Source organism: Sphingomonas sp. SORGH_AS_0438, from assembly GCF_031453475.1.
Classification (GTDB): Bacteria; Pseudomonadota; Alphaproteobacteria; order Sphingomonadales; family Sphingomonadaceae; genus Sphingomonas.
Map to the genome: position 1 here is coordinate 1,366,488 of NZ_JAVIZS010000001.1, position 115,343 is coordinate 1,481,830.

The window sequence follows — 115,343 nt, forward strand, 5'->3', positions numbered from 1 at the left end:
CGTCAATCACGACCTCGCCACCTATGAGGTGCCGGTCCATGCCGACATCCTACATCAGGAGGTCGTGTTCCTGGAGGAAGCCGATGACAAGGCCAATCCGATGAAGGCCAAAGGTGTCGGCGAACTGGGCCTGTGCGGGGTCGGCGCGGCCGTCGCGAACGCGATCTACAACGCCACCGGCGTGCGGGTTCGCGACTATCCGATCACGCTCGACAAGCACCTGGAGAAGCTGCCGGCCGTCGCCTGACCGCGACCTTGCCCGGCGGGTCGGCGATGCGCACATTGGCGCATGTCGACCCGCCGTTCCGATCTTGCCGACCTGACCTATTTCCTCGCCATCGCCCGGCATCGCAGCTTTCGTCTGGCCGGGATCGAAATGGGGGTCAGTGCTTCGGCGCTCAGCCATGCGTTGAAGGGCCTGGAGGCGCGGCTGGGCGTGCGTCTGCTCCATCGGACCAATCGCAGCGTCACGCTGACCGAGGCCGGCACCGCCCTCCGCGACGCCGTCACCGAGCCGTTCGCGCGGATCGACCAGGCGGTCGATGATCTCAACCGCTATCGCGACGCGCCGACTGGCCGGATCCGTCTGAACGTCCTGGCAGACGCGGCGTCGCTGCTGCTGGCGCCGGTGCTGCCGGTCTTCGCCGAACGCTATCCGGGTATCCAGGTTGATATCGCCGCGCGTGACCGGATGGTCGACGTGATCGACGGTGGATTCGATGCCGGCATCCGCCATGGTGGCACGGTGCCGGAGGATATGGTGGCGCAACGTCTGTCCGCCGACCTGCGCTGGATGGTGGTCGCGGCGCCGAGCTATATCGAGCGGCACGGCGCACCGCCTCACCCGGACGCCTTGCGGGACCATCATTGCCTGGGCGTCCGGCTGGGCGACGACCGCATCTATCGCTGGGAGTTCGAGGGACCGGAGGGCGAGTTCGCCGTCACGGTGCCTAGCCGCATCATCGTCGACGATGGCCGGGCGATGATCGCCCTGGCGCTGGCGGGGGTGGGTCTGATGTATGCCATGGAGCATAATGTCGCGCCCCATCTCGCATCGGGCGCGCTGGTGCCGGTGCTGGGCGAGTGGGCGACGACCGGTTCGGGCTATCACATCTATTATTCCAGCCGCCGGCAGGTGCCGACGGGTCTGCGCCTGCTGATCGATCTCATCCGCGAATGCCGTCCCCTGGGCCTGTGAGGCCTGCGTAAAAAACCGGCCTATCGATTTGAGTTAACACAGGTAATTGCAACTCGCAGGGCAAGCGGCACGTATCGGGACAGGTAAACCATATTGTCACGATCGGTGGATGGATGATGGACGGCACGACACACCTGACCCGATTGATCCGCCGGCTGGAACGCTTTGCGCCGTTGCCGACCGCCGATCGCCACGCCATCCTGGCCTTGCCGGTGCAGATCGAACGGATCGGTCGTGGCCGCCGCCTGATCGACGAGGGGCAGCAGGATCACCCGTTCCTCCAACTGCACAGTGGCTATGCCTGCCGCTACGGCCTGTTGTCCGACGGGCAGCGGCAGATCACCGGCGTATATGTCGCCGGTGATCTGATCGGCCTGCGGAGCGGCGACGTCCCCGCGGCTTCGCAAACGGTCTCGACCCTGTCGGATGCGGATGTGGCCAAGATCCCCCATGCGGCGATCATGGCCTTGGCGGAGGACCGAGTGGCGATCGCCCGTGCCTTGTGGAACGAGACGATCCTCGACGCGAATGCCGCCTGTGACTGGATCGTCAGCCTGGGTCGGCGAGACGCGCGCGGCCGGGTGCTCGCGCTGCTCCAGGATCTGACCATCCGCAGCCGCGAGGCGGGCCTGACGATCCGGGACTCGCTGATGCTGCCCCTGACCCAGGAGGAGATCGGCGATGCGACTGGTCTGACCTCGGTCCATGTCAACCGTACGCTAATGGCATTGCAGGCGGAGGGGATGATCGATCGGATCGGCCGCCGCGTAACCTTGCTGACCGGCCGGGCGGCGGCTGCGGCGCCAGCGCTGTCAGCCTGATCTGGCTGGCCGCGGTAAAGCATAAGGGTCGTCGATCGGAATATCCGGGAGCGACGGCGAGCCCCGAACGTTGCAGGATAACCTTGGGTTTCGGGCGAACCCATCGACCTCGGAATGCCGCCCGGCGGGAACCCGCATGTTCGTCGACTTCAAGGATCAGCCCCCGCCCCCGCCCTGGCAGCCTCCACGTCGCTCCCGTAGGCTGAGCCGCCGGGAACAGGATGTTCTGGGCGGCATCATCGGCATCAATCTTCTTTTGTTGTTGCTGGCGCCGATCGGCGGCGCGACATTGATCTCGGCCGTGGTGGCACTCTTCAGGTGAAGACCGGAAGCAACGGAAACGGTGCCATTCGTGCTTGAAGACACCAAGTCTTTCTGGTGATGTCCGGCATCGAAGGGGCGTGGGTGTCAAGAATGGAAGATGCAGCGCCGGGACAGCTTTCGCGAGTGGTCTATATCAGCCGGGCGCGTACGGGATCGCGGCAGTCCGACATCGCCAGCCTGCTCGCACAATGCGACCGCAACAATCCTGCCGAGGACCTTTCCGGATTGCTGCTCGCCGATCCGACCAGCTATCTCCAGGCATTGGAAGGTCCGGTGGAAGCGGTCGCCCGGCGAATGGCGCTGATCCGCACCGATCGACGCCATTCCCATATCGCCATCATCGCCGAGGGGCTGATCCCTGCCCGACAATTCGGTCATTGGGCGATGATCCATCGCGACCAGACCGCCATGTCGCCCGAAGCCTTCAGCCGGCAGGTCGCGGTGGACGTGGCGGCCGTCGACGACATCGCGCTCAAGGCCGTTTTCCTGGGCTTTGCGCGAATGACGGTCTGAGCCGCCTGTCCCGTTTCATTCCGGTCGCGATAGTGACGAGCGCGCCTGCGCTTGCTAACCGGCGCCCATGTCCTACCAGTCCGACCTTCTGACCGTCCTGTCGCAGCGCGGCTATATCCACCAAATGACCGACGCGGCCGCGCTCGATGCTCTGGCCGCCAAGGGCACGGTGCCGGGCTATATCGGCTTCGACCCGACGGCCCCGTCGCTGCATGTCGGCAGCCTGGTGCAGATCATGCTGCTGCGCCGGATGCAGCAGACCGGGCACAAGCCGATCGTGCTGATGGGCGGCGGCACCGGCAAGATCGGCGACCCGAGCTTCAAGGACGAGGCGCGCAAGCTGTTGGGTGAGGACGGCATCCGCGCCAACGTCGCTTCGATCCGCCGCATCTTCGAACGCTTCCTGACCTTTGGCGACGGCCCCACCGATGCGGTGATGGTCGACAATGCCGACTGGCTCGACAAGCTGGAATATATCCCCTTCCTGCGCGATGTCGGCCAGCATTTCTCGGTCAACCGGATGCTGTCCTTCGACTCGGTCAAGCTGCGGCTGGATCGCGAGCAGTCGCTCAGCTTCCTCGAATTCAATTACATGATCCTCCAGGCCTATGATTTCCTGGAGCTGTCGCGCCGTGCCGGCTGTCGCTTGCAGATGGGCGGGTCGGACCAGTGGGGCAATATCGTCAACGGCATAGAACTTGCCCGCCGGATGGACGGGACCGAGGTGTTCGGCGTCACCACGCCGCTGATCACCACGGCCGATGGCGGCAAGATGGGCAAGACCATGTCGGGCGCGGTGTGGCTGCACGAGGACCAGTTGCCGCATTTCGATTATTGGCAATTTTGGCGCAATACCGATGATCGTGATGTCGGCCGCTTCCTGCGCCTGTTCACCGACCTGCCGCTCGACGACATCCGCCGACTGGAAGCGCTGCCCGGCGCGGAGATCAACGAGGCCAAGAAGATCCTGGCCAATGAAGCGACCGCCATGTGCCGCGGCCCCGCCGCCGCCGAGGAGGCGGCCGAGACGGCACGCCGGACCTTCGAGGAAGGCCGGGGCGGCGACTCGCTCCCCCGTTTCGCGGTCGATGGACCGGTCGCGCTGGTCGATGCGCTGGTCGGCCTGGGCTTCGCCAAGTCGAAGGGCGAGGCGCGACGGCTGATCGCCGGGGGCGGCGCGCGCGTCGATGGCGAGAAGGTCGCGGACGAGGCGGCGATGCTGACTGTCGGCGACGCGCCGCTGCGCCTCTCCGCCGGCAAGAAGCATCACGGGCTGCTCATCCGCAGCTGAACCCACTCAGATCTGGCGACAAAAAAGGGGCCGGCACCGATAATGGTGCCGGCCCCTTTTGGCTGTGCCAGTCGGCCGGTGGTCGCCCACCGGCCATGCCGGGATCAGAAGCGCACGTTCGCTTCCAGGCCGATCGTCCGGGGCGGGTTGAAGTTGGCATAGTCGCCCAGCGTCTTCGCATTGGCGGCCGAGCGACGATAGATGAAGCTGTTGTTGAGCAGGTTGCGGCTCCACAGCGACACGGTCATCGTCGTGCCTGCCCCCGTCAGCGGAATGTCCGCCAGCGCGATACGGCCGTTCATCACGAAGCTCTTGTCGGTGCGCGTCGTCTCATTCTGGAAGCTGTAGACCGGATCGGCATAATTGCCATCCAGGTGGAAGCGCAGCTTGGCGTCCGAGCCCGTCAGCGGCGTCTCGTAATCGACATAGGCCGAGGCGGCGTTGCGCGGCGTGAACACCACGAAGACCTGGGTCGGCGCATTGTTCAGGAACGGGTTCGGCGTCGCCGGCACCTTGGTATAGGTATAGGCGTAGCTGGCGCCGACCGTCATCCCCTCGACCGGGTTGGTCGTGACGTCCGCCTCGATCCCGCGGATCTTGGAAGTGCCCGGCGCATTGCGGGTTTCCTCGGTATGCAGGTTGTAGGTCGGGCTCGACGGATTGGTGTCGACATTGTCGAAGTCGATCTGCGTGCCCGTCCGGTCCATGATGTATCCGGCCAGGTTCAGGCGGACGCGCTTGTCGAACAGGTCCATCTTCGACCCGATCTCGTAGGACTTGACCGCTTCGGGGCCGAAGGCGGTGAAGGTCTGCGAGCGGGCATTGGCGCCGCCGGCGCGGTAGCCGGTCGCGTATTTGGCATAGAGGTGGATCGCATCGGTAGCGTCGAACGCCGCCGTCACCATCGGATCGAACCGGTTGTTGTTGAAGGTGAAGGGGAAGTTGGTCGACTTGCCCTGCACCAGGAACAGCGTGCCGTTGCGCTTGTCGCGGGTATAACGGCCGCCCACCGTCAGATGGAAGGCATCGAAGCCCGCCGGCGTATAGGTGCCCTGCGCGAAGGCCGCATAGCTATAGGCGCGCGCGAAGCTGCCGCGCTGGAAGAAGAAGGAGCCCGGTGCCCAGCCCTGATTGTTCGACGTGATGGTGCCGAGCGCGACCTGCGACAGGATGGTGTAGCCGGTGCCGTCCCCATTCCACTGGTTGGTCGAGGGCGTCGCCGCTGTCTCGCGGGCGTTTTCAGTGAAATAATAGAGGCCGGCGACATAGTCGAACTGGGGCAGGCTACCGACCGCCTGGAACTCCTGGCTGAACTGATGCTGCTGCATGAACGACAGGCTGTAACGGCTGAACTTGCTGTTCGGCAGGAACACGGTGCGATGCGCGCCGCCCGAATTGTCCCACTGGTCGGTGGTGACGCCGCGCCAGGCGGTGATCGAGCGCAGTTCGAGGTTCGGCGTGACCTGATAGTTGAGCTTGGTCGAGAAACCATGCGTCTGATCGACGCTGAGCTGCTGCGGCACGCCGATATCGGCGTGCTTCATGCGGGTGTCGCCCGATACGACGACCAGCGGCGACAGTGGCGCGATGGTGCCGGCGGGCAGCTTGCCGCCATTGGCGGAAATCTGCGCCAGGGTCGCGACCGGCAGGCCGGTCGGGTTGTAGTTGACCAGCTGGCTGTAGAAGGGCGTGTTCTGGTCCTTCGCCTGGTCGTAGGAAAGCTCGACCGAGAAACCGTCGACCGGCTTCCACAGCGCCGCCGCATGGCCGCCGACGCGGTTGAAATAGCCCCAGCCGGCCGACCCCGGCAGCGGGTTGGTGACAAAGGCATTCTGGTGCTGGAGCACGCCGTCCAGCTTGACCGAGATATTGTGATATTCCGGCAGGTTCAGGTGGACCGCGCTGTTATAGGCGCCATAGTTGCCGATGCCGGCGGTCAGCGACGCGCCGAACTTGCCGGTCGGCCGCGCGGTGACAATCGACAGCGCGCCACCCTCGGTGTTGCGGCCGAACAGCGTGCCCTGCGGCCCGCGCAGCACCTCGACGCGCTGGATGTCGAACAATGCCGCGTTCAGGCCCTGCGAACGGCCGAGATAGACGCCGTCGATATAGACGCCGACGCCGGTATCGCGCGCGGTCTGGTTCTGGTCGAACGGCACGATGCCGCGAATACCGATGGTCAGCGCGGACTGGCGCGCCTCGAAGGTGGCGACGCGCAAGCTCGGCACGGTGCCGTCCGCCAGGTCGAGCAGGCTCTGGACATGCCGATCCTTGAGCGCTTCGGTGCCGAGCACCGATATGGCGATCGGCGTCTTCTGCAGGTTGGTTTCCCGCTTGGTGGCGGTGACGACGATCTCACCCAGCCCCTGGTCCGCGGGCGGCGCTTCCCCGGCCACCGGCGTCGTCGCTGGATCGGCACTGGCGACCGGTGCGCTGGCGGGCACCGTACCGGCCCAGGCCGGCGTCGTCGCGATCAGGCTGAGCGCCGCGCCGGCCAACAGCCGCGTCCGGCTGACCGTTACCATCGTCATTATCGTCATTCCCCACTCGTTCGGCTTGTGCCTCTGGAGTGGCCGATAGGCGGGGGCTGTGGCGGCTGTGTTTCGCTTTTGTGAAGGCGGGGGACTTTCTCGCTTCACCTTCGAGTCATGTTGGGAGCAGGGCGCAACGAACCCGGTCGGCCTGTTAGACGCACCATGTTGCGGCGCTATGTCATCACAGCATCATAGCGCAGATCCGCCGGCCATCACCCCGTCCTGTCGCAGACTGTCCAGCGTCGCGTCGACGATTCCGCCGATCCGCCGCGATATCACCGCCCAGTCCCGCGCGGGATCGATGACACGCCGGATCATCATGCCCATGCCCAGCACCATGATCAGGTCGCTGAGCGCCTCCCGCTCGCTCGCCGGGCTGGCTGGCGCGAGCGCCTCCAACGCGGCCGCCAGGCACTGACGCATCCGGCAATCGATCCGTCGGTGGATTTCGGCGATGCGCGGGTTGCGCCCGACCTCCGCCAGGATTTCCGTGAACATCCGGCATTCCTCGACCGTGTCGTCGATCGAGACGAACCGGTCGACCCAGGCGCGGATCGCGAGCGCGTCCTTGCTCTCCACCGCGACACGCAACGATGCTTCGTCCAGGAAGTCGGCGATATCGACCTCAGCCATCGCCGCGATGATATCCTCCTTGCTGGCGAAGTCGCGATAGATCTGGCCGACCTTGATGCCCGACGCGGCGGCGATCTGCGCCACGCCGGTCTGGTGAAAGCCATGTTCCACGAAGAGCGCACGGCTGACGTCCAGCAGGTGCCGCCGCCGTTCGTCAACCCGACTTGCACGCTTCGCATTACCGCATTGCAACAAATTCAATCGCCTGGCCTTCGTGACGGGTTGCCAACGACCCCGACCGGGGATTAGAGGCACCCGTAAATGTGAGTGATCGATCACTCACACATAACCGGGGATCGCGGTCGACGCCATGAAAAATATCGCTCCTGTATTGGGATTTACCCTGTTTCTCGCGGCCTGCGGGCAAGCCCAGCAGCAGCCACAACAGGCGGGGCCACCGCAAGTAGCCTACGTCACCGTGGCGGAGAAGCCGGTGACGCTCAGCAGCGAGCTGCCGGGCCGCACCAGCGCCTATGAAACCTCGGACGTCCGCCCGCAGGTCAATGGCCTGGTGCTCGCGCGCCTGTTCCAGGAAGGCGACATGGTCCGCCAGGGCCAGCCGCTCTACCGTATCGATTCGTCCCCCTATGAGGCGCAGGTCGCCAGCGCGCGCGCCGCGCTGACCCGCGCGCGTGCCGCGATCGCGTCGTCCAATGCGCTGGCCCGTCGCTATGGCGAGCTGGTCAAGATCAACGCCATCTCGCGTCAGGATTTCGAGAACGCGACGACCTCGGCGCAGCAGGCGCAGGCGGATGTCGCCGCCCAGGCCGCCGCCCTCCGCACCGCGCAGATCGATCTCGGCCGCACCACGGTGAAGGCGCCGATCACCGGCCGGATCGGCCGCTCGACCTTCACCACCGGCGCGCTCGTCACCGCCGCCCAGACCGAACCGCTCTCGGTCATCCAGCGGCTCGACCCCATCTATGTCGACATCCAGCAGTCGAGCGCCGACCTGCTGAAGCTGCGCCAGCAGATCCTGGCCGGGCAGGTATCCCGCGACAGGGCCGATGCGCGGGTACGCCTGAAGCTGGAGGACGGCACCAGCTATGGTCCCGAGGGCACGCTGAAGTTCACCGATGTGACGGTCGACCCCGCGACCGGCAGCCAGACGATCCGCGCCGTCTTCCCGAACCCGCGCGGCCTGTTGCTGCCGGGCATGTTCGTCCGCGCCGAGCTGGTCGAGGGCACGCGGTCGAACGCGATCCTGGTGCCGCAGCGTGCGGTGACGCGTGACGAGAAGGGCCAGCCGGTGGTCATGGTGGTCGGCAATGACGGCAAGCTCCAGCCGCGCGTCCTCACGGCGCCGCGCACGGTCGGCCAGGACTGGCTGGTCACTGCCGGGCTGAAGCCGGGCGACAAGGTGGTGGTCGAAGGCGCGCAGAACCTCCAGCCCGGCACGCCGGTGAAGGCGGTGCCCTTCTCCGAAAAGGCTCAGCCCGCCCAGGGCCAGCCCCCCGCTCAGGCACAGGCGAAGTAAGCCCCATGTCCCGCTATTTCATCGACCGGCCCATCTTTGCATGGGTCATCGCGCTCATCCTGATGCTGGCCGGCGTGCTGGCGATCCGCAGCCTGCCGATCGCCCAGTTCCCGACCATCGCCCCGCCGGCCGTTTCCGTCACCGCCACCTATCCGGGCGCGGACGCGGAGACGTTGGAGCGGACCACGACGCAGATCATCGAGCAGCAGCTCAAGGGCATCGACCATCTGCGCTATTTCACGTCCTCCTCCTCCTCGGCGGGGACGGTGACGATCACCCTCACCTTCGAACAGGGCACCGATCCCGACATCGCGCAGGTGCAGGTGCAGAACAAGCTGCAGGCGGCGACCTCGCTGCTGCCGCAGGAGGTGCAGCGCCAGGGGCTGCAGGTCGCCAAATCATCCGCCAACTTCCTGCTGATCATCGGCCTCTATTCGACCGATGGCAGCCATTCGGGCAGCGATCTGTCCGACTATGTCGTGTCGCGGCTCCAGGACCCGATCAGCCGGGTCAACGGCGTCGGTGAATTGCAGGTGTTCGGCGCGCAATATGCGATGCGCATCTGGGTCGATCCGATCAAGCTTAACAGCTACCAGCTGACGATCGCCGATGTGACGGCGGCGGTGGAGGCGCAGAACACGCAGGTCTCCGCCGGCCAGCTGGGCGCGCAGCCCGCGCCCAAGGAGCAGATGCTCAACGCCACCGTGTCGGTCCAGTCCCGCCTCCAGACGCCCGAGCAGTTCGGCAACATCCGCCTGAAGAGCAGCGCGGGCGGTGCGATCGTGCGCCTGCGTGATGTCGCGCGGGTCGAGCTGGGCGCGGAGAATTACGGCTTCGACCTGCAATATAACGGCCGCCCCGCCTCGGGCTTCGGCGTCAAGCTGGCACCCGGCGCCAATGCGCTGACCACGGTCGAGCTGGTCAAGCAGCGGGTCGCGGAAATCTCCAAGACCTTCCCGGCCGACGTCAAGGTCGTCTACCCCTATGACACCACGCCTTTCGTCCGCCTGTCGGTCGAGCAGGTCGTGCACACGCTGATCGAGGCCGTCGTCCTCGTCTTCCTCGTCATGTTCCTGTTCCTCCAGAACTGGCGCGCGACGGTGATCCCGACGATCGCGGTGCCGGTGGTGCTGCTCGGCACCTTCGCGGTGATGGCGGTCGCCGGTTACTCGATCAACACGCTGACGCTGTTCGGCATGGTGCTGGCCATCGGCCTGCTGGTCGACGACGCGATCGTCGTAGTCGAGAATGTCGAGCGCCTGATCCAGACCGAGGGGCTGAGCCCCAAGGAGGCGGCGCGCAAGTCGATGGACGAGATCACCAGCGCGCTGGTCGGCATCGGCCTGGTGCTGTCGGCGGTGTTCCTGCCCATGGCCTTCTTCGGCGGGTCGACGGGCGTCATCTATCGCCAGTTCTCGATCACCATCGTATCGGCCATGGTGCTGTCGATCGCGGTCGCGCTGATCCTGACCCCGGCGCTCTGCGCCACCATCCTCAAGCCGCACGACCCGACCAAGCATGAGGGGCATGGCCCCCTCGCCCGCTTCTTCCGTTGGTTCAACGCGACCTTCGATCGCGGCACGCACAAGTATGAGGGCGGCGTGACCCGCACCGCGCGCAACTGGAAGCGTTCGGCACTGCTCTATCTGCTGATCGCGCTGGTGATGGGCGTGATGTTCTGGCGGCTGCCTTCGGGCTTCCTGCCGGACGAGGATCAGGGCACGGTGATCGCGCTGGTCCAGGGCCCATCGGGAGCGACCACCGCGCGTACCGACAAGGGGCTGGCGCTGGTCCGCGACCATTTCCTGAACGCCGAGAAGGCGAATGTCGCGGGCGTGTTCACGATCAGTGGCTTCTCCTTCGCCGGCCAGGGCCAGAATGCCGGTCTCGCCTTCATCAACCTGAAGCCGTGGGATGACCGCTCCGGCGCGGCGAACGGGGCGCAGGCGATCGCCGGTCGCGCCATGGGGCCCTTCTCGCAGTTCCACGACGCGATGATCTTCGCGCTGGTGCCGCCGGCGGTGCAGGAACTGGGCAACGCGACCGGCTTCGACCTCCAACTTGTCGATACCGGCGGGATCGGACATGAGAAGCTGCTGATGGCCCGCAACATGATGCTGGGCATGTCGATGCAGGACAAGAGCGTGACGCAGGTCCGCCCGCTCAGCCTGGACGACGCGCCACAGCTCAAGGTCAATATCGACGAGGACAAGGCGCGGGCGCTGGGGCTCGACCTGGCGACGGTGAACTCGACCATCGCCACGGCCTGGGGCGGTGCCTATGTCAACGACTTCATCGATCGCGGCCGGGTGAAGCGCGTCTATATCCAGGCGGACCAGCCCTATCGCCTGGCGCCGGACGATATCGGCGACTTCTACGTCCGCGGCGACAGCGGCGCGATGGCCCCCTATACGGCCTTCTCGACGCTGAGCTGGGCCCAGGCGCCGGTGCAGCTGACCCGCTACAACGGCCAGCCGGCGATGGAGCTTCAGGGCGCCCCCGCCCCCGGCGTCAGCACCGGCGACGCGATGGCGGCGATGGAGGCGATCCATGCCAAGCTGCCGCCGGGCACCGCGCTGGAATGGACCGGCCTGTCCTATGAGGAGCGGCTGTCGGGCGGGCAGGCCCCCACGCTCTATGCGCTGTCGCTGCTGATCGTGTTCCTCTGCCTCGCGGCGCTCTATGAGAGCTGGTCGGTGCCGATCGCGGTCATGCTGGTCGTGCCGCTGGGCGTGGTCGGTGCGCTGCTCGCGGCGTTGCTGACCGGGTTGAACAACGACATCTATCTGCAGGTCGGCCTGATCACCACGATCGGCGTGTCGGCGAAGAACGCGATCCTGATCGTCGAGTTCGCCGAGGAACGGGTGCGCGAGGGCTGGCCCGCCTTCGACGCGGCGGTGGAGGCGGCCAAGCTGCGCCTCCGCCCGATCCTGATGACCAGCCTAGCCTTCGTGTTCGGTGTGCTGCCGCTGGCGATATCGACGGGCGCGGGTGCCGGTGGGCAGAATGCGATCGGCCGCGCGGTGGTCGGCGGCATGATTTCGGCCACGGTCCTCGCGATCTTCTTCGTGCCGATGTTCTTCGTCGTGGTCAGCCGGCTGTTCAAGCATGGCCAGACCGATCGTCGCCATGAGGATCATGCCGACCACCCCAATTTGTCCGATCGCGGCGCGCAGCCGCAGGGAGCGTGATCGTGAAGATGAAGATGCTGGCCGCCCTGCTGGCGGCGACGACGACGCTCGCCGGGTGCAATCTCGCACCCACCTATGTCCGTCCCGACGGCGCGGTGCCCGCCACCCTGCCGCAGGGCGGACCCTATCCCGCCGCATCCACCGACGCGCCGGATGTCAGCGCGATCGGCTGGCGCGACTTCTTCACCGACCCGCGCCTGCGGTCGGTGATCGAGCTGGGCCTGGCCAATAACCGCAATCTCCGCGTCGCGGCGGCGAACGTGCTGCAGGCGCGGGCGCAATACCGGGTGCAGCGTTCGGACCTGGTGCCCTCGACCAGTCTCAGCGGCACGGGCACCTATACCAACAACATCTTCGGCGCGGCCGGAGCGGCCAGCGGTGGCGGCACCGGTACGGGTACTGGCACGGGCGGCGGCAACAGCGGCGGCGGAACGGGCGGCGGTGTCACCACCGGTGGTGGCTCGACGAATATCGAGGCCTATTCGGTCACCGCCGGCTTCTCGCAGTTCGAGCTCGACCTGTTCGGCCGCATCCGCAACCTGACCCGCGCCGCGCAGGAGCAGGTGCTGGCATCGGAGGAAGCGCAGCGTTCGACCCGCATCAGCCTGATTGCGGAGATCGCCAGCGCCTGGCTGACCATGGCCTCCGACCAGGAGCAGCTCCGCCTGTCGCAAAGCACGCTGGGTACGTTCAAGCAGACGCTGGACCTGACGACCGCGCAGTTCCGCGTCGGCGTCGGGTCCGAGCTGGAAGTCCGGCAGGCGGAAACCAACTATCAGTCGGCGCGCAACGACATCGCCGCGCTCCGGACCCAGATCGCGCAGGACCAGAATGCGCTCAACCTGCTGGTCGGCACCACCGTCGCCGCCGACCTGCTGCCGGGCGATTTGGGCACGGCGAACTACACGCTCGACTCGCTGCCGTCGAACCTCTCCTCGGCGGCGCTGCTCCGCCGACCCGACGTGCTCCAGGCCGAGCATCAGTTGATCGCGCAGAACGCCAATATCGGCGCGGCGCGGGCGGCCTTCTTCCCCAGCATCTCGCTGACCGCGACGCTGGGGACGATCAGCACGGCGCTGTCCGGACTGTTTGCCGGAGGCAGCTTCACCTATACCGGCACGCCCGCCGTCTCCTTGCCGCTGTTCGACGCGGGGCGGCGCAAGGGCAATCTGGACTATGCTCGCGCCTCCGAACAGGCGGCGGCCGCCACCTATGAGCAGACGATCCAGACCGCCTTTCGCGAGGTCGCCGACGCGTTGGCGCAACGCGGCACGATCGGCGAGCAGGTCGCCGCGCAAACCGCTCGGGCTGCGGCCGCGCGTGGCGCGGCCCGCCTGTCGGACGCGCGGTTCCGGGCCGGAGTGGACTCGTTCCTGACGACGCTCGACGCGCAGCGGACCGCCTATGCCGCCGAACAGAGCCTGGTGACGACGCGCCTGACCCGCGCCAGCAATCTGGTCACGCTCTATCGCACGCTCGGTGGCGGCCTGAACTGAACCGAACCGGCGGGGCGAACGGATCGCCCCGCCGCATCACGCCTCGCCTTCCAGTTGCCGGGTCTTCGCGGGGCCCATGGCAATCAGCTCCAGCAAGCGGCCAGCCCCATAGGGCTTGGCCAGCACCGCCGCATTGTCGATCGTACCGACCGCCGACGGATCGCCGGTCGCGAATATGATCCGCGCCAGGGGATGGAGCGCGCGGGTCCGCTCGGCGAGGATCGGTCCCGACGCCCCCGGCAGGTTGACGTCGGTCACCAGGATATCGACCGGCACGGTCTGGATCGCCGCCATCGCCTCCTCGGCGCTGCCCGCCTCGACCACGACATAGCCGGCATCCTCCAGGATTTCTGCCGTGTTCGCGCGGATCAGCGCGTCGTCCTCGACCAGCAGCAGCGTCGCACGGACCGTGACCGGGGCCGGCGGCATGGCGATCTCCAGCTCGGGTTCCGGCACCACTGACGGGGCCGATGGAGCCGGGACCGGTGCCGGCCGGACGCCCGCCATCCGCCGCTGGCCCTGATTGGCCAGGACGTGGCGGACCTTCCGTGCCAGCGCCTCACGCGTATAGGGCTTGGACAGCAGCTCGACGCCCGCGTCCAGCTTGCCGCCATGGACGATCGAATTCTCCGTATAGCCGGAGGTGAACAGCACCGCGATCTCCGGCAGCCGCTCACGGGCTTTGCGCGCCAGCTCGGGGCTCTTGAGCGTGCCCGGCATCACCACGTCGGTAAAGAGCAGGTCGATCGGCATCCCGCTCTCGACGATCGCCAGCGCGCTCGCCGCGTCCACCGCCTTCAGCACCCGGTAGCCCAGGTCGGATAGCAGTTCGACCACCGTCGCCCGCACCTCGGCATCGTCCTCGACCACCAGCACCGTCTCGGTGCCGCCGGTGACCGGCCCGGTATCGGTCGCGACCTCGACATCCTCGCTCTCATAGGCGCGCGGCAGATAGAGCTTGATCGTCGTCCCCTCCCCCACCTCCGAATAGATCTTCACATGGCCGCCGGATTGCTTGACGAAGCCATAGACCATCGACAAGCCCAGGCCCGATCCCTTGCCCTCCGCCTTGGTGGAGAAGAAGGGTTCGAACACCTTCTCGATGATCTCGGGCGACATGCCGCTGCCGGTGTCGCTAACCGCCAGCATCACATATTGGCCCGCCGTCACCTCGTCATGCGTGCGGGCATAATCGTCGTCGAGATGCGCATTGGCCATCTCGATCGTCAGCTTGCCCTGCCCGTCCATCGCGTCGCGGGCGTTGATCGCCAGGTTGAGCAGCGCATTCTCGATCTGCGCCGGATCGATGAAGCTGTTCCACAGGCCGCCGGCGACGATCGTCTCGACCTCGATCCCCTCGCCGATCGCGCGGCGCAGCATGTCGTCCATGCCCCGGACGAAGCGGCTGGGATTGACGACCTTGGGCTCCAGCGCCTGGCGCCGGCCGAAGGCCAGCAGCTGCGACGCCAGCCGCGCCCCGCGCGAGACGCCGCCCATCGCGTTGGCGACGCGCTGCTCCGCGCGGTGGTTGCCCGCCACATCCTTGGCGAGCAGCTGAAGATTGCCGGACACGACCTGGAGCAGGTTGTTGAAGTCGTGCGCCACGCCCCCGGTCAGCTTGCCGACCGTTTCCATCTTCTGCGACTGGGCGAGCTTGGCCTCGGCCGCGCGACGGCTCTCGATCTCGGCGATGACGCGCGCTTCCAGCGTCTCGTTCAATTGGCGGAGCTGATCCTCGGCGCGCTCGCGGTGGCGGACCTGTCGGGCAAGTGCCTCGGCATGGTCGCGCAGCGCTGCTTCGGCCGCCCGCTGATGCGAGATATCGGTGTGGACGCCGACCCATTCGTTGATCTCGCCGCGATCGTCGAAGGTCGGCAGCGCCCGGACGGCGAAGGTCCGCCAGGTGCCGCAATGCCGCCGGACGCGATGCTCGTGGACGAACATCGTCTTGCCGGCGACGGCCGCGTTCCAGGCGTCGACCGTCGCCGCCGCATCGTCCGGGTGGACGGCCTTGGACCAGCCGAAGCCGGCATAATCCTCCAGCGATTGTCCGGTCAGCGCGGACCAGCCCGGCTGCTCGCCGATCATCCGGCCATCGGCGCTGTTGGTCCAGAGCACCCCGTGCACTGCATCCATCGCCGCCCGGAAGCGGCCGTTGCTGGCGACCAGTTCCTCCTCGTGCCGCATTCGCTCCTCGATGTCGAAGACCAGCACGTGGAAGCCGGAAACGCTGCCATCCGCCTCGGTCCGGGGCAGGTAGCGGACATTGGCGCGGCGCGGAACACCCTGGCTGTCGCGCAGGACCGAGTCCGTCTCGATCGTCTCGCCCGCCAGTGCGCGGCGCATCAGCGCCTCGCGCTCGGCGAAATTGGCCTCGCCGATCACGTCGCGCGCATGGCGCCCGACCACCTGCTGCGGCGTCAGGCCGAACCAGTTGACGTAATAGCGATTGGCGAACCGGAAGATCAGATCGCGATCGACGAAGGAGATCAGCACCGGCAGCGCGTCGGTGACGGTGCGCAGTTCCGCCTCGCTCACCGCGCTGCGCCGTTCGGCGGCAACGCGAGCGCTGTTGTCGACACAGGTGCACATGACCCCGCCGACATCCCCGTCGTCGTCATAGACCGGCGTGTAGAACAGATCGAGGATGATGGTCTCCGCCTGCCCGTTCCGGTGCAGCGTCAGCGGCTGGTCGCGATAGGAGAGAAGCTCGCCCCGCATCGCCGAGGCGAGCATCTCGCGGTTCCATTCCCGGATTTCCGGCCATACCTGCGCCGTGCGACCGCCCAGCGCCTCGGGATGCTTGCCGCCGGCGATGGCGCCATAGGCATCGTTGTAGAGCAGGATATGCTCCGGCCCCCACATCAGTGCCTTGGCCACGGGCGAGTTGACGACGTTTCCGATCGTGGTGCGCAGGGTCGGCGACCAGCGTTCGATCGGACCCAGGGGCGTTGCCGACCAGTCCCGCTGCCGGATCAACGCGCCGCAATGGCCGCCCCCCTTCAGCCAGTCACCGGCGGGTACGTCGGCCGCCGGGGAGGATGCCGGCGTGTCGCGCAGCGAACGCAGCGCGGCACGCACCACCTCGCTGGCATTGCAATAATTGCCCGAGGCGATGCAGTCACCGATGAATGTTTCGAGCTCGGGGCTGAGCGAAACGTTGCGAGTCTGGCGGCCAGTCATGCCAATTCGGATGCAAAGCTTGCGGCCCTGTGTCAACCTTTGCCAACGCCTTGTAATTATTGGCTAGGCACTCGTCCCGAACCGGGTCAGTCGGGCATCCACCAGGTCGAGTTCGCGACCCAGTTGTTCCGCGACGCCGGTGGTGATCTCGCGACGATGCGCCAGGTTGAAGATCGCGCGCCGCTCCGCACGGATCGCCGCCAGCCGCATCTCACGCTCCAGCCGCTCATCGGCCTTGGCGGCGATCTTGCTGTCGTCGTCATCCGCCAGCGCGTCGAGGCGCTCGCGATACTGGTCCATCAGCCGGCCGGCGACATCGACGAAGCGGTCGGCATCGTCGCGCCCATCGGCCATGCGATGCTGGACGCGCTCAAGCTCGGCGATCGCCGCCTTCGCACCGGCCCGGCGGGCCCTGGCGCGTTCCGCCTCCACGCCCTGATCGGCCGGCAGGCGTAGGTTGCGCAACAGCAGCGGCAGCCCGATCGCCGCGATCATCAGCGACGACAGGATCACGCCCGATGCCAGGAAGATCGCGAGATCGCGGGCCGGAAACTCGCGGCCATCGGTCATGGTGAGCGGTAGGGTGAGCGCACCCGCCAGCGTGATCGCGCCGCGCGCGCCGGCGGTGGTCATGGCCGCGATCACCCGGCGCGGCGGGCTGGTCTTCTCCGCGTCGCCCTGCCGCCAGCGAGAGCGATAGACGGTGAATTGCAGCGACACCCACACCCAGCCGAAGCGCAGCGCACACAGGCCGGCGACGATCGCCAGCACGTACAGGCCCAGCCACCAGACGCTCTGATGCCCGGTCGCCGCCACCGTATCGCGGGCGCGCGCCACCACATCGGGCAATTGTTCGCCCAGCAGCACGAAGATCACCCCGTTCAGCGTGAATTGCAGCATGTCCCACACCGCGCGGCGCCGGATCCGCGTCGCCGCCGCCACCCCGGTCGAGACATTGGTGAAGGTCATGGTGATGCCCGCCGCCGCCGCCGCCAGCACGCCCGAGGCATGGAGATGCTCCGCCCCCAGATAGGCGGCGAAGGGGATCAACAGGCTGACCAGGATGTTCGACCCGACATCGTCGCCGAAGCGGCGCGAGAAGGCGCTCTTGGCGCTGACGATGCCCCAGGCCAGCCCGGCGCCGATCGCGACACCCGCCACCGCCATCCAGGCGAAGGTCGTCGCCGCCGTCCAGATGGAGAAGGACCCGGTCAGCGCCGCCGCGATCGCGAAGCGCAGGCAAACCAAGCCGGACGCGTCGTTCAGCAACGACTCCCCCTCCAGGATGTGCATCATCCTGGGCGGGATCGTCACCTTCTGCGCCACCGCCGACACCGCGATCGGGTCGGTCGGCGACACCACCGCCGCCAGGGCGAAGGCGACCGCCAGCGGCATGGCCGGGATCAGCCAATGGATGAACAGCCCCATGCCGAGCACGGTGAGGAAGACGAGGCCCAGCGCCAAGCCCAGGATCGCACCGCGATCCTTGAACAGCGCTTCCTTCGGGATGCGCCAGCCGTCCAGGAACAGCAGCGGCGGAACAAGCAGCAGCAGAAACAACTCGGGGTCGAGTTCGACCCGCACATGCGCGACCATGCCGATCGCGGCGCCCAGAGCGATCTGGACGATGGGCCGGGGCAAGGCGGAGGGGAGTATTCGCGAAACGATGCCACTCACCACCACGGCGACCAGCAGGAACAGGCACAGCGTCACGATCTCCAAACCGGTCGTCTCCTTCGTTCAATGGCTATGCTAGGCATACGTCATGCCCGGACCTGAGTTCCACCCCCAAGGTCCTTTATAGGCGAAAGGCCGCCGCACCGGCCTCAATGGAGCGGTGCGGCGGCCTTTTCAGAACCGTGATGGGGGCGCAGCCGTCAATTGGCGGTGCCGGCCAGGCCGCGATCCTCCAGCATCGGACCGATGTCCGGGTCCTTGCCGTAGAAGGCGCGGAACATGGGGCCGTAATCCTCGCTATGCCCCTTTGACAGGATCATGTCGCGGAAACGCTGGCCATTGGCGCGGGTCATGCCGCCATGCTTCTCGAACCAGGAATAGGCGTCGTCGTCGAGCATCTGCGTCCACAGATAGGCGTAATAGCCCGCCGCATAGCCATTCGCCCAGATGTGCAGGAAATAGCTGGAGCGATAGCGCGGCGGCACATCGGCGGTGTCGAGCCCCATCTCCGCCAGCGACTTGGCCTCGAACGCATCGACATCCTGCGGACCGGCGGAGGCGGGCAGCGAATGCCAGTCCTGATCGAGCATCGCCGAGGCGATCAGTTCGCCCAGCGCATAGCCCTGGTTGAACTTGGCCGCGTTCTTTACCTTGGTGACGAGGGCAGCCGGCATCGGCGCGCCGGTGCGATAGTCCTTGGCGTAATGCGCCAGCACCTTGGGATCGAGCGCCCAATGCTCGTTGAACTGCGACGGGAACTCCACCCAGTCGCGCGCGGTGTTGGTGCCCGATACGGTCGGATAGGTCTGGTTGGCGAACAGGCCGTGCAGCGCATGGCCGAATTCGTGGAACATCGTCGTCACATCGTCGAAGCTGATCAGCGCGGGCTGGCCCGGTGCCGGCTTGGTGAAGTTGGCGACGTTGTAGATCACCGGCTTGGTGCCGAGCAGCTTGGACTGCCCGACGAAGTTCGACATCCACGCGCCGCCATTCTTGTTGTCGCGCTTCCAATAGTCGAAATACATCACGCCCAGTTCGGACCCGTCCTGGTCATAGACGGTGAAGACGCGCACATCGGGTTGATAGACCGGCAGGTCCTTCCGCTCCTTGAAGGTCAGGCCGTAGAGCTGGTTGGCGGCGTAGAAGACGCCGTCCTGCAATACCCGGTTGATCTCGAAATAGGGCTTCACCTCATTCTCGTCGAGGTCGTACTTCGCCTTGCGAACCATCTCCGCATAGCGATCCCAGTCCCAGGGCTTGAGCGCGAAGTCGCCGCCATTGGCGGTGATGACCTTCTGGATCTCGGCCGCCTCGCGCTTCTGCTCGGCCGCCGTCGCCGGGATCAGCCGCTGCATGAACGCCTTGGCCGCCTGCGGCGTCTTGGCCATCTGGTCGTAGAGGACATAGGCGGCGAAGTTGGGATAGCCGAGCAGCTGCGCCTTCTGCGCGCGCAGGTCGGCGAGCTGGACGATGGTCGAGCGCGTGTCATTGACGTCGCCGCGCTCCGCCCGGGTCCAGCTCGCGTCGAACAGCGCCTGGCGGGTGGCGCGGTCGGTCAGCGACTGAAGCATCGGCTGCTGCGTGGTATTCTGGAGCGGCAGCAGGTACTTGCCCGTGAGCCCGCGCTCCTGCGCCGCCTGGCCCGCCGCCGCGATCTGGGCATCGTCCAGCCCGACCAGCCGCGCCTTGTCGTCGACCACCAGCGCGCCGCCCTTCGCCGCCGCCAGCAGCTTCTGCTGGAACGCCGTCTCCAGCGTCGACAGCTTGCCGTTCAGCACGCGCAGCTTGGCCTGGTCGGCGGCCGACAGCTTGGCGCCGGCATGGATGAAGTTGTTGTAGGTGATGTCGAGCACCTGCGCCTGCTCGGGCGTCAGCTTCAGCGCGGCGCGCCGGTCGTAGAGCGACTTGACCCGCGCGAAAAGGCGCGGGTTGAGGAAGATCGAGTCCGAATGCGCCGCCAGCTTGGGGGCGACCGCTTCCTGCACCTTGTCCAGCGTCGGGTTGGTGTTGGCGCCGACCACGGCCGAAAAGGCCTGGGCCGCGCGGTCGAGGATACGGCCGGACCGCTCCATCGCGACGATCGTGTTGTCGAAGGTCGGCGCGGCGGGATCATTGGCGATCCGCGTCATCTCCGCCGCCTGTTCGGCGATGCCGCGCTCGATCGCGGGCTGGTAGTCGCTGTCCTGGATGCGGTCGAAGCGCGGGGCCTGGAACGGCAGGTCGCTCTGGACGGTCAGCGGGTTGACGCGCGCCGACTGGGCGTCCGCCGCGGCGGCAGTGATGCACGCCGCGAGCAGGCAGGCGGCGGCACAGGAACGGAGAAGCAGCGAGCGCGTCATGAAGGTCCTTGTTCGCTAGGAAATTCGGCAGGATAGGCTCAGGCCGTCATCAACATCGGCCGGTTCATCTCTGCCCGGTCTCGGGCGATGGGGCAATGCTGGTGACAGAATTTACCATCGGCGAGGGTGCGCCGAGCAGCGCCCAGCCGGTCGGCAGATAGTCGGTCGACATGTAGAAGTAGAAGGCGCAGGTGCCGTCGCGGCGATAGCTGCCGCCCTTGACGATGCCATAGGCCCGCGTGCCGCTGAACACCGGCGCGCCGCTGTCGCCCGCGCGGCAATTGGGGCCGGCGACCGTCACCCAGCTCGGCAGGCAGGCGCCGCCGCACAGGTCGCCGGCGGGCGCGAAATCGGTCAGCTCCACCGACGCGCAACTATAGCCGGTCCGCTCGCCCCGATGGCAGACATAGTCGCCCGCGCGCGTGCCCGCCAGCGACCGTGCATCGCGAACCGTCCGTGCCACCGTCTTGCGCGTATCGGCGAAGAAGAGCGGCGCGAGCGGCTCGGCGCTGACATTGACCTGCACGTCCTGATAGCCCCAGCCCCATTGCCCGACAAAGGCGAGCGGCTGGCGCTGTCCCTCGCCATCGACATAGTCCAGTTCGTCCGGGCAATGCGCGGCGGTGGCGATGCCGGTCCGCTGGCCATCGGTCACGACGAAGCCGGTCGTGCAGGCATAGCGCCGCCCGTCCGCCGGATCGACGCCGACGACGCGCGCGCCGCCCTCCGCCGCCGTGTCGAGCGAGGGCCGCTCGACGGTGCGCAGCCGGACCGGCGCGCCGAGGAGCGCCGCGAGCCGTATGCGAAGCGGCTGCACGCCCTCCCGCGCGATGTCGCTGTCGCCGACCACCGCGACGATCGTGCCGGTGCGCTGGTCGACGCCGAAAGCGGGCGGGCGCAGCAGCGAGGCGCGGATTTCAGCCTGATGCAGCCGGATCGACTCCGCCATCTGCGCACGGGTCGCCGCCGCGCCGGTGTAGAAGCGGATCAGGACGACCGATCCGGCCGCCGTGACGAAGCGGTCCGTCACCGGCGCATCGCCCGTCAGCAGGACGTCAATGGCAAAGTCCGGCCCCGGCGCCACGGCGATGCCGGCCAGCCGGTCGGCGAACTCGCGCTCGATCGCATCCGTCGTCGCCAACGTCTCGTCCTGTGCCCGGAGGTGACGCATCGCCACGTCGAGCGGCAGGTGGAACGCCGTGGCATATTCGCCCGCATCCTGCGCTAGCGCCTCCTCGGGCGACTGGATGCGCGGAGTCTCGGCCGCGCGCACCCCTGCCACCGCGCCACCGCCCATCATCATCGCCAGCCCAATCGCGGCCGGCCGGAACCATCGCCTGTCCATTCGTCCCCTTTTCTGACACGGAAATTCCGAACCGGTGGTGAACCGCCCTTGCACTTGCGCGGCAGCGCGGCAAATGTCGCCCCATGTGCTTTAGGATCCAATCATGTCGGGGATGATGCTCACGCGTCGCTCGGCGCTTGCCGGCATCGCCGCCGGTCTCGCCGCGCCCGCATGGGGCCGCGTTCCATTCGGAACGACGCTGGTCGCCGGCACCTATACCAATGAAGGCGGAGCGGGCCTCTATCCGTTGACGCTGCGGACGGGGGCCAAGCCCTGGACGGTCGGCGCGGCCAATAACCGCATCGCCAATGCCTCCTTCGCCGTGCGAAGCCGCGCGGGACGCTGGTATGCCGTCGACGAGGCGGAGAATTGGCTTGGCGTCTATGCCCCCGACTGGTCGCGGATCACGCTGGCGGCCAGCGGTGGCGCCGCCCCCTGCCATGTTGCGCTCGACCCGACCGAACGGCGACTGGCGGTGGCGAACTACAGCAGCGGTACGGTCGCGCTCTATCGGCTCGACGCCGATGGCCGGCCGGACGGCGTGCAGATGCTGCTCCATCATGGCCACGGCCCCGACACGGCGCGCCAGGCCGGACCCCATGCCCATTGGGTCGGCTTTACCGGCGACGGACGCTGGTTGCATTCGGTCGACCTGGGCGCGGACGCGATTTTCGCTACCCCGATCGATCCGGCGACGGGCATGGCCGGCACGACCGCGATCGCCTGGCAGGCACCGCCCGGCACCGGCCCGCGCCACTTGGTGCGCCATCCGCGCCTGCCGCGCGCCTATCTGGTCAGCGAATTGTCGAACCAGCTATTCACGCTCGCAGCGGAAGCGGAGGGGCGGTTCACCACGCTCGGCGCCCAATCGATCCGGGCGGCTGGCGCACAAGGGGCGGCCTATGGCGCGCACATCGCGATCGATGCGGCCGGGCGTCGCCTCTATGTGTCGGTGCGGGGCGACAACAGCCTCGCCGTCTTCGCGCTCGACGATCGCGGCACGCCGACGTTGCTCCAGCATATCGCGTCCGGCGGCATCTGGCCGCGCCAGTTCCTGCTGTTGGAGCAGGAACGCCGGTTGCTCGTCGCCAATGAACGCTCCGGCAATGTCGCCGCGTTCGACCTGATGGCCGATGGACGGCTGCGGGCGACGGGGGCGAGCGCGGCGGTGCCCGGCGTGGTGTTCCTGGCCCGTGCGTGAACTCAATCGCTGGCCGTTCGATACAGCATCCGTTCACGGGCAGGATGCTGATATGATACCGGATTTTCGCAAAGGACACGCCATGGCCCGGCCGGGTGACCCGCGGGACATCTCGCCCGATCTGGAACGTATCTTCGGCGCGCAGGCCAATGGCGGCGGCCAGACCGGCACCGGCCACTCGATCGTCCCGACCGGCAAGCCCGTCACCCGGTCACGCTGGCTGATCGGGCTGGTGCCGGTTGCCGCTCTCGGCTCGATCGCCTTCTTCCTGACCGAGGCACAGGTCGCGCAGCGGCCCGTGCCCCATGCCGTCACCGGCGCGAAGGCGGCTATCACCTCCGCCCCGCCCCCGGTCGCCTTCACGGCGGTCGCCCCCGCCGCTCCAATGGCGACGCCCCCTTCCGACGGCGGCTTCGCACCGGCCGAGACGCCCGCCCCTGGCCCCGCGCCGACTTCCGTCGGTCAGCGTATCGCACGGGTCGCTGCCGCTCCGGCGCGCGCGGGTGCAGCCGACACTTCGCCGGCGCGTCCGTCCTGGCTGGCGACGGGCGACCTGTCGTCCAACTGTCGTCCGGGCAGCAACGAGGACGCGTGCATCTATCGTGACGTGCGCGACGCCGACCGCCGCCTGGTCCAGGTCTATCGTCAGGCCGTCCGCGCCGGCGTGCCGCGCGAGACGCTGGTCCGCACGACCAAGGCCTGGAACCGCGCGCTCGACCGATCGCTCGACGATCCCGACGGCACGATCCGCCGCTACGACGCGCTCGCCGACGAACTCCACGCTGCTACCCAGGTCGCGCTTCGTGACCGCTGAACCGGTGTCGCTTCCAGCGGTGACCGAGGAGGATCGGAACCACCGCACCAAGAGACGGATCGACGGCCAGCTCGTCTATGCGGTCGGCGACATCCATGGCCGCTACGACCTGCTGCTCATTCTGCTGGAACAGATCGCCCGGGACGCCAGGCGCCACGAGGTCGTCGGGCGACGCCCCCTGCTGATCTTCTGCGGCGACTATGTCGATCGTGGACCGGATTCCGCCAAGGTCCTGTCCACCATCGCCTGGATGCGGGCCGGCACCGCCTTCGAGACACGGTGCCTGAAGGGCAATCACGAGCAGATGATGCTCACCTATATCGAGCAGCCGCCCGCCGCCGCCGGTTGGCTGCGCGTCGGGGGTGCGGAGACGCTGGCCTCCTATGGCATCACCGCGCCCGCCTGGGATGCCGTGCCGGAGGAGCATTATCGCGCGCGGGACCAGTTGCTCGACGCCATGTCGGCGCGCCACCTGCGCCTGCTCCAGACGCTGGAGACGCTGCTGCTGATCGGCGACTATGCCTTCGCCCATGCCGGGGTGCGGCCGGGCGTTTCGCTCCACCGCCAGCTGGAGCGCGACCTGCTCTGGATTCGTGACGATTTCCTGAATGCTCGGCGCGGCTTCAAGAAGATGATCGTCCACGGCCATAGCTGGGATTCGGACGAGCCGTTCTTCGGGGCGAACCGCATCGGCGTCGACACCGGCGCCTATCGCACCGGCGTGTTGACGGCGGCACGGATCATGGACGGGGAAATAGGCTATTTGCAGGCGCATGGATCGGAAGGTCCGGAGTCGTATGAAGCCGGCCATGGGGATCACTGAGCGAAGTGGATCAAGCCATCCCTTGGCAACCGCCGGTGTCAAAGGGTAAGCGCCCCATCAAAGAGGGAAATGCATGTCGAAGATCAGGCTTTGTGCCGCATTATGGGCGATGACGACGATCATCCTGTCGTTCCTTCTGTTCCTGTTGTCGGGCGGGTCCGCGATCGTGTCGGCGGCGATGACGATAGCCGCGCTGGTGCTGGCGGCCCCCGCCCCGTTCATGGCGAAGACCCGCGCCGCGCGTGTCCGCGTGGCGCTGGCGGCGATGGCCTATGTCGTCGGTCTCGGCGGCGCGATCGTGCTCGGCTATCTGGCCGAGATGCGATTGATGGCCCTGGCGCTGATCGGCCTGTTCGCGCTGGTCGGCCTGGGCCTGGCCGGCTGGGCCTGGACGACGCGCAATCGGCGGCCCAAGCCCGGCTGGGCGGGATATTACGACTCCCATTGACGGCAGGTGGGATCAGCGCTTGCGGACGAACTCGGCGCGCAGCACCAGTCCCTTGATCCCGTCGAACTTGCAGTCGATCTCCTGCGCGTCGCCGGTCAGGCGGATCGACTTGATCAGCGTGCCGCGCTTCAGCGTCTGCCCCGCACCCTTCACGTCCAGATCCTTGATCAGCGTCACCTGATCCCCGTCCGCCAGCAGGTTGCCGACCGCATCGCGGACCTCGACCTGCTCGGCGGCTGCGGCCTGGGCGGCCACTTGCGATGCCGGCAGCCACTCGCCGCTCGTCTCGTCATAGACATAGTCTTCGTCCTGCATGGAACCTCCTGTGCGGTTGAAGCCGGCGGCTTTGCGGATGCGCATGGCCGCTGACAAGCCTCGGCCATCGATCGAACCAGGCCAAGTGGTGGCATGACGCGCCATGTCTCGAAAATGGCGGGGAAGTTTTTCACGCTGCACAGAAGGGCGGCCGGACCGGGCAAAACGTCATGATATGCATCAACCCGCCCTCCTATACTCAAGGCATGAGCGGAACGAAGCAGGTCCTGTGGTTTTGGACGGGACATGATCGTTGACCGAGCACTGCCACCCCTTCCCCCAATCCGACCGATGTTCGACTGGGGCGCACCAGCCGCCGAACCGGCCCGCGCGGAATTGTTCGACCGCATTGCCGACGCCGCCTTCCCCTGTGTCGGCGCCAAGGCGGCCATGGCGAAGGGCACGCTGGAGACGGTCGGTTGCCGCAGTCTCGACAGCGCCTGGGACGATGTCCGCATCCATGAACGGCTGCTAGCCTTCGCCACCGCCTATCGCGCCGATCCCGGGCTGTTCCGTAGTCTGGCGGTGATCTTCGACGGTCCCGGCGGCCTCTCGGAAGCCGAGTTCGAGCGGCTGCTGTGGACACGCGTCCAGTCGCTGTCGGACAAGGATGTGTGGCGTGGCCTACCCTATGACCGAACGGTCAGCGCCGATCCCGACAGTCCGCATTTCTCCCTCAGCTTCGGCGGCGAGGCCTTTTTCGTCGTCGGCCTGCACCCTGCCTCCAATCGTCCCGCCCGCCGCTTTTCGCGGCCGGTGCTGGTCTTCAACCTGCACGACCAGTTCGAGGTGCTCCGCGCCCAGGGCAAGTATGAGACGATGCGCGAGAAGATCATGGTCCGCGACGAAGCCGTCGCCGGATCGCGCAACCCGATGCTGGCCCGACACGGCCAATCGAGCGAGGCGCGGCAATATAGCGGCCGGATGGTCGGGTCGGATTGGAAATGCCCGTTCCACTATAAGGGCGGCGACGAGGCATGAGCGCCGCCGTGCACGAGATTCCGGAGCGCAGCGGCACCGCCTTCCCGCTCAAGGCCGGTGAAATCCTGACCGTAATCGACCCACGGGGCGAGCAGGTCGCCGACCTGCTGGCGTTCAACGCGCATGACTTGAACGAGGTGATCTCCTCGGGCCGGACGCTGGATTATGCCGAGACGATCTACCTGACCACCGGCCACCATCTCTATTCCAATCGCTCGAACGTGATGCTGGAGATCGTGGAGGACATGGTCGGTCGGCACGATTTCCTGCTGACGCCCTGTTCGGTCGATACCTTCCACCATTTCTATCCGCATCTGCCGGTGCATCGCGGCTGCTTCGGCAATCTGGCGGCGGCGCTGGAGCCTTATGGCGTGGTGCCGGATCGGATACCGGTGGCGTTCAACTGCTTCATGAACGTGCCGATCGACGGCGACACGGGCAAGTTGCGGGTCCTGCCGCCGATCAGCAAGGCGGGCGACCATATCCGCTTCCGCGCCGCCATGGACCTGGTGATCGGATTGACCGCCTGCTCCGCGCCGGACTCGAACGGCGGCAGCTTCAAGCCGATCCACTACCGGATCGACCCCGCCACCGCCTGATCCGGTCAGGCGGGCAGTTCGCTGCCCGCCAACTGGTAATTCCGATAGCGCGCGCGCAATTCGGTCTTGAGCAGCTTGCCAGTGGCAGTGTGGGGCAGGTCGTCGACGAACAGGATTTCGTCCGGCAGCCACCATTTCGCGACCTTGGTCGCCAGATGGGCCCGAATTGTCTTCGCCGTCACCCCCGATCCCGGCTTGGCGACGACCAGCAGCAGCGGTCGTTCGTCCCAGCGCCGATGGACGACGCCGATCGCCGCCGCCTCGGCGACGCCAGGGCAGCCGACCGCCGCATTCTCCAGATCGACCGAGCTGATCCACTCGCCACCCGACTTGATCACGTCCTTGGCCCGGTCGGTGATCTGCATCGTACCGTCGGGATGCAGGATTGCGACGTCGCCCGTGTCGAACCAGCCCGCCCCGTCCAGCGCATCGGCTTCCGCCCGGTAGTAGCGACGGATCACCCAGGCACCGCGCACCTGCAACCGGCCGGACGTGGCGCCATCACGGGGCAGCTCCCCTCCCTCGTCGTCGACGATGCGGAGTTCGATGCCGAACGGGATCTGGCCCTGCTTCGACACCAGGTCGAGCCGTTCCTCCAGGCGCATCGCGTCCCATTCGGGCGGCCGCTGGCCGGCCGTGCCGACCGGCGACGTCTCGGTCATTCCCCAGAGATGCGCGACTTCGTAACCCATGGCCCATAACCGCTCGATCATCGCTCGCGGCGCGGCGGAGCCCCCGATCGTCACCAGCTTCAGATCGGCCGGCGGCGGGTTGCCCGCATCGATATGCGCGAACAGGCCGAGCCACACGGTGGGCACGCCCGCCGAATGCGTCACCCGCTCACGCGTCATCAGGTCGCACAGGACCGCCGGCTCGTTGACCGCCGAGAAGACGAACTTGGCCCCCGCGATCGGCACCGCCAGGGGCAGGCCCCAACCGGCCGCATGGAACATCGGCACCACCGGCAGCACGACGCCCCGAGACGACAAGTCGAATACCGCCGGAGTGATGACGGTCAGCGCATGAAGGAGAGACGATCGATGCGTGTAGAGCACGCCCTTCGGGTCACCGGTCGTACCGCTGGTATAGGCGAGCATGCAGGGCTCACGCTCCGAGCCCTCGACCCAGGCATAATCGCCATCCTCGTCCGCGAGCAGGGCCGCGAGCGTATCCGGCCCCTCGCCGTCGAGTACGACATAATGGGCGATGGTCGGCCAGCGGTCGCGCATCCTGTCGACGATCGGCTGGAAGCAGCGATCGTAGAGCAGCACGCGGTCCTCGGCATGGTTGGCGATGAAGGCGAGCTGATCGTCGAACAAGCGCGGATTGATCGTGTGGATGATGCCGCCCATTCCGATCGCACCGTACCAAGCGACCAGATGGTTGGCGTGGTTCATCGCCAGCGTCGCGACCCGGTCGCCGGGCCGCACCCCCAGCCGCTCCAGCGCCTGCGCCAGCCGCCGGGCATCGTGCGCGATCTGCGCCCAGTCGGTCCGTGTCTCGCGACCGTCCGCCCAGCGCGTGACGATCTCGCGCCGCGCATGTTCGCGCGCGGCATGGTCGAGGATGCGCGGCACGCGCAGCTCGACCTCTTGCATGGTATCCAGCATGACCCTCTCCCGGCTGCCTAGCCGACGAGCGCCAGCCTCGTTTCAGAGGTCCGGAGCGCGACGGCGGTGACACCGTGCAACGCTTCGATATGTTCGGCAAGCTCGGCGTCCAGCCGGAAATCGCGGCCCAGCAGGACCATTGCCTCGCCCTCGCTGGTCGACAGCCTGGCCCGAATCTCGCCCCGCGCCCCGCGATGGTCCGCAAGCAGTTCTGCCAAAAGGGTAAATGTCGCCGGCGCAGTGACCGTCACCTCGATCACGAAGCGCGCATTATTGGCCAGCCCCTCAAAGGGCTGGATGCGTTTGATCGACACGCGCGGCGTTTCTTCCCCCGGCCGGCGGTCGAGTTCAGCGGTAATTAGGCCGCAGCCGCCATTCTTCGCCGCTTCCTCCAGATCGGCCGCGACCGAGTCGTCGAAACAGGTCGCCAGGAACTGGCCCGAGGCGTCGGACAATTGCGCCATCATGTAGCGCTTGCCCCGCGCCGAGGTGCGCCAGCGCGCATCCTCGACCAGCACCGCCAGCGTCGCGCCGACCCGGTTGCCGTCGTCGGGGATATTGAGTTCGGACAGCGAGGCATAGGTGCGCGCGCCATGCATCTTGGCGAGGTGCGCGTGCCGGTCGACCGGATGCGCCGAGAAGTAGAAGCCGAACGCGTCCTTCTCCTGCTCCATCCGCTGCGCCAGCGACCAGCGCGCGCCCTGGGGCAGGCGGATCGTGTCGCCGGCATGGCTGGTATCGCCGAACAGGCCGCCCTGCCCGCTGACCTTCTGCTCGTGGTTGCGCGCCGCGACCGCCAGCACGATTTCCGCCGCCCCATGGACGCCGGCACGGTTCGACTCCAGCGCGTCGAACGCGCCCGCCGCCGCCAGCGTCTCCAACTGGCGCTTGTTGATCAGGCGCGGGTCGACGCGGGTGGCGATGTCGTCCAGGCTCTTGAACGGCCCCTTGGCACGTTCGACGACGAGCTTCTCCATCGCCCCCTCGCCCACCGACTTGAGCGCGCCGAGCGCATAGCGGATCGCCACGCCCTCGCCATCGCGGGGCTGCACGTCGAAGTCGGCGAGGCTGGCATTGACGCACGGTCCCAGCACCTCGACCTTGGCGCGGCGCGCATCCTCGACGAACAGGCCCAGCTTGTCGGTCAGCGCCATGTCGAAGCACATCGACGCGGCATAGAATTCATGCGGATAATGCGCCTTCAGCCATGCGGTCTGATAGGCGAGCAGCGCATAGGCGGCGGCGTGGCTCTTGTTGAAGCCATAGCCGGCGAACTTGTCGATCAAGTCGAACAGCTCGTTGGCCTTTTGCTTGGGGATGCCGTTCACCTTCGCGCATCCCTCGACGAAGATGGCCCGTTGCGCGTCCATCTCCGCCTTGATCTTCTTGCCCATCGCGCGGCGCAGCAGGTCCGCGCCGCCCAGGCTGTAGCCGGCCAGGATCTGCGCCGCCTGCATCACCTGCTCCTGATAGACGAAAATCCCATAGGTCTCCTTCAGGATCGGCTCCAGCAGCGCATGGGGATAGACGATCTCCTCCGTCCCCTGCTTGCGGCGACCGAAGGTCGGGATATTGTCCATCGGTCCCGGCCGGTAGAGCGACACGAGCGCGATGATGTCGCCGAAGTTGGTCGGCCGCACCGCCGACAGCGTGCGGCGCATCCCCTCCGATTCTAGCTGGAACACGCCCACCGTGTCGCCGCGCTGGAGCAGGGCGTAGGTGCCCTCGTCATCCCATTCCAGCGCGTCGAGCTGCACCGAGATGCCGCGCTTGGCGAGCAGCTGCACCGCTTTCTGCAACACCGACAGGGTTTTCAGGCCGAGGAAGTCGAACTTCACCAGCCCCGCGCCCTCGACATATTTCATGTCGAACTGCGTCACCGGCATGTCGGACCGGGGATCGCGATAGAGCGGCACCAGCTGCGCCAGCGGCCGATCGCCGATCACCACGCCGGCAGCGTGGGTGGAGGAGTGGCGCGGCAGGCCCTCCAGCTTCGACGCCAGATCCCACAATTTGCGGATCTGGTTGTCGTTGGCATATTCCTTGGCCAGTTCGGGCACGCCGTTCAGCGCCCGCTTCAGGTCCCAGGGATCGGTCGGATGGTTGGGCACCAGCTTGGCGAGGCGATCGACCTGGCCATAGCTCATCTGCAGCACGCGGCCGGTATCCTTCAGCACCGCGCGCGCCTTCAGCTTTCCGAAGGTGATGATCTGCGCCACCTGGTCGCGGCCGTATTTCTCCTGCACGTAGCGGATCACCTCGCCGCGCCGGGTTTCGCAGAAGTCGATGTCGAAGTCGGGCATCGACACGCGTTCGGGATTGAGGAAGCGTTCGAACAGCAGGCCGAGCTGGAGCGGATCGAGATCGGTGATGGTCAACGCCCAGGCGACGACCGAGCCCGCGCCCGAACCACGGCCCGGCCCCACCGGAATATCGTGATCCTTCGCCCATTTGATGAAGTCGGCGACGATCAGGAAATATCCGGGGAAGCCCATCTGGATGATGATGTCGACCTCGAACTTCAGCCGCTCGCGGTACAGATCGCGCCAGCCCGGTTCCCCGTCCGGCTCGCCCTTCATCGCGCGCAATTCGGCGATACGGTCGAGCCGCTTCTCCAGCCCGGCCTCGGCATCGGCGCGCAGCATCGCCGCCTCGCCGTCACGATCGCCGGCCAGCGAGGGCAGAATCGGCTTGCGATAGGGGGCCGCTACCGCGCAACGTTGCGCGACGACCAGCGTGTTGGCGATCGCCTCAGGCAGGTCGGCGAACAGCGCCTTCATCTCGTCGGCCGGCTTCAGCCAGGCATCGGGCGAGCTTCTCGGCCGGTCGGCGGTTTCGACATAGGTGGAATTGGCGATGCACAGCATCGCGTCATGCGCGTCTCCGAACGCGCTGTCGGCGAAGCAGCAGGGATTGGTCGCGACCAGCGGCAGGTCGCGCGCATAGGCCAGCTCGACCAACGCCTCCTCGGCCGCCATCTCGACGGGATCGTTGCGCCGACACAGCTCGATATAGAGCCGATCGCCGAAGATCGCCTGCAACCGGTCGAGGAAACCGGCGGCGCGATCCGGCTGATCCTCCGCCAGTAGGCGGGCGAGCGTCCCCTCGCCCCCGGCGGTCAGTGCGATGAGGCCGGCGGAATGCCGCTCCAGCCAGTCGATGCCGACATGCGGCACCAGTTCCAGCGGCCGCTCCAAATGCGCGGTCGACACCAGCGCGCAGAGATTGTCGTAACCGGTCGTATCCTGCGCATAGAGCGCGATCCAGTCGATCACGGGCGCGGTGCCCTCCGGCATGTCCGGACGCGCGAGGCCCAGCATCGTGCCGATGACCGGCTGCACGCCGCTCTTCTTGGCCGCGTCGGAATAGGCCATCGCCGCATAAAGACCGTTGCGGTCGGTCAGCGCCGCGGCGGGAAAAGATCGCGCCTTGGCCTGGGCGGCGATCGCCTTGGGCTCGATCGCGCCGTCGAGCATGGTGAAGCAGGAAAAGATACGAAGCGGCACGAACCCGGAATGCATCGCCTACATATGGACGCTGGCGACGATTCGAACACCCGGAAAATGGCGGCGGGTCGGCGAACGCGCATCGGACCCGGCCGAACGATGCCGCATTGCCTTTATGCGGCGGAGCGGCAAAGGACCCTGGCTGTGCTGATGTCGACCGCCGAAACCACGCCCGACCGGGTCCGCCCGGCCCGTCATCGCTGGCGGCGGGTGCTCCTGATCCTCGCAGCGCTGCTGGTGGGCGCGGTGCTGCTGCTGACGGGGGGATCGCCGATCGGTCGTGCCCTGCCCGCACCGACGGCGGATCAGGTCGGCGCCGCACGAGCGGCCGCGATGCAGCTTCGCGTCCTGCGCACGACCCCGGGTGCCAGCGGTATGGTGCGGTTCAGCGGCATGGACCTCCGGGCGATCAGCACCCTGGCCAGCCATGGCTTCGCGCCTGATCGGCTGGACGCGTATCTGGCGGACGGTGCGCTCCGCATCGACGCCGCGCACAGGCTCCCGCTCGGCCGCTGGCTGAACGTCGCGCTGGCCGTCCGCTCGCAGCCGAAGGGCTTTCCGTCGATCCGCATGACGGTCGGCCATGTCCCGCTCGGCGAGGGCATGACGCGGTTCGTCATCCGCACCGCGCGGTGGCTGCTGGCGAAGCGCGATGTGCCGGTCCCACCGCTCGATACGCTGGTCCGCAGCTTCACGGTCGTGCCGGGCGGTGTCGCCGCCGACATCACCCTGTCGCCGTCGATGATCGAAGGGCTGGCGCGGCTCGACGGGCATCGGATCGATCCGGCCCAGGTCGCTCAAATCTATTGCACGCTCGGTCGCCTGCAAGGCAGCGCGCCGCTTGATGATGTGGCCGCGCAGGTTCGCCGTGCCTTCGCGCTGCAATCGCCGGCCACCGCGACGGCGGAGCGGAACCGTGCCACCTTCGTCGCGCTCGCCATGTTCCTGGTCGACCCCGGTGCCGGGGAAATGGCCGGCAATGCGCGCGAGCGTACCGATGGCTGCCGTGTCGCAGTGCCGGTCGTGACGCTGCACGGCCGGGCCGACTTGACCATGCACTGGTCGCTGTCCGCCGCGCTGACGGCGGGATCGAGCACCCAGATCGCGCAGGCGATGGGGACGTGGAAGGAACTGGCCGACAGCCTGTCCAAGCAATCGGAATTCGCGGTCGGCGATCCGACCGGTTTCTCCTTCCTGGACCTGTCAGCCGACCGGTCCGGCTTCCGGATCGCCACCGTCGCGGTCGAGCCGGGCGAGGCCGTCCGTATCGCGACGGCGCTGTCCGGAGTCACCGAGGATCAAATCCTGCCGCCGGCGTTGATGGCGCAGCAGGACGGGCTCACCAACCAGCAATTCGTCCGTCACTTTGGCGGGATCGCCGACCCCCGCTATGACGCGGCGGTCGGGCGGATCGATGCCGTGCTCGATGCGGCCGGTATAAAGTAGATTAAATTTCGGTAAGCCGGCGGGTGGCGGGAACGGCGCGCGGGCAGCGGCGGTTTGCGCATCATGACAGACTATGCACGCTCCCCCGCCGCCGCCCTGTCCCGCGACGTCCCGCCAGCCGGTGCCGGCTGGGCGTGGATCCTGGCATCGGGCATCCTGTCCCTCCTGCTCGGCGTCCTGGCCTTTCTCTGGCCGTTCGCCGCCACCTACGCCGCGACCCTGGTGATCGCTGCCTTCTTCCTGGCCGCCGGGCTGGTCTCGCTGGGCGCCGGGCTGTTCGGCAAGGGCCATGGCGCGCGTGGCTATGCGATCGGCTTCGGCCTGGTGTCGCTGATCATCGGCGGCCTGATGCTGTTCGAGCCGATGACCGGTGCCTTCTCGCTGACGCTGATGGTCGCCGTCTGGCTGGCGGTGCGCGGCGCCATGGAGATCGGCTTCGGCTTCCGGTTGCGCCAGGGCAAGGCGCTGATGCTGGCGCTCGGCGTCATCAACATCCTGCTCGCCATTTTCGTGCTGGCGACGCTGCCGGTGTCGGCGCTGACCCTGCCGGGCTTCATCCTCGGCATCAGCTTCCTGATGAGCGGCGTGACGTCGATCGTCTCCGCCCTGCACCATCGCCGCGGCGCACCGGCCTTCGCGCTGCGCTGAACCTTACAACAGGGCTTCGATCTCGGCCGCCAGGTCCTCGGGCTTGGCGGTCGGGGCATGTCGGCCGACCACCCCACCGTCGCGGTTGACCAGGAACTTGGTGAAGTTCCACTTGATCCCCTTCGACCCGAGCAGGCCCGGCGCGGCCGCCTTGAGATGCTCGAACAGCGGCGAAGCGCCGGTGCCGTTCACCTCCAGCTTGGCGAAGACGGGAAAGCTGACATCATATCGGGTTGTGCAGAAATGCGCGATTTCCGTCGCGTCGCCCGGCTCCTGCGCCCCGAACTGGTTGCAGGGGAAGGCGAGCACCGAAAAGCCTTGCGCGCCATAGCGGCGCTGGAGCTGCTCCAGCCCGGCATATTGCGGGGTGAAGCCGCAACGCGACGCCGTATTGACGATCAGCAGCACCTGCCCGGCAAAGTCGCCGAGCGACCGGAGCGTGCCATCGGCGGCCTGGACCTCGAAATCGGTGACTCGCATCAGTCATGCCTTCCCAGCAGATAGTCGAGATTTTGCCGCACGCCCGGCCATTCGCGGTCGAGGATCGAATAGACCACCGTGTCCCGCAACCGCCCGTCCGCCATGACCTGATGCCCCCGCAACACGCCGTCGCGCCGCGCGCCGAGCCGCTCGATCGCGCGCTGGCTGCGCAGGTTGAGCAGGTCTGTGCGAATCTGCACGCATTGGCAGTCCATCACCTCGAAGGCATGGGCGAGCAGCATCCGCTTCGCTTCAGTATTGACCCCGGTGCGCTGCACGGCCTTGGCGTAGAAGGTCCCGCCGATCTCCAGCCGACGATGCGCGGGCGCGAGGCGCATCAGCCGGGTCGCGCCGACGACCTGCCCGTCCGGCGTCTCCACGGTGAAGGGGAGCGCGCGGCCATAGTCGCGCTCGCGCATCACCGCCGCCAGCCAGCGCTCGGGCGTCTTGAGCATCGAGACATTGGCGTAGAACAGGTCCCACAGATCGCCCGCCCGCGCGACCTCGACCAGCGCATCGACATCCGCCGGGTCTAACGGCCGCAACCGGACGTGCCGACCGGCGAGCGTCGGCGTCTCCGTCCAGACGGTCATGCCAGCCTACCCTCGTGCAGGCGCACCACCCGGTCCATGCGCGCGGCCAGCCGCTCGTTATGGGTGGCGACCAGCGCGGCCGATCCTTCCTCGCGCACCAGGCGCAGGAACTCGGCCAGCACGATATCGGCGGTATGTTCGTCGAGATTGCCGGTCGGCTCGTCCGCCAGCACCAGCGCCGGACGATTGGCGAGCGCCCGCGCCACCGCGACCCGCTGCTGCTCGCCGCCGGACAACTGGCTCGGCCGATGCGTCAGGCGATGGCCCAGGCCCAGTGCCGTCAACAGCGCGGTCGCGCGCGCATCCGCGTCCGGCCGGTTCGCGCCATGCACCAGTTGCGGCAGCACGACATTCTCGGTCGCGTTGAAGTCGGGCAGCAGATGGTGGAACTGATAGACGAAGCCCAGCCGGTCGCGTCGCACGATCGTGCGGCCATGCGCGTCAAGCTGCGCCACCTCCTGCCCGGCGATCCGGATCGAGCCTTCGAACCCGCCCTCCAGCAGGCCCACCGCCTGGAGCATGGTCGACTTGCCCGAACCGGACGGGCCGAGCAGCGCCACGATCTCGCCGGGCGCGATGCTGAGGTCGATGCCGCGCAGCACGTCGATCCGCGCGTCGCCCTGCACGAAGCTGCGCGCCAGGCCGGCAAGGTGGAGGACCGGTTCACTCATAACGCAACACCTGCACGGGATCGGTGCTCGCCGCCTTCCAGGCCGGGTAGAGCGTCGCGAGGAAGGAAAAGACCAGCGCCATGGAGGTGATGACGATCACCTCGACCGGATCGGTCTTGGACGGCAATTCGGTGAGATAGCGGATCGACGGGTCCCACAGGTTCTGCCCCGTCACCAGCTGGACGAAGTTCACCACCCCCTGCCGGTAGAAGAGGAACAGCGCCCCCAGCCCCAGGCCCGCGACCGTGCCGAGCGCGCCGATCGTGGTGCCGACCACCATGAAGATGCGCATCAGACCGCCCCGCGTCGCGCCCATGGTGCGCAGGATCGCGATGTCCCGCGTCTTGGCACGGACCAGCATGATCAGCGAGGACAGGATGTTGAACACCGCCACCAGGATGATGATCGACAGGACGGTGAACATCGCCACCCGCTCGACCGCCAGCGCCTCGAACAATTGCGCGTTCATGCTGCGCCAGTCGGCGATCACCGCGCCATTGCCGATCTTGTCGGCGAGCGGGCGCAAGATCTCGCCGACCCGGTCGGCATTGGTGGTGGTCAGCTCGACCATCCCGACCGAGTCGCCCATCAGGAGCAGCGTCTGCGCATCCTGGATCGGCATGATCACATAGGCCTTGTCATAGTCGTAGATTCCGATCTCGAAGATCGCCGCGACCTTGTAGCTGACCATGCGCGGCACCGTGCCGAACGGCGTCGTCTGGCCCTGCGGGCTGATCAGCGTGATGTCGCTGCCGATCTGGGCGCCCAGGGCCTCCGCCAGGCGGCTGCCGATCGCGATATTGCCGCTGCCCGGCGTCAGGCGATCCAGCGACCCGATCACGACCTTGGCATGGAGCGTGGAATTGTTGCGGATGTCGGCCACCCGCATCCCGCGCACCAATATGCCTTCGACCCGGCCGTTATAGCTGGCCATCAGCGGCTGTTCGATCAGCGGCACGGCGGAGGTCACGTTCGGCGTCGCCTTCGCCTCGCGGACGATCTCGCGCCAGTCGGTCAGTTGACCGCCATAGCCCTGCACGACCGCATGGCCGTTCAGCCCGACGATCTTGTCGAAGAGTTCGGCGCGGAAGCCGTTCATCACGCTCATCACGATCACCAGCGCCGCGACGCCGAGCATCACGGCAACGAGACTGATCGAGGCGACGAGGAAGATGAAGGCCTCGCCCTTGCCCGGCAGCAGATAGCGGCGGGCGATCATGCGTTCATAGGACGAGAGGATCATGTCGGATCGGCTCTAGGCGGCACGGGGGCCGGGTGCAACCAGATCGGTGCTGTTGCATCAAATCCACAACGGTTACTCAATCGTAACGGAGGGTTGCGGCGGCTGGTGACAGGCCCAACGGAAAGGCATAGCAACACTCGTGCTGAGACACAGGCAATGGCCGTGGTTCGGGGAACAGCTTCAACGCCCGCCCAACGAGGCTGGAGCGGAAGCAACAGAAATGGGGGCTGACGAGCGATCGTCACGCAGGCGCCCGGATCGGAAACGGTCCGGGCGTTTGCCATTGCGGCTCGGCCCGGACCGTCGAACGCCCTAGGCCGGCGGAAAGTCGGGAGCTTCCGGACTGCCACTTCCCGTCGGCATCGTCCCTATGACACGATCGAGATTAACCGCGAATGAGCGGCGGGTGAATTCCTCCCCCGATCCGCGCACCCTGCCGGTCCGGCCGACAGGATGCGCGTCGATCGGTCAGAAGCTGCGCGACACGGTCACGCCATAGGTGCGCGGGTCGCCGGGCTGGCCGACGATCAGGCCGGTGCTCCCCGACTGGGTGGCGAGCAGCTCGTAATAATCCTTGTCGAAGACGTTGCGCACCCAGGCGAAGGCGTTCCATGTCCCGCTCTCGCGATAACCGACCCGGATGTTGCTCAGCGCATAGCCGGCGATATCGGTGTAGCGCGACCGGGACGGATTGGACGAGAATTTGGACCGGTAGCTGCCGTCGTATCCCGCGTAGAAATTGCCGTCCAACCCCACCGCGGTCGCGGGGAGCTGATACTCCGCGCCGTAGGAGAAGGCCCATTTGGACACGCCCGGCAGCCACTGACCGGAAATGTCGCAATTGGCCGGGCTGTAGGATGGTTGCGTGCTCGTGCCGGGGCGTCCGGCCGGGCTCGGCGGATTGGCCGCCGACGCAGCGCTGCCGCCGGAAAGTTCGGGCGGGCATGGCGCGTCGGTGAAGCGGACATATTTGGCGTCGGTGAAGGCCGCATTGGCATAGACGTTCAGCCGATCGGTCGGGCGGAAGGCCGAGTCGAGTTCGATGCCGCGCGTCCGCACCCGGCCGGCATTGGCCAGATAGCCGCGCAGCACGCCAAGCTGGCCGTTGGTGACGGTCGCCTGATAGTCGTCGATCACCGTCCAGAAGCCGGCCAGGTTGAGCGTCACCCGCCGGTCCGCAAACCGCGTCTTCAGGCCGAGCTCGAAATGATTGACCTTTTCCGGCTTCACCGTCGCCGACGCCAGGATCGGCTGGTTCGCCGCGTCGAGCGGCAGGCCCGACAGGTTGATGCCCCCCGATTTATAGGAGCGCGCATAGGTGGCGTAATAGAAGACGTCCGGCGTGAACTGATAGGACACGGTCAGGTCGCCCGACAGGTTCCAATTATGGAAGTCCGGGTCGTAGCGTTGCGGGGCCAGCACGCCGCGCTGGTCGCTGGTCAGGGTGGTCGACCCACTGCCCGTCGTCACCACCGACAGATAGGACCCGCTCTTCTGGTCGTAATTGAGTCGCAGGCCGGGCGCGATCGACAGGCGATCGTCAACATGCCAGGTCAGCTTGCCGAACAGCGCGGCGGACGTGTTCTTGAAGCCGATCGTGTTGCGCGCGGTCAGGCCGTTCAGCGTCGCAGGATTACGCCCCGCCGCGCTGGTCGGGTTGAGCAGGAAGGCGCTGGCGGCCGGCCCCTGGACCTGCAAACCCTGCGTGTCGATCGTCTGGTAGAAGTAGAACGCGCCCAGCACATAATCGAGCGTGCGTTTGCCGTTCGAGGCGACGCGCAGTTCCTGGCTGACCTGACTCTGCTGCGACGGATTGGCCGAGACGGTAGTGATCGGCAGGCCGATGAAGTCGCGGTCGTTCGACGGGTCCCAATGCCAGAAACGCCAGGCGCTGACCGATGTCAGCGTCGACCCGCCCAGATCCCAGTTGGCGAGCAGCGACAGGCCGCCGAGTTCCTGCTTGGCGCGCAGGTCGGTATCGACATCGGTCAACCGATCGAAGGCATTGGTCGAGGGCACCTGATAGCCCTGCGCGGCGGCCAGCTCGGCATATTGCCGGTTGGTCGGACGCTGCGTCGCGCCGACCCGCGCATAATATTGCACGCAGCAATTGGGGTTCTGGCGCGCATAGTCGCCGCTCAGCGTCAGGTCGAGATTGGGCGTGGCCTTCCACAGGATCTGGCCACGGACACCCTTATTGTCCTGGCTGTTCTGCCACTCGTTCTGCCGGACATTGTAGATCGTGCCCCGGCGTGTCGTCACCGAGGCCGAGAGACGGATCGCGACCTTGTCGTCGACCAGCGGCCCGGAGGCCGATGCCTTGCCCTGGAAGAAGTCAAGATTGCCGCCGGTCAGTTCCACCCGCGCCTCGGGCGTGAAGCTGGGCTTGCGGGTGATGATGTTGATCGCGCCGGCGGTCGTGTTCTTGCCATAGAGCGTGCCCTGCGGCCCGCGCAGCACCTCGATCCGCTCAGTATCGGTGAAGTCGAACGTCGCTGAGGCGATGCGGCTGTAATAGACTTGGTCGACATAGATGCCGACCCCCTGCTCGATCCCGTCATTGGTCAGGCCGAACGGCGCGCCGAGGCCACGGATGTTCGCGGCCGAGTTGCGCGGATTGGTCGAATAGAATTGGAGCGTCGGCTGGATCTGGGTCAGGCGGCTGACATTGTAGGTGCCCGTCTCCGCCAGCGCGGTCCCGCCGATCACAGACACGGCGATCGGCACGGTCTGCACCGACTCGGTGCGTCGGCGCGCCGTCACCACGATGTCGCCGCCCGATGTCGCGACCGCCGGACCGGTGCGACCGGTCGAATCATCCTCCGCCTGGGGCGACGCCTCCGCTGCGGACGGCGCAGCCTGCGCGTCGGTGGCCGGCGCGGCGATCTGCAGCGCGAGCAGCAGCGTCAAAGTGGGGGTCATGAAGGAGGCTCCCTGGTGCGTGTTTTCGCTTTGCACGCAAACTCCACCATATCGCTGGGATATGAACCAAGCAAAATGTTCGCGCCAGGAAAGTTTCTCTATTTATCCCGGTATTTCAGTACTTTAGATGTGCGCAAAGTCCTCTTGAAAGAGGACGATAGCGAACCATCTATGCGGCATACGGCGCCAAACGGGCCGTAGGCCGGAGCCGCGCACAGGCGGGCTTCGGACGTAATCAACTCGCTCATCGGAGGATTTGAAATGCGCCTCGACCTGACCCCTTACCGCCGTTCGACCATCGGTTTCGACCGGCTGTTCGACCTTCTCGAAACCAACGCCCGCCATGCGTCGGCCGAGAATTATCCTCCCTTCAACCTCGAGCGTCTCGCGGACGATCGCTACCGCATCACCCTGGCGGTGGCCGGCTTCGCACGCGACGAGATCGAGATCACGGCGCAGCAGAACCTGCTGCTCGTCACCGGCAAGAAGGACGAGAAGCCCAGCGCGACCTTCGTCCATGTCGGTATCGCGAACCGCTCCTTCGAGCGTCGCTTCGAACTGGCGGACTTCGTGTTCGTGGAGGATGCGCGGCTGAACGATGGCCTGTTGGTCATCGATCTGGTTCGCGAGGTTCCCGAAGCGATGAAGCCGAAGCAGATCGCGATCAAGACCGGCGCGCCGCTTTCCGCCGTCGAGAACCGCACGGACTCGGGCGGCGAGGCTCAGGCCGCCTGAAGCGCTCGACGCCGGTTGCTCCCTTTTCCCGGCGTCGCAGGGGCGTCCGGGCCGCAAGGCCCGGGCGCTTTCCTTTACCTCGCCATCATCCCGTGTGGAGATGGCGATGGCAGAGCCGGATCAGACCAGCCGGCTCTGCTTGACCGCCGCTTCGACGAAGCTGGCGAACAGCGGGTGCGGATCGAAAGGCTTGGACTTCAGCTCCGGGTGGAACTGCACCGCGACGAACCAGGGATGGTCCGGCCGCTCGACGATCTCGGGCAGCGTACCATCGGGCGACATGCCGCTGAACACCAGGCCGCCCTTTTCCAGAGCGTCCTTGTAATGGGTGTTGACCTCGTAGCGGTGACGATGCCGCTCGAAGATCGTGTCACCGCCATAGATGCCGGCGACGACGCTGTTGCCGGTCAGCTTCGCCTCATAGGCGCCGAGCCGCATCGTGCCACCCAGATCGCCCTGCTCCTCGCGCTTCTCCAGCCCGTCGCGGCCCATCCACTCGGTAATGAGACCGACGACCGGTTGCTCGGTCGGGCCGAACTCGGTCGACGACGCGTCGGCGATGCCCGCCAGGTTCCGGGCCCCCTCGATACAGGCCATCTGCATGCCGAAGCAGATGCCGAAATAGGGGATACGACGCTCACGCGCGAAGCGGATCGCGGCGATCTTGCCCTCGGCTCCCCGCTCGCCGAATGCGCCGGGCACCAGGATCGCGTCGCACGGCTCCAGTTGCGCGAGGGTCTCGACATCGTCGCCCTCGAACAATTCGGCGTCGATCCAGCGGACATTGACCTTCACGCGGTTGGCGATGCCGCCATGAACCAGCGCCTCGTTCAGCGACTTGTACGCGTCCTGCAGGCCGACATATTTGCCGACCACGCCGATCGTCACCTCGCCCTGCGGGTTGGTCAGGCGATCGACGATCTCCGACCAGCGCGACAGGTCGGGCGCGCCCTGCGGCTCGATCCCGAAGGCGCGCAGCACCTCTTCGTCCAGCCCCTCGGCATGATATTGCAGCGGCACCGCATAGATGCTCTTCGCATCCAGCGCCGGGATGACGGCGGAGGCCGGCACGTTACAGAACAGCGCGATCTTCGACCGCTCCGACGGCGGCAGCGGCTGTTCGCAGCGGCAGACCAGAACGTCGGGCGCGACGCCCAGCGCCGCGATCTCGCGCACCGAATGCTGGGTCGGCTTGGTCTTCAGCTCGCCCGCCGCCGCGATATAGGGCACCAGCGTGACGTGGATGCTGATCGAGCGGCCACGGCCGAGCTCGTTCTTGAGCTGGCGGATCGATTCGATGAAGGGCAGCGATTCGATGTCGCCGACCGTGCCGCCGATCTCGCACAGGACGAAGTCCAGCTCGTCGCCATTGTCGTCGATCGTGTCGGCGCGGGCGAAGGCCTTGATCGCATCGGTGACGTGCGGGATCACCTGCACCGTCGCGCCCAGATAATCGCCGCGCCGTTCGCGCGTGATGACCGTGTGATAGATGCGCCCGGAGGTGACGTTGTCCGACTGATGCGCCGCGACGCCGGTGAAGCGCTCGTAATGGCCGAGATCGAGGTCGGTTTCCGCCCCGTCGTCGGTCACATAGACTTCGCCATGCTGATAGGGGCTCATCGTCCCCGGATCGACGTTCAGATAGGGATCGAACTTGCGGATGCGGACCTTGTAGCCGCGCGCCTGCAAGAGAGCTGCGAGAGAGGCCGCCATGAGGCCTTTGCCGAGCGACGAGACCACGCCGCCGGTGATGAAGATGTACCGCGCCATGGGAAGAATCGCCTAGCTTGGAATGGGGACGCACGACAAGCACCCGTGATCGATCACGGGTGCGGATTGCGACGGATGGAGGGTTTTAGTTCGCGAGCGGGACCGACGCGTTGCCGGTCGCATCGGTCGGGGCCGCCGTCGGCGCCGCACCCGGCTGGGTCGCGGGCTGGCCCGCCGCCGGAGCGGTGGGCACGCCGGCGGCCGGTGCGGCCGGTGCCTGGCGGGCGAGCGAGGTATCGATCGTCTGCGTGCCGCGATGCGTCGCCGCCAGCACGGCGAGGATGATCGAGAACAGCACGAAGGCGCTGCCCAGCACCGCCGTCGCGCGGCTGAGGAAATCCGCCGCGCCGCGCGCCGACATCAGGCCCGACGGGCTGCCGCCCATGCCCAGACCGCCCCCTTCCGACCGCTGCATCAGGATCACGGTGACGAGCGCCGCGGCGATGATGGCGTGGACGACGAGGAGGAAGGCGAACATAGGGCTGGGTGCAGTCCGAAAGGGAATGAAGTGGGGCACATAGGCGAGCCGCCCGCATCGATCAACCGGCCTCGTCCCGCCGTGCCGCACCCATGCGTTTCACCCTACGTTGCAAAGCGGTAAAATTGGCGGAAACCTGCCGCGTTACGGGGCGTTATGGCAACGAAACGAAACGATCTCCCGCCTGCGGGAGACGTGGATCATTCGGAATATCGCCTGTGCCCACGAGTGACCCTCATTCCCTGTCCATCTGGATGACCGCTTTGGTCGATTACGTCCGCTCGGGCGAACCCGACCTGACCAATCGCCAGATGGCTCTGCTCCTCCTCGTCTATCTCAAGCCCGGACCGCATACGGTGCGCGGCCTGGCGCGCGCGCTGAACGTCTCGAAGCCCGTCGTGACGCGCGCCTTGAACAGATTGGGTGCCCTCGGCTATCTGCGCCGCCAACGCGACGATAGCGACAAGCGCAACATCTTCGTCGCGCGCACATCCGAAGGGGCAGAGTTTCTTGAAGAGTTCGGGCAGTTCATCGGCGACCAGGACCCCAGCACCGCCCAGCGCGCCGTCGCGTAAGGCGTTCGCCCTGACCGGGCGGTCGGTCAGGCTCGATCCCCGCAGCCATGCGGTGCGCCCCGATCTGGCGGATATTCGCCTCGCGGATCAGGTATTTGCCCCCCATTACGCGGCATCGGTGGAGCGCTCGGTCGCATCGGCCGCCGTGCTGCGGAGCGCTCGCGATCCCCAATCCGAACCGTTGGTCACGTTGGCTCCCGGCGAGCGGTTCGAATTGCTCGACCTGATCGGCGATACCGCCTGGGGTCGTGCCGCGAATCACGATCTCGTCGGCTATGTACCCCTGGCGGCGCTGGCATGACCGCGCGGCTGTTCATCGACGGCGCGGCCGGCACCACCGGGATCGACATCCGCGAACGGCTGGCCGGGCGTACCGATGTCGAGATCCTGCTGCTCGACGAAGCCCGCCGCAAGGACGCGTCGGCGCGTCGCGAGGCGCTGAACGATGCGGATTTCGTCATCCTCTGCCTGCCCGACGATGCGGCGCGCGAGGCGGTCGCCCTGATCGACAACGACCGGACCCGCGTGATCGATGCGTCGAGCGCGCACCGCGTCGCCGATGGCTGGACCTATGGCTTTCCCGAGCTGGAGCCGGACGGCACCGCCCGCATCGCGGCGGCCACCCGCGTCTCCAATCCCGGCTGCTACCCGACCGGTTTCCTGGCGCTGGTCCGCCCGCTGGTCCGCGTCGGGCTGATCCCCGCCGACTGGCCGGTCAGCGTCAACGCCACCTCCGGCTATTCCGGTGGCGGCAAGGCGATGATCGCGGACTATGAGGCCGGCGGCGCCTCTGCCTTCCGGCCCTATGCCCTGTCGCTGGCGCACAAGCATGTGCCGGAGATGACGCTTCACTCTGGCCTCACCCATGCGCCGATCTTTGCGCCGGCCGTCGCCAATGTCCGCCAGGGCATGGCGGTCGAAGTGCCCCTGCCGCTCCACGCCCTGCCCGGCCGCCCGACCCTGGCCGCCCTGACCGACGCGCTTTCGGCCGCCTATGACGGCCAGCCGCTCGTCTCCGTGGCCACCGACCAGCCGACGGGCATCGCGATCGAGGAGAATGCCGGCACCGACCGGCTGACGCTCCGCGTGCTGGGCAACGACGCCACCGGCCAGGCACGGCTGATCGCGACGCTCGACAATCTGGGCAAGGGCGCGGGCGGCGCCGCCGTCCAGAACCTCAACATCATGGCGGGGCTCGATCCCCTCGCCGGCCTCCATCGCTGAAAAGGAACCGCCATGCCGCGTGATCCCGTCGCCAAGCTCCTCCTGTTCGGCGCCACCGGCGACCTGGCGCAGCGGATGCTGCTGCCGTCGCTCTACGGCCTCCACGCCGACAATCTGCTGCCGGCCGAGCTTAAGATCTTCGGCGCGGCCCGGCACGATCATGACGATGAGGGCTACCGTGCCTTCGCGCGCAAGGCGCTCGACCAGTTCCTGCCGGAGGACCGCAAGGACGAGGGCGCGATCGCCAGCTTCCTGGAGCGGGTCTTCTACCAGCCGACCGACCTGTCCGATCCCGCCAGCTTCGCCCCCCTGGCGGAGAAGGTGGGCGACATCGCCGGTGGCCTCGCCATCTACCTGTCGACCGCGCCCTCCCTGTTCGAAAGCGCGATCAGCGGCCTGCAAAGCGTCGGCTTGGCCGGCACCACGGTGCGGGTCGGGCTGGAAAAGCCGCTGGGCTATGACCTGGGGAGCAGCCGCGAGATCAACGACGCGGTCGCCAAGGCCTTTCCGGAGGAGCGGACCTATCGGATCGACCATTATCTGGGCAAGGAGACGGTCCAGAACATCCTGGCGCTGCGCTTCGGCAACAGCTTCTTCGAGCCGGTGTGGAATGCGCAGGGCATCGACAACGTCCAGATCACCATCGCCGAGACGGTGGGCCTGGAGGAGCGCGCCGGCTATTACGAGACGGCGGGGGCGCTGCGCGACATGGTGCAGAACCATATCCTGCAACTGCTCGCCCTGGTCGCGATGGAGCCGCCGGCCCATTTCGACGGCACCGATGTGCGCGACGAAAAGTCCAAAGTGTTCCGCTCGCTGCGCATCATGAAGCCAGAGGAGGTGCCGCAGATGACGGTCACCGGCCAATATGGCGAGGGCGCGGTCAAGGGCCAGTTCGTCAAGAGCTATGCCGAGGAGCTGGGCCAGCCGTCCAACACCGAGACGTTCGTCGCGATCAAGGCGCATATCGACAATTGGCGTTGGCAGGGCGTGCCCTTCTACCTGCGCACCGGCAAGCGCATGGCGACGCGCCGGTCGGAAATCGCCATCCAGTTCAAGGCGGTACCGCATTCGATGTTCGGCGCGCGCGGCGGCCTGCTCCAGCCCAACATGCTGATCATCCGCCTCCAGCCGGAGGAATATATCCAGCTGCTGGTGATGGCCAAGGAGCCGGGCCTGGATCGTAACGGCGTCCGCCTGCGCGAGGTGCCGCTCAACCTGTCGCTCGACGCCGAGTTCGCCGGCAGCCGTCGTCGGATCGCCTATGAGCGGCTGCTGCTCGACCTGATCGAGGGCGACCAGACGCTGTTCGTCCGCCGCGACGAGGTGGAGGCGCAGTGGCGCTTCATCGACGCGATCCGCGAGGGCTGGGACGCGAACAACGTCAAGCCGCGAAGCTATCCCTCGGGAAGCTGGGGTCCGTCCGCGGCGATCGCGCTCACGGAGCGCGACGGGGTGACGTGGCAGGACGATTGACCCGCGGAAGCCTCTGGCAAAAGCCGTATACTTACGTATGCGTCGGAGCCGATCGGGCTTCCGGCGGGATTGCGGATGCCGTAGCGTCCGCCACGGAGATTGTGATGACCGAGATCGAATGGTGGGAATATGACGACGCGGCCGAGCTGGCCGATGCGATCGCGGGCGACATCCAGTTCGTGATCGAAAGCGCGCTCGACGCGCGCGGATCTGCGGTGATCGCGCTGGCGGGCGGCAAGACCCCCTTCCCCGCCTATGAGAAGCTGGCCAAGGCCAAGCTCGACTGGAAGAAGGTGACGATCGTCCCGACCGACGAGCGGATCGTGCCGCTGGGCGATGCGCTGTCGAACGTCACCGCGCTCGCCAAGATCTTCCTGCCCAAGGGCGCGCGGGTGATGCCGATCGTGCCCGAAGCCACTGCCGATTATAAGGCGGCGGGTCGTTCGGCCGATGCGCTGATGCAGGATCTGCACTGGCCGCTAGATTTCTGCCTGCTGGGCGTGGGCGGCGACGGCCATACCGCATCGATCTTCCCCGGTCCCGATTTCGACGAGGCGCTGAACGGTCCCAAGGAACGCCGCGCGCTCGGCGTGATGCCCGATCCGCTGCCGCCCGAAGCACCGGTCGCGCGCGTGTCGCTGTCGCGCGCCGGCATCATCTCCGCCAAGGCGATGATGATCGCGGTGACCGGCCAGGCGAAGCGCGACGTGCTGGAACGCGCGATCGAACAGGGCCCGTCCTCCGCCTATCCGATCGGCCGCGTGCTGGCGGACGTGGAACTGCCGATCGACATCCACTGGGCGCCCTGACCGCCCGTTTCCCCTCCCCCGATTGCGAGCGACCCATCCGATGAAGGCGGACATCCAGGCGGTCACCGACCGTATCATTGCACGTTCGCGCGCGTCGCGCGGCACCTATCTCGACCTGATCGAGCGGGAGCGTGACCGCGCCGTCCGCCGCCCGGCCCTGGGCTGCGCGAACCTAGCCCATGCCTATGCCGGCACCGAGGAGGATCGCGAGCAGCTGAAGGCCGATGCCGGCATGAACATCGGCATCGTCACCGCCTATAACGACATGCTGTCGGCCCATGCCGTCTATTACCGCTATCCGGAACTGATGAAGGTCTGGGCGCGCGAGGTCGGCGCGACCGCGCAGGTGGCGGGCGGCGTGCCGGCGATGTGCGACGGCGTGACCCAGGGCTATCCGGGCATGGAACTGTCGCTGTTCAGCCGCGACACGATCGCGCTGTCGACGGCGGTGGCGCTGAGCCATGGCACGTTCGAGGGCGCGGCGCTGCTCGGCATCTGCGACAAGATCGTGCCGGGGCTGCTGATGGGCGCGCTGCGCTTCGGCCATTTGCCGACCATCCTGATCCCCGGCGGCCCGATGCCGTCGGGCCTGCCCAACAAGGCCAAGGCCGCGGTGCGGGAACGCTATGCCGAGGGCGAGTGCGGCCGCGAGGAACTGCTGGAAGCCGAGATCCAGGCCTATCACACCAAGGGCACCTGCACCTTCTACGGCACCGCCAACACCAATCAGATGATGATGGAGGTGATGGGCCTGCACATGCCCGGCGCGGCCTTCGTCAATCCGGGCACCAAGCTGCGCCAGGAACTGACCCGCGCCGCCGTCCACCGGCTGGCGCAGATCGGCGTGCGCGGCGACGACTACCGCCCGCTCGGCCATTGCGTCGATGAGAAGGCGATCGTCAACGCGGCGGTCGGCCTGCTGGCGACGGGCGGTTCGACCAACCATCTGCTCCACCTGCCGGCGATCGCGCGGGCGGCGGGGATCGTCATCGACTGGGAGGATATGGACCGGCTGTCGGCGGTGGTGCCGCTGATCGCCCGGGTCTATCCCAATGGCTCGGCCGATGTGAACGGCTTCGAGGCGGCGGGCGGTATGCCCTTCGTCGTCCGCGAATTGCTGGATGGCGGCTATCTGCACCGCGATCTCCTAACCATCGCCGGCGGCGACCTGACCGCATTTGGCGAGAAGCCGGTGATCGAGGGCGACGCACTGACCTGGACCGATCCGGGGCCGAGCGGCGACGAGACGATCCTGCGCCCGGTCGCCAACCCCTTCTCGCCCGATGGCGGAATGCGCATCCTCCAGGGCAATATCGGCCGGGCCTGCATCAAGGTGTCGGCGGTCGAGCGCGAGCGCTGGGTGATCGAGGCGCCCGCCCGCGTCTTCGCCGACCAGCTCGACGTGCTGGAGGCGTTCAAGGCCGGCGAGCTGGAACGCGACGTGGTCGTCGTGGTCCGCTTCCAGGGCCCGCGCGCCAACGGGATGCCCGAATTGCACAAGCTGACGCCGCCGCTCGGCGTGCTTCAGAATCGCGGGTTCAAGGTCGCCCTGGTCACCGATGGCCGCATGTCGGGCGCGAGCGGCAAGGTGCCCTGCGCCATCCATTGCAGCCCGGAGGCACTGGGCAACGGCCCGATCGGCAAGATCCGCGACGGCGACATGATCCGGCTGGACGCGGTGAACGGCACGCTCGACGCGCTGGTCGATCCGGCCGAATGGGAAGCCCGACCGCTGGCCCAGGGCGGCGACGCCGCGACCGGCATGGGGCGCGAGCTCTTCGCCCTGTTCCGCCACGATGCGGACGAAGCCGAACGGGGCGCCTCGGCGATCCTAGCCGCTGCCGGGCTCTGACCGCCACCAAAAAAATACAGGTACGAGGGAGGGACAATGCAGGTCGTCGCAGTCGATATCGGGGGAACGCACGCCCGCTTCGCCATCGCCGAGGTGGAGGGGGGCCGTGTCGTCGCCCTGTCCGAGCCGATGACCCAGAAGACCGCCGAGCACGCCTCGCTCCAGACCGCGTGGCAGGCGTTCGAGGCGGCCTATGGCAAGCCCCTGCCCCGCGCCGCCGCCATCTCGGTGGCCTCGCCGATCACCGGCGACATTATCCGCCTGACCAACAATCCCTGGATCATCCGCCCGTCGCTGATCGGCGAGCGGCTCAACGCCGATATCTACACGATCATCAACGATTTCGGCGCGGTCGGCCATGCCGTGGCGCAGCTGCCGGATGAGGACTTCCAGCATCTCTGCGGCCCGAACGCGCCGCTGCCGGCCGAGGGCGTGACGACGGTCTGCGGTCCCGGCACCGGGCTGGGCGTGGCGCAGGTGCTGAAGCAGAATGGCGGCTATCAGGTCCTGTCGACCGAAGGCGGCCATATAAATTTCGCCCCGCTCGACGCGCTGGAGGACGCGATGCTGCGTCGCCTGCGCAAGATCTTCACCCGCGTATCGGCCGAGCGGATCGTCGCCGGCCCCGGCATCGTCGCCATCTACGAAACGCTGGCCGAACTGGAAGGCCGCCCCGTCGTCAGCCGCGACGACAAGACGATCTGGCAGGAGGCGCTGGAGGGCACGGACTCGATCGCGCTCGCCGCGCTCGACCGCTTCTGCCTGTCGCTGGGCGCGGTCGCGGGCGACCTGGCGCTGGCGCATGGCGCGAAGGCGGTGGTGATTGCCGGCGGCCTGGGCCTGCGCATCAAGGACAAGCTGATCCGCTCGGCCTTCGACCAGCGCTTCGTCGCCAAGGGACGGTTCCAGTCGATGATGGCGGCGATGCCCGTCAAGCTCATCACCCATCCGCAGCCCGGCCTGTTCGGTGCCGCCGCCGCCTTCGCCCAGGAGCATAGCCAGTGACCGATATCCTTTCCATCATGCGCACCAGCGCGGTCATCCCGGTACTGGTGATCGACGACGCCGCGACCGCTCGGCCGCTGGCCGAGGCGCTGGTCGCTGGGGGCCTGAAGGTGCTGGAAGTGACGATGCGTACCCCGGCCGCCCTCGACGCGATCGTCGAGATGAAGAAGGTCGAGGGCGCGATCGTCGGCGCGGGCACGGTGGTCAACACCGACCAGTTCGAGCAGGTGATGAAGGTCGGCGCGGAGTTCATCGTCTCCCCCGGGCCTGACCGACCGGCTGGGCAGCGCGATCACCGGCGCCGGCGTCCCCTATCTGCCCGGCATCGCCAATGCCGGCGACATCATGCGTGGGCTGGACCTTGGGCTGACCGCGTTCAAGTTCTTCCCGGCCGAGACCAGCGGCGGGATCAAGGCGCTGAAGGCGCTCGCCGCGCCCTTCTACCAGTGCCGCTTCTGCCCGACCGGCGGGATCACCGAAGTGTCCGCGCCCGACTGGCTGGCCTTCGGTCCGGTCGAATGCGTCGGCGGCAGCTGGGTGACCGGCGGCACCATGGCCGAGGTCGAGGCCAAGGCCCGCGCCGCCGCCGCGCTGCGCGGCTGACACCCGCCCCCGATCACGCCTCCGCCGCGCGGCCTCGCACGATGCGCGCGGCGGAGGTGAGAACCGCGATATCCTCGGCAAAGCCGGTCGGCGTCTGCCCATGCCGGTGGAGCGCCGCCATGCGCAGGCGCCAGCCGGGATAAGCCGCGACCACCGCCGTGGTCCCGGCCAGGGCCGCGCCCCACCAGCGCTCCCGTTTCGGCACCAGCATCGCGCCCGCGACCGCCGAGGTCAGGAACCGGGCGACAAGGCCGATCGGCACGATCCGGTCCGGGGCGGTCTTCTGCTTGTCGCCGGCCATCTCGCCCACCGCCAGCGCCAATGTTCCCGCCGCCACCAGCGGCTGACCGAGCAGCTTCGACAATCCGTCCCGCGCAGGCAATTCGCCGCGCGCGATCCCGATCGCCACGGCGGCGAGCGGCGTCATCGCCCGTTGCCCGCCGACCAGTCCCATCTTGAACGCTGCGATCACACCTGCCTCCATCGTCATTTGCCAGCCTGAACGTGTTCGCCTGCGACCAAGTTTCAGACGGGCCGAGCGTCCGAACCGCAAAATATTGTGCCCAAGCCCAAGGTCCGCCCGGGCAGCGTCCTAGAATAGGCCGTGGAAGATAAGATCGTTCGGGGGCATCCAGTTTGCGGTATCGTTATCATCTGCTCGCGATCACGATCGTCTGTAGCGCCGTTCCCACAGCGGCCCATGCCGGCGCGGTGGCGATGATGGAGCGAGTGGAGGCTGGACCCGACACCCTCACGTCGGCGGAACCGCAAGGCCCGACGGCTGCCGACACGATCTGTGCACAGGGCCGCCCGATCTCCTGGACGGCTCTGTCGGTGACGGCGTGACCGGGACACTCAAGCTGATGGCGAGCGCCAACAACCTGTTCGACACGCTGGCGGTCGGAGCGATCGACGATCCCTCGATCCCGGCGACCGGCATCGTCCGGCCCCGCATATGGAATGGCCGGCCCGTGTCGGCCACGGCCCGTCTCGCCTTCTAACCGGCTCCGTCCGCGCCCCCTCCCCTCCGATAGGTAGGTATCGATGTTCCGTGCGATGACCATCCCGCGCAAGCTGGCCGTCTCCTTCCTGGTGCTCTGCGCCTCGGCCGCCGCGATGATGCTGGTATTCTACAGCAGCTTCGACGCGATCCGACGGGCGACCGACAGCAGCAACACCAGCCAGACGGTGCTCAGCAAGCTGCAAACGCTAGAGACGTCCATCCTGCGGCAGAACAGCCAGTTTCGCGGCTTCATGGTGACCGCCGATCCCACCTACCTCAAATCCTACCGGGAGGCGCGGGCGGAATATGACAGCACCTATGCAGCCGTGCGGCCGATGCTGTCGGACCCGGAGATGCTCCGCAACATCGACACCTCACAGCGGGAAACGCTGGCCTGGCGGCGGGACTGGGGCGATCGGCTGATCGCGCTAGTCGAGCGCGGTGGCCAGCAACAGGCCCAGCAGATGGTCCGCGATGCCGGCCAGAAGGTGATGACCAGCAAGGCGGTGCTGCCGCTGCGCGCCGTTCGCGACTATGAGTCCAAACTGCTGGTGCGGGAAGCGGAACGCCAGGCCGCCACCATCCATACGGGGATGAAGACGCTGGTGATCGGTGGCATCGCGTTGATTGCGATCGCGATCCTGCTGGCGGTGCTGCTCAGCCGCACCATCGCCCGTCCGATCACCCGCCTGACCGGCACCATGGCGGAGCTGGCGATCGGCCGGCACGATGTCGAGATCCAGGGGGCGGCGCGTTCCGACGAACTGGGCGACATGGCCCGGGCCGTGCTGGTCTTCCGCGACGCCGCCGTGGCGAAGCAGGTCGCCGAGGCCGAGCAGGCGCGCCACGATGCCGAGCAGAAGCGGGTGGTCGACACGCTGAGCGCGCATTTGTCGCGCGTGTCCGGGGGCGATCTGACCAGCGCGATCACCACCGCCATGCCGCCGCGCTACGCCAAGCTGAAGGAGGATTTCAACGAGACGCTGTCGCAACTTCGTGCCCTGATCGGTGCGGTGTCCGACGGCGCGCTGGCGATCAACGGCAGTTCCAACGAGATCGCCCAGGCCTCCGAGGATTTGGCACGGCGCACCGAAAGCGCCGCCGCCAGCCTGGAGCGGACATCGAGCGCGGTCAGCCAGGTCGAGGCACGTCTGAAGCAGACGACCGAGGCCGCCCGACGCTCGGCAGCCGGATCGGGCGCGGCCCTGCTCGCGGTGCGTGATGGCCGCGGCTGCGCCACCCAGGCGGTGCAGGCCATGGAACGCGTCTCGGCCAGCGCCAAGGGGATCGACACGGTCATCGAGGGGCTGGACAAGATCGCGTTCCAGACGCGGGTGCTCGCCATGAACGCCGCCGTGGAAGCCGGTCGCGCGGGCGATGCCGGCCGCGGCTTCGCAGTCGTCGCCGATCTGGTATCGGCGCTTGCGATGCGCGCCGAGGAAGAGGCGAAGAACGCCCGCAACCAGCTGACCACGACGCAGAGCGACATCGGCATGGCGGTGAATGCCGTCGGCAGCGTCGATCGCGCCCTGGGAGCGATCAGCGACGCCAATGAACAGGCGAGTACCCTCGCCGAACATATCGCGGCCGATAACGAGGCGCAGTCGACCGCGATCGGACAGATCGCCGCTGCGATCACAGCGATGGACCGCACCATCCAGCAGAATGCCGCCATGGTCGAGCAGACCTCCGCCACCGCCCGGCAGTTGACGGGTGAGGTGGGTGAACTGACGGTCAAGGCTTCGCGCTTCGATACGGGCCGCCCGGCCTCCACCAGCCGCACCCCGGTCGCCGCACGCCATGCGGCCGCCGAACCCGTCACACCCGCCCGATCGTCCGCCCAACTGGCGGACGCCGACGCCTGGCTCAGCTTCTGACGTCGGAAGGACGCATCATCGTTCCTCGTCAACCGTCCGCCATGGCTGTTCCACACCCATCCGATGCCGGCCTGGCGGCGGCTCGCGCCTATCTGGAGGATCAGGCACGGGTCGCCCATGGTTTCGGCTCGCCCTTCGTCGCGGCGCTGCTGCTTGCCGGTGCGCGGCATCTGGAGGTCGCCCCATATACAGCGACGATGATGGCGGAGTGGCCGGGCGACCGGGCAAGCGCGGCTGTCGCGATGCGCTTCCACAGCGCGCTTCATGCCCTGGCCCGGCAAGGCAGCATCGCGCCGCTCGCCGCCCTGTTTCGTGGGGAAACGGTCGATGTCGATCATGCGGTACGCACTGCCCTGGCGATGGGCGACCTGGTCATCGCCGAGCGCCTGAAGCACCCGACCCAGACCAACGAGGTCGCTCGTTCCGCCGCCTTCGCCGCCGCGCTGCTGCATCTTGGCCAGATGTTCGCGATGCCGGTCGAGCTGCTGGAAATCGGTGCGAGCGCGGGGCTGAACCTCAATCTCGGCCGCTACCGCCACAATCTGGGCGGGACCATTGCTGGCGATCCCTGTTCGGAGCTGACGATCGCCCCGACCTGGTTTGGCCCTCCCCCGCCGGCGACCACGCTAGATGTCCGGTCCGCGCGCGGCGTCGATCTGGCGCCGATCCGGATCGAGGATGCCGCCGCCTGCGAGCGCCTGCTCGACCATCTGTTCGTCGATCAGGTCCAGCGGATGGATCGACTGACCCGCGCGCTCGCCATCGCCCGGCGTCATCCGCCCCCGACTGGATCAGGGTAGCGCCGGTGCCTGGCTCCCGGATCGGCTTGCCACGGCGCAAGCGGATGGATGCCTCCGGGTCGTGCTCCACTCGATGGTCATGCAATATCTGGCGGCGGACGAACGCCAAGACGTGGTCGCGGCGTTACAGTCGGCGGGGGCACACGCCGATGACCGGCATCCCCTGGCCGTGATCGGCCTGGAGTGGACGCCGGTGCGCGACGCTGTCCATCTGACCATGACCCACTGGCCGGACGGCCGGACATGGCAGCTGGCCGAGTGCGACCCCTATGGCGCCTGGATACGCTGGCGCGCCTGACGCCGATCAGGCCAGAGCGCGGTCCAGTGCCGCCTCGGCATGGAGGCGGGTCGTGTCGAACAGCGGCACGGGGCTGTCCTCCGCGCCGATCAGTAGCATGATCTCGGTGCAGCCCAGGATCACGGCCTGCGCGCCCCGGTCCGCCAGCCGGGCGATGACGGCACGATAATGCCGCGCGGGACCGGGGATCGACCACGCCCGCGACCAGTTCGTCATAGATGATCCGGTGCACGGTCGCGCGGTCCTCGGCGTCCGGCACGAGTACCTTCAGGCCATGCCGGTCCGCCAGCCGCCCCCGATAGAAGTCCTTCTCCATGGTGAAGGCGGTGCCGAGCAGGCCCACGCGTTGGATACCGGCCGCCTTGATCCGCTCGGCCGTGAGGTCGACGATATGGATCAGCTCGGCGGACACGGCCTCCGCGACCTGATCCGCCATGCGGTGCATGGTATTGTAGGCGATCACCAATATCTCCGCCCCAGCGCGCTCGAGCGCCGTGGCGGCGGCGACCATGCGGTCGGTCAAGGCCGGCCAGTCGCCGGCCGCCTGCAACGCCGCGATTTCGGCGAAGTCGAACGACCAGAGGATGCACTTGGCGGAGGCCGGGGCGCCCAGCCGGTCCCGCGCCCGCCGATTGATGATCCGGTAATATTCGGCCGAGCTTTCCCAGCTCATGCCGCCGATTAGGCCGATCGTCCGCATTCCCCTGCCCCCTTCAGGCCATGTCGAGCTTCCAATAGGTCGCATAGCGTTCGTGCGCGATGCGGAAATAGGGGATCATCCGGATCGGCTTGCCGTCGGCGGCGGCCGTCTCGAACTCGAGGGCGCGCGGGGTCGCGCGGATCGTGCGGGCGATCGTTTCCGCGTCTCCGGCCAGGGTCGGCGGGGTGAAGGGCGAGGCGTTGTACTCGCCATATTTCCGCTCGTTGACGATGATGTCGGCGCCCGGTGCCAGTCCGTCCTTCCCCAGCGCCCCTGCCAGCACCAGCGGTCCATAGGTGAAGGCAACGATGTCGGGCGCGGCGGGCGAGCGCTGTGCCGCCACCGTCATCGCCAGTCGCAGCTCGATTTGGTCGCCATCGCGCCAGGTCCGGGCGAGGTCGAGATAGCGTCCGGGCCGGTCGGAACGCAGGATTTCCTCGCCATTGACCAGCACCACCGCATCGCGGCTCCAGCCGGGATGGCGCAGCTTCAGCGTCATCGCGGTCGGTCGCTGCAAGGTCCAGCGGAACCGCGTCGCGCTCGCATCGGGGAAGGCGGTGGTCTGCGTCAGCGTCGCCTGCTTCGCGTCCCAGCGGACCGAGGACGGCATGAACAGGTTCACATAGATCGCGTCGTCATCGTGGAAATAGATCGAGTCGCGATATTTGACATGGTTCTCCATGCCGGTGCCCGTGCAGCACCAGAAGCTGTCCTCCGGCGTGTGGTACAGCTTCATATAACCGGGCCGTGCGCCCTGGAAATAGGTCGCCATGCCGCTGTCCGGGTCCTGCGAGGCCAGGATGCCGTTATAGAGCGTGCGCTCGTAATAATCGGCATAGTCGGCGCGGGGATCGTGCAGGAACAGGGCGCGGGTGAGCCGCAGCATATTGTGCTGGCAGCAGGTTTCCGATCCCTTGGCGGAGAAGACATGGTCGGCGAAGGTCGCGGGCGCGAAGAAATGCTCGTTATCGCCATGCCCTCCCGTGGCGAAGGAGCGGGTCGTCGCCACCGTCTTCCAGAAGAATTGCGCGGCGGTGCGATACTCCTGCTGCCCCGTCTCCTCCCACATTCGCTGCAAGCCGATGATCTTGGGCAGTTGCGTATTGGCATGTTGTCCGTCGAGCAGGTCGCGCTGCCGGGCCAGCGGCGTCAGCACCGCCTTTTGCGCGAACCGGCCGGCGAGATCGCGATACTCCGCCTTGCCCGTCATGTCGTACATGTCGGCGAAGATCTCGCTCATGCCGCCATGTTCGGTCTCCAGCATGGTCTCGAACTGGGCGTCGCTGAGCGGCGCGGTCGCCGCGACCGCCCAATCGGCGAAACGGAGCAGCACCGTCCGCGCCGTCGCGTCGTCCGCCAGCAGTGCCGCGTCCCGCAACCCCGCGTAAAGCTTGTGCAGCGTGTACCAGGGCACCCCCGTGATCGGCTCGCCTCGCAGATGCGCGGTGACTACGGCGGCCCCCTTGGGGAAGGCGCAGACCAGGCCGGACCGCGATGACGCCTGGCATTCCGCCAGTTCCACGGCGATGTGCGCGATCCGGCTGCGATAGCGCGCGTCGCCAGTCGACCGATAGGCGAGCGCGCAGGCGGACAGATAATGGCCGAGCGTGTGCCCCTGACAATGGATGTCGGACCAGATCGGCTCCGATTCCCAACCGCCATAGACCGGTGCCCGTGGCTTCAGCCCGGCATTAACCCGGAAGTTATGAAGCATCCGGTCAGGATCGAGCGAGAGGAGATAGGCCTCGGTCTTGCGCTGCGCATGGAGGAACGGGCTTTCGCCGAGCGTCACGTCCTTGAGATCGAAGGGACGCAGGCTGGGTGTCGGACGCGTGCCGACCGGCACAGGCTTGGCCCTGGGCCGGGCGGCCGCCATGACCGGCGTGCCGGCCATGAGGACACCGCCACCGGCCCCGGCCAGAAAGGTCCGGCGGCTGTGCGTTGGACCATGTTCATCCTGCATCAGGACCTCTCCATCCCGTCATTTGTCCGACCAATGCTAGCATGGCGGGACGGGACCTGGAAAGGTCAGGCATAGGCATAGGGGCCGCCGCGCGCGAGTGCGGCCTGATAGGCCGGGCGGGCGTGGATCTTGGCCAGCCAGGCCGTGGTGGCCGGATAGCGGGCATCCAGACCGGCGCGATGACGCGCCGCTTCCAGCGGAAAGCTCATCATGATATCGGCGGCGGTCATCCGTTCGCCCGCGAACCAGGGGCGGCTAGCCAGTTCCTGCTCGACATAGGCGAGATGCCGGTCGATCATCGGCTGGATACGCGCACTTGCCCGCTTGCCCAGCAGCGGTATCCGGCCGAGCACCAGCTTCAGCAGCAGCGGCGGCATCAATGACCCTTCGGCATAATGAAGCCAGAAGCGATAGCGCAGCACCTCCGACCGGTGGGCGCCGGGCCCGAGCACGCCATCCGCCAGTTCGACCAGATATTCGACGATCGCGCCGGTCTCCGCGACGATCGTCTCGCCATCCTCCAGCACCGGTGACTTGCCGAGCGGATGCACGCGGCGCAGCTCGGGCGGGGCAAGCATCGTTTCCGGGTTCCGCTCGTAGCGCTTGACCTCATAGGGGAGACCCAGTTCCTCCAGCATCCAGAGGATGCGCTGCGAACGCGAATTTTCCAGATGATGGACGATGATCGTCATGCCTGATCCCCTCTCATGATCGCGGTCGTCCGCGTCGGCGAACGCCCCTAACGCATTGGCGGGCGGAAGCGGTCCGGCGCGATGTTTGATGATGCTGACTCGTTCCTCGCCCGCCAAATCCAGGCGCAGGCCGGCAATATCACCCGATCGCCGATGCGATGATCCGACAGCATCGCGGAGAGCCGGGCCAGCATGATCGGCCGGTCGGCGGCCGTCGCTTCGGCCAGCGGCCGGGCGACCGCACCGATCCGCGACAGGAAGGACACCGCATCGGTGACGGGATCGGCGCCCTCTCCAGCGACATAGTCGAAGGCGACCTGCGCGACGGTCGCCTCGTTCCAGCCCGCCGCCGCCAGCCAGCCGGCCACCTGATCCGCATCGGAAAAGGCGAAGGGGCCGGGAGCATAGTCGCGGGAAAGAGGCACCGTCGAACCGGTCACGTCATCGGCGATCGTGGCGAACCGGTTGCGGGCGCGATCATCGAAACAGGAAAAGACCAGGCTCGCCCCCTCGCCCGCACCGGCGCGGCTCGCCGCCAGGGCGGTCACCGGTTCGGGAAAGAACATCAGGCCGTGCCGGGAAATGATCAAATCCGCTCGCCCCGCCTCTTGAGCAAGCGCGACAGCATCGCCCGATAGGAAGCGCAAATGGGGAGCCGCGCCGGGATCGCTCGACCGCCAGTGTGCCAGCCGCTGCCGGGCGATCACCACCAGTTCGTCGGAAAGGTCGATGCCGGTAATGGCCAGCTCTGGCCGAGCCTCGGCCAAGGCCAAGCTGGTCGTGCCCGCACCACAGCCGATATCGAGCGCCTGTCCCATGTCCGGCGCGACGTGCGCGATGGCGGCGTCGAGATGCCGGGCCAGATCGGCGAAGCTTCGATCGGTCCGGCGCCATTCCGCCGCCCAGACATGGCCGACGCGACCGGTCCAATCGCCTGCGCTGGTCATCCCATTCCCTCGCGTCAGCCCGGCTCCGAAGCGAAACGGCCCGCCGTCACCGGCGGGCCGTTCGAAGGATCAGGCGTCGTCCTCGCCGTCCGGTCCGACCATCATTTCCTCCGCAACCTTCTCGGTGCGCTGGCGGATGGCCTTTTCGAGACGGTCGGCCAGTTCGGGATTGTCGCGCAGATAGTTCTTCGCATTCTCCCGGCCCTGACCGATCCGGATCGAGTCGTAGGAGAACCAGGAACCCGACTTCTCGACCAGCCCGGCCTTGACGCCTAAGTCGAGGATCTCGCCGATCTTGGAGATACCCTCGCCATACATGATGTCGAACTCGACCTGCTTAAAGGGCGGTGCGACCTTGTTCTTCACCACCTTGACGCGGGTGGTGTTGCCGGTGACCTCCTCGCGGTCCTTGATCGCGCCGGTGCGACGGATGTCGAGGCGGACCGAGGCGTAGAATTTCAGGGCGTTGCCGCCCGTCGTCGTCTCCGGATTGCCGTACATCACGCCGATCTTCATGCGCAGCTGGTTGATGAAGATCACCATGCAGCGCGAACGGCTGATCGAGCCGGTCAGCTTGCGCAGCGACTGCGACATCAGCCGCGCCTGCAGGCCGACATGGCTGTCGCCCATCTCGCCCTCGATCTCGGCGCGCGGCACCAGGGCGGCGACCGAGTCGACCACCAACACGTCGATCGCGTTGGAGCGGACCAGCGTGTCGACGATCTCCAGTGCCTGCTCGCCGGTATCCGGCTGCGAGACGATCAATTCGTCGATATTGACGCCCAGCTTCTTGGCATAGACGGGATCGAGCGCGTGCTCGGCGTCGACAAAGGCGGCGGTGCCGCCGTTCTTCTGCGCCTCGGCGATGACGTGCAGCGCCAGCGTCGTCTTGCCCGAGGATTCCGGGCCATAGACCTCGATCACGCGGCCGCGCGGCAGACCGCCCACGCCCAGCGCGATGTCGAGACCCAGCGAACCGGTCGAGATCGCCTCGACCTGCATCGTCTCCTTCTGCCCGAGCTTCATCGCCGAGCCCTTGCCGAAGGCACGGTCGATCTGGGCCAGCGCGGCGTCGAGCGCCTTTTGTCGGTCGGTGTTTGCGGTTGCCATGCCGGTGTCGATCACTTTCAGGTTCGCGGCCATTACGGGCTCCCATCGCTAAAGCAAGCGCACCCCTAGGGCAACGCGTCACCCACCATGTACGACTTCCGTTCCACCGGAACAAGAGTGGAACATCGATTTTTCTGCTACCCGGTCGGTCCGATCCGGGCAGCGGCGAAGCGGGAAAAGGTCAGGTTGTCGAAGCTGTTCTCGAACAATGCCGCATGGTTGGGATCGGTCGGATCGGCCAGCACCCGCTTCAATCCGCGCAGCGCCGCCGGATCATTGGCCAGCGCCAAGTCCGGCGCTTCGGACACGGCCTCGACCAAGCCGATCCGCAAGGCCTCGGCCGAGTCGATCGTCCGGGCGGTGAACAGCAATCGGGCGACCTGCCCGCGTCCGACCTGGGCCGCGAGCCGGGCCACGTCCTCCGCCGGATATCCGATGCCGAGCCGGGCGGGCGGCACCGCGAAACAGGCATCGGGGCCGGCGATCCGCCAGTCGCAGGCGAGGATCAGCGCCACCGCCGCGCCGAAACAGCCGCCCTCCACCAGCGCGACGACGGGCATCGGCAGCGCAGCGATCGCCTCAATGCCCGCGCGCATCGCCTCCCGAAAGGGGGCGCGGCGTTCCGGCTCCGCCGCCAGCCGGGCGAGTTCGTCCAGATCCGCACCGGCCGAAAATACCCGGTCCTCCGATCGCAGGACGACCAGCGATGCGTCCTCGACCAGCGGTCCCACTTGCGCGAGTTGCTGCCAGCCGGTCAGCGGAATGGCGTTGCGGGCACCGCCCCGGTCGAGCGTGATCGTCGCCAGCGCGCCGTCGCGCATCACCCGGATCATGCGAGGCGTGACGCCAGACGCCACCAACCCCGCTGCGCCGCCGCGATGGTCCGATCGGCCGCATCGCGTTGCGCCCCATCGTCGAACAGCGCGAAGCAGGTCGCCCCCGACCCGGACATCCGGGCGAGGCGCACCCCCGGTTGCGCCGCCAGCATCGCCAGCACCGCATCGATCACCGGTGCCACCGCCCGCGCCGCCGGCTCCAGGTCGTTGCGCCCGTCCAGGGCGGCCGCCATCGGATCGCCCGTCGCCAGCGCCCCCCGATCGACGCCGTCCCACCCTGCGAACACCGAAGCCGTCGACACCGCCACCAGCGGATTGACCAGCAGCAGCGGAATGTCGGTCAACCCGTCCAGTTCGACCAATTCGTCGCCCCGGCCGACACCCCGGCTAGTGCGTCCCAATACGCAGGCCGGCACGTCCGCGCCCAGCGCAATTGCGACGGGCATGACCGCCTCGACCGACACATCCACAAGCCGGGCCAGGGCGCGCAGCGTCGCCGCCGCATCCGCCGAGCCGCCGCCAATGCCCGATGCGATCGGCAGCGCCTTGGTCAGGGTGATGGCGACCGGCGGCACGGGCGCGACCTGCGCGCGGAAACGGTCGCGCGCGCGGGTCACCAGATTGTCGCCCTCGCTCGCCAGACCGGCCGCGAACGGCCCGTCGATCGCGAAACTGTCCTGCTCGGCGGGCGTGACCGTGATCCGGTCCCCATCCCGGGCAAAGGCGAACAGCGTCTCCAGCGCGTGATACCCATCGGCCCGGCGGTGACGGACATGCAGCGCCAGGTTGATCTTGGCGGGCGCGTCCTCGACGATCGTCACAATCCCTCCGCCTGCTTGTGCGCCAGCCGCGCCAGATCGCGCGGTTCAGCCGTTACGGACGCCGCCGCCCAGGCATAGCGCGCCTCGTAACGGCGACCGGCCGTCCAGTAGAGATCGCCCAGATGCTCGGCGATCTCGGCATTGTCGGGCTCGGCGGACGCCGCGCCCTCGATCAGCGGCAGCGCCCGCGCCGTGTCGCCCGTGCGGTGATAGGCCCAGCCCAGCGAGTCCGCGATCGAGGCATCGTCCTTCGCCAGACGGTGCGCCCGCTCCAGCAGCGCGATCGCCGCTATGGGGTCGCCGCCATGCGTGATCTCGCCATAGCCGAGATAGTTGAGGATCTGCGGATCGTCCGGCGACAGCGCCAGCGCACGGGTCAGCGCCTTGCGTGCGCCCTTCCAGTCGTCCGCCGCGTCCAGTCCGGCGGCATAGTTGAGCCAGGCGGTCGCATTGCCTTCGAACCGCCGGTCCTTCATCATCCGCTTGTACCAGGGCAAAGCCGCCTTGGCCTGGTCCGCCTGGACCAGCAGCCCGGCATAGCGCGCCCGGTCGACGCCATCCGCAGTTCCGGCCTCCGCCCGTCGCCGGGCCAGCGCCAGCGCTTCGGGATCGCGATCGGTGCGGGCCAGCAGCGGGAAGCGTTCGGCCAGCGCCGCTTCGCCGAAGGGGCCGTCCAGCGGGATCGGATCGAGCAGCGCCAGCGCGCGGTCCGGATCGTCGCTGCGCGCGACCTGCGTCGCCAGCACCAGACGGGCGGGCACATAGGTCGGATCGCAATCCAACGCCGCGCGCGCCATGGCCAGACCGATCACGCTGCCCCGCTCGCCGTCCAGTTCGCGCGCCAGTCGCACGAGCAGCCGCGAGGTCGCGAAGGCAAGGGTCGGGCGGGCCGCGCTCGCCTTGGCCTGGGCGACCAGCGCGGGATCGTCCAGCAGCGCCGCCACCCGGTCGGGATGGTCGGCCACCAGCAACTCGGCGATGGCGCGGATCACGGGCGAACGGCCGGTCGGCCCCTGCACCGCCTCCGCCGCGGCGATGCCGGCATCGACCTTGCCGCGCGCGACCAGCAACAGCGCCCGGTTCTCCGCTGCGAAACGCGCCGCCAGCGATCGGGCCGGCACCTTGTCGAGCAGTGCCACGCCGTCCTGCCCACGCGTCTCGGCCAGCCAGCCCTGCAGGGCCGGCGCGATGACGCGGAGGATGCCGCTGTCCAGCCCGGTCAGCGCCTTGGCGAAGGCGGCCGGATCATTCGCCCGCGCCGCGTCGGCGAGCGGGAACAGCGCCGCATCGGGGGGCGCCTCCTTGCCCAGGATGGCGATCGTACGGCGGACCAGCGCCGCATCGCCACCCGCCACCGCCGCGCGATAGGCCCGGGCCGCGACCGCCCGGTCGGTCGGTGCATCGTCCAGCACGCGGGCATAGGTGGCCAGCGCCGCATCGCCCTGCCCCTCGGCATCGGCGGCGCGCGCGGCCAGATACGTCGCGAGCGGCTGGCTGTCGGCGATCGCCGCCGATGCCGGGACAGACCAGAGCGCCAGCGCCGAACCAGCCAGACCAAGCGCCTTACATATTGGGATAATTCGGACCACCGCCGCCTTCCGGAACCACCCAGTTGATGTTCTGGGTCGGGTCCTTGATATCGCACGTCTTGCAGTGGACGCAATTCTGCGCGTTGATCACGAATTTCGGATCGCCTTCGTCCTGCCCGACGATCTCGTACACGCCCGCCGGACAGTAACGCTGCGCCGGCTCGTCATACAGGGGCAGGTCGTATTCGACCGGCACATTGGGATCACGCAACGTCAGGTGGACCGGCTGGTCCTCCTCGTGATTGGTGTTCGACAGGAACACCGACGACAGCCGGTCAAAGGTCAGCACGCCATCGGGCTTGGGATAGACCGGCGGCTTGACCTGATCCTGCCGCCACAAGCTCTCATGGTCGGGGTGATGCTTGAGGGTGAAGGGCATCTTCAGCCCGAAATGCTCTGCCCACATGGTCACGCCGGACAGGCCCGAACCCAGCAGGTCGCCGAACTTCTTGACCAGCGGCACCACGTTGCGGACGATCGACAGCTCCTTCTTCAGCCAGCTCGCCTCGAACGCCTCGGGATAGGCGGTCAGTTCGTCCCCCTCGCGCCCGGCCTGGATCGCGGCGAAGGCGGCCTCGGCGGCCATCATCGATGATTTCTGCGCACCATGCGTACCCTTGATCCGGGGCACGTTGAGGAAGCCGGCCGAACAGCCGATCAGCGCGCCGCCGGGGAAGACCAGCTTCGGGATCGCCTGCAACCCGCCGTCATTGATCGCCCGTGCGCCGTAGGACACACGCTTGCCGCCCTTCAGCAGATCGGCGACCGCCGGATGCGTCTTCCACTTCTGCATTTCCTGGAAGGGCGACTGGTGCGGATTGGTATAGCTGAGCCAGGTGACGAAACCGATCGACACCTGCCCGTTCGCCTGGTGGTAGATCCAGCCGCCGCCATTCGCGCCGCCGCCCGGCACCTCGGTCAAGGGCCAGCCCTGCGTATGGACCACCTTGCCCGGCTCGTGCTTGTCGGGCGCGATGTCCCATAATTCCTTGATGCCCAGGCCATAGACCTGGGGCTGGCTGTCGCGCGCCAGGTCGAAGGTGCGGATCACCTCCTTGGTCAGATGACCGCGCACGCCCTCCGCGAAGAAGGTGTATTTGGCATGGAGCTCCAGCCCCGGCTGATAGTCGGGCTTGTGGGTGCCGTCGCGGGCGACGCCCATGTCGCCAGTCGCGACGCCCTTCACCCGGCCCTGCTCGTCGAACAGGATCTCGGCGGCGGCGAAGCCGGGGAAGATCTCGACGCCCAGTTCCTCGGCGCGCCCCGCCAGCCAGCGGCACAGATTGCCGAGCGAGCAGGTATAGGTGCCCTTGTTGTGCAGGAAGGGCGGCGTCCACAGATGCGGCAGGTTGAACTTCTTCTTCGGCGTCAGCACCCAGTGGTGGTTCTGAGTCACCGGCGTCTCCGCCAGCGGGCAGTCGGTGTCGCGCCAGTCCGGGATCAATTCGTCCATCGCGCGCGGATCGATCACCGCGCCCGACAGGATGTGCGCGCCCACTTCCGAGCCCTTTTCCAGCACACAGACCGACAGCTCGCTGCCAGCCTCATTGGCGAGCTGCTTCAGCCGGATCGCGGCCGACAGGCCCGCAGGCCCGGCACCGACGATCACGACGTCATAGGGCATCGACTCGCGTTCGCTCATTCCATCCACTCCCGATCCGGTCCGCCAGCGGCGGTTGCCGTAACGTTCCGCCTGTCCGCGCCGGCGGCCTCGCCGACAGGCGTACAGCGGCAACGTCCTGTCCTGTCTGCCGATCCGATAGATTGACGAAAACGTCAACCTTTGCGCAAGGGAATGCGTGATGGGGGCATATCAGACTTTCGACGCGGCGCTGGTCGCCAGCGCACTGGACTGGTGGGCCGACGCGGGCGTCGACCTGCTGGTCGAGGATGTCCCGCGTGACTGGTTCGCCGCCCCGCCGCCGCCCCGTCCCGCCGCCGCCGAAGCGCCCCCGCCCGTCCCGGCCCTGCCGGCGACGCTGGAGGCCTTCGCCGCATGGCGGGCGGGGCCGGACGCGCCCGATGCCGGATGGAGCGGCGCGGCGGTCGCCGCCAGCGGCCCGACCGACGCGGCGCTGATGGTGCTGCTGGACTGCCCGGACCGGGAGGATGGCGATGCCGGTGCCCTGCTTGCCGGTATCCAGGGTCGCTTGTTCGACCGGATGCTCGCCGCGATCGGCCTGTCCCGCGACGCCGTGCATGTCGCGGCGGTCTGTGCCCGGCGGCCGATCGCCGGCCGGATGCCTCGCGAAGTGGAGGCCCGACTGGGCGAGGTCGCGCGCCATCATGTTCAATTGGTTGCACCCGAAAGGCTGCTGCTGCTCGGCGACGCGACGAGTCGTGCGATCCTGGGGATGGAGCGCGGCGTGGCGCGCGGACGGCCACATCAATTTCAGCATAAAGACGGTATCACCCAAGTCGTCGCCAGCCTGCATCCCCGGCTGCTGATCGAGCGGCCCGCGATGAAGGCGGAAAGCTGGCGCGACCTGAGATTGTTGATGGGAGACGCGGGGGAATGAGGCTCAACCTGACGATCGCGGCGCTGCTCGCCGGCTGTTCGCTGGCCTGCCCGGCCGCCGCGCTTGCCGCGCCCGCGCCTAATCCCGCGCCGGCCACCGGCACCCGCCTCGATCATATCCCCGACCAGCTCGATGCCGCGCAGCGCAGCGGATACCGGCTGGTCTTCGCCGCGATCCGCGAGGGCCGCTGGACCGACGCGCAGATCGCGCTCGACTCGATGGCGCCCGGCCCCCTCCACGCCATCGCCCGCGCCGAACTCTATACCGCCAAGGGTTCGCCCCGCGTCGAACTCGCGCCACTGGTCGCCCTGCTCAACGAAGCGCCCGAACTGCCCGAGGCGGAACAGCTCCGCCGGCTGGCGCAGGCGCGTGGCGCATCCGACCTGCCCCCGCTTCCGGTGCAGCAGCGCCTGATCTGGCAGGACGGCGCCCCCCGCCGGGTCCGCACCAAGCCGACCGCCAGCGATCAGGTCGCGGCCGATCTGCTCGCGCGGATGCAGCCCTTCATCAAGAGCGATGACGGCGCGAGCGCGGAGGCTTTGCTGATCGCCACCTCCGGCCTGTCGAGCGAGGCGCAGACCGAATGGCAGGCGCGCGTCGCCTGGATGTACTATCTCCAGGGCAATGACGAAAAGGCGCGCGAACTGGGCGCGCTGGCCGCCAATGGCTATGGCGACTGGGCGGTGCAGGGTCGCTGGATGGGCGCGCTCGCCGCGTGGCGGCAGAATGACTGCCATGCCGCCGAGTCGGGTTTCGAGAATGTCGCCGCCCGCGCCAACGATGTCGATCTGCGCGCCGCCGGTCTCTATTGGGCCGCCCGCGCCGACATCGTCTGCGCCCGTCCGGACAAGGTGCAGGCGCGCCTGACCAGTGCGGCGCAGTTCCGCGAGAGCTTCTACGGCCAGCTCGCCCGCCAGGCCCTCGGCCTGCGCGACCAGGTCAAGCCGGGGCATGGCCTGGTCGCCACCGAATGGTCTGCGCTGGAACGCCGCCCCAATATCCGCGTCGCCGCCGCGCTGGTCGAGCTGGGCGAGACGGAGCTGGCCGATGATGTGATCCGCCAGCAGGCGCGGATCGGCAACCCGGCCGAGTTCGCCAGCTTGGTTCGGCTGGCCGAAACGCTCGACCTGCCCGCCACCACCCTGTGGCTGGCGCATAACTGCCCGCAGGGCGTCACCACCCTGCCTGAGGCGCGCTACCCGACACCCAACTGGACCCCCGACAGCGGCTGGCGCGTCGACAAATCGCTGGTCTATGCCCATGCGCTGGAGGAGAGCCGCTTCCGCTCCAAGGTGACCAGCCCGGCCGGCGCGTACGGCCTCATGCAGATCATGCCCGCCGCCGCCGTCGATTTCGCGCGCGAGCGGGGCCTGCCGATCGACAAGAACGCACTGTCGCGCCCCTCCACCAACATGGATATCGGCCAACGCCATCTGGAGCGGCTGCGCGACATGATGGGGATCACCGGCGGCCTGCTGCCCAAGGTGATCGCCGCCTATAATGCGGGCCCCAAGCCGGTCGGCGAGTGGAACAGCCTGGTCCACGACAATGGCGACCCGCTCCTCTATATCGAGAGCATCCCCTATTGGGAGACGCGCGGCTACGTCACCACGGTCCTGCGCAACTATTGGATGTACGAGGCGCAGAACGGCAAGCCCAGATCGGCCAGCCGCAACGCGCTGGCGCAGGGCATGTGGCCACGTTTCCCCGGTCTGTCCGGCGCGACGGCGGTCCGGATGCCGTCGCGCAACATCGGCTATGCCGCTGTCGGCCGCCCGGTACGCCCGGTTCCCACCGCGCCGGCGCCCGTCGTGATGGCGGCCGCCGCGCCGGCCAGCGCGACCGCGCCCTCCTCCGCCCCCAGCGACACCGATGCGCTGCGCGCCGCCGCCGCCGCGATGGCGATGCAGCGTCCCAAGGCCAGCATCTCCTTCTCCGCCGCCGAGCCGGGCGGCGTCCGCTGATGGCGATCGATCTCAGCCGTCCCTTTCAGCCCGTTCGAATCGCCGTGCTCACCGTCTCCGACACGCGCGGGCTGGCGGAGGATCGCTCGGGCGACGCGCTGGTCGAGCGGCTGACCGCCGCCGGCCATGTCCTGGCGCAGCGGGCGATCGAGCGGGACGATCAGGATGCGATCGTCGCCCGGCTGAACCAGTGGATCGACGATGCGACCATCGACGTGATCCTGACCACCGGCGGCACCGGCGTCACCGGCCGTGACGTCACGCCCGAGGCGATCGAGCGGATCGCCGACAAGATGATCCCCGGCTTCGGCGAGCTGTTCCGCTATCTGTCCTATGCCAAGATCGGCACCTCGACCGTCCAGTCGCGCGCCTGCGCCTGCGTCGCGCGCGGTACCTATGTCTTCGCGCTGCCCGGTTCGACCGGGGCGGTACGCGACGGCTGGGACGGCATCTTGCGCGAACAGCTCGACAGCCGCCATCGCCCGTGCAACTTCGTCGAGCTGATGCCGCGCCTGCTGGAACGCTGACGCGCCAAATTCGTCCGCATGACCCGCTTCACCGTCAACAACCAGCCGGTCGAGTACCGCCTCGACCCGCAGACCCCGTTGCTCTGGGCGTTGCGCGACGCGTCCAACCTGACCGGCACCAAATATGGCTGCGGCACCGGTCAGTGCGGGGCGTGCACGGTCGATGTCGATGGCCGTGCGGTCAGAAGCTGTCGGACCAGCATCGCGCAGGTCGAGGGAACGAGCGTTACCACCATCGAGGGACTGTCGCAGGAACGGGAGCATCCGGTGCAGCTCGCCTTTCTGGCCGAACAGGTCGGACAATGCGGCTTCTGTATCCCGGGCTTCGTCATGGCGGCGGCGGCGCTGCTGCGGCGCGACCCCGACCCCAGCGAAGCGGTGATCCGCGCCTCGCTCACCAATCTGTGTCGCTGCGGCATCTATCCCCGCATCGTCGAGGCGGTGCACCGCGCCGGTCGCCTCCAGCGGGGGGAGGATGTGATCCCCGCCGGTGCGCGTCCCGGCATCGACCCGGCCGAGGCGGCCGGCGCGGTGCCGGCCCTGATCGCCCCGGCAAAGCTGTCGGATCGCTGACGACGCAATTCAGCTTCCGTTCGTCCCGCGTCGGGCACATCCTGTCCATCATCAGGGTCGGCTCGTGCGCCGACGGACAAGGAATGGACGGATGAGGACGCTGATCGGATCGCTGCTGGCGGCGGTCGCCTTTTTTCCCGCCTCGGCGCTGGCGCAACAGGTCGAGCGGCGCGACGACGGCCCGGCCGGCGAACGCGGCCCGCCCGTCGCCCAACGCCGGATGCCCGATGCCGAGCGCTTCGGTCCCCGCCCCGACCGACCGCCCGAGGGGTGGCAGCGGCCGCAGCGCGACGATCAGCCCCGCCCCGCCCCGGTGCAGCCCGCGCCCCGGCCGGATCGCACCGACGCCGACCGCGACGCGGATCGTCGGGCCGACGCCTGGCGGCGTGGCCCGGAACGGGGACCGGATCGCGCGCCGCCCCCCGACGCGGGCTGGCGCCCCGAACCCAGCCCCGCCCCCATGCCCGGCTGGAATGATCGGGGCCCCGGACGCGACCGTACCCAGGCCGATCGTGATGCCGATCGCTCGGCCGACGCATGGCGGCGCGACGAACAGCGCCGCAGCTTCGAACGCGATCGCCGGGAGCGGGATCGGCAATGGGATCGTCAGCGTCAGGCGCGCGACGACTGGAACCGCAACCGCGCCTATGATCGCGGCTGGGGCGGCAACTGGAATGGCGGTTGGAGTGATGACCGGGGCAGCGCCGCCACTTGGAACAGCGGTCGCGAGAGCTATCGGCCCCGCGCCTGGGATCGCGGATGGCGGAACGACCGGCGCTTCGACTTCGACACGTTCCGCCGCGACAATCGCCAGTCCTTCCACCTGCCGCGCTATTACGGCCCGTCGGGCTGGACGCAGGGCTATCGGCGCTTCGGCCTGGGGTTCAGCCTAGCGCCGCCGCTCTGGAGCCAGGGCTATTGGATCGCCGACCCCTGGGCCTATCGCCTGCCGGAGGCGTACGGCCCTTATCGCTGGGTGCGCTATTATGACGATGCGCTGCTGGTCGATTTGCGCACCGGCCTGATCGTCGACGCGGTCCACGACCTGTTCTGGTGATTGCCACCCGACCCGCGGCCGGCCGCGCGGGTCGGCAACGGCTTTGCCCCTTTTTGCTTCCTCTTGCCTTCCGCGCCGGGCGGCGCGAAAAGCCCGTCATGGCGCTCTTTTCCAAATCGCGGCCTGCGACCAGGCCCCCCGCCACGTCCCCAGCCCGCGCCCTGACCGGCCACAGCGTCGCCGCACGGCTCGATGCGAACCCGGCGGCCGAGCGCCTGCCGATCGACGATGCGCAAATCTACCGCGTGCCGGATTTCCTCGATGCCGCGACCTGCGCCTCGCTGGTGGCGATGATCGACAGTCGCCGCCGCCCCTCGACCTTGCTGTCGGACCGCAACGACCAGGGGTTCCGCACCTCGGAAAGCTGCGACATGGACCGCTGGTCACCCGACGTGCGCCCGACCGACGAGGCGATCGCCGCGCTGCTCGGCATCGATCCCGTCCATGGCGAGACGATGCAGGGCCAACGCTACGCCCCCGGTCAGCATTTCCGCGCGCATCACGATTATTTCCACGACACCGAAAGCTATTGGCCGCGCATGGTCGCGGAGGGTGGCCAGCGTACCTGGACCGCGATGATCTACCTCAATGATGTCGAGGACGGTGGCGCGACTTGGTTCCCGACCGCCGGCGTCCGCGTCGCGCCGAAGCGCGGCCTGCTGCTCGCCTGGAACAATATGAAGCTCGACGGCGCCCCCAATGAGGCGACCATCCATGAAGGCATGCCCGTCGTCGAGGGCACCAAATATATCGTGACCAAGTGGTTTCGGGAGAATGCCTGGCTGCGCTGACCGCGTCGGCCGGCATCGCCCGTCGCCCTTTCCCTTGCCGTGCCCGCCCGCGTCGCTACGGATGCGAGGCATGTCCCCAACCGGTCTTTCGCTCGCGTGACGCTGTCTCCCGGCACTGTTCTCGGCATCAGCCAGTCGATCGGCGGTCAGCCCTGGCGCTGGCGCGCTTTGTCCGCCGACGATCGCGACGGCGGATTGGGCGGCGAGGCGCTGCTTCGCCAGCTCCTGCTCTCGCGTGGCTGCCCGCCCGACGCGGTCGAGGCGCATGTCGCCCCCTCGATCCGGGGCTTCATGCCCGACCCCTCCATCTTTCGCGACATGGACCGCGCCGCCGCACGACTGGCGGATGCGGTCGGCGCGCGCGAGCCGATCGCCATCTTTGGCGACTATGACGTCGACGGCGCCACCTCGACCGCTCTGCTCGTTCGTCTGCTCCGGTCACTGGGTCACGACGCCCGCGCCTATATCCCGGATCGCCTGACCGAGGGCTATGGCCCCAGCGGACCCGCCCTGCGTCGACTGGCGGCGGAGGGCGCATCGTTGATCCTCACCGTCGATTGCGGCGCCCAAGCCTTCGAGGCCCTGGAGGATGCGCAGTCCGCCGGGATCGAGATCGTCGTCGTCGATCACCACAAATGCGCGGCGGCGCTGCCCGTCGCCCATGCGCTGGTCAATCCCAACCGCCTGGACGAGGCGGCGGATGCGGCCGCGCACGGGCACCTTGCGGCCGTGGGCATGTGCTTCCTGCTTGGCGCGGCGCTGGTCCGGGAACTGCGCTGCCGGGGCTATTTCGCTGATCGCGCGGAGCCCAGACTGATCGACCTGCTCGATCTGGTCGCGCTCGGCACCGTGGCGGATGTCGCCCAGCTTCGCGGGCTCAACCGTGCCTTTGTCGCGCAAGGGCTGAAGGTCCTGGCACGACGCGCCAATATCGGTCTTTCCGCCCTGATCGAGGCGTCGCGCCTGACGCGCGCGCCGACCGCCACCGATCTCGGTTTCGCGCTCGGCCCCCGCATCAATGCCGGCGGCCGGGTCGGCCGATCGGACCTCGGCGTGCGCCTGCTCACCACCGAAGACCCCGAAGAGGCGCGACAGCTGTCGGAACAGCTCAACCATTTCAACGAAGAGCGCCGCGCGATCGAAGCCGCCGTGCAGGCGGAGGCCGATCTGCTGATCGACGAACGCGCACATGTCGTGACCGTCTGGGGCCAAGGCTGGCATCCCGGCGTGATCGGCATCGTCGCCGGACGGCTCAAGGAGCGGCTTGGCCGTCCGGTCGTCGTGGTGGCGGTGGACGAGCATGGCACCGGCAAGGGGTCGGGCCGCTCGATCACCGGCGTCGACTTGGGCGCGGCGATCATGGCGGCGCGGGAGCACGGCCTGCTGGTGGCGGGCGGTGGCCACGCCATGGCGGCCGGCCTGACGATCACGGCCGCGCGCCTGCCGGAGCTGGCCGCCTTTCTCGACGAACGGCTCAAGGTCGCGGTCGAGCGGGCCCGCGAGGATCGCGCGCTGCTGATCGACGCCGTGGTTGCGCCCGGTGGTGTCACCCCCGCCCTGATCGAATCGCTGGACGCCGGTGGACCTTATGGAGGCGGGCTGGCCCTCGCCCCGCATCGTCGCGGGTCCGTTCCGCCTGATCCGCGTCGATGTGGTCGGCAACGGCCATATCCGCGCCATCGCAGCCGGCGAGGATGGTCGCAGCCTGAAGGCCATGGCCTTCCGCGCGGCTGATACCTTGTTGGGCCAGGCGCTGCTTGGCATGCCCAAGCACCGCCGCCTCTGGCTCGCCGGCCGTGCGCGTCTCGACGATTGGGGAGCGAAGCCTGCCGCCGAACTTCATCTCGATGATGCCGCATATGCCGATTGACGAACTCAAAACTCTCCTCTAACGACCCGCTCACGCCTTCACGGCCCCTTCGTCTAGCGGTTAGGACGCGGCCCTTTCACGGCTGAAACACGGGTTCGATTCCCGTAGGGGTCACCACTCGCAGAAATCTGCGATTTTTTAAACGTGCGAGGGAGGGGTTTTGCCCCCTCTATGCGTGTGAAGTTGCCCCACTTCGAGTGCTTGCCTGTCATCCCTAGCTGCTGAGTTATGGATCGCATGGATGGGGTGATGCATACGCATGACGTTTGGACCTTCTGCGAAGAAGCGCCGCGTCTTGATACCGCCGTCCTTTAAACCGCAGACTTGGCGATCTATTTTGATACCGTTATGGAAAGCGAATGTTTAAAGACAGCACCACCTTCGTTGTAGGCGCAGGCGCCTCCAAAGAAATCGGTCTTCCGCTTGGCAGTGAATTAAAACAGCAGATCATTGAGCTTCTCGCCTTTGATCCATCCGCAGCGGATTTATTTATTGACGATCGCTTCAACCAGGTCATCGAGGATGACATAGCTAGAAGTCAGTTTCCAAGTGAAACCAGACAGTCGTGGCGCGATGCCGCCGTTCAAATCAAGCGCGGGTTACCAAGAGCGTTATCAATCGATAATTATCTTCACACCCACGAAGGAGACGAATACGTTGAAAGGCTCGGTAAATTAGCTATTTCGTTCCTGATTCTTAGAGCAGAAAGATTTTCTGCGTTTTTCGAACAGGAAACTGCAGCCGATAGAATTTCGGGAAGGAGAGTGCGTGTATCGCCCTCCATTGACAATACAAGTTTTGCGTCAAGTTGGCACGAGCCGTTTGCACAGCTCGTCATGTCAGGGGCTCACGTCGCAAATCCGGAATCAGCGTTTGAAGACTTGCGGTTTATCATATTCAATTACGATAGATGTGTAGAACAATATCTGTATTTAGCGTTGCAAGACTATTTTAATATAGATGGTGATCGGGCTGCACTGGTGCTGTCACAAGTCCAATTCATCCATCCGTATGGATCCCTTGGCCCTCTTCCGTGGCAAGCACTCAACGGTAGAAGAAAGGGTGTTCGTTTCGGCGCACAGGGCCCAATAGATTATTGGGAACTTTCACAAGAAGTTCACACTTTCACTGAAGCTGTAGAAAGCGACACAGATCGCTCTATTAAAGTCGCTGTAGCTCAAGCATCGACAATCGTTTTCTTGGGATTTGGCTTCAACGAGCAAAATGTGCGATTACTTACACCGCATGGTTCTAAAAACGCTAAAAGCGCCTTCACGACTGCTAAGGGTATATCGTTACTAAGCCATGAGACATTAAGAAGGACACTAGTCAGCTTCATGGATCATCGCAATCCGAACGTCTGGATTGAGAATGAAGGGTGCCGCGATCTTTTTACAACCTTTCAGCTGCCACTAAGTCAAAAATGACAAAGCAAGTTTAGGCTCAATTGTGTGGACATAAATAGCGAATAAGTGGATAAATAATCAGCGCTTCGCTTAGGATCGGCGACGCAAAAGCCAACAAAGCATGCATTTCATCTCTCCGTGGCGTGCCGCGCTTTATAGAACGTCGCTATCTCACCTTTAATTACACGGTCGGTTGCACCGCGAGCGATCATCAGCGCCCTCGCGCGCTTCCCGTAGTGGCGTACCATCTCCGGCGACATGCCGAGTATTTCACCCACCTCACTGTCGTTCAGACCGCGCTCCAGCAGGTAGCAGCAGGCGTTTTTGCGCAGGCCGTGAAATGTGAAGGTTGCGTCTTCGGCGATCATCTCGCGCGCGACTAGGTCGGCATGCACCTCGCGAACGGCGGGCTGCGCCATCAGGGCGCGCAGTCGCTCCTGTATCGCAGCGGTAGTCTTGAACGGTGCGCCGGACCGTTCGTAAAGCAGAGTGATCGACCGGCGCGGCAGCTTGGCCAGCTCCTCCAGCCAGAACGGGTGCATTGGCACGGCAACGTCCTTGGTGGTGCCCCCTCGCCTGATCTTCTGCTGAGTAAACTCCATGATGCCGTCCTTCACCCAGCCGTATTGCATCCGGTCGCAGTCGCCGATCCGCTGCCCCGAGCAGAGCCCGGTCACGATCGCGAGGCGGGTCATCGGGGTAGCCTCCTCCAGGCACACCCGTAGCATGTCGGCCGGCCATGGCTCATGCTCGCCAATCTTGAGGATCGGCACCTCGGATGTCGGGTTGTCGTCACGTGCACCGATCCGAATCGCATGGCGCATCAGCGATCCGAAGACGCTGAGCCAGACGTTGGCCTTGCCGGGCGTTTCAAGCAGGCGATCTCGCAGCTTGTAGACGGCGACTGGGCGCACACCGGCGATCGAGCGATGCCCGTCCTCCTCGGCGATCATCTGCAAGTAGCGCCCCTGGTTCTCGCGCGTCTTTGGGCTCTTGGCCTTCCATTCCGCACTGGCGCGGTAATCCTGCACCAACCACCCGAGCGTGTCGGTCTTCGGGCCTTGGCGCACCGGCTCGGGTGCAGACAGGCGGGCATACTCCGCGGCGAAGTCGGGGTGATCTACAGCCGGCAGGCGGATGTAGGTGTCCTTGCCTCCGACCTTGCGACGGAAATAGAGCAGGCCCTTCCGCTCGGTGACGTTCTTCAACGCAAGTCGTCCCATGTGTCGTCCCGATCCTTCAGCGCGCCCGCGCGAAGCTGCTGGATCGAGAACTGCTTGGCAATGAGGGCGTCGAGCTGGGCGCGCGCCCATAGCATGTTGCTGCCTTCCTTGACGCCGTGCGCGCCGAAGCGCGTCAGGAAGGTGGTCTTCGATATGCCCATGTAGGCACATGCGACGTCAGCAGGCATGCGGGCCGGCCAATCCGGCAGCCTCTCCAGGACTGCGAGGTTCACGCCGCCCTCCTCTGCTCTATCGGTTCCGGCCGCGCGCAGCGACGCTCGATCATGATCTGCCAGACGATGTCCGCCATGCTGTCGCGACGCATAGAGCGAGGAACCAAGCCATCACGCCCCCTCCCCCTCGGTCGCTGCATGGCCGGTAGCTGGGATGGTGGCCTTCGGGGTGTAGGCGGTGATGTCCAGCGCCTCGCCCGTATGCGCACGGAAAATCAACGCCGGGTCGGATACCTGCGCCTCTCGCCCGCTCGTGCCCTTCCTGAACACTACAGGCCCGATCGCATAGTCGGCTGGCGGTTCAGGATAGCCGGGAGCACCCGGCCCCCACGGCTTCATACCTGCCGGAACCACCTCCCCCGTAGCTGGGATGGTCGGGGCGGCTGCGAGGGCGGCAAACATCACGCGAGCATCGGCGCGACACTGCTCGGCAAAATCCCACGTAAGAGGAACCGTGCCATCGCGACCGGACAACGTGTCCTGCGGACTGGACGGCCATCGCGACGGCGGGTTGGCCCGGCTATCTCCTCCCGGAATGCGATGCAGACCCAACGCTTTCGCGACACGCTCTACCATCGCGGGGTCAGTCGCGGGCGGCCGGGAGGCGGCGCACTCCGCAAGGAAGCCGTGCAGCGCGTCCACGATGAGGCGTCGCTCCCACTCGGTCGGCTCATAGTCCGCGCCCTCGGTGCTCATTACATAGTCAGCCGCGTAAGCGTCGGCTGCGGCGTCTAAGTCCGCCTCCCGCTCTCCCGCCCCGCTCGTGGCTTCGGCGGTGGCGAAGGAGAGCATGGCGGCGATGTAGATTGGCTGATCCGCCGTAAGCTCCCGCCCTTGCGCGATGTGGCGCGCGGGGTGCGGATGCCTGAAGTCAAGAAAGGCTTGAGCCAGCACTTCTCGCGCCCGCGCCTCTGCGGCATCGGTGGTCGTGGGGGTCATGCGAAGCCTCCACGATAGAGAGAGGCGGCACAGACCAGCACCAAGGCTATCAGGGCGGCTACCTTACGACGGCCGCTGTCGACGCGGGCGCGATAGGCGTTGGTATAGGCCGGCATTATCGGTGCGAGCGCGACAGCGATCTGCACGCGCCGCGGCGCGATGGTGCTCCAGATGGTGTAGATGCCGGCACCGGCCATGAATGCCAGGCACGCGACGCCAGCGACGTGCATGAAGGTATGCATCACAGGGCTCCCCGATAGGGCTTGGGATGAGGCGGATTCGCCCAACCGTCCGGCTGGACATCTCGAGGCTTGCCGTTGGGGCCGATGACGCGGACCTTCCCGCCCGCGCCCTTCCCGATCACCGGGCAGTCGAAGGCGTAGACCGGGCGCAGCTCACCGATGCGCAGAACGCCCCCGGCCTCGTCGGCATAAAGGTCGATCTCGCGGACCACCTCCATTGCCGGTGCGGTCACCGGATCGCGGCCCATGGCGATCAGCGCCTGTTCCTGCTGGGCGGTAAAGCGGCGACCTTCCTCCCAGATGCCAGCCCACCAAGGCAGTGGCTTGGACGGTATCCAGCGGATGGTGGCCGGCCGGCGCCCGAGGAAGACGCGGCCATGGATCTTGCGATCCTCGGCGATGAAGGCAGCGGCAGCCTGGGTCACCGGCAGGCCTCCAGGTAGGCGACCGCGCCCTTGCCGGCTTCGAAGCGACGGCGCGCCTCGATCTCGACATAGCGGGCGGCGATCAAGTCGACCTCGGCCTCGGTCGCAGCCCGCTCGGCCGCATCGGCGATCGCGCGCAGACCGAGCAGCACCTGGGCCAAGGTCGGCCGGCGTTTGCCACGATTGATCCTAGAGAGCCGATCGGCTTCCTCCACCATCAGCAGCAGCGCCCTGCCCGGCTTCTCGCCCGGCAGCGCCAGCTTGCCGGCGCGCGTCTCGAACAGGTCGAACAGGTCGGCCCGCTCCGACAACATTGGCAGGCGTTGCGCATAGCGCTGTTCCGGAAGCCGGATGATGCTCTCGATCTGACGAATGCGCCGGGCGGCGTGCGCCAGTTCAGGCAGCACAGCCTCCAGATCAGGGTCGACCGGACCGGACAGGATGCGATTGGCAGCAGCGGCGGCCATCAGCGCACCGCCTCGCCGCGCGCAGCCAAGTCGCGCTCCCATGCGCCCCGATCCGGCCACTTCGCCCAAAAAGCGTCCGAGACGGCCACGGCGTCATGACCGGGCAGGCCCTGCTCGAACGACTTCCACCCCAGCGCGTGCTGCTGCTTGTGGCAGCTATCGCACAGGGGGATGCAATAGCGGTCGGCGACCTTCGTTGCGGTCCCCTTCCCGCCCGCGTGGTCGACATGGGCCGCCACGGTAGGATTGCTGGTGTCGCCCGGGTGACCGCAGCGAATGCACGGCAGCTTGCGCAGCCAGCGCTTGAAATCCTCGGCGCATTTCCAGGCGGGCCGGCCGGCGCGCGGCGGCTTGCGGGTCTGGAACGCGGACCGGGGGAGAGCAGCGGAGCGCATGCCCAAGCGCCGTGATCTGGTGCTGGCGGTGGTTAGCGAACGCGCCGGCGAGGACATGACCAACCTTGAGCCGGATTTCCTGCCGCGCCTCAACCGCGCCATCTACATGTGAGCGACGGTGAACGGACTGCGCTCGACCTGATATCACCCGTTCCCGACCTTCTGTTCACCATTCCATGACGGACAATCGCCCGTTCGAGCCGGGTGCGCCGCACGGCCGGACAGTTTCATTCGCTTTCAAGGAACAAACCTCATGAAGATCGGCATTCTTGGCACCGGCAACATCGGCAAGACGCTGGTGAAGACGCTCAGCGCGGTGGGCCACGAAGTGAAGGTAGCGAACTCCCGCGGGCCTGAGACGATCGACGCCGACCTGCTGACGAACGGCGCCAAGGCAGTCACCTCCGCCGAGGCAGTGTCCGACGTCGACGTCGTGATCATGTCCACGCCGCTCGCCGCCATCCCCAAGATCGCGCCGCTGATCGCCGTTCTGCCAGAGGAGGTGATCGTGATCGACACTTCCAACTACTATCCGGCGCGCGATAACGAGATCGACGCCATTGAGAACGGCATGGCTGAAAGCGTCTGGGTCTCTGGCGAGCTGGGTAGGCCTATCGCCAAGGCGTGGAACGCCATCACATCGGCATCTTTCGCCGAGAAGGGCACGCCGGCAGGGACAGCGGGTCGCATTGCCATCCCGGTCGCCGCTGACGGCGACCGCGAACGCGAGGTTGCGATGCGGCTGGTTGACGAGACCGGGCTCGATGCGATCCATTCGGGCGGCCTGGCGGAATCGTGGCGGCAGCAGCCGGGCTCGCCGGTCTATTGCACCGACCTGACCGCCGACGAGATTCCGGCCGCGCTCGCCGCAACCGAGCGGGCACGCCTGCCCAAGCGACGCGATCTCGCGATCGAGGCGATCATGGAGCGGGTCGGCGACAGCACCACCAATCCGGACTCCGACTATGCAGTGCGGCTGACCCGCGCGCTGTTCATGTGACCACGATGACGGGCCGGAGATGCTTCGGGTCGTCGCGGCCCTTCCCTTTCTGCCGACGATTGGACGACGCCAATGCCTAGCGATACTCCCCTCATCTTCCTGATGGGCACCACCGGCCAGACCGGTCGCCATATCCTCGATGAACTCGATCGTGACGCCGGTGGCGCCCGCATCCGCATCGGCGTGCGCAAGCAGAAGGATCTGGAGCGGCTGCGGGCCGAGGGGCGCAAGGCGGTGCTGTTCGACCTCGACGACCCGCGCACCTTCGCCGCGGCGTTGTGCGGGGTCGACCGCATGAACATCCTAACCGGCTACACCATCGCCATGACCCACCAGACCAAGACGGTGGTGGACGCGGCGAAGAAGGCTGGCGTGCGGCACATCGTGAACCAGGGCGTGTTCGCGGCGGACGACGCGACGGACTCCAAATATTCCTGGTTCGCGCTAGTCGAGGCCTACATCGAGGCGAGCGACATCGCCTGGACGCACCTTCACCCCAACGTGTTCCTGGAGAACATGCTCAGCACGTCGCCACCCGTCGGCGGCACCTTCGAGACATTCTGGGGCGAGAACCGCGTTGGCTATGTCGCGCTTCACGACCTGGCCGCCGTCACCGCCAAGGTGTTGCGCGACGGGCCGGAGCGCCACGGCTCGCGAGACTACTATCTCAGCACCGAGACCATGACCTCCACGGAGCTAGCCGCAGCACTAAGCGACGTGCTCGACCGTAAGATCGGCTTTGCGACACTAGGCCCGGCGGACCTGGAGGAGCGGTTCAAGAAGGGCACGGTCGAGGTTGAGGATTGGTATGCGCGCAGCGGCTTCGAGCTGCTGACGCAGTTCGCCGACGGGCGCATGGGATACATGGGCACCGTCAAGGACGACGTGCCCTATCTGCTCGGCCGGCCGGCGATCGGGGTTCGCGCCTGGGCGGAGATGCACAGGGAGCAGCTTCTCGCCTTCGTCGACCAGACCGAGGGCTGACGCCCGTTACCGGCCACCCGCCCCCCTCCCCACCGGTTCCCCATAGAAGACCATGACGATGAAGAAGCTGCTCGAAACCTATGACTTGAGCGGTCGCCAGTTGCGCAACCGCTTCGTCATGGCGCCAATGACCCGTGCCCGCCGCCCCGACGATATCGCGGACGAGGAGACGGCGCTCTATTACCGCCAGCGCGCTAGCGCGGGACTGATCGTCAGCGAGGGATCGTTCGTCTCGCCCGAGGCGCAGGGGCATATCCAGGTGCCGAGCCTGTGGAGCGACGAACAGGTCGCGGGGTGGAAGCTGGTTACGGACGCCGTCCACGATGCGGGCGGCACGATGTTCGCGCAGCTCTGGCACGTCGGCCGCATCTCGCACACGCAGCTTCAGCCGGACGGCGGGGGGCCCATCAGCTCCTCGTCCAAACAGATCGACGATCCCCGCTTCATGGTGTTCGCCTATAAAGAGGACGGCTCGCAGGGCCGCATCGATCCCTCACCGCCGCGCGCACTGGAAACCGACGAGATGGCCCGCGTCGCGTCCGATTTCGCGATGGCTGCCCGCCATGCCGCGGCCGCGGGCTTCGATGGTGTCGAGCTTCACGGAGCCAACAACTACCTGTTTGAGCAATTCCTGAATCCTTCCCTGAACGACCGGACCGATCGCTATGGCGGCTCGGCCAAGAACCGGGCGCGCCTCGTGCTGGAGACGATCGACGCCGTGATCACGCAGATACGCGGGCACAACGCTGCGCGATCATCTCGGCGCACCCGCACAATACGGGATCGACCTGCGCATCTCCGCCTGATCTGCGCGGCTATCCCGACCTTCACCTTGCAAACCGGAGACCATCCATGACCGACACCAGCCCCCTCATCTTTCTCATGGGCGTCACCGGCCAGACCGGCCGCTACATCCTGGAAGAGTTCGACCGCGATCCCGGCGGGGCGCGCATCCGCGTCGGGGTGCGCAAGCAGGCCGATCTGGAACGGCTGCGCGGCGAAGGCCGCGACGCGGTGCTGTTCGACCTCGATGATCCCGAAACGATGGGTCCAGCGCTGCGCGGCGTCGACCGGATGAACATTCTGACCGGCTACACCATCGCCATGACGCATCAGACGAAGTGGCTGGTCGATGCGGCAAAGAAGGCGGGCGTCCGCCACATCGTCAATCAAGGCGTCTTCGCCAATCAGGACTGCACCGACTCCAAATTCTCTTGGTTCATGCTGGTCGAGGCTTACATCAAGGCCAGCGGCATCGCCTGGACACACCTGCATCCCAACATGTTCATGGACGGCATGCTGAATGTCTCGCCACCTAGGGGCGGATCGTTCCCCGTGTTCTGGGGTGAGGAGCGGGTCGGCTACATCGCGGTGAAGGATATTGCGGCAGCAACGGCGCAGGTCCTGCGCGACGGGCCGGAGCGGCACGCGGGCAAGGACTATTACCTCAGTACCGATGCGCTGTCCGGTCCGGACATTGCCGCTATATTGAGCGAGGTGCTGGATCGCGAGATCACCTGCGACGTGCGTGAGCCCAAGGACATGGAAGCACAGTTCAAGTCTGGTACGCGCGACATCGAGGATTGGTACGCCAGAAGTTCGATCGAGTTCTGCACGCAGCTGTTCGACGGTCGCCTGGGCTATTTCAGCACGGTGCGCGACGACATGCCGTATCTTGTCGGGCGGGCCGGCATCACGTTCCGCGAATGGGCGGAAGAGCACAAGGCCGAGCTGCTGGAAGCGGTCGATCAGCCCTCCGGCTGACCGATCTCTTTTCTGTACGGTGCAATGCCTTTGCGCCCCCCCTCCCTTATCGGACCTCTGACCATGACCTCGAATTCAATCGACACGCTGTTCCGCCCCTTCCGGGTCGGCACGATGGACCTGCCTAACCGCATCGTCATGGCGCCGATGACCCGCGCGATGGCACCGGGCGGCGTGCCGGGCGACGCCAACGCCACTTATTACCGGCGCCGGGCGGAAGGCGGTGTCGGCCTGATCGTGTCGGAAGGCACGGTGATCGACCGCCCCGCCTCGCGGAACGAGGCCGGCGTTCCCTTTTTCCACGGCGAAGCGGCGCTCGCAGGATGGAAGGACGTGATCGACGCCGTGCACGCCGCTGGTGGCCGGATGGGGCCGCAACTTTGGCATACTGGCTCGACGATCGGTGTGTCGGGGTGGGAGCCGGACTCGCCGGTTGAAAGCCCCTCCGGTCTCGTCGCACCCGGCAAGCCACGTGGCGAGAGGATGAGCGAGGAAGCCATCGTCGATACGGTCGCGGCTTTCGCGCAGGCGGCGGCTGATGCCAAGGCCCTCGGCTTCGACACGATCGAGCTGCACGGCGCGCATGGCTACTTGATCGACCAGTTCTTCTGGTCGGGCACCAATGAGCGCACTGACCGCTACGGCGCGGGGTAACGATCGCGGAGCGGTCGCGCTTCGCCGCGGAGATCGTCGCGGCGACGCGCAAGGCGGTCGGCCCCGACTTCCCCGTGATCCTGCGCGTTAGCCAGTGGAAGCAGCAGGATTATGGGGCACGTCTGGTTGAGACCCCCGATCAAATGGGCGAGTGGCTGCTGCCGCTGGTGGAGGCGGGCGCCAGCGTGCTGCACTGTTCGCAGCGTCGCTTCTGGGAGCCGGAATTTCCCGAGATCGACGGCGAAGACGGCTTGAACTTCGCCGGCTGGGCGAAAAAGGTAACGGGCGCGCCGACGATCAGCGTCGGCTCGGTCGGGTTGTCGGGCGACTTCATCTCAGGTTTTGGCGGCGAGATCTCGACAAGCACCGAGCTCGACAATCTCGTCCGCCGGATGGAGCGCGACGAGTTCGATCTGATAGCGGTCGGTCGCGCGCTCATCACCGACGCCGGTTGGGCCAACAAGGTGCGCAACAACGATGCCGCCGACCTCAAGGGGTTCAGCGTCGCGTCGCTGAGCGAACTGGTCTGACGAAGGCACAGGCGCACCCACGGGATCAAGACACAGGAGTTCTTGCATGCTGACCCTGCACCATCTCGAATATTCCCGCTCGCAGCGCGTGCTTTGGCTGCTGGAAGAGCTTGACGTTCCCTACGAACTTGTGAGGTATCCGCGCACGGCCAAGTTTCGCGCGCCGCCCGAGCTGGGCAAGGTTCATCCGCTCGGAAAGTCGCCTGTATTGGTCGATGGCGACCTCATGCTGGCCGAGTCTTCCGTGATCCTGCGCTATCTTAACGATCGCTACGGCGAGGGCCGCTTCGCGCCGCACGCCGGCACTCCCGAATATTGGCAACACGACGAATGGCTTGAATTTGTCGAGAGTTCGGCGGTGCTGCCGGTAATGGTCGGCGTACTGGGCCAGATGACGGGAGAGGGCGGCCCCGGCCTTGAGAGCTTTTGCGACAGCGAAGCGGGCAAGATGCTGGCCTACCTCGCCGACGCGCTGTCGGACCGCCCTTTCCTGATGGGGGGCGAGGTGATGCTCGCCGATATCCAAATGACCTATTTCCTCGATATGGCGAGCACGGCGGGATTGCTCGACAGCTTTCCGGTGCTGCAGGCCTATCTGGAGCGATTGATGAAGCAGCCCGGCTTCCAGCGAGCGGAAAAGAAAGGCGGGCCGATGAAGGCGCCAGCCCGAAAAGATTAGAACGGAATAACACATCGGCGGTCGAGTGAAGCGGTGGCTGTGCCTGCAGCAACCGCTTCACCCAAAGACAAGACTTTAAGGGCATACATCATCAGCTGGGTCGGCAAGATCACCTCGCACATGCAGACGCTTGGACGACCCACCCACCACAAGATAAACGACCGGTTTTGCGACTCTAGCAATTTTTGTCCGGGGACGCTCCCTCGAGATCGGAAAACCCGTCGCGGAAACCATCGGCACATTGCTCCGTGGTGGACATCTTTTCTGGCGGGGTGATGATGCTCATCCGCGTCATTAAACGCGGCTGAAAACCCACTTCCGGTCATTCGGTGGCACTCGGACCTATCGTAAAAGCAGCCGCTCCTTCGTCGCAATAAGGACGCAGGCGGCTGACCTCGGGAAAGCGTTAGCCTACGAAGCAACAAGAAGCAGGCTTAGGACAGGCAACGATGAGACTTGACCGCAGAACCTTGATGAGCACCGCCGCGTTGGCTGGCATCGGGACTTGGATGCCGAACCCGGCAACAGCAGACGCAGCGCCCAAGCGGAGGCGGCCGGCACGTGGTTCTTTTGGCCTTATCGCCAACGGTCGACCAGCCGGTGTCCTGATCGACGCCGGGGCTGACAGCGCCGTCAAGCATGTCGCGAGCAGCTTCGCGGCTGACCTTGAACGGGTCAGCGGGCAGGCAGCGCCGCGTCCAGCCAGTCCCGAGGAGGCGAGCGGCCCGCTGGTAATCATCGGCGTACTCGGCGGGAGCGCGATCATCGACCGCTTGGTCGCAGATGGCCGGCTCGACGCATCCGACCTGAAAGGCGAGTGGGAAGCCTCCCGCCAAGTCGTGGTCGATCGGCCGATGCCGGGCGTGCCTCGCGCACTGGTGATCGTCGGATCCGACCGCCGCGGCGCCGTGTTCGGCACCTATGACGTTTCTGAGCGGATTGGCGTGTCGCCCTGGCACTGGTTCGCCGACGTGCCCGTTGCTCGCCGCCGCAGCGTCTTCCTTTCGGTCGAACCACGCCGTGACCAGCCCAAGGTGCGGTATCGCGGCTTCTTTATTAACGATGAGGCGCCAGCCTTCAGCAATTGGGCGATAGAGAAGTTCGGTGGCGCCAATTCCAAGATGTACGCCCACGTCTTCGAGCTCCTGCTCCGAATGAAGGGTAATTACCTGTGGCCCGCGATGTGGGCGCCTCGGGCGTTCAACGACGACGATCCGCAGAACAGGGTGCTGGCCGACGCGATGGGCGTCGTCATGGGTACGTCGCATCACGAGCCGCTGACGCGCGCGCAGGACGAATGGCATCGTAACACCGCAGGTGGGGTGACCGGGGGCAAGTGGGATTATACGACGAACCGGGACAACCTGCGTCGCTTCTGGCGCGGAGGCGTCGAGCGGATGATGTCCAAGGGCGACGGCTGCGGCTATGAAAGCCTGCTGACTGTCGGCATGCGCGGCGACGGCGACGAGGCGATGGCAGAGGGCACTGCCACCGAGCTACTCGAGACAGTCGTCGCGGATCAGCGCCGGATCATCGCCGACGTCACCGGCCGCCCGGCGGAGCAGACTCCGCAGATGTGGGCGCTCTACAAGGAGGTTCAGGACTATTACGACCACGGCATGAAGGTGCCGGACGATGTGACCTTGCTCTTCTCCGACGATAACTGGGGGCAGATCCGGCGGCTGCCGCCCGTCGGCGCCCCGCCACGCAAGGGCGGCTACGGAGTCTACTATCACTTCGACTACGTCGGAGTTCCCCGCAACTACAAGTGGATCAACACCAACCAGATCGAGAAGGTTTGGCAGCAGATGGACCTCGCCTACCAGCGGGGCGCACGCGACATCTGGATCGTCAACGTCGGCGACATCAAGCCCCTGGAGTTCCCCTTAAGCTTTTTCATGCGGCAGGCTTGGGACCCTGAGGCAATGACGCCTGCCGCGCTGGCTGCCTACCCCGAAGACTGGGCGACCGAAGTGTTCGGCCCCGAACACGCCAAAGGAATAGGCGAGATGCTAGCGACCTATGGCCGCTTTGCCGCACGCCGAAAGCCGGAGCTGATCGACCAAGACAGCTTTCCGCTTGGTGCAAGCACCGGCCGCGGGCCGCTTGATGGCGGCGAGTTCGGCGCGATGGTGGCGGAATGGGATGCGCTGGAAGCCCGCATGGCGGACGTACGCGGCCGGCTTGGGCCTGAGCAGCGCGACGCCTACTACCAACTCGTAGAGCATCCGATCTCGGCGCTCGCCAATCTTTATCGGCTCTACTACGCCGCCGCGTGGAACGCGCGCCTCGCGTCGAGCAACGACCCGAGAGCGAACGCCTTTGCTGACCAAGTCGAAGCAACCTTCCGGCGGGACCAGGAGCTGACCGACCGCTATCACTCGATGAAGGGCGGCAAGTGGAACGGAATGATGGCTCAGGTCCACATGAATTATGTGATCTGGAACGACCCGGTCCGGCAGAGCATGCCCAGCATCACGCGGGTGGGCGGCGACGTGCCCGAGGAAGAGCGTAACCGCCCTGCACGGTTCGTGCCCCGGGCAGCATCGCCGGCGGGCGTCATCGCGATCGAGGCAACCGCGTTCAGCAGGAAGCGCGACGCCAAGGGACTGGCCTGGACAGCAATTCCGAACCTGGGCCGCACCGGCGGCGCCTTGGTCGCGCTGCCGCAAGGCAGAGGCCCCACTACCGTAGCGGACCAGGTCTGCGTCGAGTACAGCGTTTGCGTGGATAAGCCGGGCGCGGCTCGCCTCTCCCTGTACTTGGCTCCGACGCTGAACACGCTTGGCAAGGGCGGGGTCCGGATCGGTGTATCGGTGGACGACAGCGCTGTGCAGATACTCGCCTCAAATCTGGAAGCGACCGGCGGGGCGCAGGACACTCCCGGCAAAGTTCAGTGGGCGGACGCCGTACGGAACAATGCCATCGTCGTGTCAGCCGCCCTGGGCGAACTGACCCGCGGCAGGCATACTATCAAGCTTTGGCGATTGGATGACAACGTCGTGCCGCAGAAGTTGGTGCTCAGTACGGCGTCTGTGCCGGAAGCCTATCTTGGCCCCGAACCCGCCGCGAAACGGCTCTGAGTGGTCTGGCCATCTGGGCAGCTGAATGACCCATATTCAGACATTCGTGACTGCAAAACCGCTTGCCGCTTCCGGCCGCTCGTTCAGCTCGCAAAAGCGGGTTATTCATCGCGATGCCGAGGGTCACAGTGTTCCCTATTGGGAGAATATTTGCCGTCAGGGCTGACGCCGCAAACTCCGAACATGCTGGCGGAGGAGGAGCATTGCGAAGACGGAAATGCCAAGTAGATAGCCACCCCCTCGCAGGGCGAGAGCGGCTTCTGCTTCTGAGCCAGCATGTCCTCCAAAGCTACCGATCGCGAAGCCGATCGCGAGGAAGCAGCCTGCAAACCGCGCTTGGGCCGGTGTTCCGATCCGTCCCGCAAAAAACCAAGCGAGCCATCCATAAAACATGACGTTTCCCGCTGCGGCAACAATCGTAAGCATCAGACAACCTTGGAACGACGAGGTGGCGACGATAGTGGTCCGCTAGGATCGGCACAACGTCGAAGACAACAGTTCAATTTCATAGTCCTAGCGGTTGCAATTGGGCGAGGGCAGCCGCCTTGCCCTTCCGCCGAGGAGACCCAATTGCGGACTTTCAGTGGCACTTTGACCTCTCCCGAAAGCGGCCGCTCGTTCATCACGTTGGGGACGCAGACCATGGTCGGCCCGTTGCCTGCGCCGAGGTTCATCTGTTACGCCTAAGACATGGCGACGCAGCAACGCACAGTCGATTACCTGCTAGAACAGGCTACTGGCAGCGGCACGCTGTCGGCCAAGCCGATGTTCGGTGAGTACTGCGTCTATGTTGACGGCAAGATGATCGGGTCGGTCTGCGACGATCAGCTCTACGTGAAGCCCACGGCATCAGGTCGCGCGTATGCCGAACCTACGTCCGACGCGCCGCCCTACCCAAGTGCCAAGCCACACCTGCTGATCGAGGCTGATTGCTGGGACCATGCCGAATGGCTGGGTGAACTGCTGCGCGTTACGGCGGCTGAGTTGCCGACACCCAAGCCGCGCAAACCGAAGCGTAGCATGTGAGCGTCCGCTCGGTGAGGTTCAGGCCTTGCGGCTGTGGCCTGCGCTGGTCGGACGGCACTAGCGATAGGGTCGTGATTGGTGAACGGCTGGAAGCCTGAATGGGGCATAGCCGTCCGACGCCCGTCCAAGTCGTTTTCGACACTCGCTGCGTGCTGTGCAGCAGATGGGTGCAGTTTCCTGCTGCGGCACGAGGCGGACGACCGGCTACGCTTTGTGGGTGCCTGGTCGCCAACGGGTCTGGACTTGGCGGCGCGCCACGGGCTGGACGAGCAGGATCTGCAACGGACATACCTCGTTGTTCAGGACGGCGTAGGCCTGACACGCTCAGACGCCGGCTTGGCGCTGCTGATGCATCTCAAGGTGCCATGGCGTTGGTTGCGACTGTTGCGGATCGTGCCGCGACGCATCCGCGACGCCGCCTACGACCTAGTCGCTCGCAATCGGTATCGCTGGTTCGGCACCACCAAAACCTGTCTGATCCCCGGACGGGACACACGCCATCGCTTCACGCTCGACTGATCTCCACGCGGCGCCAAGTCATCGGTAGGCCACCCCGAGGGCGGAGCGAGAACTTGGGATCGGGTTCGGGTACAGCTGGCACCGCCACGGGTTCCCACCGTTGCAGGATCGTCGCGGCCACCACGCACGCCTCGACCAGCGCAAAGTTCTGCCCGATGCAAACCCTGGGCCCCGATCCGAACGGCAGATAGGCATGGGCCGGCCAGGACGGTGGGCGTAGGAACCGGTCCGGGTCGAAGCTGTTCGGTTCGTCGAACCAGCGCGGGTCACGGTGGAGCGTGAACGGCACGATCTGCACGAGGTCGCCCCCGCGGATCATGGTATCGCCCAAGTCGACGTCCTCAGTCGCCTGACGCAGGAACAGTGAATAGGCTGGCGGCCACAGGCGCAGCACCTCCGCGATCACCGCCCGCAGCAGCGGCAGCGCTGCAACGTCGTCTACGCCCGGCGGCCGGTCGCCGAATGCTGCGACCTCTCCGATCACGCGGGCGCGCCAGGCAGGATATTGCACCAAGGCGAGGAACAGCCAGCTCAGCAACGCGCCGGACGTCTCGTGCCCGGCAATCAGCAGGCTCATGGCATCATCGCGCACGGGGATGTGTTCGCCGCCATGCTGCTCGACCAACATGGACAGGAGGTCGCCACGGTCGCCAGGTTCGTCGATGATCCGGCGTCGCACCAAGTCGCCTACGACGTGGTCCATCAGCGCCATCGCGCGGCGCTTGCGCGCCTTGGACGGCAGCGGCAGCCAGTCGGGCATGACGAACGGCGCAGTGCTTTCGTGGAACGCGGTATCCGACAGGACCTGGATCGCGCGCTCCACCTCGTCGCCGTTCGCCAGTGGCTCGGCGCCGAACAGAGTGCCGGTTGCGATGTCAAGCGTCAGCCGCGCCATGACGGCGTCGGTATCCACGGTTACGCCCTCGGGACGGCCAGCGCGCTCGAAGCGGGTGCATAACCGCTCGGCATGGCTCGCAGCGGTCGCAGCATAGTCACGCACCCGTTGCGTGCGAAACGCCGGCTGGACCTTGCGGCGGCGGTCGCGCCAGCGTTGCCCTTCGGCAACGATCAGACTGTCGCCGTTCCACTGAGCGATGACCTCGGTCAGCTTGCGGAAGCGGATGAACGAAGCTGCGCTAGCCACCAGTACGCGTTCCACATCGTCCGGGCGGAAGAGCAGCCAGGACCTATACGGACCCAGCCGCAACCTCACCCGATCGCCGTGCCGCGCGCGCATGTCGGCATAGAAGCGCAACTGGTCGCGCCGGATGCGCCACAGATGGTCAGCTCCTAGTAACAGCGTATTGGGCGAACGGGGTTCAGGCAGCGGCCCCCTCCCAACGAAGCACGCGCGACCTACGCAGATATTGCAGCGGGAGCGCTACGAGCAGCATCGCAGCCCCCACAAGCGCCCAGCCGAAATGCACGTGACCGAGTACCTTGCCGCGCGCCGCCAAGCCCACGAACACGCGGTCTTCGCCCGGCTCGTGATAGCCGAAAGGCACGCCAGGCGTCGCCAGCACCTCCAGCGAGACGGTGCCGCGCGGAACGAGCCACCGCACGAACCGCGCCTGCTTCAAACAGGCGGGATTGTAGGCCAAGACCGATGCCTGCGCGAACCAGGGCCGCCAACGGGGCCGCCACTCACCGACATGGGCGCGGTACTCAGGCCAGCCGTCCGGAAAGCGCCGCAGCAGGTCGTGGCGATGATGCCAGCGGACCATCCCAATCACGAACACCCATGCCATGATCGACGCCGACGCCACCCACGCGTTGCCCAGCACCGCGCCCATCACGATCCAGGTGGCGGCCGTGCAGGCCTGCATGGGGTTGGTCAGATAGGCGAACACGCCTGCGCCCACGAGCCGCCTGGTGGGGTCAAGGGGGATCGCCGTGCCTTGCCCATGGATCGCGAACATCTGAACGGCCGAGAGGCCCAACACCATCAGCGGCAGGCACAGTAATGCTCCCACCGCCATACGCCAGGGTTCGATACCACCCAGCCCCCACGCGCCACCCGTCGCGTGCAGGATCAGCGATGGGATGACCGCGAACGCCAGGCAACCGTGCCCGACCGCCAGCAGCGCCGCCCGCCGGGGCAGGTGAACGTCGCGCGCCGTCCAGCGGGCGAGGTAGAGGGCCGGCAGGTGGGCGACTGCGAAGACGAGCAGCACGCCTCCCACCCATCCCTGCCCCGCCACGACCAGCGGCGCGAGCGAGGAAAAGACCGTGCCGTGAAGGCCGACCACGATCGGTAATACCAGCCACACGGGCGCGACATCGGGGAAGGCGAGGAACAGCACGGGTCCGAACAGCAGCGCGCCTCCCACCCATATGTCAGCAGGTAGCCCCTGCAGCATCAGCACGTCGTCGCCGTAACGCCAGCACCCGAGCCGCATCGCAAGCATATGGGTCGCGAAGATCAGGCCAAGACCATACAGAAAGGCGAACAGCGCACCGATCATCATCCGCTTGTTGCCACGACGCCACCACCCGAGCAGCAGGACGGCCACGAGCGGCCCTAGGAAAAGTGCCCATCGGAGCGCCCACATGAGCGGCAGCGGCAGATCGAGCGCGATCATGCGACGACGAGGCGCGCTAGGGGTTCGCGCAGCTGGCGCGGCAAGCGGGTCTCGAACAGCTCCACCACTAGGAACACGACCGGAAAGCCCAAGGTCAGGTACAAAGCCACGACTGGCAGGACGATGACAAGCCACAGCTGGATCATGGTGCCGACCCGCATCAGCAGGCCTTCGCGAGTGCGGGTGGGCGGCAGCAGAGACAAGATGACCAACAGCATGGCCGGTAGGACCGCACCGAACGGAAACGCCAGCAGCCGGGAAGCGTGGCCCGCGTGAAGCGAGCTAATCATGACGGCAGCACGCCAGACGAGTGCAGCCGCCAACAAGCCCCAAGCCGCGCGTCGGGCGGCCGCCCTGATCCGGTATTCTGATCCCATCGGACACCATCTATGCCACAAGGCTTGGCGTCACGTTACCACCGCATAAGATCACAAGCTTGGAGACCCAGAAACGGACACTCGCAGCTTCCCGCCTGCTTACCAGGATTCGACATTCGTTCAGGTTGGAGGTAGCCGATACCGCGAGTATTCCTCATGTCGCTGCAGCCAACCGAAATCCTCATCCATCTGCGTGGCTCTTCGCAGCTTCGACCAAGGCGTCGATGAAGACCCGAACCTTCGCCGACAAGGCCCGGTGGCTTGGATAGAGCGCGTGGATGGCAACCTCGTGGGTACGACCGGCAGGCCACAACCTGACCAGTCGGCCCTCCTCGACAGGAGCTTTGACGAGGAAGTCCGGAAGCCGTGCGATGCCGCAGCCGCCAAGGACGGCGGGCAGGATCGCTGCGGCGTCGGAGATGACGGCATGCGGGAGAAATTCGGCGATGCCCGCTGGTCCAGCTGCGCCGTCGTGATAGGCCACTGGCCTATCCGCATAGTCGAGCAGCGTATGGGCATGGAGATCGGTGGCGCGAAGCGGTGTGCCGCGCACCGCGAGATAGTCAGGGCTCGCGCACAGCCATGTCTGCGATGTCAGTAGGTGCCTCGCGATCAGATCGCTGTCGGCCAACGGGCCAACCCGGACAACCATGTCCACGAGCTCGGCCGGCATGTCGATGACGCGGTCATCGATCTTCAGGTCGACGCGCACTTGCGGATAAGCCGCCATGAAGGACGGGAGCAGCGGCGCGACCAGCGCGCTTGCAATCGTGAACGGCAGACTGATCCGCAACGTGCCGCTAGGCACGCCGGCAAGTCCTTCGAGCGCCGCCCCCGCCTCATCGACATCGGCGAGGATGCGAAGGGCGTGCGGCCGGAATAGGGTGCCAGCGTCGGTGAGGCGCATATGCCGGGTCGAGCGATCGAGGAGGACGGCACCGACCTGCTGCTCAAGCCTGGCCAATGCGCGACTGACCCCTGATTTCGGCAAGCCCAATGACCTTGCCGCAGCCGAAACGCTCATCAGGTCGGTGATGCGCACGAAAGCGCGAAGATCAGACAGGTCCATCATTGTTGCACCGTATGCAACACCTGTCGCGTATAGGCCATCTAATCAAGTCGCTATGCAACGACTATCCTTTCCCCGACACGAAAGGATGCACCATGAGCCTCACGATCAATCAGGCACAACCCGATGCGGTGACGGCGTTCCCGATCCACATACCCGACGCCGACCTCAGCGACCTCGCCGACCGGCTCGATCGTGTGCGTTGGCCCGACCCCGGCCCGACCACGGATGGGCGTCAGGGGCCTGCTTTGCCGACGATCCGGCGGTTGGTCGAGCACTGGCGGGACGGCTACGATTGGCGGTCTACGGAGGCCATGCTCAACGGATGGGGCAGCAGCAGGACCGTCATCGACGGACTGGGCATCCACTTCCTACACATCCGGTCGCCACACGCGAATGCCACTCCACTGCTGCTGACGCACGGCTGGCCCGGCTCGATCCTCGAGTTCCGCGACCTGATCGGGCCGCTCACCGATCCGCAATCGCATGGCGGCGATGCCGCGGACGCCTTCCATCTCGTGATCCCGGCGCTGCCGGGCTTCGGCTTCTCGGACAAGCCCACCGGGCCCGGCTGGGGCGTGGGCCGCACCGCCGCGGCATTGGGGCAGCTGATGCAACGACTGGGCTACGGTGACCGCTGGATGGCGCAGGGCGGCGACTGGGGGGCTGCGGTGACGACAGCGCTCGCCCATATGCGCGCGCCCGGTCTGGTTGGCATCCACCTCAACATGGTGATGTTTCAGCCAACGCACGCAGAAATCGCCGACGCAACGCCCGACGAACAGCGGATGCTTGACGACGCCCGGCGCTATGACCGGGAATACTCGGGCTATATGAAGCTGCAATGCACCCGTCCGCAATCGGTCGCATTCGCGCTGGCCGACTCCCCTGTAGGTCTGGCGAGCTGGATCTACGCGCTGTTTCAGGACGTATCCGACAGCGATGGTGAGCCCGAGCGCGTGATCTCGCTCGACCATCTCATCGACGACGTGATGCTCTACTGGCTACCAAACTCCGGGCCGAGTTCGGCGCGCTTCTACTGGGAGGCCGCGCAGGAGATGGCGCAGCGAATGCCACACGGTCCGATCCCGTTACCGGCCGGGGTCAGCATGTTTCCCGGCGAGCAGGTTCGGCTCTCGCGGCGCTGGGCTGAAGCACGCTTCGCGGATCTGCGCTTCTTCGCTGAAGCGGATCGAGGCGGACACTTCGCAGCGATGGAGAACCCGCAGATGCTGGTCGAGCATATCCGTTCAACCTGCCGCACAATCCGATAAACTGGAGTAGTATTAGTGCACATCCTCGTCGTCATGGCGCATCCTGCCGGCCCGTCGCTGACCCGCTCCGTTGCGTCTTCATTTCTCGATGCTGGAGCAGCGCTCGGACACACCGTCGAGCTTGTCGATCTGGTGGCGGAAGGGTTCGATCCGGTCTTCGGACCTGCTGACCATGCAGCGTTCACCGCAGCTGGCCCGACGTCGCCAGATGTGCGCCGGGAACAGCAGCGGATCGATCGGGCGGATCATCTCATTCTTGTCTACCCGGTCTACTGGTGGTCATTGCCGGCGGTGCTCAAGGGCTGGATCGATCGTGTGTTCGTGTCTGGGTGGGCATTCGAGGAAGATGTCGATGGAGGCATCGTCAAGAAACTTGGACGGTTGAACGTCCATCTGATCGCGCTGGCAGGTGCCAGCGCCGCGACCTATGCCAAGCACGGCTATCGCGATGCGATGCGCGCCCAAATCGATCATGGCATCTTTGACTTCTGCGGCGCGACGGTGGTCACGTCCGAACTCGTCGATGGTCAAACGGACGATCTCGCCTCGTTGCCAGCAAGGGTTGCCAGCCTTATTGGCTGCCACCTTGCGTGACGGCCGATGCAGCTGCGCTGCCTGACAGACCCAGATGCGGTCATTCACGACGCCTTCCTCGCTGCTCAACTTCGGACGCTCATTCATCTGTGCGCTGTCCTGCCGTCTGGCATCTGGTTCGAGCCATGAACGTCTGAATCGGTCACTCCTTCCGGGCCGCCATCGGAAGGCATATTGCTTCAGTGAAGGTTGCGACGTGGAGGACAGCGGCCGCCTGCTTCCGCGCATATGATAGCTTGTGTTGGTGAATGGTCTTCGGATGCACAACGGCAAAGGCTCACCCAGGTGTTCCGCGACCGCCGGTGATGAAGCTGGGCCTCGTCACTTAGACATCAGGCAGCGTCTGGCGAGCCATTCCCCATCCGGCCAGTGCGGGGCTGGCAGCGCGGCGCAGAAGCGTTTCGGTATCACGCACCATCCAAGCTCCCGCCGTCTCGATCTCTCGCAGTTCGGTCCATGACACCGGTGCGGCGACCGGTGCGCCGGCCCGCGCCCTGACGGAATAGGGCATGACCGCAGTGCTGCCGCGCTGGTTGCGGAGCCAGTCGATGAAGATGCGCCCCGAACGCCTCGACTTGGTCATCGTCGCTACGAAGCGCTCAGGGTTGGCTGTTGCCAGCGCACGCGCGAAGCGCTCGGCGAAGCTCTTCACCTCTGGCCATGTCGTTGCGGGGGTAAGCGGAACGATGACGTGGACGCCCTTGCCCCCAGAGAGCATCGGAAAGCTCGTCAGGCCCAGCTCTGCCAGTTGCTCTTTCAGATGTTCTGCCGCGCGTCTGGTTTCGGCAAATGCCAGCCCCTCATCGGGGTCCAGATCGAACACCATCCGGTCTGGCGTCTCGACTGCCGCCACCATCGAGCCCCAGCCGTGAAATTCGATCGCGCCCATCTGCACGCAGGTGATCACCCCATCGGTATCGTCGACATAGAGGTAATCGTCAGCCTCGCCATCCTTGTCGTGAATCGAAACGCGGCGGACATGGTCGCCGAAACTGCCCGCATCATGTTTCTGGAAGAAGCATTTTCGCCCCCGCCCCTGTGGGCAGCGGACGAGGCTGACCGGGCGGTCGCGCACGAACGGCAGCATCAACGGAGCGATCACTGCATAATAATCGGCAAGATTGCCCTTGGTGAGGTCGCTCTCGGGGAAGATGACCCGGTCGCGATGCGTGATCACGACGCTTGTCTCAGCGGGAGGTGGTGGTACGGAGACGGTCTGGCTTCGACGGCTGGTCAGCCCGATGAAGCTGGGATGGCGCAGTAAGCCATCCGGGGTGGTCTCGGCATAGGCGATGTCAGCCGAAAGGCTGGGTGTCACCCAGTGCGCGCCCTTTACCGCCGCCTTGGGCGCTACGACCGTTGGCGACTGCCGTTCGATTTTTTCTAATTTGAGGCGCAGCGCTTCCATCGTTGCCAAATCAAACCCGGTTCCGACCTTGCCGGCAAACACATGTCCGTTTGGCCCTTCCCGAGCCAGCAACAGCGATTTGAAACCATGGCGCTTATCGGAGGGCAGCCAGCCAACAATCGCATAGGCATCACGCCTGACGCACTTCACCTTGATCCAGGCGCGGGTGCGGCCGGAGTGATACGGGGCATCTGCCCGTTTCGATACCACGCCCTCCAATCCGTCACGACACATCTGATCCAGTAGCGCCTCGCCCTGGCCAATCACATGTTGCGAGAAGCGGATGTCAGCGGGCGCATCAGCCACGAGAGCGCGCAGTCGCTCCTTTCGCTCCAGCGTCGAGAGCGCGGTCAGATCCTCACCGTCCTGCTCCAGCAAATCGAACGCCATCAGCACGATCTCGCCACCATCGCCGATCGCATTTTTCAACGTCGAGAAGTCCGGTCGGCCGTCTCTGAACGCCACTGCTTCGCCATCAATGAGCGCGGTGCCGGCCAACCGGGTCGCGGCTTCAGCAATGCCGGGGAACTTGTCAGTCCAATCAAGGCCCGTACGGGTGAAGACCCTCGCCCGGCCATCGCCAACTGCCACGAGCACGCGATAGCCATCGAACTTGATCTCATGCAGCCATGCGTTGCCCGTCGGGACGGTATCCTGCAGCGTGCATAGCTGAGGCCGGCGAAACTCAGGCAATGTCAGCTTGCTTTGGCTGGCTCGCTGGGGCGAGGCGTGGCCAGTGACCGTAGCCTTCCTCCTGGAGGAACGCGCGGGGTGCCCGTCTGCGATTTCCGCCATGGTGCGTCCGGTGGAGATGCTGGTCAACGCCCCCTCTACCAGCCTGTCCGCACCACCCGCCTCCTCATCATTTACCTTGCGCAACAGCCAGTTCTCGCGCTTTTCCCGGCCGCGCGGCTTCAGGCGGATGAGCATCCATTCGCCCCGCATCCGCTCACCATTCAGCACGAAATGAAGGTGACCGGCGTCGATGTCCGACGCAGACTTGCCCTCGATTGGTGACCAGGTGCCGCGATCCCATAGCATCACAGTGCCACCGCCATATTCACCAACGGGAATCGTACCTTCGAAGGTCGCATAGGACAGCGGATGATCCTCCGTGCGGACCGCCAGCCGCTTTTCGGAAGGGTCAAGGCTCGGACCCCGCGTCACTGCCCAGCTCTTCAGCACGCCATCCATTTCCAGTCGCAGATCCCAGTGCAACCGGGTGGCGTCATGCTTCTGGACCATGAACAGGTTGCCATGCCCGGGCTCAAGCGTCCCGGCTGGCTCGGCGGTGCGGGTAAAGTCGCGCTTGGCGTTGTAGGTTGCCAGCAGGTGCGAGGCATCCTTCGCCACAGTCTTAGGCACGTTTTCTGGCCGCATGCTTGGCGGTCGGCTTGCCGGTCGCTGCCTTCTTTGCCGCCGGCTTCTTTGGCGCAGAGTCCGTTGCCGCAGGTGCCTTCGCCGATGACGGTGCGGCCTTGCCACCCATTGACTGACGCAGGGCGGCCATCAGATCAACGACGTTGCCACCCTTGGCCGTCTCGCTATGTCCATCATCCTCGACGATCTTCTTGCCGCGGGCCTTGCGCTTGCGCTCGATAAGGTCGCGAAGCGCATCGACATAGCGGTCATGATATTCCTGTGGGTGGAATGGGCCACTCTTTCGGTCGATCAAAGCCTCCGCCAGCTCCAGCAACTCGCCCTCAGGTTCATCGTCGGGTATCTCTCTGAAATAGCCTTGGGCTTTTTCCATCTCGTCGGCGTAGCGCAGCGTCTCCAGGACCATGCCTCGCCCTGATGGCTTGAGGCTCACCACATACTCCCGGCCCCTGAGAGCCAGTTGCCCCAGACCTACCTTTCGGGTTCGCTTCAAAGCCTCGCGCAGGACGATGAATGCCTCGTTCGCGAGGTCGTCGGCCGGTACCACGAAAAACGGCTTCTCGTAGTAGAGCACGTCGACAGCGTCTGCATCGACGAACTGAGTCAGCTCCAGCGTCTTCTTGCTCTCGAGCTTGACCGCGTCAATCTCATCCTGCTCCAGCAGCACATATTCGCCCTTGGCTACTTCATAGCCCTTCATGATCTCGTCCTGATCAACGGGTCCAATGCCCGTCACCACCTTCTCGTAATGAATGGGTTTGCCGCTGGGCTCGTGAATTTGCTTGAACGAGACGGTCGCGCCTGAACGCGTGGCGGAGTAGATCTCCACCGGGATGGATACCAGGGCGAGCTTGATCTGCCCCTGCCAGTAAGCGCGTGCGGCCATGCCGGTTCTCCTCGGTGGTATGCAACGCACGACAGGTGGTGGGAGTTCGCTGGAGAGCGAAAGGTTCAATGGCAAAAGCACCGAAACTCAGGGTGTTCACCACCCCAATCGGCTTTCACGATGCCTTGGTGGCCGCCCCCAGTCGAGCAGCGGCTTTACGAGCCTGGGGTAGCGATCATGACCTATTCGCGCGTGGGGCGGCATTCGAGGTCACTGACCCCGATTTGATGCAGGAGCCGCTGGCGAGGCCCGGCGAGGTCGTTCGACGCCTGCGGGGTTCGGAAGCCGAGCAATTCGCCGCCCTGCCCAGGGACCGACCGGTTGCGGACAAGGCGCGGTCTGCAAAGGCCAGCGCCACCAAGGCTGCACCCAAGCGAACAAAGCCTTCAACCAGCGACCTGGAACGAGCCGAGGCGTCACTACAGGCGGCAATCAAATGTCACCGTGAGGCGGATGCAGAGGCCAAGGCCCGCGTGGATGCAGCACAGCGCGATCGAGCCAACCTTCAGCGGCAGCAGCGGAATGAGGAGAACAAGCTGCGGGAGGCCCGCGACGAGGCACAAGCAGCGTATGATCACGCCATCGAGCAATGGCGTGAGGTCTGATACCGGCGTGGCGGGTCGGCCCCGCTTACATAAAGTCACTTGCCCAGCTGGTATTCGGCCGTCTTGGAATTGGTAGTTAAACGAAGAATGTTGGTGTTTGGGCGGCTCCTAAAGGGCAGCTTTTGACGCCAACCACCAAATTGCTGTCATTCCTATGCGTAATTCGTGCTTTTAACGACACCACGATCCGACACACACGCTGACCCACTTTTGGCCATTCCGGCGACCTTATCAGCCGCCCAACTTTGGACATTCGTTAATCTTCATGGCTGCATACCTAAGCCTGTGGCTGCGCCTCTGCCTTGACCCGCTCAATCAACCGAGCCGCGACGGTGGCTCTGATCGGTTTGCCAGCAGCGATCTTGCGCCATGTGTTATAGCTGATACCAAAGCGTGGCTGGAGAGCCTCATCCGTACGGCCGGGACAGTGCGCCACGACATGCGCGATGATCTCACCCGGGAGGGTGCACATGCTCATGACGCGCCTCCGCCGGTTTGCTTGATGGCGTGAGTGCCCGGCTTGATACCACCTCCCGCAATCGCCTGATCGATATCGGCACTGAGGCAGCCGCGCCATTCGGCGTCATAGCGGATCACGCCTTCCCGACCGACAACATAAGGATTGGGCTCGCCGGCGCGTCGCCGCTGCAAAGCGGCCACTCGGGTGAGGCCATCATCGCCCACCGTGTGGTTGGACAGCACAACATCGGCCTGCATCCAGTCGGTGTAATCAGCGAAGTGGTCGAGCGAATGACGAAATGTCATGAGCGCGGCAACATCCCGCGGCGAACCCTGACCCCCGAATAGGGACGCCATATGCGGTACGCCGTGATCGCTGACCGAAAACAGCAAGGAAATCGTTCCAGGTGTGTGCCCCGGCGTCAGCAGCGCGGTGACGGAACGGCCACCCAGAGTGATGGTCTGACCGTCCTCAATGAAGAAATCATCGGCGGCCTTCACGGGCAGCGTCCCCATCATCGGCTTGCCGGTCCAGTCAGCGCGGCTCATGCCGATCTTCGCACCCGACAAGGCCTTCAGATAGGCCGCGCCGCCAAAGTGATCGAGATGATTGTGCGTGATGACGATGATGCGGATGCGTCTAGGGTCGAGGCCCAGCGTCTTCATGTTGGCGACGATGACGTCGCGCGCATTTGCCTCGCTGCTCAGCGCATCGAGCAGCAGGATGCCGTCGTTGGTATCGATCGCCCATATGTTGTTCTCGGCGGTTCCGATCGAATAGACGCGGTCGAAGACCTCGACCGGCTTGGGTGCTGGCGCCTTCAATGGACGTCGTTCGCGTACCGCCTGGCATCGATAATAGAGCGTCACCGGCCACAGCTTGCCCCCAGCCTCCGCGGCCAGGTCCGCATAGGCATGTGCGCCGGGCGCAGTATAGCCGCCGATCCGCCGCATTTCCTCGACATCATGGATTTCCGGCCGACCACCATTGGGCGACTTGGCTGGATCCTGAGCCAATGTAGGTGCCGCCAACAATGCTGTCGCAGCGAAAAGGACGTGTTGCCGGGTCTTCATCTTCAATCCCCCTGGCCGTCAAATTTGATTGTGGCGGGTCATACAGCCACCACCGGCCGGGCGCGCGCCTGCCGCCCGACGATGATGACGGCCAATGCGCTGCCAATGGTCAAGCCGGCGAGCGGCATCAGTGCGAGAACGTGACTGCCCGTTCGGGCGTGGATCAGGCCGTACACGTTTACCATCAGACCACCCCCGATCAGGTTGGATGTCGCGTTGATCGCGGCGATGCCTGCCGCCGCGGTACCGGCGGACAGCCAGCTCGACGCCATGCTCCAGAAAGGCCCCTTGAAGCAGTAGGCGCCCATCAGGACGAAGGTGAGCAGCAGCACGGTCGGGGCAAGCCCGGTAAGGGCGAAGGTGCCAAGTACGCCCGCTGCGATCAAGAGCAGGGGCAACGCTGTGTGCCAGCGCCGCTCGTTGGTGGCGTCGGAATGGCGTCCCCACAGCACCATCGCGATCGCTGCCACGCCGTAAGGGACCGAATTGACCAGTCCCGTTTCGAGATTGGTCAAACCATAGGATTTGAGCAATTGTGGCTGCCACACACCCAGCACGCTGCCAGCGGCCGACGCGCCGCAACAGGCGAGCACCATCGCCCAAAAGGCCGGCGTACGGATCAGCCCCCAGGCGGAGCCGTGCACCATCGGCCGGCCGTCGGTCGCGGCGGTGGTGGCGGCGCTCAGCCAGCGCTTCTCGTCCGTGTCCAGCCACTCGGCCTGAGCGGGGCGGTCGGTAAGCACACGCAGACAGGCCAAGCCGAGCAGGATCGTCGGCACGCCTTCGCACAGGAAGAGCCACTGCCAACCGTGCAGGCCACCTACGCCATCGAGCGACAGCAGCACCCCACCAAGCGGCGAGCCGATGAAGCTCGACAAGGGAATCGCCACCGCAAACAAGGCTAAGGTGCGCCCCCGATAGAGCGGCGGCATCCAGTAGGTCAGGTAGAGGATCACGCCTGGGAAGAAGCCAGCCTCCGCCGCGCCGAGGAGGAAGCGCATGACGTAGAAAGACTCGACATTCCACACAAAGGCCATGGCCGCAGAGACGATGCCCCAACTCACCATGATCCGTGCGATCCACAGCCGCGCCCCGACGCGCTGGAGCATGAGGTTGCTCGGCACCTCCATCAGGAAATAAGCGATGAAGAACAGGCTGGCGCCAAAGCCGAATACGGTGCTGCTCAAGCCCAGATCGGTGTTCATCTGCAGCGACGCCATGCCGATGTTGGCGCGGTCGATGAAGGCGAGAAGATAGCAGAGCATCAAGAACGGCAGCAACCGCCACGTCACCTTGCGCATGACCCTCGCTTCAAGGGGGTCGGGAAGTTTCTCACGGCTCATCATCACCAAATCCTCTCCAGGACCTGCGCGCCGCCTCTTTTCGGGCGGCGTCGCACTATGTTCAGGCGGCCGTCGCGGCCAGATTGTTCACCAGGTTGCGCGGCTCGATCGTACCGGCTGTCAGATAGCCGGCGATTTGGTCGACCACGCTGATGCCGACCCGGATCCGCGCCTCCCGGGTATTGGCCCCGACGTGCGGGCTGACGACGAGATTGTCGAGCGTCCAGAAGGGGTGATCCGCAGCCGGTGGCTCACTGGCGAACGTATCCAGACCGGCGCCAGCCAGCGGGCCAGTGCACAGCGCCGCATACAGTGCCACTTCGTCGACCAGCTCGCCCCGCGCCGTGTTGAGGAGGATGCTGCCCGGGCGCATCGCGGCAAGCGCCGCAGCATCGACAAAGCCGCGATTGTCGGGCGTCAGCGGGCAGTGCAGACTGACGATGTCACTTTGCTCCAGCAGTTCGCGCACCGTGGCGCAGCGGATCGTGCCGGCGGGAAGCTGAGCATCGCTGAGATATGGATCATAGATGCGAACCGCTCCGCCGAACGGCGCCAGCAGATGGAGGAACGCGCGGCCAATCGCCCCCAGTCCGACCAGACCAACGGTCTTGCCGGTAATTTCCGTGCCGGCATAGGTTGGCTTGTCCCAATGACCGGTCCGAACCCGGCGATCCAACCACGCGGTCGATCGGGCGACGCTCATCAATAGAGCAAGCGCCTGCTCGGCGACCGACTGCGCATTGGCACCGCCCGCTACCACGACCGGAATGCCTCGCGACGATGCCGCGTCCCGGTCGATACCGTCCACGCCGACGCCATGCTTGGCGATGATCCGAAGCGTCGGAATTGATTCGATGACTGCACGCGACACGACGCCCATGCGGACGATGATTGCCTGCGCGCCGATCGCATTCGCCGCAGCAATCATTTCATCAGCGTCCGCATAAGGCTTGAGCGGCACGAGCGTCAGGTCATGCGCTACTGCTTTCGCAACCGCAGCCTCGCTCAGTAGCGGCCCTGCGATCAGCGCGGTCATCCCGCTTGTGTGCCTCGTCACATCCCTCTCCCTTTGGCGGCTTCCCCGCTCATAACCTCACAATAGCCGCCGCCCGTCGCTTCGCAACTTTATTCTGAAACGACGTTGCGTTTTGTAATACCTCCGCTACAAGCCACTGCTGACGGGCGCAAAGCTCGCATGACAATCAGGAGAGGCACATGCCCATCGGCCGCATCGCCCATACGCGTCATCTTTTGCTGGTCGGCGTCAGCGCCGTTTGTCTCTGGATGCCGGAAGCTTCTGCCCAGACCGCGGCGGCGGTTGAAACAAGCACGCCTGCACAAATCGCACCCGAGGCAATCCAGACCCAGGCTCCCCAAACCGCTGAAGTCGCGCCGGACAGCACGGTGACGCCTGAGCAGGCACCAGAGCAGGAAAAGGACATCGTCGTCACCGGATCGCGGATCGGTCGCAGCGGTTTCACCACGCCGACGCCCGTCACGGTCATCAATTCCGAGCAACTTGTAAAAAGCGCGCCGTCAACGCTCGGTGAGTCGCTCCGCAACCTCCCTGCCCTCACCGCGACCTCCGGTCCGCAGCGCGCCAGCGGCACGCAGGGCGGCGGGCAATCCTTCCTCAATCTGCGCAACCTTGGCGCCGTCCGCACCTTGACGCTGCTCGACGGTCGACGATTCGTTGCCGCAAGCCAGTTCGGCACGGTCGACGTCAACCTGTTGCCCGCAGGCCTAATCCAACGGGTCGACATCGTGACGGGCGGTGCCTCCGCGGCTTATGGGTCCGATGCGGTCGCGGGCGTGGTCAACTTCGTGCTCGACACCAAATATGAAGGTCTGAAGGGCGAAGTATCCTCGGGCATCTCCAGCGAAGGCGACAATGCCGAAAAGCGGGCCATCCTGACCGGCGGCATCAGCACCGCCGGCGACCGGCTGCACCTGATCGCCAGCGCTGAATATTACAAGAACGACGGCATTCTGGAGGGCAAGCGCGACTGGGCGCGGCGTGGCACCAACCTGATCAACGGGCCGGCTGGCGGACCGTCCCAGATCCTGGCGGAGGACGTGCGCAATCTCGGCACCTATGGCGGCACGTTGCTGACCGGCAATGGCGGCACCGCAGCGCAGAACGCGTTGTTTCGGGGCTTGCAGTTCGGCCCCGGCGGCACGGTGCTGCCCTATAGCTTCGGCTCCTACGCCACCTCGACCCAGCAGATCGGCGGTGACGGCGTCAACACCGAGCTGTTCCAGGAGATCAACCGCCCGCTCGAACGCTGGTCGGCCTTCGGCCGTGCCGAATATGACCTCACCGAGAATCTGTCCGTGTTCGGCGAGGCGTCCTATGGCTGGACCGACACGCGCTATTCGACCTCGACCAATCGCCACCAGGTGCAGAACCCGATCACCATCCGCCGTGACAATGCCTATCTGCCGCAGCAAATCCGCGCGTTGCTTGGCGCCAATCCGTCCGTGACCAGCCTGACGATGCTGCGCTGGTCAGTCGAGGGTGGCCTGACCGATGTCGCCGTCACCACGGACACGCGGCGGTTCGTCGGCGGCTTCAACGCGAAGGTTGGCGGGCTGAAGATCAACGGCTATTACCAGCATGGCCGCACCAATCAGCGCACCGACGTGCTGAACAACGAGATCACGGCCAATTTCACCCGCGCCGCCGATGCGGTGGTCAATCCCGCCACCGGCCAGATCGTCTGCCGGTCGACGCTGACCAACCCGAACGATGGCTGCGCACCGTTCAACGTCTTCGGCGAAGGCTCGCCATCGGCTGCAGCGCTGGCCTATACCCGTGGCACCAGCCGCACGGACTCGGTCTTCACTGAGGATGTCGCAGCCCTCAACGTGTCGGGCACGCTGTTCGAAGGCTGGGCCGGACCGATCTCCTTCGCTACCGGCGGCGAATATCGCAAGGAGACGGCCGAACTGGCGGTCGACGCGCTGTCACGCGCGGGTGCCTTCCTGTTCGCCAATCCACAGCCCTGGTCCGGCAAGTACGACGTGCGCGAAGGCTATGTCGAAACCGTCGTGCCGCTGCTCCGCGATCTGCCCTTCGCCAAGTCGATCGATTTCAATGGAGCGGTCCGCTACACCGATTACTCGACCAGCGGCGGCGTGACGACATGGAAGGCGGGCCTGAGCTGGACGGCATTCGACGCGCTTCGCCTGCGCGGCACCCGCTCGCGGGACATTCGAGCGCCCAACCTGTCCGAGCTCTTCACGAGCGGCCGGACCCAGTCGGCGACGATCGTCGATCCGTTCAAGAACAACATCCGCCTGTCCGGCATCTTCGTCACCACCGGTGGCAATGCGCAGCTTCAACCTGAAAAAGCCGACACGCTGACGCTGGGCGTGGTGCTGCAGCCGCCGATGATCCCCGGCTTCAACCTGTCGGTCGATTACTACGACATCAAGATCAAGGACGCGATCGGCACGCTGACGCCACAGCAGACGGTCGACCAGTGCTTCACCGGCAACCAGCTCGCCTGCAACCTCGTGCAACGCGACGCTGGCGGCAACCTGCTCAGCCTCACCGCCTTCCCGATTAACCTGTCCGAGCTGGAGACCAACGGCGTCGACGTGGAGGCGAGCTATCGCGTGCCGCTCTCGTCGATGATGGATACCAACGCGACGCTGAACCTGCGTACCGTCGTATCCTATGTCGGCAAACTGTCGGCGACCACGCCCGGCTCCGCCGCGATTGACCGGGCGGGCGAAGTCGGGATCAGCGCCAATCCGCATTGGCGGTTCAACGCCCAAGCCGACTTCTACAAGGGCAATTTCAACCTGTTCAACCAGGTGCGCTTCATCGGCGGCGGCCGCTACGACGTAACCCGCGGTCCTGCGGCGATCGACCTGCAGAACATCAAGGCCCAGGCCTATTGGGATCTCCAGATCGGCTACAAGCTGGAGGATGTCGGCATCCGGGGCGCCGAGTTCTACCTGAACGTCCGCAACGTGCTGGACACCGACCCACCCGCCGCGCCCGGTGACGGCACCATTGCCCTGGCCACCAACACCGGCCTCTACGACACCACGGGACGCCTGTTCCGCGTCGGCTTCCGCTTCAACTTCTGATCCCCATCCCGGCCGCGCGAAGCGTGCGGCCGGCAGGAGCTTCACGTCATGACGATCGGCTTTCGCGTCCTTCCCCTTACCCGTCGCATCGACCCGGACCTCGTCCGCCAGTTCGCCGCACTGCCCGTCGCCAATGTCAGCGATGCCATGAGCCGCATGGCGGCGGGCGGGGCGGCGCTGCGGCCGATGCATGGTGGCGGCGTACTCGCCGGCCCCGCCGTCACGGTGAAGGCGCGGCCGGGCGACAATCTGATGCTCCACAAGGCGCTGGACATCGCCGAGCCGGGCGATGTCGTGGCGGTCGATGCCGGTGGCGACCTCACCAACGCCTTGATCGGCGAGCTGATGGTGGCTCATGCGGAAAGCCGCGGTCTCGCCGGCATTGTCATCTTCGGTGCGATCCGGGACGTTGCGGCGATCCGCGCGGGCAGCTTTCCCGTCTTCGCGGCCGGGGTGACGCATCGCGGGCCCTACAAGGATGGTCCTGGTGAGGTGAACGTCCCGATCGCAATCGACGGTATGGTGATCCATCCCGGCGATCTGCTGCTCGGCGACGACGATGGCCTCGTCACCGTCGCCATCGACGAGGCCCCCCTGGTCCTTGCCGCGGCGTCGGCCAAGCATGCGGCGGAAACCGCGCAGATGGAGAAGATCCATCGTGGCGAGAACCCGCGCGCCTGGGTCGATGAAACTTTGAAGCGGCTGGGATGTGAAGGCGTGTGATGACAAACCCTTCTCCGTCCCGCTATCGGGGCGGAGAAGGGATCAGCATGGCGACGATCATCAGAGACCGGGGTATCAAAGACAGACCCGCGCTGGAAGGCGTTGCCGCGGCGGAACGGGCGCTCGAGCTGCTCACCTGTTTTCGCACCGGCGACAAGGCCTTGAGCCTGGCCGAAATCGCGGAGCGCACGGGCTTGGTCAAAAGCACGATCATGCGGCTTGCAATCTCGCTCGAACGCTACAACCTCCTCGTGCGCCTGCATGACGGTCGCTACCAGCTCGGCAGCGGCGTTGTACGGCTCGGCACCATCTATCAGGAGAGTACCGACCTCGAGCAGCATGTCATGCCGGTGCTCGCCAAGCTTGCGGCAGAGACACAGGAAACCGCCACCTTCTATGTTCGTCACGGCGACGTGCGTCTTTGCCTGTTTCGCGTGAATTCATCCAACAGCCTGCGGCTCGACGTTGCACCAGGCACCCAGCGACCGATGGATCAGGCCGGCTCTGCGCAGTTGCTGCGGCTGTTCGCCGACTGGCCGGATACCAAGCCTGATTTGCCGCCACTTCCCATCTATACCGCCGGTGCTACGACGCCGCACGTTGCGTCATCGTCCGTGCCAGTAATTGGTCATGGCAACCGCCTCGTTGGGGCGCTCAGCCTCGCGGGGCCCGAGGCACGTCTGACGGAGCACCGCGGGACGGAAGTCGCCTTGCGGTTGCTGTGGTCTGGCCTTGAGTTGTGCCGTGCGCTTGGGGGCGATGCCGAGGCGATTTATCGCATCCCGATCGCGCATGCAACCTGATCAAGTCGACAAAGCAATGTGACCCAGTCCCGGACGTTCAGGCCAGCATCCCCGCTCCCCAACTTTTGCCATTCATGCATAGCAAAAATGGCGCATCATTCGCCATCGTGCTGGACGAATAAGCGCCGACGAAGGTGCAAAAGGCACTGGCGGCTCCTCAGAAGCCGACGACTTAAGGCATGGTCGCGAGCGTTGCGCCTTTTGTCAGTTGGTGACGTCCACAGAAATTGTATCAGACACTACGTGCGCATACCGGATAGGGGCGGACGGAAAACTAAAGAGGAAGACCTTCGCCCGCAATTGATATCGCCCCGGTCCTGGAAAGATCGTTCTTGCGCTTTCGTGAGTAAGGACGCGATACGGAGATGCCGCTGACACGGTAATCAAGTCCTCTGTCTTGAGAGGAGGTGGCGGCGGTGAGCCTGTCATTTGCTCAGCAGAAACAACCGGTCGCCCGGCGTCTGAAATGACTTCAAACGCTATGCCTCGTGTGGGTTGCAGAAGAGGCGACACCGCAAAGGGACCATCCTTCCCGATGAGGTCGACCTCGATCAGTGCTTCCCCGCGCATCGACAAGGTGGGTGCCCGCAAGCGGACCTTGATAGGTGGCTTTTCACCTATCCATGCCGCCTGAGCCGGAGGACTCCACGCCACGGCAGCCTGCAGACCTAGAAGCCAAATCAATGGCATATCGATAGCCCTTTTTTGCGCCTGTGAACGGCTGACCGGTCTCGGGTATACTGCATGATTGACCAAGCAACATATATGGGATGGAAGCGACCCCGCCCTGCCGCTGAGGAGACCCACAACCGGCCATTCAGGTGACATTCTCTCCTTCCCGAAAGGAGACGCTTGTTCATCGAGTCTGGCAACGCGAGCCAAGGCGATTTGGTGATTCTAGCGACGCCCGTCTGTTGCATGTGCGGCATGGTGACGCGGGAGCTCACGGCCAATGAGTGGCTGCTAATCACGGCTTAACCATCGGCGTCTACGATCACATCACCATGCCACGCCGCCTACGTTCCCTCATCGCAGCCCTTGGTAGTGACGTCGATGCGCATGCGACCCGGGTCGAGGGGATCGCGGCTCAGACCAATCTTCTCGCGCTGAACGCAACGATCGAAGCGGCGCGGGCCGGTGATGCCGGCCGCGGATTTGGCGTAGTCGCGACTGAGGTGAAGACGCTCGCGGGCAGCGCCCGCCAATCATCAATATCCTTCCGCGCCGAGGTCATGGACAGGCTACGCCTCGGTGCCGACATCGCCAACGAACTTGTCTCCGAATACGAGGGTGGGCGCCTTCGCGAACTGGCCAAGTCGATCGCGGACGGACTGTCGCGCGCGCTTTACGATCGTTCGATAGACCTGCGCATGCTCGCGTCAGATCGAGTGATGCGCGATGCGCTGGTCGTCGGGGTGACAGTCGAGCGGTATCGCGTTGAGGCATTGGAGCGGCTCCGGTCGCTCCTCCGGCTGTCACCCTACTTCTTGAACGCCTTTCTGGTCGACGCGGAGGGTGTCGTGGCGGTCTGTGCACACGAGAACGCGTCGGTCCGTTCGGTGAATTTTCAGGGCATGGCGCAATTCGAGCGGGCTCGCACATTGAGTGGGGAGGACGAATGGTTGACCGATGAGGTCTGGGACAATCCTTGGTCGAACCATCGCAAAGTGCTCGTCTACGTCGCGCCGGTGCTGGCCGAAGGCCTAGTCGCTGGCGTCTGCTACCTTGAATACGACTTTCAAGGACAGGTCGAACAAATCATGAGCGTATCGCAACGCGAAACCGATGGGGCGATCATCTCAATCGTGGATCGGCAAGATCGGGTCGTGGCCTCAACCGGCGACTACGCCTACCACGCTCGACATCCCCACGCGGTCGCGTCATCGGCTTCTAACCTCTCGACGTGGGACGGCTTAATAGTCGCGCAGGCGACCGTGCCATCTGACCACGGTATGCCTGGGCTGGGCTTCAAATGTGTGATCGAGGATCATGTGTCCACCGAGGCCGAGATCGCCGCTGCTCTCGCTCGATGATACAACCGCAGCTTCGGATCATGCCGCGATGATGGCGCAGATCCACAAGCGGTCATTGGTAAGCTCGAGACGCCCTGCAGAAATCTGCCACTTGTTCATGTTGGCGTGGGCATAGGTTTGATCGTCGCTCACCGCTGTGCCTGAGAGTGGAGTAGGCGGACCTCCTCGGCAAAGTTCTCCACCGGCCCCTCGACCTCCGCACCTGGAATGACGTCCGTGATCCTCAACGGCGCAATGCCAAGTGAGGGTCGGCCAAGCTCCTTCAGCCAATCGCCCAATTGGACTGTCGAGGTCGCGTAGACGATCCGACCCATGCCCGCGAGACCATGTGCCGCTGCACACATCGCACAATGCTCACCCGATGTGTACACCGTGGCCGCTTGCCGTTCGTCTGGGGACAAGTTCCTGGCTGCCCAACGAACGATTGCGAACTCGGGATGTCGCGTTGGGTCCCCCCTGCCGACACGGTTACGGCCTTCAAACAGTATCTTGCCCGAGGCGGAGACAAGGATGGACCCGAACGGCTGATCACCCGCCTCGACTGCCACCCTAGCAAGATCGACGCAGCGGCGCAGGTGGTGGAGATCGTGGTCGTCCATGGTCGTTTCTCAATTTATTCGTATATCTGGCTCATTCCGGCCAAGCCATGCTTGGCAGCGCACATCGCGCAATGTTCGCCCGAGATGTAGATTGTTGCCGATCGCCAGTCGTCGGGGGGACCGATGTTCGGCTGCCCAGCGGGCGATTGCAAATTCGGGGTGGCGCGTCGCGTCTCCGCCGCCCGTCCTGTTCCGATCCTCGAACGGCATCTCGCTCGCGGCCCAAACGACGATGGACCCGAACGGCTGGCTGCCAGCGTCGACAGCCTCGGCAGCAAGTTCGACATAACGGTGCAGGTGCGCGAGGTCGTTGTCTTTGATGGTCATCCTCTCCACTCAGTCTCGAGGATCAGAGTAGCTGTACTGCAACAACTCGTCGTCGGCGGCCCCCACGCCGAAGACGGAGACCTCGGTCTGCACGACCAACCGCCTCGTTCAGCAATTTCAGTCATTGTAGATGAAACTAGGTTTAACGAACATGCAGACGGCTCGGACGTATCCATCGCTGTGGAAACCAACGACGTGCAGCGCCATCCAATCGCCTCAGGCGCCCTCGCGCCGAGCGCCGACGATCATCCGGCGCGCGATCGCCCGTACCGCCTCGTCGTCCTTATCTGCGCCGTCCGCCGGATCACCAAGGTGTTCGAGACTGGCTTCAAGGACGTCAAGCAGCCCCGGATGACGCGCTTCGACATACTCGATCGTTTTGAAGAGCAGGTGCTCGGTCGCAATCTCGCGTCGGCGGGTCTGTACGGCATCATCCATCGGCGGGTGTCCTCTCGTTTAACTAACCAACGCGAGGGGAGGCTAAAGGCTGCGTGGTGGTGAAGCATAGCGAAGGGTGACATCGCCTCACGCCCCTCAAAAGCGACGAGCAGCGGATGGTCAACGGGGACCCAGAAACGGCCGTTCGTACGCGCCTTCCCGCTTCCCGAAAGCCGCCGCTCATTCATGTGACCGGATCGGCTGCTTAAGCGAGTTCGCCGGGCCACTCAGAACGGCCGAGATTGGGAGGCGAGCGGTCCGTCCGCTTAAGCGCAGTCTATAGTGAAAATCGGCTGTTCGCCTGCCTGCTCAAAACGACGTAGCGCCCACGGCTATTGCGATCAGTACCGCGTAGAACAACATAATAAACGACCAATAGGCGAACGGCCTATCTTGCCGCGCTATCATCAGAACCGGCCCATCTGTGTCGAAAACCCTGATGCGTCCGGTTCGAAGCATGCGAGATGCGCGCCAGCCAGCCCAAAGAAGCGCAACGACTAAGCCAATCTTGACGGCCGGGATCATTCGCCAGTGCCTTCTCAACGTCTGCTATCGGGCAGGGTATCGTCGCCTCTGAACGGCCACAAGTGGGCGGAGCCAGCCGCCCTTCCTTAACGTGACGACGACCCACATCCGGCCGTTCAGGCAGCTCTGTAGGCTTCCAACTACGGTCATTGGTTCATCCGCTTCACCCAGTATCGCCGGCCGATCAAGTATCGAGCCGCCCAAGAAGAACCCGAGCGACCTCGCCCGCGAGCGGTTTGCTGCTGCCACCACGCTGGCAACAGCCCCGCTTTAAGCAGCCTCCAACGGCATCCTGGCCGCGGGAGAATTCATCATGCTGACGCTGTTCCACGCCCCCCGTTCACGATCGAGCCGGATTGTCTGGCTGCTCGAGGAGCTGGGAGCGCCCTTCCACCTGCGGCACGTCACGATCCGCTACATGGATGGAAGCGGTGAGGGACCCGATCCCGCCAATCCTCACCCCGACAAGAAAGTGCCCGCCCTCCTCGACGACGGTGCGCTGGTTACCGAGAGCGCGGCGGTGGCGACCTATCTTGCCGACCTGCAGCCTACGGCTGGGCTGGCCCCCCGCATCGGCGATCAAGATCGCGGTGCGTATCTCACCTGGATAAACTGGATCGAAGGGGAGCTCGGTCCGGCCATCTTCCAGCGCCTCAGCGCTGGGGCTGACGCACCCACTCCCGCCGCGCTTCAAGCAGCGCTCCACCGGCTGAATGGCGCGCTTACAAACGGCCCTTACCTGCTTGGGGAGCGCTTCAGCGCTGCCGACATCATGCTGGGCGGCACGTTGGGCTGGGCGCGCGACGTCCTTCCGGCAGAAGGGCCAATCTCCGCCTATATGGCCCGCCTCGCGGCACGGCCGGCATTTGCGCGAGCCATGACACGGGATGCTGCACCGGCGGACAACGCGGCGTGACCCGGAGAGACGGCTGGCTGGGTGCCACAAGCTTCCTCGTGACCGCCGTACTGCTCTTGCTTTGTCATCGAGCGGCACTCGCGCCGCTGGTAGCTGGCCTGTAGACCGACCGTATGCGCCGCGCCGACCGACTGTTCGAGATCGTCCAACTCCTTCGCCGCGCGTCCGGGCCGCTCACCGCGGACGCGCTGGCGGCAGAGCTGGAGACGAGCCGGCGGTCGGTATACCGGGACATCGCCGCGCTGATCGGCCAGCGCGTGCCGATTCGCGGTGAAGCAGGGATCGGCTACGTGCTGGAGCGCGGCTTCGACATGCCGCCGCTGATGCTCACTTCGGACGAGGTGGAGGCGGTGGTTCTCGGCGCTCAATGGGTGTTGGTCCACGCCGACGAGGGGCTCGCCCGCGCAGCCGCCGACGTGCTCGCCAAGGTTGCCGCCATCGTTCCGGAACAGCTGCGTGGGCAGATCGAGGACCCGGCCGTTATTACTCCGCCCAATTGGAGCGAGCGGCTCGACGCAGGGGTCGATGTGGCACGTCTGCGGGCCTGGAGCCTGCAAGGGCGCAAGCTGCACATCAGCTACGCTGATGAGGGGGGCCGCGAGACGGCACGTACCGTGTGGCCGTTCCTGGTCGGCTACATGGATCGGGTTCGGATGCTCGTCGCCTGGTGCGAGTTGCGCGGCGACTTCCGGATGTTCCGCACCGACCGGCTTGCCGCAATCGAGTTTCGGGACGAGCGCTACCCGGAACGCCGCGCAGTGCTCAGGCGGCGTTGGCTCACCATGATGAGCGAGCGACGCGATGCGGAGGCAACACGAAGTCGTTAAGTCTCAGCAGACCCATCTTCGGCCATTTAGCGCCGTTGAGACGATCCCCGAAACCCGCCATTCGTTCAAGCTGAGAGGGCCGTCGGTTCAGTAGCTCATTCAGGTGCATAGAACGTCCGGCACGAGGACATGTCCGCCCGACAGCTATCGAACTCGTCGATACGGATAGCTGACATAAGCACGTTTTCTGCACATTGTTTTCTCAACAAGTTGATGGACGCTGCCGTGCGGCGATGCTCCGCTCCGGACCAACGGTTTGCGGATGTACAGCAAACAGCTGTTTTTCTTGCAGAGCGAGGTTTCGATTATTTTCTGAGTATGATAGTCATGGCGGAGGATGGCGCCTCCGCCATTCGGTTATGCGTCCCTATTTTTAACCATTCTTATTGCTTCTATTGCAACAACACACAGTAGAAGTACCATGACTAGCAACTGAATTGAACGGTTCATACCGTTATACAATACATATGCTTGCAGAATTGTGCATGATAACAATATCAGCCGAGATATAGTCATAGATGCATTCTTTTACTGTGCTGGTGCGTTAGGGGGGCGGTCAGCAAGGCCGAAAGACCCCAAAATAATGCCCATAATCGCACCACCGATAGGTGTGCCGACTACAACGCCGGCAGCCGTTGATCCCAAGCCAAGAACCGTCGCGGAATGTGTCATCTTATCATAGGCGTCTTGTGCCTGAGCAGCATATTCAGGCGTGAGGTAAAGCTTGCCGCTACTATCCCCATCCTTCAGCATATAGTGTTCGTGATTGGGGTCCATCGGGGATGCGTGATAGCCCTTTGGCAACTGAGTTGCGTCGGCCTGATTATTCCCGCTGTCTCCTCCGGCACTTGAGCCATCATCAGCGCCATCGTTGCCGTAATCGCCGGGATCGTAGTCACCGCCAGTGTCGTCACCACCAGTGTCAGGATTTCCGGTCACGACGATGTCGCCGCTATCATCGCCACCACCGCCGTAATCACCGCCGGCAACAAAAGAAAGCTCGGCTAAAGTCAAAACTCTCATTTATTCCTCCATTCGATAGATCGTTTGAAAATATCAATTAGAGAACAAGAAGAAGCGATCCTTCACCTCCTTTCCGTCCCTCGTAAAGGAGATGGCAAAACATAGATATCTTAAGAAGTGGAAGTACGCCGGCGTCCGACGGGATAAACCTCCAGTCTAGTCCCGGCCGCTTTGCGACCACGAATTCGCTCAGCGCCTCGGGATCAAATCCCGGCAACGTTGTGTAAACCGCCAGGAAATCAATGTCTTTCGGCTCGTCTTTTCGTGAGACGAAGCTACCACCGATCAGAGGCGGCCTCGACGGTAATCGCAAATCTTTGCGTTTCGGCCAAAAAGCCGTCGAAGCCCGCAAGCAGACCTTTGCGCTTCTCGTTCCAGCAGAGATGCCGTTCGAGCCATTCGTGCTGGACGACATGTGGGCTGCTCGCGTCTGGCCCTTTTGATCGTTCGTCGAACAGGACCAGTGCGGCGTCTAGGCTCGCTGGCTGGCGGTCCAATATATATGCGGTATACGGGTCGGAGATCATATTATCGATCCAGCCATATCGTCATGAAGGAGTGGGCGGTCGGGCATTTTCAAGCTGACGACTCTCACCGACGATGTGCCTTGCTCTGACTCGTGCAGGACACCGTCACGCATCGTGACATGACGATCAGCGGCAGCGATCGTACTGGGACGATGTGCGACGATGACGCATGATAGCCCCTGACTTTTCAGGGAAGCGTTGACCCTGGCTTCGGTTTCGCCGTCCAGATGAGCCGTCGCTTCGTCCATCACTAGCAGTTGCGGCTTGCGGTACAGCGCACGAGCCAGCAGCACGCGTTGCTTCTGCCCCCCTGATAGCGCCGAGCCCATGTCGCCTACGAGGGACTCGTAGGCCATGGGCATGGCCATGATGTCGTCATGGATGATCGCGAGGCGCGCAGCCTCCTCGACGCGTGCCTGGTCGATCTGGGGGTCAAAGAAAGCGATGTTTTCGGTGATCGACCCCGCGAACAGTGTATCGTCCTGCATCACGGAGCCGACCCGCTCGCGATAGGATGCAAGACCTGCGCGAGTCAGAATCTTTCCATTGACAAGCAGCTTGCCTTCGGTCGGATGAACAAGACCCAGGAGGAGCCTGAGCAGCGTGGTTTTGCCACTGCCCGATGCGCCTGTGATCGCCACAGAAACACCGGGTTCAATCAGCAGGTCGACCCCGGCGAGTACCTCGCGGTCGCCCGGACCGTAGGTAAAATGAACATCACTGAGTTCGATCTTCACGACCTCACCGATGGGGTTACCAAGCGAAGCGGCTGGCTCGGGCGGTGTCAGCGCGATATCGCCAATCCGACCCAATTGGACATCGAGCATACGGTAGTCGGCCAGCTTGCCGACGATGTTGAGACTCGCTGTCAAGAATTGCTGTTTATAGGCACCGAACGCTGTAATCATACCAACCGTGAACCCGCCCGCGAGGTTCAGTCGGATTGCAACATAGACAAACAGTATATTCTCGATGGCAATGACCGTGGTGTTGGCGGTCGAGAACATTGCCTGAAGTCGAGCGATGCCGACGCTGGCATTGACCACTGCGGCGCGGCGCGCTTGCCACACTCGCAATCTGTCCTGTTCACGCCCG

General features: G+C 65.8%; 99 protein-coding genes, 1 tRNA gene and 5 pseudogenes (2 of these 105 cut by a window edge). 60 read left to right on the forward strand and 45 right to left on the reverse strand.

What is annotated here, in order from left to right; genetic code table 11:
- From paoC to tyrS, 6 genes are all read left to right on the forward strand, one after another.
- Positions 1-247, forward strand: the final stretch of a protein-coding gene (paoC, locus tag QE452_RS06425) for an aldehyde oxidoreductase molybdenum-binding subunit PaoC (protein ID WP_309729753.1). The gene continues 1,988 nt to the left of window position 1, outside the view; 247 of the gene's 2,235 nt are visible here — the last part of the coding sequence; the start codon falls outside the window, past its left edge; the stop codon is at positions 245-247.
- 42 nt (positions 248-289) lie between these two features.
- Positions 290-1,198 carry a LysR family transcriptional regulator gene (locus tag QE452_RS06430; RefSeq protein WP_309659041.1) on the forward strand — a complete coding sequence of 303 codons (909 nt, stop codon included), beginning with the start codon at positions 290-292 and terminating at the stop codon, positions 1,196-1,198.
- Between the two features lie 116 nt (positions 1,199-1,314).
- Entirely contained in the window at positions 1,315-2,019 is a 705-nt protein-coding gene (locus QE452_RS06435; RefSeq protein WP_309659040.1) for a helix-turn-helix domain-containing protein, read from the forward strand.
- Positions 2,020-2,155: 136 nt separating this feature from the next.
- Positions 2,156-2,341 (forward strand): hypothetical protein, encoded by a 186-nt coding sequence (locus tag QE452_RS06440; protein WP_309659039.1) that lies wholly within the window; start codon positions 2,156-2,158, stop codon positions 2,339-2,341.
- 59 nt (positions 2,342-2,400) lie between these two features.
- A complete protein-coding gene (locus QE452_RS06445) occupies positions 2,401-2,856 on the forward strand; it encodes a BLUF domain-containing protein (protein ID WP_309659038.1) in 456 nt (151 codons plus the stop codon).
- A 67-nt stretch (positions 2,857-2,923) separates the two neighbouring features.
- Positions 2,924-4,147 (forward strand): tyrosine--tRNA ligase, encoded by a 1,224-nt coding sequence (tyrS, locus tag QE452_RS06450; RefSeq protein WP_309659037.1) that lies wholly within the window; start codon positions 2,924-2,926, stop codon positions 4,145-4,147.
- Between the two features lie 104 nt (positions 4,148-4,251).
- On the opposite strand, the gene QE452_RS06455 is transcribed toward tyrS, so the two are convergent.
- Both QE452_RS06455 and QE452_RS06460 read right to left on the reverse strand, forming a co-directional pair.
- Entirely contained in the window at positions 4,252-6,678 is a 2,427-nt protein-coding gene (locus QE452_RS06455) for a TonB-dependent receptor (protein ID WP_309659036.1), read from the reverse strand.
- Between the two features lie 192 nt (positions 6,679-6,870).
- Complete coding sequence (locus QE452_RS06460) at positions 6,871-7,593, reverse strand: TetR/AcrR family transcriptional regulator (protein WP_309729757.1); 723 nt, start codon at positions 7,591-7,593, stop codon at positions 6,871-6,873.
- Between the two features lie 31 nt (positions 7,594-7,624).
- Between QE452_RS06460 and QE452_RS06465 the strand changes: the two genes are divergently transcribed.
- The 3 genes from QE452_RS06465 to QE452_RS06475 are packed head-to-tail and all read left to right on the forward strand — an operon-like array spanning position 7,625 to position 13,478.
- Positions 7,625-8,791 carry an efflux RND transporter periplasmic adaptor subunit gene (locus tag QE452_RS06465; RefSeq protein WP_309659034.1) on the forward strand — a complete coding sequence of 389 codons (1,167 nt, stop codon included), beginning with the start codon at positions 7,625-7,627 and terminating at the stop codon, positions 8,789-8,791.
- Positions 8,792-8,796: 5 nt separating this feature from the next.
- A complete protein-coding gene (locus tag QE452_RS06470; protein ID WP_309659033.1) occupies positions 8,797-11,982 on the forward strand; it encodes an efflux RND transporter permease subunit in 3,186 nt (1,061 codons plus the stop codon).
- Between the two features lie 8 nt (positions 11,983-11,990).
- Positions 11,991-13,478, forward strand: coding sequence for an efflux transporter outer membrane subunit (locus tag QE452_RS06475; protein ID WP_309659098.1), 1,488 nt, complete (start codon positions 11,991-11,993; stop codon positions 13,476-13,478).
- A 36-nt stretch (positions 13,479-13,514) separates the two neighbouring features.
- On the opposite strand, the gene QE452_RS06480 is transcribed toward QE452_RS06475, so the two are convergent.
- The 4 genes from QE452_RS06480 to QE452_RS06495 all read right to left on the reverse strand — a co-directional run bounded on the left by QE452_RS06480 (position 13,515) and on the right by QE452_RS06495 (position 22,022).
- Positions 13,515-16,661, reverse strand: a complete 3,147-nt coding sequence (locus QE452_RS06480) for a type II toxin-antitoxin system ParD family antitoxin (protein ID WP_309659032.1) — start codon at positions 16,659-16,661, stop codon at positions 13,515-13,517.
- Between the two features lie 63 nt (positions 16,662-16,724).
- On the reverse strand, positions 16,725-18,383 hold the full coding sequence (locus QE452_RS06485; RefSeq protein WP_309659031.1) for a Na+/H+ antiporter: 1,659 nt from the start codon (positions 18,381-18,383) through the stop codon (positions 16,725-16,727).
- A gap of 155 nt (positions 18,384-18,538) precedes the next feature.
- Positions 18,539-20,677: a M3 family metallopeptidase gene (locus QE452_RS06490; RefSeq protein WP_309659030.1), complete on the reverse strand. Its 2,139-nt coding sequence runs from the start codon at positions 20,675-20,677 to the stop codon at positions 18,539-18,541.
- Between the two features lie 64 nt (positions 20,678-20,741).
- A complete protein-coding gene (locus QE452_RS06495) occupies positions 20,742-22,022 on the reverse strand; it encodes a hypothetical protein (protein ID WP_309659029.1) in 1,281 nt (426 codons plus the stop codon).
- Between the two features lie 103 nt (positions 22,023-22,125).
- On the opposite strand from QE452_RS06495, the gene QE452_RS06500 reads away from it, so the two are divergent.
- The 4 genes from QE452_RS06500 to QE452_RS06515 all read left to right on the forward strand — a co-directional run bounded on the left by QE452_RS06500 (position 22,126) and on the right by QE452_RS06515 (position 25,308).
- On the forward strand, positions 22,126-23,223 hold the full coding sequence (locus QE452_RS06500; RefSeq protein ID WP_309729762.1) for a beta-propeller fold lactonase family protein: 1,098 nt from the start codon (positions 22,126-22,128) through the stop codon (positions 23,221-23,223).
- 82 nt (positions 23,224-23,305) lie between these two features.
- Complete coding sequence (locus QE452_RS06505) at positions 23,306-24,037, forward strand: hypothetical protein (protein ID WP_309659027.1); 732 nt, start codon at positions 23,306-23,308, stop codon at positions 24,035-24,037.
- Positions 24,027-24,860, forward strand: coding sequence for a metallophosphoesterase family protein (locus tag QE452_RS06510; protein ID WP_309659026.1), 834 nt, complete (start codon positions 24,027-24,029; stop codon positions 24,858-24,860). Before QE452_RS06505 ends, QE452_RS06510 begins: the two co-directional genes overlap by 11 nt.
- 73 nt (positions 24,861-24,933) lie before the next feature.
- Positions 24,934-25,308: a hypothetical protein gene (locus tag QE452_RS06515; RefSeq protein WP_309659025.1), complete on the forward strand. Its 375-nt coding sequence runs from the start codon at positions 24,934-24,936 to the stop codon at positions 25,306-25,308.
- A gap of 12 nt (positions 25,309-25,320) precedes the next feature.
- Here the strand turns inward: QE452_RS06515 and QE452_RS06520 are convergent, their stop codons facing one another.
- The gene (locus QE452_RS06520) at positions 25,321-25,623 is read right to left on the reverse strand and encodes an alkylphosphonate utilization protein (RefSeq protein WP_309659024.1); all 303 of its coding nucleotides are present in this window, start codon (positions 25,621-25,623) and stop codon (positions 25,321-25,323) included.
- A gap of 246 nt (positions 25,624-25,869) precedes the next feature.
- On the opposite strand from QE452_RS06520, the gene gntA reads away from it, so the two are divergent.
- Entirely contained in the window at positions 25,870-26,604 is a 735-nt protein-coding gene (gene gntA, locus QE452_RS06525; RefSeq protein ID WP_405052742.1) for a guanitoxin biosynthesis heme-dependent pre-guanitoxin N-hydroxylase GntA, read from the forward strand.
- Complete coding sequence (locus tag QE452_RS06530) at positions 26,601-27,203, forward strand: urea carboxylase-associated family protein (RefSeq protein ID WP_309659022.1); 603 nt, start codon at positions 26,601-26,603, stop codon at positions 27,201-27,203. Before gntA ends, QE452_RS06530 begins: the two co-directional genes overlap by 4 nt.
- A 5-nt stretch (positions 27,204-27,208) precedes the next feature.
- Here the strand turns inward: QE452_RS06530 and QE452_RS06535 are convergent, their stop codons facing one another.
- Positions 27,209-28,813: a long-chain fatty acid--CoA ligase gene (locus tag QE452_RS06535; protein ID WP_309659021.1), complete on the reverse strand. Its 1,605-nt coding sequence runs from the start codon at positions 28,811-28,813 to the stop codon at positions 27,209-27,211.
- 17 nt (positions 28,814-28,830) lie between these two features.
- Positions 28,831-32,334: a DNA polymerase III subunit alpha gene (gene dnaE, locus QE452_RS06540; protein WP_309659020.1), complete on the reverse strand. Its 3,504-nt coding sequence runs from the start codon at positions 32,332-32,334 to the stop codon at positions 28,831-28,833.
- Between the two features lie 129 nt (positions 32,335-32,463).
- On the opposite strand from dnaE, the gene QE452_RS06545 reads away from it, so the two are divergent.
- Entirely contained in the window at positions 32,464-33,765 is a 1,302-nt protein-coding gene (locus QE452_RS06545) for a hypothetical protein (RefSeq protein WP_309729765.1), read from the forward strand.
- Positions 33,766-33,828: 63 nt separating this feature from the next.
- Positions 33,829-34,413: a DUF308 domain-containing protein gene (locus QE452_RS06550; protein ID WP_309659018.1), complete on the forward strand. Its 585-nt coding sequence runs from the start codon at positions 33,829-33,831 to the stop codon at positions 34,411-34,413.
- Positions 34,414-34,416: 3 nt separating this feature from the next.
- Here QE452_RS06550 and QE452_RS06555 read toward each other — a convergent pair whose 3' ends face one another.
- From QE452_RS06555 to QE452_RS06575, 5 genes are all read right to left on the reverse strand, one after another.
- Positions 34,417-34,893 carry a glutathione peroxidase gene (locus QE452_RS06555; RefSeq protein ID WP_405052743.1) on the reverse strand — a complete coding sequence of 159 codons (477 nt, stop codon included), beginning with the start codon at positions 34,891-34,893 and terminating at the stop codon, positions 34,417-34,419.
- Positions 34,893-35,486, reverse strand: a complete 594-nt coding sequence (locus tag QE452_RS06560; RefSeq protein ID WP_309659017.1) for a GNAT family protein — start codon at positions 35,484-35,486, stop codon at positions 34,893-34,895. Before QE452_RS06560 ends, QE452_RS06555 begins: the two co-directional genes overlap by 1 nt.
- On the reverse strand, positions 35,483-36,157 hold the full coding sequence (locus QE452_RS06565; RefSeq protein ID WP_125995069.1) for an ABC transporter ATP-binding protein: 675 nt from the start codon (positions 36,155-36,157) through the stop codon (positions 35,483-35,485). Before QE452_RS06565 ends, QE452_RS06560 begins: the two co-directional genes overlap by 4 nt.
- Positions 36,150-37,400 carry a lipoprotein-releasing ABC transporter permease subunit gene (locus QE452_RS06570; protein ID WP_309659016.1) on the reverse strand — a complete coding sequence of 417 codons (1,251 nt, stop codon included), beginning with the start codon at positions 37,398-37,400 and terminating at the stop codon, positions 36,150-36,152. The genes QE452_RS06565 and QE452_RS06570 overlap by 8 nt, the downstream gene beginning before the upstream one ends.
- A 468-nt stretch (positions 37,401-37,868) precedes the next feature.
- The gene (locus tag QE452_RS06575; protein ID WP_309659015.1) at positions 37,869-40,322 is read right to left on the reverse strand and encodes a TonB-dependent receptor; all 2,454 of its coding nucleotides are present in this window, start codon (positions 40,320-40,322) and stop codon (positions 37,869-37,871) included.
- Positions 40,323-40,583: 261 nt separating this feature from the next.
- Between QE452_RS06575 and QE452_RS06580 the strand changes: the two genes are divergently transcribed.
- A complete protein-coding gene (locus QE452_RS06580; protein WP_309659014.1) occupies positions 40,584-41,057 on the forward strand; it encodes an Hsp20 family protein in 474 nt (157 codons plus the stop codon).
- Between the two features lie 120 nt (positions 41,058-41,177).
- Here QE452_RS06580 and QE452_RS06585 read toward each other — a convergent pair whose 3' ends face one another.
- Together QE452_RS06585 and secG are read right to left on the reverse strand one after the other, a co-directional pair.
- Positions 41,178-42,827: a CTP synthase gene (locus tag QE452_RS06585; protein WP_309659013.1), complete on the reverse strand. Its 1,650-nt coding sequence runs from the start codon at positions 42,825-42,827 to the stop codon at positions 41,178-41,180.
- An 85-nt stretch (positions 42,828-42,912) separates the two neighbouring features.
- Complete coding sequence (secG, locus tag QE452_RS06590) at positions 42,913-43,305, reverse strand: preprotein translocase subunit SecG (protein WP_309659012.1); 393 nt, start codon at positions 43,303-43,305, stop codon at positions 42,913-42,915.
- A 254-nt stretch (positions 43,306-43,559) separates the two neighbouring features.
- On the opposite strand from secG, the gene QE452_RS06595 reads away from it, so the two are divergent.
- The 8 genes and pseudogenes from QE452_RS06595 to eda all read left to right on the forward strand — a co-directional run bounded on the left by QE452_RS06595 (position 43,560) and on the right by eda (position 50,849).
- Complete coding sequence (locus QE452_RS06595; protein ID WP_309659011.1) at positions 43,560-43,880, forward strand: MarR family transcriptional regulator; 321 nt, start codon at positions 43,560-43,562, stop codon at positions 43,878-43,880.
- A gap of 52 nt (positions 43,881-43,932) precedes the next feature.
- The gene (locus QE452_RS06600) at positions 43,933-44,181 is read left to right on the forward strand and encodes an SH3 domain-containing protein (protein ID WP_309659010.1); all 249 of its coding nucleotides are present in this window, start codon (positions 43,933-43,935) and stop codon (positions 44,179-44,181) included.
- On the forward strand, positions 44,178-45,104 hold the full coding sequence (argC, locus tag QE452_RS06605; RefSeq protein WP_309729767.1) for an N-acetyl-gamma-glutamyl-phosphate reductase: 927 nt from the start codon (positions 44,178-44,180) through the stop codon (positions 45,102-45,104). Before QE452_RS06600 ends, argC begins: the two co-directional genes overlap by 4 nt.
- 12 nt (positions 45,105-45,116) lie before the next feature.
- Entirely contained in the window at positions 45,117-46,580 is a 1,464-nt protein-coding gene (gene zwf, locus QE452_RS06610) for a glucose-6-phosphate dehydrogenase (protein ID WP_309659008.1), read from the forward strand.
- Positions 46,581-46,684: 104 nt separating this feature from the next.
- A complete protein-coding gene (gene pgl / locus QE452_RS06615) occupies positions 46,685-47,389 on the forward strand; it encodes a 6-phosphogluconolactonase (protein WP_125995082.1) in 705 nt (234 codons plus the stop codon).
- Between the two features lie 40 nt (positions 47,390-47,429).
- Positions 47,430-49,241, forward strand: a complete 1,812-nt coding sequence (gene edd, locus QE452_RS06620) for a phosphogluconate dehydratase (RefSeq protein ID WP_309659007.1) — start codon at positions 47,430-47,432, stop codon at positions 49,239-49,241.
- 36 nt (positions 49,242-49,277) lie between these two features.
- A complete protein-coding gene (glk, locus tag QE452_RS06625; protein ID WP_125995084.1) occupies positions 49,278-50,246 on the forward strand; it encodes a glucokinase in 969 nt (322 codons plus the stop codon).
- A 17-nt stretch (positions 50,247-50,263) separates the two neighbouring features.
- Positions 50,264-50,849, forward strand: a pseudogene (eda, locus tag QE452_RS06630) (bifunctional 4-hydroxy-2-oxoglutarate aldolase/2-dehydro-3-deoxy-phosphogluconate aldolase).
- Between the two features lie 13 nt (positions 50,850-50,862).
- On the opposite strand, the gene QE452_RS06635 reads toward eda, so the two are convergent.
- Positions 50,863-51,339, reverse strand: coding sequence for a DUF4126 domain-containing protein (locus QE452_RS06635; protein ID WP_309659006.1), 477 nt, complete (start codon positions 51,337-51,339; stop codon positions 50,863-50,865).
- 352 nt (positions 51,340-51,691) lie between these two features.
- Here QE452_RS06635 and QE452_RS06640 point away from each other — a divergent pair, with 352 nt between their 5' ends.
- Genes QE452_RS06640 through QE452_RS06655 form a run of 4 tightly spaced genes read left to right on the forward strand, consistent with a single transcriptional unit; the run spans position 51,692 to position 54,827 of the window.
- Positions 51,692-51,850, forward strand: coding sequence for a hypothetical protein (locus QE452_RS06640; RefSeq protein ID WP_309659005.1), 159 nt, complete (start codon positions 51,692-51,694; stop codon positions 51,848-51,850).
- A gap of 43 nt (positions 51,851-51,893) precedes the next feature.
- Entirely contained in the window at positions 51,894-53,729 is a 1,836-nt protein-coding gene (locus QE452_RS06645; RefSeq protein ID WP_309659004.1) for a methyl-accepting chemotaxis protein, read from the forward strand.
- Between the two features lie 41 nt (positions 53,730-53,770).
- Complete coding sequence (locus QE452_RS06650) at positions 53,771-54,529, forward strand: DUF2332 family protein (protein WP_309729770.1); 759 nt, start codon at positions 53,771-53,773, stop codon at positions 54,527-54,529.
- The gene (locus tag QE452_RS06655) at positions 54,516-54,827 is read left to right on the forward strand and encodes a DUF2332 family protein (protein ID WP_309730517.1); all 312 of its coding nucleotides are present in this window, start codon (positions 54,516-54,518) and stop codon (positions 54,825-54,827) included. The genes QE452_RS06650 and QE452_RS06655 overlap by 14 nt, the downstream gene beginning before the upstream one ends.
- Positions 54,828-54,833: 6 nt before the next feature.
- On the opposite strand, the pseudogene QE452_RS19050 reads toward QE452_RS06655, so the two are convergent.
- The 9 genes and pseudogenes from QE452_RS19050 to QE452_RS06705 form a co-directional block, all read right to left on the reverse strand.
- A pseudogene (locus tag QE452_RS19050) lies at positions 54,834-55,527 on the reverse strand (aspartate/glutamate racemase family protein).
- Between the two features lie 13 nt (positions 55,528-55,540).
- Positions 55,541-57,490, reverse strand: coding sequence for a beta-L-arabinofuranosidase domain-containing protein (locus QE452_RS06670; protein WP_309659001.1), 1,950 nt, complete (start codon positions 57,488-57,490; stop codon positions 55,541-55,543).
- Between the two features lie 65 nt (positions 57,491-57,555).
- On the reverse strand, positions 57,556-58,182 hold the full coding sequence (locus QE452_RS06675; RefSeq protein ID WP_309659000.1) for a glutathione S-transferase: 627 nt from the start codon (positions 58,180-58,182) through the stop codon (positions 57,556-57,558).
- Between the two features lie 47 nt (positions 58,183-58,229).
- Positions 58,230-59,129, reverse strand: a complete 900-nt coding sequence (locus QE452_RS06680; RefSeq protein WP_309658999.1) for a class I SAM-dependent methyltransferase — start codon at positions 59,127-59,129, stop codon at positions 58,230-58,232.
- A 69-nt stretch (positions 59,130-59,198) separates the two neighbouring features.
- Complete coding sequence (gene recA / locus QE452_RS06685) at positions 59,199-60,272, reverse strand: recombinase RecA (protein WP_125996543.1); 1,074 nt, start codon at positions 60,270-60,272, stop codon at positions 59,199-59,201.
- 104 nt (positions 60,273-60,376) lie between these two features.
- Entirely contained in the window at positions 60,377-61,072 is a 696-nt protein-coding gene (locus QE452_RS06690; RefSeq protein WP_309658998.1) for an enoyl-CoA hydratase/isomerase family protein, read from the reverse strand.
- Positions 61,069-61,899 carry a 4-(cytidine 5'-diphospho)-2-C-methyl-D-erythritol kinase gene (locus QE452_RS06695; protein ID WP_309659095.1) on the reverse strand — a complete coding sequence of 277 codons (831 nt, stop codon included), beginning with the start codon at positions 61,897-61,899 and terminating at the stop codon, positions 61,069-61,071. Before QE452_RS06695 ends, QE452_RS06690 begins: the two co-directional genes overlap by 4 nt.
- Positions 61,893-63,485: a tetratricopeptide repeat protein gene (locus QE452_RS06700; RefSeq protein ID WP_309658997.1), complete on the reverse strand. Its 1,593-nt coding sequence runs from the start codon at positions 63,483-63,485 to the stop codon at positions 61,893-61,895. The genes QE452_RS06695 and QE452_RS06700 overlap by 7 nt, the downstream gene beginning before the upstream one ends.
- Entirely contained in the window at positions 63,460-65,127 is a 1,668-nt protein-coding gene (locus QE452_RS06705) for an electron transfer flavoprotein-ubiquinone oxidoreductase (protein WP_309658996.1), read from the reverse strand. The genes QE452_RS06700 and QE452_RS06705 overlap by 26 nt, the downstream gene beginning before the upstream one ends.
- 160 nt (positions 65,128-65,287) lie before the next feature.
- Here QE452_RS06705 and QE452_RS06710 point away from each other — a divergent pair, with 160 nt between their 5' ends.
- The 9 genes and pseudogenes from QE452_RS06710 to QE452_RS06750 all read left to right on the forward strand — a co-directional run bounded on the left by QE452_RS06710 (position 65,288) and on the right by QE452_RS06750 (position 74,213).
- Positions 65,288-66,004, forward strand: a complete 717-nt coding sequence (locus QE452_RS06710; RefSeq protein WP_309658995.1) for a uracil-DNA glycosylase — start codon at positions 65,288-65,290, stop codon at positions 66,002-66,004.
- Positions 66,001-67,968 carry a lytic transglycosylase domain-containing protein gene (locus QE452_RS06715; RefSeq protein WP_309658994.1) on the forward strand — a complete coding sequence of 656 codons (1,968 nt, stop codon included), beginning with the start codon at positions 66,001-66,003 and terminating at the stop codon, positions 67,966-67,968. Before QE452_RS06710 ends, QE452_RS06715 begins: the two co-directional genes overlap by 4 nt.
- Positions 67,968-68,495: a molybdenum cofactor biosynthesis protein B gene (moaB, locus tag QE452_RS06720; RefSeq protein WP_309658993.1), complete on the forward strand. Its 528-nt coding sequence runs from the start codon at positions 67,968-67,970 to the stop codon at positions 68,493-68,495. The genes QE452_RS06715 and moaB overlap by 1 nt, the downstream gene beginning before the upstream one ends.
- Before the next feature lie 18 nt (positions 68,496-68,513).
- The gene (locus tag QE452_RS06725; protein WP_309658992.1) at positions 68,514-69,068 is read left to right on the forward strand and encodes a 2Fe-2S iron-sulfur cluster-binding protein; all 555 of its coding nucleotides are present in this window, start codon (positions 68,514-68,516) and stop codon (positions 69,066-69,068) included.
- 91 nt (positions 69,069-69,159) lie between these two features.
- Positions 69,160-70,125, forward strand: coding sequence for an RcnB family protein (locus QE452_RS06730; protein ID WP_309658991.1), 966 nt, complete (start codon positions 69,160-69,162; stop codon positions 70,123-70,125).
- Positions 70,126-70,223: 98 nt separating this feature from the next.
- Complete coding sequence (locus QE452_RS06735) at positions 70,224-70,916, forward strand: 2OG-Fe(II) oxygenase (protein ID WP_309658990.1); 693 nt, start codon at positions 70,224-70,226, stop codon at positions 70,914-70,916.
- A gap of 102 nt (positions 70,917-71,018) precedes the next feature.
- Positions 71,019-72,786, forward strand: a pseudogene (recJ, locus tag QE452_RS06740) (single-stranded-DNA-specific exonuclease RecJ).
- 42 nt (positions 72,787-72,828) lie between these two features.
- Positions 72,829-72,903: transfer RNA gene (locus QE452_RS06745), tRNA-Glu, on the forward strand.
- A 242-nt stretch (positions 72,904-73,145) separates the two neighbouring features.
- Positions 73,146-74,213, forward strand: a complete 1,068-nt coding sequence (locus QE452_RS06750; RefSeq protein ID WP_309658989.1) for a hypothetical protein — start codon at positions 73,146-73,148, stop codon at positions 74,211-74,213.
- A gap of 107 nt (positions 74,214-74,320) precedes the next feature.
- Here the strand turns inward: QE452_RS06750 and QE452_RS06755 are convergent, their stop codons facing one another.
- The 7 genes from QE452_RS06755 to QE452_RS06785 all read right to left on the reverse strand — a co-directional run bounded on the left by QE452_RS06755 (position 74,321) and on the right by QE452_RS06785 (position 78,116).
- Positions 74,321-75,400, reverse strand: a complete 1,080-nt coding sequence (locus QE452_RS06755; RefSeq protein ID WP_309658988.1) for a tyrosine-type recombinase/integrase — start codon at positions 75,398-75,400, stop codon at positions 74,321-74,323.
- Entirely contained in the window at positions 75,397-75,648 is a 252-nt protein-coding gene (locus QE452_RS06760) for a hypothetical protein (RefSeq protein ID WP_309658987.1), read from the reverse strand. Before QE452_RS06760 ends, QE452_RS06755 begins: the two co-directional genes overlap by 4 nt.
- A 111-nt stretch (positions 75,649-75,759) precedes the next feature.
- Positions 75,760-76,587 carry a hypothetical protein gene (locus QE452_RS06765; protein WP_309658986.1) on the reverse strand — a complete coding sequence of 276 codons (828 nt, stop codon included), beginning with the start codon at positions 76,585-76,587 and terminating at the stop codon, positions 75,760-75,762.
- Entirely contained in the window at positions 76,584-76,829 is a 246-nt protein-coding gene (locus QE452_RS06770; protein ID WP_309658985.1) for a hypothetical protein, read from the reverse strand. Before QE452_RS06770 ends, QE452_RS06765 begins: the two co-directional genes overlap by 4 nt.
- Positions 76,829-77,254 (reverse strand): hypothetical protein, encoded by a 426-nt coding sequence (locus tag QE452_RS06775; RefSeq protein WP_309658984.1) that lies wholly within the window; start codon positions 77,252-77,254, stop codon positions 76,829-76,831. The genes QE452_RS06770 and QE452_RS06775 overlap by 1 nt, the downstream gene beginning before the upstream one ends.
- Positions 77,251-77,721, reverse strand: a complete 471-nt coding sequence (locus QE452_RS06780; protein ID WP_309658983.1) for a hypothetical protein — start codon at positions 77,719-77,721, stop codon at positions 77,251-77,253. The genes QE452_RS06775 and QE452_RS06780 overlap by 4 nt, the downstream gene beginning before the upstream one ends.
- A complete protein-coding gene (locus QE452_RS06785) occupies positions 77,721-78,116 on the reverse strand; it encodes a hypothetical protein (protein ID WP_309658982.1) in 396 nt (131 codons plus the stop codon). Before QE452_RS06785 ends, QE452_RS06780 begins: the two co-directional genes overlap by 1 nt.
- A gap of 187 nt (positions 78,117-78,303) precedes the next feature.
- On the opposite strand from QE452_RS06785, the pseudogene QE452_RS06790 reads away from it, so the two are divergent.
- The 9 genes and pseudogenes from QE452_RS06790 to QE452_RS06830 all read left to right on the forward strand — a co-directional run.
- Positions 78,304-79,116: pseudogene (locus QE452_RS06790) on the forward strand (NADPH-dependent F420 reductase); the annotation flags it as partial.
- A 72-nt stretch (positions 79,117-79,188) separates the two neighbouring features.
- Positions 79,189-80,100, forward strand: a complete 912-nt coding sequence (locus QE452_RS06795; protein WP_309729773.1) for an NmrA family NAD(P)-binding protein — start codon at positions 79,189-79,191, stop codon at positions 80,098-80,100.
- Positions 80,101-80,158: 58 nt separating this feature from the next.
- Positions 80,159-80,956, forward strand: a complete 798-nt coding sequence (locus QE452_RS06800) for a hypothetical protein (RefSeq protein WP_309658980.1) — start codon at positions 80,159-80,161, stop codon at positions 80,954-80,956.
- Positions 80,953-81,864, forward strand: a complete 912-nt coding sequence (locus tag QE452_RS06805; RefSeq protein WP_309658979.1) for an NmrA family NAD(P)-binding protein — start codon at positions 80,953-80,955, stop codon at positions 81,862-81,864. The genes QE452_RS06800 and QE452_RS06805 overlap by 4 nt, the downstream gene beginning before the upstream one ends.
- A gap of 63 nt (positions 81,865-81,927) precedes the next feature.
- Positions 81,928-83,048 (forward strand): annotated as a pseudogene (locus tag QE452_RS06810) (NADH:flavin oxidoreductase).
- Between the two features lie 46 nt (positions 83,049-83,094).
- Entirely contained in the window at positions 83,095-83,727 is a 633-nt protein-coding gene (locus QE452_RS06815) for a glutathione S-transferase family protein (RefSeq protein WP_309658978.1), read from the forward strand.
- A 473-nt stretch (positions 83,728-84,200) separates the two neighbouring features.
- Positions 84,201-86,810, forward strand: a complete 2,610-nt coding sequence (locus tag QE452_RS06820; protein ID WP_309658977.1) for a glycosyl hydrolase 115 family protein — start codon at positions 84,201-84,203, stop codon at positions 86,808-86,810.
- A 690-nt stretch (positions 86,811-87,500) separates the two neighbouring features.
- Positions 87,501-87,836: a TfoX/Sxy family protein gene (locus QE452_RS06825; RefSeq protein ID WP_309658975.1), complete on the forward strand. Its 336-nt coding sequence runs from the start codon at positions 87,501-87,503 to the stop codon at positions 87,834-87,836.
- Positions 87,837-87,914: 78 nt separating this feature from the next.
- Positions 87,915-88,355, forward strand: a complete 441-nt coding sequence (locus QE452_RS06830; RefSeq protein WP_309729776.1) for a DCC1-like thiol-disulfide oxidoreductase family protein — start codon at positions 87,915-87,917, stop codon at positions 88,353-88,355.
- Here QE452_RS06830 and QE452_RS06835 read toward each other — a convergent pair.
- The 4 genes from QE452_RS06835 to QE452_RS06850 form a co-directional block, all read right to left on the reverse strand.
- Positions 88,342-89,721: a cytochrome P450 gene (locus tag QE452_RS06835; RefSeq protein WP_309730520.1), complete on the reverse strand. Its 1,380-nt coding sequence runs from the start codon at positions 89,719-89,721 to the stop codon at positions 88,342-88,344. The two genes, QE452_RS06830 and QE452_RS06835, sit on opposite strands and share 14 nt — an antisense overlap.
- Positions 89,675-90,937, reverse strand: coding sequence for a hypothetical protein (locus QE452_RS06840; RefSeq protein ID WP_309658973.1), 1,263 nt, complete (start codon positions 90,935-90,937; stop codon positions 89,675-89,677). Before QE452_RS06840 ends, QE452_RS06835 begins: the two co-directional genes overlap by 47 nt.
- Positions 90,934-91,227, reverse strand: coding sequence for a hypothetical protein (locus QE452_RS06845; protein ID WP_309658972.1), 294 nt, complete (start codon positions 91,225-91,227; stop codon positions 90,934-90,936). The genes QE452_RS06840 and QE452_RS06845 overlap by 4 nt, the downstream gene beginning before the upstream one ends.
- A 268-nt stretch (positions 91,228-91,495) precedes the next feature.
- A complete protein-coding gene (locus tag QE452_RS06850) occupies positions 91,496-92,386 on the reverse strand; it encodes a LysR family transcriptional regulator (RefSeq protein ID WP_309658971.1) in 891 nt (296 codons plus the stop codon).
- 92 nt (positions 92,387-92,478) lie between these two features.
- Here QE452_RS06850 and QE452_RS06855 point away from each other — a divergent pair, with 92 nt between their 5' ends.
- Positions 92,479-93,657 (forward strand): alpha/beta fold hydrolase, encoded by a 1,179-nt coding sequence (locus tag QE452_RS06855; protein ID WP_309658970.1) that lies wholly within the window; start codon positions 92,479-92,481, stop codon positions 93,655-93,657.
- 15 nt (positions 93,658-93,672) lie between these two features.
- The gene (locus QE452_RS06860) at positions 93,673-94,251 is read left to right on the forward strand and encodes an NAD(P)H-dependent oxidoreductase (protein WP_309658969.1); all 579 of its coding nucleotides are present in this window, start codon (positions 93,673-93,675) and stop codon (positions 94,249-94,251) included.
- A 325-nt stretch (positions 94,252-94,576) separates the two neighbouring features.
- Here QE452_RS06860 and ligD read toward each other — a convergent pair whose 3' ends face one another.
- Positions 94,577-97,039 carry a DNA ligase D gene (ligD, locus tag QE452_RS06865; protein WP_405052744.1) on the reverse strand — a complete coding sequence of 821 codons (2,463 nt, stop codon included), beginning with the start codon at positions 97,037-97,039 and terminating at the stop codon, positions 94,577-94,579.
- Positions 97,017-97,925 carry a Ku protein gene (locus tag QE452_RS06870; RefSeq protein WP_309658967.1) on the reverse strand — a complete coding sequence of 303 codons (909 nt, stop codon included), beginning with the start codon at positions 97,923-97,925 and terminating at the stop codon, positions 97,017-97,019. The genes ligD and QE452_RS06870 overlap by 23 nt, the downstream gene beginning before the upstream one ends.
- Positions 97,926-97,993: 68 nt before the next feature.
- Between QE452_RS06870 and QE452_RS06875 the strand changes: the two genes are divergently transcribed.
- The gene (locus QE452_RS06875) at positions 97,994-98,530 is read left to right on the forward strand and encodes a hypothetical protein (protein ID WP_309658966.1); all 537 of its coding nucleotides are present in this window, start codon (positions 97,994-97,996) and stop codon (positions 98,528-98,530) included.
- A gap of 474 nt (positions 98,531-99,004) precedes the next feature.
- On the opposite strand, the gene QE452_RS06880 is transcribed toward QE452_RS06875, so the two are convergent.
- From QE452_RS06880 to QE452_RS06890, 3 genes are read right to left on the reverse strand one after another with little or no spacing between them, the layout of a single operon-like run.
- Positions 99,005-100,063 carry an MBL fold metallo-hydrolase gene (locus QE452_RS06880; RefSeq protein ID WP_309658965.1) on the reverse strand — a complete coding sequence of 353 codons (1,059 nt, stop codon included), beginning with the start codon at positions 100,061-100,063 and terminating at the stop codon, positions 99,005-99,007.
- A gap of 38 nt (positions 100,064-100,101) precedes the next feature.
- The gene (locus tag QE452_RS06885) at positions 100,102-101,409 is read right to left on the reverse strand and encodes an MFS transporter (RefSeq protein ID WP_309729779.1); all 1,308 of its coding nucleotides are present in this window, start codon (positions 101,407-101,409) and stop codon (positions 100,102-100,104) included.
- A gap of 58 nt (positions 101,410-101,467) precedes the next feature.
- A complete protein-coding gene (locus tag QE452_RS06890) occupies positions 101,468-102,442 on the reverse strand; it encodes a hydroxyacid dehydrogenase (protein WP_309658963.1) in 975 nt (324 codons plus the stop codon).
- A gap of 368 nt (positions 102,443-102,810) precedes the next feature.
- On the opposite strand from QE452_RS06890, the gene QE452_RS06895 reads away from it, so the two are divergent.
- The 4 genes from QE452_RS06895 (at position 102,811) to QE452_RS06910 (ending at position 109,066) form a co-directional block, all read left to right on the forward strand.
- On the forward strand, positions 102,811-105,507 hold the full coding sequence (locus QE452_RS06895; RefSeq protein WP_309658962.1) for a TonB-dependent receptor domain-containing protein: 2,697 nt from the start codon (positions 102,811-102,813) through the stop codon (positions 105,505-105,507).
- A gap of 48 nt (positions 105,508-105,555) precedes the next feature.
- Positions 105,556-106,230 carry an RraA family protein gene (locus tag QE452_RS06900; RefSeq protein ID WP_309658961.1) on the forward strand — a complete coding sequence of 225 codons (675 nt, stop codon included), beginning with the start codon at positions 105,556-105,558 and terminating at the stop codon, positions 106,228-106,230.
- 47 nt (positions 106,231-106,277) lie between these two features.
- Positions 106,278-107,033, forward strand: coding sequence for a helix-turn-helix domain-containing protein (locus QE452_RS06905; RefSeq protein WP_309658960.1), 756 nt, complete (start codon positions 106,278-106,280; stop codon positions 107,031-107,033).
- Positions 107,034-107,989: 956 nt separating this feature from the next.
- Positions 107,990-109,066, forward strand: coding sequence for a methyl-accepting chemotaxis protein (locus tag QE452_RS06910; RefSeq protein ID WP_309658959.1), 1,077 nt, complete (start codon positions 107,990-107,992; stop codon positions 109,064-109,066).
- Between the two features lie 128 nt (positions 109,067-109,194).
- Here the strand turns inward: QE452_RS06910 and QE452_RS19055 are convergent, their stop codons facing one another.
- The gene (locus QE452_RS19055) at positions 109,195-109,614 is read right to left on the reverse strand and encodes a nucleoside deaminase (RefSeq protein ID WP_405052790.1); all 420 of its coding nucleotides are present in this window, start codon (positions 109,612-109,614) and stop codon (positions 109,195-109,197) included.
- Here QE452_RS19055 and QE452_RS06915 point away from each other — a divergent pair.
- The 4 genes from QE452_RS06915 to QE452_RS06930 all read left to right on the forward strand — a co-directional run bounded on the left by QE452_RS06915 (position 109,504) and on the right by QE452_RS06930 (position 112,698).
- Positions 109,504-109,755 (forward strand): hypothetical protein, encoded by a 252-nt coding sequence (locus QE452_RS06915; RefSeq protein WP_309729781.1) that lies wholly within the window; start codon positions 109,504-109,506, stop codon positions 109,753-109,755. The genes QE452_RS19055 and QE452_RS06915 overlap by 111 nt on opposite strands.
- Before the next feature lie 69 nt (positions 109,756-109,824).
- On the forward strand, positions 109,825-110,493 hold the full coding sequence (locus tag QE452_RS06920) for a hypothetical protein (RefSeq protein WP_309658958.1): 669 nt from the start codon (positions 109,825-109,827) through the stop codon (positions 110,491-110,493).
- Positions 110,494-111,268: 775 nt separating this feature from the next.
- Complete coding sequence (locus tag QE452_RS06925; protein ID WP_309658957.1) at positions 111,269-111,871, forward strand: glutathione S-transferase family protein; 603 nt, start codon at positions 111,269-111,271, stop codon at positions 111,869-111,871.
- Positions 111,872-111,984: 113 nt separating this feature from the next.
- Entirely contained in the window at positions 111,985-112,698 is a 714-nt protein-coding gene (locus tag QE452_RS06930; protein ID WP_309658956.1) for a YafY family protein, read from the forward strand.
- A 528-nt stretch (positions 112,699-113,226) separates the two neighbouring features.
- Here the strand turns inward: QE452_RS06930 and QE452_RS06935 are convergent.
- The gene (locus QE452_RS06935) at positions 113,227-113,721 is read right to left on the reverse strand and encodes a hypothetical protein (protein WP_309658955.1); all 495 of its coding nucleotides are present in this window, start codon (positions 113,719-113,721) and stop codon (positions 113,227-113,229) included.
- Between the two features lie 242 nt (positions 113,722-113,963).
- On the opposite strand from QE452_RS06935, the gene QE452_RS06940 reads away from it, so the two are divergent.
- Positions 113,964-114,164 carry a hypothetical protein gene (locus QE452_RS06940; RefSeq protein WP_309729784.1) on the forward strand — a complete coding sequence of 67 codons (201 nt, stop codon included), beginning with the start codon at positions 113,964-113,966 and terminating at the stop codon, positions 114,162-114,164.
- Positions 114,165-114,244: 80 nt separating this feature from the next.
- On the opposite strand, the gene QE452_RS06945 is transcribed toward QE452_RS06940, so the two are convergent.
- On the reverse strand, positions 114,245-115,343 hold the 3' portion of the coding sequence (locus tag QE452_RS06945; RefSeq protein WP_309729787.1) for a peptidase domain-containing ABC transporter. The gene runs 1,049 nt beyond the window's last position; 1,099 of the gene's 2,148 nt are visible here — the last part of the coding sequence; its start codon lies beyond the right edge, outside the window; the stop codon is at positions 114,245-114,247.

Excerpts from the sequence above, each read along its gene's own strand:
- QE452_RS06870 (WP_309658967.1), bottom strand. The coding sequence starts at position 97,925 with ATGGCCGCACGCGCTTACTGGCAGGGGCAGATCAAGCTCGCCCTGGTA.
- QE452_RS06735 (WP_309658990.1), top strand. The coding sequence starts at position 70,224 with ATGGCGCTCTTTTCCAAATCGCGGCCTGCGACCAGGCCCCCCGCCACG.
- QE452_RS06650 (WP_309729770.1), top strand. The coding sequence starts at position 53,771 with ATGGCTGTTCCACACCCATCCGATGCCGGCCTGGCGGCGGCTCGCGCC.
- QE452_RS06575 (WP_309659015.1), bottom strand. The coding sequence starts at position 40,322 with ATGACCCCCACTTTGACGCTGCTGCTCGCGCTGCAGATCGCCGCGCCG.
- QE452_RS06480 (WP_309659032.1), bottom strand. The coding sequence starts at position 16,661 with ATGACTGGCCGCCAGACTCGCAACGTTTCGCTCAGCCCCGAGCTCGAA.
- QE452_RS06585 (WP_309659013.1), bottom strand. The coding sequence starts at position 42,827 with ATGGCGCGGTACATCTTCATCACCGGCGGCGTGGTCTCGTCGCTCGGC.
- QE452_RS06850 (WP_309658971.1), bottom strand. The coding sequence starts at position 92,386 with ATGATGGACCTGTCTGATCTTCGCGCTTTCGTGCGCATCACCGACCTG.
- QE452_RS06690 (WP_309658998.1), bottom strand. The coding sequence starts at position 61,072 with ATGATCCGGGTGATGCGCGACGGCGCGCTGGCGACGATCACGCTCGAC.
- QE452_RS06880 (WP_309658965.1), bottom strand. The coding sequence starts at position 100,063 with ATGAAGACCCGGCAACACGTCCTTTTCGCTGCGACAGCATTGTTGGCG.
- QE452_RS06765 (WP_309658986.1), bottom strand. The coding sequence starts at position 76,587 with ATGACCCCCACGACCACCGATGCCGCAGAGGCGCGGGCGCGAGAAGTG.
- QE452_RS06530 (WP_309659022.1), top strand. The coding sequence starts at position 26,601 with ATGAGCGCCGCCGTGCACGAGATTCCGGAGCGCAGCGGCACCGCCTTC.
- QE452_RS06515 (WP_309659025.1), top strand. The coding sequence starts at position 24,934 with ATGTCGAAGATCAGGCTTTGTGCCGCATTATGGGCGATGACGACGATC.
- QE452_RS06855 (WP_309658970.1), top strand. The coding sequence starts at position 92,479 with ATGAGCCTCACGATCAATCAGGCACAACCCGATGCGGTGACGGCGTTC.
- QE452_RS06915 (WP_309729781.1), top strand. The coding sequence starts at position 109,504 with ATGTCGCGTTGGGTCCCCCCTGCCGACACGGTTACGGCCTTCAAACAG.
- QE452_RS06475 (WP_309659098.1), top strand. The coding sequence starts at position 11,991 with ATGAAGATGCTGGCCGCCCTGCTGGCGGCGACGACGACGCTCGCCGGG.
- QE452_RS06815 (WP_309658978.1), top strand. The coding sequence starts at position 83,095 with ATGCTGACCCTGCACCATCTCGAATATTCCCGCTCGCAGCGCGTGCTT.
- QE452_RS06905 (WP_309658960.1), top strand. The coding sequence starts at position 106,278 with ATGGCGACGATCATCAGAGACCGGGGTATCAAAGACAGACCCGCGCTG.
- QE452_RS06455 (WP_309659036.1), bottom strand. The coding sequence starts at position 6,678 with ATGACGATGGTAACGGTCAGCCGGACGCGGCTGTTGGCCGGCGCGGCG.
- QE452_RS06725 (WP_309658992.1), top strand. The coding sequence starts at position 68,514 with ATGACCCGCTTCACCGTCAACAACCAGCCGGTCGAGTACCGCCTCGAC.
- QE452_RS06780 (WP_309658983.1), bottom strand. The coding sequence starts at position 77,721 with ATGGCCGCCGCTGCTGCCAATCGCATCCTGTCCGGTCCGGTCGACCCT.
- zwf (WP_309659008.1), top strand. The coding sequence starts at position 45,117 with ATGCCGCGTGATCCCGTCGCCAAGCTCCTCCTGTTCGGCGCCACCGGC.
- QE452_RS06500 (WP_309729762.1), top strand. The coding sequence starts at position 22,126 with ATGTCGGGGATGATGCTCACGCGTCGCTCGGCGCTTGCCGGCATCGCC.
- argC (WP_309729767.1), top strand. The coding sequence starts at position 44,178 with ATGACCGCGCGGCTGTTCATCGACGGCGCGGCCGGCACCACCGGGATC.
- QE452_RS06495 (WP_309659029.1), bottom strand. The coding sequence starts at position 22,022 with ATGGACAGGCGATGGTTCCGGCCGGCCGCGATTGGGCTGGCGATGATG.
- QE452_RS06520 (WP_309659024.1), bottom strand. The coding sequence starts at position 25,623 with ATGCAGGACGAAGACTATGTCTATGACGAGACGAGCGGCGAGTGGCTG.
- QE452_RS06570 (WP_309659016.1), bottom strand. The coding sequence starts at position 37,400 with ATGATCCTCTCGTCCTATGAACGCATGATCGCCCGCCGCTATCTGCTG.
- QE452_RS06785 (WP_309658982.1), bottom strand. The coding sequence starts at position 78,116 with ATGCGCTCCGCTGCTCTCCCCCGGTCCGCGTTCCAGACCCGCAAGCCG.
- QE452_RS06430 (WP_309659041.1), top strand. The coding sequence starts at position 290 with ATGTCGACCCGCCGTTCCGATCTTGCCGACCTGACCTATTTCCTCGCC.
- QE452_RS06840 (WP_309658973.1), bottom strand. The coding sequence starts at position 90,937 with ATGATCGCGCTCGATCTGCCGCTGCCGCTCATGTGGGCGCTCCGATGG.
- QE452_RS06875 (WP_309658966.1), top strand. The coding sequence starts at position 97,994 with ATGGCAAAAGCACCGAAACTCAGGGTGTTCACCACCCCAATCGGCTTT.
- QE452_RS06465 (WP_309659034.1), top strand. The coding sequence starts at position 7,625 with ATGAAAAATATCGCTCCTGTATTGGGATTTACCCTGTTTCTCGCGGCC.
- QE452_RS06805 (WP_309658979.1), top strand. The coding sequence starts at position 80,953 with ATGACCGACACCAGCCCCCTCATCTTTCTCATGGGCGTCACCGGCCAG.
- QE452_RS06845 (WP_309658972.1), bottom strand. The coding sequence starts at position 91,227 with ATGATTAGCTCGCTTCACGCGGGCCACGCTTCCCGGCTGCTGGCGTTT.
- QE452_RS06635 (WP_309659006.1), bottom strand. The coding sequence starts at position 51,339 with ATGACGATGGAGGCAGGTGTGATCGCAGCGTTCAAGATGGGACTGGTC.
- QE452_RS06770 (WP_309658985.1), bottom strand. The coding sequence starts at position 76,829 with ATGCATACCTTCATGCACGTCGCTGGCGTCGCGTGCCTGGCATTCATG.
- QE452_RS06505 (WP_309659027.1), top strand. The coding sequence starts at position 23,306 with ATGGCCCGGCCGGGTGACCCGCGGGACATCTCGCCCGATCTGGAACGT.
- QE452_RS06490 (WP_309659030.1), bottom strand. The coding sequence starts at position 20,677 with ATGACGCGCTCGCTGCTTCTCCGTTCCTGTGCCGCCGCCTGCCTGCTC.
- pgl (WP_125995082.1), top strand. The coding sequence starts at position 46,685 with ATGACCGAGATCGAATGGTGGGAATATGACGACGCGGCCGAGCTGGCC.
- tyrS (WP_309659037.1), top strand. The coding sequence starts at position 2,924 with ATGTCCTACCAGTCCGACCTTCTGACCGTCCTGTCGCAGCGCGGCTAT.
- QE452_RS06885 (WP_309729779.1), bottom strand. The coding sequence starts at position 101,409 with ATGATGAGCCGTGAGAAACTTCCCGACCCCCTTGAAGCGAGGGTCATG.
- QE452_RS06440 (WP_309659039.1), top strand. The coding sequence starts at position 2,156 with ATGTTCGTCGACTTCAAGGATCAGCCCCCGCCCCCGCCCTGGCAGCCT.
- moaB (WP_309658993.1), top strand. The coding sequence starts at position 67,968 with ATGGCGATCGATCTCAGCCGTCCCTTTCAGCCCGTTCGAATCGCCGTG.
- QE452_RS06435 (WP_309659040.1), top strand. The coding sequence starts at position 1,315 with ATGGACGGCACGACACACCTGACCCGATTGATCCGCCGGCTGGAACGC.
- QE452_RS06565 (WP_125995069.1), bottom strand. The coding sequence starts at position 36,157 with ATGAGTGAACCGGTCCTCCACCTTGCCGGCCTGGCGCGCAGCTTCGTG.
- QE452_RS06820 (WP_309658977.1), top strand. The coding sequence starts at position 84,201 with ATGAGCACCGCCGCGTTGGCTGGCATCGGGACTTGGATGCCGAACCCG.
- QE452_RS06645 (WP_309659004.1), top strand. The coding sequence starts at position 51,894 with ATGTTCCGTGCGATGACCATCCCGCGCAAGCTGGCCGTCTCCTTCCTG.
- QE452_RS06800 (WP_309658980.1), top strand. The coding sequence starts at position 80,159 with ATGAAGAAGCTGCTCGAAACCTATGACTTGAGCGGTCGCCAGTTGCGC.
- QE452_RS06595 (WP_309659011.1), top strand. The coding sequence starts at position 43,560 with ATGACCGCTTTGGTCGATTACGTCCGCTCGGGCGAACCCGACCTGACC.
- QE452_RS06675 (WP_309659000.1), bottom strand. The coding sequence starts at position 58,182 with ATGACGATCATCGTCCATCATCTGGAAAATTCGCGTTCGCAGCGCATC.
- QE452_RS06940 (WP_309729784.1), top strand. The coding sequence starts at position 113,964 with ATGTCTTTCGGCTCGTCTTTTCGTGAGACGAAGCTACCACCGATCAGA.
- QE452_RS06560 (WP_309659017.1), bottom strand. The coding sequence starts at position 35,486 with ATGACCGTCTGGACGGAGACGCCGACGCTCGCCGGTCGGCACGTCCGG.
- QE452_RS06670 (WP_309659001.1), bottom strand. The coding sequence starts at position 57,490 with ATGCAGGATGAACATGGTCCAACGCACAGCCGCCGGACCTTTCTGGCC.
- QE452_RS06470 (WP_309659033.1), top strand. The coding sequence starts at position 8,797 with ATGTCCCGCTATTTCATCGACCGGCCCATCTTTGCATGGGTCATCGCG.
- QE452_RS06825 (WP_309658975.1), top strand. The coding sequence starts at position 87,501 with ATGGCGACGCAGCAACGCACAGTCGATTACCTGCTAGAACAGGCTACT.
- QE452_RS06580 (WP_309659014.1), top strand. The coding sequence starts at position 40,584 with ATGCGCCTCGACCTGACCCCTTACCGCCGTTCGACCATCGGTTTCGAC.
- QE452_RS06710 (WP_309658995.1), top strand. The coding sequence starts at position 65,288 with ATGGGGGCATATCAGACTTTCGACGCGGCGCTGGTCGCCAGCGCACTG.
- QE452_RS06890 (WP_309658963.1), bottom strand. The coding sequence starts at position 102,442 with ATGACCGCGCTGATCGCAGGGCCGCTACTGAGCGAGGCTGCGGTTGCG.
- ligD (WP_405052744.1), bottom strand. The coding sequence starts at position 97,039 with ATGCGGCCAGAAAACGTGCCTAAGACTGTGGCGAAGGATGCCTCGCAC.
- edd (WP_309659007.1), top strand. The coding sequence starts at position 47,430 with ATGAAGGCGGACATCCAGGCGGTCACCGACCGTATCATTGCACGTTCG.
- gntA (WP_405052742.1), top strand. The coding sequence starts at position 25,870 with ATGATCGTTGACCGAGCACTGCCACCCCTTCCCCCAATCCGACCGATG.
- glk (WP_125995084.1), top strand. The coding sequence starts at position 49,278 with ATGCAGGTCGTCGCAGTCGATATCGGGGGAACGCACGCCCGCTTCGCC.
- QE452_RS06925 (WP_309658957.1), top strand. The coding sequence starts at position 111,269 with ATGCTGACGCTGTTCCACGCCCCCCGTTCACGATCGAGCCGGATTGTC.
- QE452_RS06555 (WP_405052743.1), bottom strand. The coding sequence starts at position 34,893 with ATGCGAGTCACCGATTTCGAGGTCCAGGCCGCCGATGGCACGCTCCGG.
- QE452_RS06705 (WP_309658996.1), bottom strand. The coding sequence starts at position 65,127 with ATGAGCGAACGCGAGTCGATGCCCTATGACGTCGTGATCGTCGGTGCC.
- QE452_RS06900 (WP_309658961.1), top strand. The coding sequence starts at position 105,556 with ATGACGATCGGCTTTCGCGTCCTTCCCCTTACCCGTCGCATCGACCCG.
- recA (WP_125996543.1), bottom strand. The coding sequence starts at position 60,272 with ATGGCCGCGAACCTGAAAGTGATCGACACCGGCATGGCAACCGCAAAC.
- QE452_RS06550 (WP_309659018.1), top strand. The coding sequence starts at position 33,829 with ATGACAGACTATGCACGCTCCCCCGCCGCCGCCCTGTCCCGCGACGTC.
- QE452_RS06730 (WP_309658991.1), top strand. The coding sequence starts at position 69,160 with ATGAGGACGCTGATCGGATCGCTGCTGGCGGCGGTCGCCTTTTTTCCC.
- QE452_RS06445 (WP_309659038.1), top strand. The coding sequence starts at position 2,401 with ATGTCCGGCATCGAAGGGGCGTGGGTGTCAAGAATGGAAGATGCAGCG.
- dnaE (WP_309659020.1), bottom strand. The coding sequence starts at position 32,334 with ATGCATTCCGGGTTCGTGCCGCTTCGTATCTTTTCCTGCTTCACCATG.
- QE452_RS06935 (WP_309658955.1), bottom strand. The coding sequence starts at position 113,721 with ATGAGAGTTTTGACTTTAGCCGAGCTTTCTTTTGTTGCCGGCGGTGAT.
- QE452_RS06680 (WP_309658999.1), bottom strand. The coding sequence starts at position 59,129 with ATGACCAGCGCAGGCGATTGGACCGGTCGCGTCGGCCATGTCTGGGCG.
- QE452_RS06930 (WP_309658956.1), top strand. The coding sequence starts at position 111,985 with ATGCGCCGCGCCGACCGACTGTTCGAGATCGTCCAACTCCTTCGCCGC.
- QE452_RS06795 (WP_309729773.1), top strand. The coding sequence starts at position 79,189 with ATGCCTAGCGATACTCCCCTCATCTTCCTGATGGGCACCACCGGCCAG.
- QE452_RS06535 (WP_309659021.1), bottom strand. The coding sequence starts at position 28,813 with ATGCTGGATACCATGCAAGAGGTCGAGCTGCGCGTGCCGCGCATCCTC.
- secG (WP_309659012.1), bottom strand. The coding sequence starts at position 43,305 with ATGTTCGCCTTCCTCCTCGTCGTCCACGCCATCATCGCCGCGGCGCTC.
- QE452_RS06750 (WP_309658989.1), top strand. The coding sequence starts at position 73,146 with ATGTTTAAAGACAGCACCACCTTCGTTGTAGGCGCAGGCGCCTCCAAA.
- QE452_RS06715 (WP_309658994.1), top strand. The coding sequence starts at position 66,001 with ATGAGGCTCAACCTGACGATCGCGGCGCTGCTCGCCGGCTGTTCGCTG.